The following is a 115,343-nucleotide window of genomic DNA, read 5'->3' as shown; positions in this document are numbered from 1 at the left end:
TTTTTTTATAACTTCCTCAACAGGAGTATCACAGTCAAAAGAAAACTCTGTGTGCACATGGTAATCACATATATACACTATAATAGCCTCCTTGTATAATGTCATATTAAAAATTTATCTAGAGTAAAAACTCTATTTAAATTAAGTTTCGCTTTATCATTGTTAGTATTTAAAAATTCAAAGTATTTTATTCTAAACAAATAATGTATCAAATGTTTACATTTAATATGTATATAACCTATTAAAAAAATGTAAAAATAGCATTATGTAGTTTCAATAACTACGTGTTGTATTTTTAAATATTTTTTCTTATTATATTTATAGCATTTTTAAGAAAGCATTAGTATTTGTAAGTTATTTATATATAATATCATTTTTCAATCGTTTTTCACTCTAAATGGCATTTTCATTTTTTGTATTTATATATTATCATAAGTACATCAAGTAGTTTTAAAAACCACTTGTGAATATAATTAAATGATATGGAGGTATGTTTAAATGGGAATTTTTAAAAGATTAAACAACATTATAAAAGGAAAAGCAAATAGTGCATTAGATAAAGCAGAAAACCCTATAGAGCTTTTAGATCTTAAGATAAGAGAAATGGAAGAAAGTCTTAATAAGGCTAAATTATCTTCAGCTGAAGTAATAGGAAATGCACACTTAATAAAGAAGCAAATGGATGAAACATTAAAAGAATCTAATGATTTTGATGAAAAAGTCAAGCTTGCAATGAGTAAAAATAATGAAGATTTAGCTAAAAAAGCTTTGCAAAAGAAAATAGAATCCGATAAAAAATATGAGAGTTTAAAAACATCTTATGATGAAGCTAAGATAAAAGCAGATCAATTAAAATCAAAACTTATAAGCTTAGAAGATGAAATTAAAAAGACAAGACATTACAGAGATGAAGCTGCTGCAAGACTTAATAATGCTGAAGCATCTCAAAAGGTAAATGAGATATTAGCAAATATAGATAATGGGTCTAATAGTATTGATTTAGATGATATTGAAAGAAAAATTTCTAAAAAAGAAGCTTTAGCAGAAGGTATGTCTGAACTTAAAGATAATTCAGATTCTCTAGATGAAGAATTTGAAAAATTAGAAAATGATATAGATTTAGACTTAGAACTTCAAAAATATAAAAACTAGTTAAGGTGGTTAAAATGGATTCTAATTTATTTGAAAATGAAAAAAATAAATATGAAAAAATATACGTAGATATAAATTATGCAATAAATGATATAAATGAGTTTTTATCAGAAGATAGAATAAACCAAAGAAAATATATATCTAGATCAAATATATTAAAAGATTATATAAAGCTTATAGATGCTTTAGAATCTAAATATAATAAAAAATCTATTTTTAAAATCTTTGAAAAAGAAGATTATTATATAAGCAAATTAAATAAATACAAGAAAGAACATGAGTCTCATTTTAAGCAGATAGAAAACTGCTTAAAATGCTCATGCTTTAGATGTATAAAAGAATGTAATTTCGATACTTGCCTTGGATGCAGATCAAACTCGAAAATAGTGACATGCGATCATAAAGAGGTAAATTGTACAGGATATAGTGATTATACTTTAAATCTTACAAATAATGATACAAATGAAGAAGATACGTATAAAGTGTTATCTACTATACAGGTATTAAATGATAATAAGAGGTATATCGTCATTCAAAATATACATAATCACGAAGAAAAGTATATATTATATCACTATCCTGGTATAAAAGAAGATACTTATGGAGAAATATCGGATGCTTGTGAATTCGATTATGTAGCTCAAATATTTAATTCTTGCAACTTAGATTAAGGGGATGTATTTTTATGAATAAAAATTTCAAAAGAATATTTTTATCTATATTCTTGATATTTACATTATTGTTTTCTCAAATAATGATAAATACTGCTTATGCTAAAACAAGAAGCGGCTCCTATTCTAAACCTAGGAGTTCTTCTTATACTAAATCATATAAAAGTAATTCTTCTTCATATCAAAAACCCAAAAGCAGTAATAGTAGCTTAAAGACTTCTAATTTTAAAAATAGTACCGATACCAAAGATAGTAATTATAAAACAATGGATACATATTCTACTACTCCAAAATCTAGTAACTCTGGATTAAAAAGCGGAAGTTTTTCAAACACTACAAAAAGTAACACAAATGATTCTAGCTCTTATTCAAATACCAAGGATACTACATATAAAGACTCTGAACCTAAAAGTTCTATGAAAAGTGGAAGTTTCTCTAATAGCACAAAAGACACTAAAAATGAAAAAATATCTGATACTTCAAATAAGAAACAGGTCTTTAATGATCAAGACTATACTCCAAAAAGATCCCATAACTTTTTTAATTTTAGATATCCATTTTACAGCAATCATGGATTTTACGGTTTAGGACTTAGCTTTTTTGATATAATTATATACTCATTTATTATAATAATGATATTAGTATGTGTAGTTTCTATAATAAGAAATAGATTTAAATAGAAAAAGTAGCCCTATGGGCTACTTTTTCTATTTTGCATATTCTATTGCTCTTGTTTCTCTTATTATGTTTACTTTTATTTGTCCTGGATACTCTAATTCATCTTCTATTCTCTTAGTTATTTCTCTAGCAAGTAAATGCATTCCTTCATCTTTAACATTTTCAGGTTTTACTATTATTCTAACTTCTCTACCAGCTTGAATAGCATATGATTTTTCTACTTGATCATATGAATTAGATATTTCTTCTAGTTTTTCTAGTCTCTTTATATAAGCTTCTAGTGTTTCTCTTCTTGCTCCTGGTCTTGCAGCAGATATAGCATCCGCAGCAGTAACTAGAACTGCTTCAACAGTTTGAGGTTCATAATCTCCATGATGAGTTGACATAGCATGAATTACATCTTTAGATTCTTTATATCTTCTAAGTAAATCCATTCCTAACTCAACATGAGTACCTTCCATCTCATGATCTACAGCTTTTCCTATATCATGTAATAATCCTGCTCTTTTTGCAAGCTTTACATCCGCTCCAATTTCAGCTGCCATTATTCCAGCTAAATGAGATACTTCTATAGAATGTTTAAGAACATTTTGACCATAACTTGTCCTATATTTAAGTCTACCAAGTAACCTTATAAGTTCTGGATGAAGTCCATGAACACCAGTTTCAAAAGTAGCTTGTTCACCTTGCTCTTTTATTATATTTTCGACTTCTTTTCTTCCCTTTGCAACCATTTCTTCTATTCTTGCTGGATGTATTCTTCCATCTGATATTAGTTTTTCTAACGCAATTCTTGCTACTTCTCTTCTTATCGGGTCAAAACCTGATAAGATTACAGCCTCTGGAGTATCATCTATTATCAAGTCTATACCTGTTAAGGTCTCAAGGGTTCTTATATTTCTACCCTCTCTTCCTATGATTCTTCCCTTCATTTCGTCATTAGGAAGATTTACTACCGTAACTGTAGTTTCAGCAACATGATCTGCCGAACATTTTTGAATTGAATATGATATTATTTCTCTAGCTTTTTTCTCAGCTTCTTCTTTAGCAGCAACCTCTATTTCCTTTATCATCATTGACATTTCATGTCTAACTTCTTTTTCTGTATTAGTCAATATAATATTCTTTGCCTGCTCTGATGTAATTCCTGAAAGACTTTCTAACTTTTCAATTTGTTTAGTTTTTATTTCTTCTATATCTAATTCTTTTTTTACTATCGTTTTTAATTTTTCATTCAAATTAGATTCTTTTGATTCTAGTGCTTGTAGTTTTCTATCTATACTTTCTTCTTTATGAACTAATCTCTTATCATATCTTTGAAGTTCACTTCTTCTTTCTTTATTTTCTTTTTCCACTTCACTTCTCATTTTATGAGATTCTTCTTTTGCCTCTAATAATTTTTCTTTTTTTATAGTCTCAGCATCTTTTTCAGCTTTTTCTATTATTTGCTTAGATACTTCTTCTGCAGCTCCCGTCTTTTTCTCTGCTATATTTTTACGCGCCATATAACCGACTAAGATTCCGATTCCAGTCCCTGCTACAACTAATAATATTTCTATAATCTCCACCTCCCTTTTCTAAAGTAAAATTCAATCCACATTGTTATCTGAATGAATTAAATTCAACTAATTCAACCCTAAAATCTCTGGATTAAACGAAAATAATCTATTTATATTTTTTATTTTTATTTCAAACATAAATAGTAAAATTTAAGTCATTAAAATAGCTAAACTAAACAAAGTCTTTCTTTTCATTTTCTAATTAAAAGATGCACTTAATCAAAAATATATAGAGACATAGGTCTCTATATATTTAAGAGTCTCTTACTTCTTAATTGTATAATTTTTTGATTAAAGTGTCAAGGTTTACACCGCTTATTCAGTAGCTGCGTCTGTCTCTTCACATTTTATTAGTCCATAATGAACTCTTACTTTATTATCTATTTCTTCTACTAATTCATTATTTTCAGCTAAGAACTTTTTAACATTCTCTCTTCCTTGTCCCAATTTTATATCGTTATAATTATACCAAGAACCTGATTTCTTAACTATATCAACTTCTACAGCAACATCTAATATATCTCCAATTTTTGATATACCTTCTCCATACATTATATCAAATTCACATTTTTTAAATGGAGGTGCTACTTTATTTTTAACTACTTTAACTCTTGTTCTACTTCCAAGTATATTATCTCCTTGTTTTATAGTATCACATTTTCTAACGTCAAGTCTTACTGACGAATAAAACTTTAATGCTCTACCTCCACTTGTAGTTTCTGGATTACCAAACATTATACCTACTTTTTCACGAAGCTGATTTATAAATATTGTAACTGTATTTGACTTTTTAATAGCTCCAGTTAGTTTTCTCAATGCTTGTGACATAAGTCTTGCTTGTAAACCTACATGTGAATCTCCCATTTCTCCTTCTATTTCTGCTTTTGGAACAAGTGCTGCAACCGAGTCTATTACAATTATGTCTACAGCTCCACTTCTTATTAATGCTTCTGCTATTTCTAAAGCCTGCTCTCCTGTATCTGGTTGAGATACTATCAAATTGTCTATATCTACTCCTAATGCCCTTGCATATACAGGATCAATAGCATGCTCTGCATCAACAAATGCAGCTATTCCTCCCGCTTTTTGTGCTTCTGCTACTGTATGCAGTGCTACTGTTGTCTTACCAGATGATTCTGGTCCATATATTTCTACTATTCTTCCCTTTGGAAGACCTCCTATTCCAATAGCTATATCAAGTCCTATCGATCCTGTTGATATAGCTTCTATATTCATTTTTGTATTTTCACCAAGTATCATTATAGATCCTTTACCAAAGTCTTTTTCTATTTGAGAAAGAGCCATGTCTAACGCTTTTTTCTTATTTTCATTCATAATTAACCCACCTTTCATGTGAAGAACAGACGTTCTATGTAGAATTATATATTATATTTTCTTTATAGTCAATTATGTATTATATTATTCATATTATTTTAACTAAAATCTTCTACAATCAAAATAAGACCTTAAAATCTAGCATAGATTTCAAAGTCTTATTTATCCGAAAGCTAAGAATTCTAAAACTCTATCCTGTTAAGGCTAGAGATAAAAATTCTACAGCTTCTGGATTAGTTCAACTAGAAATCCAGATGGAATAAAAACTCCATCTGAATTAAGTTTCACTTTATTATTAATTCATATTTTTAAATATATTTCTATTTAGATTTATATAATCATATCCTGAATATATAGTAAGCATTACAGCAATTCCCATAAATATATTGGAGTATGGTATATTTAATAAAATCATCATTATAGCTAATATTTGAGATACAGTTTTTGCTTTTCCCCATTTACTAGCAGCTATAACTATTCCAGATGATGCTGCTATTGCCCTTAATATGCTAACAGCAAATTCTCTTGATATTATTACTATTACAGCCCATGATGATACTAGATTTAAATCTACCATAGTTATAAAAGCTGCAGCAACTAATAATTTGTCCGCTAAAGGGTCCATAAACTTTCCGAAATTAGTTACTAAATTATATTTTCTTGCTATATATCCATCTAAAAAGTCTGTTATCGATGCTATTGCAAATATTAATGCTGAAATCAATAGTGAATTTTTAACACCAGAAAGTATTACTACTACAAATACAGGTACTAATAATATTCTAAGTATAGTCAGCTTATTTGCTAGATTCATCTAACATCACTCCCATTAAATCATATTCCATGGCATCATTTATTTTTACATTAACAAATTGTCCTATATCTAATTTGTTATCTGTATTTACATATACAACACCATCTATTTCATAAGCATCTTGATATGTTCTTCCTATATATACGTTGTCTTCTAATTTTTCTTCTATTAAAACTTCATATACATTATCTATTTTTGCTTCATTGTTATTAAGAGATACTTCTTGCTGAATAAGCATTAATTCATCTCTTCTATTATGTTTTATTTCTTCATCTATTTGGTTTTCTAATTTTGCAGCAGCTGTACCTTCTTCTTGAGAGTAAGCAAATACTCCAAGTCTATCGAATTTAACTTCTTTTACAAACTCTTTTAGTTCTTCAAATTCTTCTTTTGTCTCTGAAGGAAATCCTACTATTATAGATGTTCTAATACAAGCATTTGGTATTTCTTTTCTTATCATATCTATCTTGTTTTTTATTTCTTCTTTAGTCGTTCTTCTATTCATAAGCTTTAGTATTCTATTATTACAGTGTTGTATTGGTAAATCAAAATAAGCACATATTTTTTCGTTTTCTTTTATAACCTTTATTATTTCCTCATTTAATTCTTCTGGATACGAATACATAACTCTTATCCACTTAAGTTCTTCAATTTTTGCAAGTTCTTTAAGCAAATATGAAAGTTTGTGCTCTTTGTATATATCAACTCCATACCTTGTTGTATCCTGAGCTATTACGACTAATTCTTTAACTCCATTTTTTGCAAGTTCTTTTGCCTCTTTTATTATGTTTTCTAATTCCCTGCTTCTATATTTTCCTCTTAATTTAGGTATTATACAGTAAGTACAGTGATTGTCACACCCTTCAGCTATTTTTAAATAAGCCATATAGGAAGGTGTTGTAGTATATCTGGGTAGTGTTTCATCATATACAAAATCAAGCTCGTCAAGTTCAATTATATTTTTTTCTTCAGACAGCCTCTTTATTATTTCAGCTATTTTTGAATAGCTTGCAGTTCCAACTATAGCATCTATTTCTTCTATCTCATTTTGTATCTCTTCACTGTATCTTTGTGCAAGACAACCAGACATAATAAGTATTTTTAAATTTCCTGTTTTTTTATACTCTGCAAGCTCTAATATTGTATTTATAGACTCTTCTTTTGCCGACTCTATAAATCCACAAGTATTTACTATTATTACTTCAGCTTGTTCGAAATCACTTGTAAGTCTATGTCCATTATTTTTAAGTATTCCTAACATGACCTCAGCATCTACTAAATTTTTAGAACATCCTAATGATTCTAGTGCTATTTTAAAACCCATTACTTTAAACTCCCTTCATGTAACTGTCTATGTATATTTATCAAATCGTCCATGGCTTTTTCAAATTCATCAACATTTATAATATTATCATAATTAAATTTATCAATAGAATATTTATATAGCGGATCATAATAATTGATTATAAGTTCTTCTGCTATTTTATCGTATTGTTTTAGATGTAGTTTTTCATTTAAATAATCTGTTTTTTCATTTCCAAGTCTCTTTCTAAGCTTTTCTATTGACTCTGAAATTTTATCATCATCTTTAGAACTTAAATTGACATATTGATTTACGAGTCTTTGTATTCTATTTTCTGTACTATCTTCAACAAGTATATGATAGCCTTTATCTATAGTCATATTATATATATTTTCTGGCAACATCACATACCCAACTCTTCTACTTTCACTTTCTGTAAATATGTATTTAGAATTAGAATTTATTATATAATCAAACAATAATGTTTCAAACATTTTTTGACTAGGTGGTTCTTTTTCAAATCCCAAATAACCAAATACAGATCCACAGTTTTGAGCGAACCCCTCTAGGTCCAAACTGCTTATATTTTTACTACTTAAATATTTAAGGGCATCCGTTTTTCCAACCCCTGTTAATCCATGAAGTACTATAAATTCATAGTTTTTATCTGCATTTTCTAAAAAATCTATAACATACTTTCTATATTTTTTATAACCTCCATCTAGCTTATGCATATTAATACCTAACCCAGAATAAAAGTTCACAAAAAGAGAACTCCTCATTCCACCTCTTGCACAATATATTATCAGGTTATCATACTCACTTGATAATTTCTTCAATTCTATGTAAATATCCTTTAATTTGTCAGCTATTAATTCTAAACCTTTTTCTATAGCTTTTTCTTTTCCTTCTTGCTTATATAATGTCCCCACTATTTTCCTTTGTTCGTCATTTAAAATAGGTATATTGACAGAATTTAAAATTCTATCCTCTGCATATTCTGACTCAGATCTTACATCTATAAATATACTATTTTCTAACTTCAAAGCATTCTCAATCTCTATAATATTACTCAAATTATTCACCCACTGTACTTTCAAATTCTTCTTTAGTAACTAAAACTTTTCTTGGTTTACTTCCCTCACTTGGACCTATCAATTCTCTTTCCTCCATTTGATCAATAAGTCGTGCAGCTCTATTATATCCTATTCTAAACTTTCTTTGAAGCATTGAGGCCGAGGCTTGATTAGTATTTATTACAAGCTCTATAGCATCACTTAGTAAATCATCCACATCAGATGATTCTACGTTTATTCCTTTATTTATATTTTCTATTATATCTTCTGTATACTTCACCTCTTCTACTTGACTTTTTACAAAACTAACCACTTCTTCTACTTCATCATCAGATATAAAAGCACCTTGAAGTCTTACTGGCTTAGTAGCTCCAACCGGATAAAATAACATATCTCCTTTTCCTAAAAGTTTTTCTGCTCCACCCTTATCTAGTATTGTTCTTGAATCGGCCTGAGAAGATACAGCAAATGCAATCCTTGATGGTATATTAGCTTTAATAACCCCTGTTATTACATCTACAGAAGGTCTTTGTGTAGCTACTATAAGATGCATTCCTGCTGCTCTTGCCATCTGTGCTAACCTACATATAGCATCTTCAACATCATTAGGACTTACCATCATTAAATCTGCAAGTTCATCTATTATTATTACTACCTTAGGCAATTTTTCTTCCATTTTATTATTGTATCCAGTTATATCTCTTACTAAATTTTCTGCAAACAGTTTATACCTTCTATTCATCTCACTTACTGCCCAATTAAGAGCAGATGCTGCTTTTTTAGGGTCTGTCACAACCGGTATAAGCAAATGTGGTATACCATTATAATTTGTAAGTTCTACAACTTTTGGATCTATCATTAAAAACTTAACTTCATCCGGCTTTGCTTTATACAGTATACTATTTATAAGTGTATTAACGCAAACACTTTTACCAGATCCAGTTGCACCTGCTATAAGTAGATGAGGCATTTTTGATATATCTGTAATTATAGGCATTCCTGATATATCTTTACCTAATGAAAATGATAACTTTGATTCATTATTTGTAAATTCTTTAGATTCTATAACCTCTCTTAAAGTTACAATTTGTACCTGCTCATTTGGAACTTCTATCCCAACAGCAGCTTTTCCTGGTATAGGTGCTTCTATTCTTATACTCTTTGCAGCTAAGCTTAAAGCAATATCATCAACTAGTCCTACAATTTTACTAACCTTTACTCCAGCTTTTGGTTGAATTTCATATCTAGTTATAGTGGGTCCTTTAGTAACTTGATTTATACTAGCTTCTACACCAAAATCTTTTAACGTTTGTTCCAATAATTTAGCATTTTTTAATATCTGCTTTTTATCTTTTACATCAACATTATTGGTAGATTCCTTTAATAATTCAACACTAGGTATTTCATAGTCAGAAAAATTCTCCACATCAGAGTTCGTTACTACTTTTACTTCTTTTTCTTTATCATTATCTTGCTCTTTATCTATATTTTTCAAATTAGACTGTTTGATATTATTATCTTCTAAGTTTACTTTATTATCTACATTATCTACTTGATTTTCAGTTTTAGATTCTCGATCAAAGTTTATTATTTTTATAGGCTTTTCTTTTGAATTTTCTTCGTAAGAATCTTCATTGTTGTTAATTTTAATCTTCTTTTTAACTTTGTTATTTTGTCGTTTTTCAACTGTTACAAAGCTAATAACAAAATTTTTAAAAGCAATAAAGCTATCTATTAATAAATTGTTTAATCTTTTTAAAGCATCTTGTATTGATATATTGAAAGCAAATAAAGTAATAACAATTAAAGCAAAAATACTAACTATATAAGAACCATTAACTCCAAATAATTTAATAAAATAATATGCTATTATAGTACTAAATATCCCGCTGCCGTTACCCTCTATAGATATTGAAAATATTATTTTTAGATTTTGAGGTATAAACGGACTATCTACTGGTATAAAATCTTTTTTCATAAGTCCATAAATTAAAATTATTATAAATATTAAAGGATAATACAATTTGTAATTTTTTATATTTTTAATTTTATTGCTATTTATTAAATTGATTACTCCTACTAAAATTATAATATATGGTACTATTATAGATAACTTTGAAAAAAATCCCAAAAACATTACCTTAATAAAATACCCTACTTCTCCCATTGAATTAGTCTTTAAGCTATATAAAAAGAATAATCCTAAAAATATTAAGCTAAGATCTCTAAGTTCTTGCATAAACTTATTGTCTAGCTTATTTTTAGTTTCTCTTTTCTTTCTTTTTCTCATAAGCATCACCCCATCAAAATATATCATATGTAAATTATGTACATAAAGCGAAAACTTAATTCAGATGGATTTTTTACCCTAGCTGAATTTTTAGCTTTCGGATAAATTATGCATATTATTACATTAATAAAAGTGTTAATGCCTTTCACACTAACACTTTCATTTTATAATTATAACATATTATTTATTTTCCTGCGAATTTTCATCTGATTTTTCATTTGAGATCAAATTTTTTAAATGTTGTATTGCTTCTTTTAGTCCTCCTACTTCATTTATTAAATTGTATTCTACCGCTTCTTTTCCAATTAATACACTTCCTACATCATTTACAAGTTCATCTCTTGAATTCATTAATTTATTTAGATTTTCTTTGTCTATATCTGACGTTCTAGTTATAAAATCAGTAATTCTTTGTTGCATTTTTCTAAAATATTCAAAAGTCTCGCTCACGCCTATTATAAGTCCATTCATTCTTATTGGATGAATTGTCATCGTTGCAGTTGGAGCTATAAAGGAATAGTCTCCTGATGTTGCAAGAGGCACTCCAATACTATGACTTCCTCCTAATACAAGTGTAACCGTATGTTTAGACAAGCTATTTATAAGTTCTGATATAGCCAGTCCGGCCTCTACATCTCCTCCTACAGTATTTAATATTATAAGTACTCCTTTTATATTAGGATTTTCTTCAATTGCATATAACTGAGGAATTATATGCTCATATTTAGTTGTTTTTTTCTGAGGAGAAGACATCATATGTCCCTCTATTTCACCAATTATAGTTATACACTGTATTTCTTTATTATCAAGTCCTAAATTAGGAGTACCTAACTGTCTTATATCTTCTATCATATCCTTATTCTTAGAATCATCCTTATTTTTTTTATTTTCCATAATTTCCTCCTATTATTGTAGTTGCATTAACAGATAATTAACGTTTGTCTTATTTTGCCCAATATATAGGAATCTAAGCAAAAAAATAAGTTGCTATTTAAATAGCAACTTAAAATAAATTTGAATTATACAGTTTTTTTAGAACTATTAGACTTGCGATAAATTGAATTCTTTATGAAGAGCATTAACAGCTTTTCTAAGGTCTTCTCGCTTTATTACACAAGATATAGTCATACGCGAATCTGATGTTTGAAGTATTTCTATTTTTTCTTCAGATAATACTTTAACTATTCTAACCATGACTCCTGGAATACCATTTATTCTACTACCTATCAAAGTTACTTTCGAACAATTTTTGACTATATCATAAGTTATATCGTATTTATCAAATAATTTTTCAAGACATTTTAATTTTTCTTCATCAATAGTAAATGCCTTTTCTTTAACAAAGAAATTAATCATATCCATACTTATATCATTTTGTTCCATATCACTTAATAAATCTGTAAATGTAGATTCTTTACAATCTGTAATTTTAACTTGTACTATACCATCTGCATTTGCTATACCAGTCATTAAGTCTTTATTCATACTCATATATCCATCTATTTCTTTTGATAAATATGAACCTATACTTGTTCCATTTCCTGGATTTAAAGTATTTTTAATTTTCAAAACAATATTATTATTTTTAGCTATTTCAACTGCTCTTGGATGAATGACCTTAGCTCCTTTTTCAGCCATTTGAAATACTTCATCATAGTTTATACACTCTATAACCTTAGCATTTGGTTCTATTCTAGGATCAGCAGTCATTATTCCATCTACATCTGTATATATCTCAACAATTTTTGCATCTAATCCTGCTCCTACAATTACAGCGGACGTATCACTACCTCCTCTTCCAAGAGTTGTAACTTCTCCATTTTCTGTTATTCCTTGAAACCCTGTTACTACTACTACATTGTCTTTTTCTAACTCTTCTTTTATTCTATTTGGATTCACATCAATAACTGATGAGTCTCCGTATTTCCCGTTAGTAATAATCCCCGCTTGAGCACCTGTTAATAATATAGAGTTGATTTTTTTACTCTTTAGAATATTAACAAGTAAAGTGCCAGATATTATCTCACCACAAGACATTATAAGATCAAGTTCTCTCTTTGATACATCTTCATTGACTTGTTTGCAAAGTTGTATAAGAGTATCTGTTGCGTACGGAGCTCCTTTTCTTCCCATTGCAGATACTACAATAACTAAATCATATCCATCATCTTTGTATTTTTTTATTATTTCACATATCTTGTTCATTTTTTCATATGATTCTACTGATGTTCCCCCAAATTTTTGAACTAATATATTCATAGTCTTGCCCTCCAACGCTATATATTGCCTTCATATTCAATTATAATCATATCATTACCTATTTTTTTTACATTTTTCCATGGCACCTCTAAGGTAGATTTATCTCTTCTAAATGAAAAAAAGCTTCTATCTCTTGGTATAACCAACGCCATTATTCTACCTGTTCCTTCATCAACTACCAAGTCTGATTCAGCTATAATTCCCAGCCTTTCCCCTGTTGTCAAATTAACAATCTCTTTACCAGCAATAGAAGACAATTTCATACTACTCCCCCCTAAAAACTTAAATTCTCACTGTTTTTACCAACTACAGAAATGGCTATTTTATCTGTATCAAAAATACCTTTTATTATATTATCTATCTCATCATCTGTTACATTGTTAATTTTATTTAGTATATCTTTTGGATTATTTACTTTATTTAGTAAAATTTGTGACTTACCCATAGACATCATTCTGCTACTAGTGCTTTCAAGTCCCAATATATAATTACCCTTTAATTGCTCCTTTGATCTTTTAATTTCTTCTTTTGTAAGACTGTTTTCTTTAATTAATTTTATTTCATTAATAATAGAATTGTATACTCTATATATATTCTTTTCACTCATACTCGAAGATATATTAAATACTCCTACTCCCTTATTCAACGTCAAATATGAGTAAATAGAATAAACAGTCCCCTGCTCTTCCCTTATATTTTGAAACAGCCTAGAGCTCATACTAGATCCGAATATATTATTTACAATTGATAGAGCATATATATCTTCACTTTCAAGTCCTATACTTTCAAGTCCCATGCATAAATTCATTTGCTCTATATCTTTATTTCTAGTTATAATTCCTAAATTAAAATTGCAATTATTAATATCTATGTTTTTATCTTTTTTATTATTCCATCCTTTAAATTTTCGTTCTATTAGTTCAACCATATTCTCAAAGTTGAAATTACCACATATAGATATTACACAATTATTAGGAACATAATATTTATTAAAAAATTCCACCATATTTTCTCTTTTTATTTTTTTTAAAGAGGTTCTTGTTCCTAATATATTTCTTCCAATTCCTTGATTTTTATAAATCATTTCAAATAACATATCATGAGCTAAATCTTCTGGTGAATCCTCATACATATTTATTTCTTCAAGTATAACACTTCTCTCTTTTGATATATCTTCATCTAAAAACAAAGGATTTAATATCATATCTGCTAGTATATTTATTCCAGATTCTATATGTTCGTCAATCATTTTCACATAATAACAAGTCGTTTCTTTACTAGTAAAAGCATTTATGTGACCACCTAGATGATCTATTTCCTCAGCTATTTTCTTTGCTGTTCTATTTTTAGTTCCTTTAAATAACATATGTTCTATAAAGTGGGACATTCCATTTGTATATTCATCTTCATACCTGCTCCCAACATCTACCCAAATTCCAAAACTTACAGAGTTTACATGATTTATTTCTTCACCTACTATAACTAAACCATTATCTAGAGTATATTTTTTAGACACTTTCTAGCCTCCCAATCTTTAAAGTTACACATCTAATTATAGTTTACATTATATATTTATTCAACATTAAAAAATTCGTCTACTCGCTAACGCGGTGACTCATGTAGCCAACGATTCTTTCAGGCTCCGTTGCTCAAAAATAGTCGCAAGTATCTCTTTCTTAAACTAGTTATCCACAAAACAAAAATGTTGTAATTCCTATAGAATAAAAACCTGTGTTGATTTACTACATATCAAATATATCACTAAGACATCCCACCTCATAACCATTATTTCTTATAGTTTCTATTATCGATTTTAAAGCCTGCGATGTAGCTTTAGTAGGATGCATCAATATAATACCGGAATCCTCCATATCTTTTGATTTTATTCTCTGTACTATTTTATCAGGATTGTCTTTGTACTTCCAATCGATAGTATCTAATGTCCATTTTATAGGTATATAATTTAAATCCACTGCAGCTTTTACGGTATTTTCACTATAATATCCAGATGGAGGTTCAAAAAATTTAGTGTCCTCTTTTATTATATTTTCTATTATTTTCTTTGACTTTTGTATTTCATCATAATTTGATTTATAATCAAGTTTACTATAGTCCGTATGTTTATAGCCATGATTTCCAATTTCATGACCATCTGCTTTTATTTTCATAAGTATATCCGGATATTTATCTGCCCATCTACCTGTAACCATAAAAGTTATTTTAACATTTTCTTCTTTAAGAGTTTCAAGCATAGTATCTATGTATTCATTTCCCCAATCTACATTACAAGTTATAGCTACATGGTTTGAATTTTCTTTATTACCTTTATGAAAGGGCTCTTGCTTATTATTAAAACAACTTACACTATAGTTAGTTATAAGACTCATCATCCCAATAGCCAATATAATCAAAGTCATTCTAATTACTTTTTTCTTTTTAATTATAACTATCATAAATTCATCTCCTTTTTTATCTTGAGGATATTAGGCTATAATACCTAGTCCAATATATATCTATTATTGGATCTATGAATTTATGCAAAAATAATTACAATTATAGTTCTTTCATTAATTTTATTCATATATTAAAAATTATATATTTTCTTTAAATAAAAAAAAATAAGCACTTTATAAAGCGCTTATTTTTGTACTACATTTTTTTTTCAGTTTCTGTCTTTTCTACTTTTTCTGGTTTTTCAATCAATGCTTTTCTTGAAAGATTTATTCTTCCTTGCTTATCTATTTCAGTAACTTTAACTTTTACTATATCTCCTATTTTTAGAACATCTTCAACTTTTTCTACTCTTTCGTGAGCTATATTAGATATATGAATTAAACCTTCTTTTTTAGGTAATATTTCTACAAAAGCACCAAAATTCATTATTCTAGTTACTTTTCCTTCATATATTTCCCCTTCTTCAACTTCTTTAACGATAGTTAATATCATATCTTTTGCTTTTTGTCCTAATTCTTTATCTGGAGACATTATGAATACTTCTCCATCTTTTTCTATATCTATTTTAACACCAGTCTCTTCTATTATACCAGTTATAGTCTTTCCACCAGGTCCTATAACGTCTCTAACCTTATCAGGGTGTATTTTTAATTTTATTATTCTTGGAGCATATTCAGACATTTCTTCTCTATGCGTATCTATTGTCTTCTTCATTTCATTCAGTATATGAAGTCTACCTTCTTTAGCTTGTTCAAGTGCAGTTTTTAGTATTTCTTTATCTATTCCATCTATTTTTATATCCATTTGTATAGCTGTTATACCGTTTGGTGTTCCAGCCACTTTAAAGTCCATATCTCCTAAGAAATCTTCCATTCCTTGTATATCAGATAAAATTGCTATATTTTCATTTTCTTTTATAAGCCCCATTGCTATACCTGCTACCATATCCTTTATAGGAACTCCTGCATCAAGTAATGACAATGTACTTCCACAAACACTTGCTTGAGATGTAGATCCGTTAGAACTTAATACTTCTGATACCAATCTTATTGTATATGGGAACTCTTCTTTACTTGGAATCATAGGCTCTAATGCTCTTGATGCAAGTGCTCCATGTCCTATTTCTCTTCTTCCAGGACCTCTTAAAGGTCTTGTTTCTCCTACGCTATATGAAGGAAAATTATAATGATGCATATATCTTTTATCTTCTTCATCTTCAAGTCCATCTATTATTTGTACATCACCTAAAGATCCAAGAGTAGCTACAGTTAAAACTTGTGTTTGTCCTCTTGTAAAAAGTCCAGAACCATGTGTTCTTGGAAGAATTCCAACTTCTGACCATATAGGTCTTATCTCATCTGATTTTCTATTATCAGGTCTTATTTTCTCATTTACAATCATATCTCTTACTAACTCTTTTATGATACTATGTAAAACCGAATCTACATCTTTAATATTTTCTGGGTATATCTCTTCAAAATGACATAAAGTATCTTCTTTAACGTTTGCCATTTTTTCAGCTCTTTCAAGCTTTTCAACTGTTTTTATAGCTTGTCTCATATTTTCACACGCATATTCTCTAACAGCCGCTTCAATATTTTCATCAGGCTTATATAAAACAACCTCTTGTTTTTGTTTTCCAATTTCTTCTACTATTGTTTCAATAAATGCAACTATTTTTTTTATCTCCTCATGTGCAAACATAATAGCATCTAACATTAAATCTTCGCTTAATTCATTCGCGCCTGCTTCAACCATCATTATAGCATCTTTAGTTCCAGATACTATTAAGTTTAACTGACTTTCTTTCTTTTGTTCTACCGTAGGATTAACTACAAACTCTCCATCTATCAATCCTATACATACAGATCCAGTTGGTCCATCAAATGGAATATCTGATATTGAAAGAGCTACAGATGAGCCTATCATTGCTACTATATCAGTAGGACAATCAGGATCTGTAGACATTACAGTTGCTACAACTTGTACATCATTTCTATATCCTTTTGGAAATAAAGGTCTAATAGGTCTATCTATTAATCTAGATGTCAATATAGCCTTTTCTGATGGTCTTCCTTCTCTTTTTATAAATCCTCCAGGTATTTTACCCACTGAGTAAAGTTTTTCCTCATAATCAACGCTAAGCGGGAAGAAATCAATTCCCCCTCTTGGCTCAGAAGATGCACATGCATTTACAAGTACAACACTATCCCCATATTTCAACATACAACTTCCATTTGACATTTCACATACTTTACCTATCTCCACAGAAAGTTTTCTTCCTGCTAAATCCATTTCAAAATTTTTATACATAATTTGCCTCCTCTCATAGGTAAAAGATACTACAAATTTTAATTTTAGTAAACAATTTTATTTAAAATACGCCATATATTTATTATTCCCTATTAGAAATAATTTATTATGTATTTAAAAAGAGCAGGTAAACCCTGCCCTTTATTATTTTCTTAATCCTAATTTTTCAATTAAAGTCTTATATCTGTCTAAATCTTTTCCTTTTAAGTACTTAAGTAAACGTCTTCTGCTTCCAACCATCTTTAAAAGACCTCTTCTTGAGTGATGATCTTTCTTGTGCATTTTTAAGTGATCATTTAACTCATTTATTCTAGTAGTTAATAATGCTATTTGAACTTCTGGAGAACCAGTATCTCCCTCATGAGTTTTGTAAGTTTCGATTATTTCTTGCTTTTTAGCTCCTTGTAACATATTAAAACACCTCCATATTTTTTTAACACCTATTGCTGAGCATTCGTCGGTGAATCAAATGCCGAGCAATGGTTTCAACATTAATTATTGTAACATAACTTGATTTATAAGTAAACTTATTTTTTATTTTGCTTTATGTTCTCTATATCCATATTCATCTGTTTCTTTAAATCCTGTATTGTATCAAACTTTATTTCATCTCTAATTCTTCTTATAAAATTAATAGTTGCTTCCTTTCCATATAAATTTCCATTATATTCAAGTATATAGGTCTCAACTGTAAATTCATTTTGTTTAACAGTTGGACTATATCCTATATTAGTTGCACCATTATAGATTTTTCCATCTATATTTACCTTCGTGTGATAAACACCTATCTTAGGAATCAATATGTTTTTATCATACTTTAAATTAATAGTTGGAAACCCTAAGTTTCTGCCTATTTTTTTACCATGAATAACAATTCCGTTTACTCCATACTCTCTTCCTAAAAATTCACTAACCTTATCTACCTCACCAATTTCTAGTAAATTTCTTACATAAGTACTGCTTATCCTTATATTTTCCAAACAAATAGGATTCATAATTTTCACATCAAAACCATATGTTTTTCCAATATTTTCTAAAAATTCAGCATTTCCACCTCTGTTTAGTCCAAATCTAAAATCATGCCCTATAACTATTTGTTTTGCATGCAATTTATCCAAAAGAATTTTTTCTATATACTCTTCTGGATTTAATTTTATTATAAATTCATTAAATGGTATAGAAACAATTATATCAATTCCCATTTTATTTATAATTTCATATTTTTCTTCTTTGGTAATTATATTCTTCAATTTGTTTTTTTTGAAAAAATTAACAGGATGGTTTGAAAATGTAAAAAGTACACTCTTCATTTTTTTATGTTTAGCTATTAATATAGTGTCTTTTATTATTTTTTGATGGCCTTTATGTACTCCATCAAAATTTCCAATAGTTACAACGGTATCCTGTTTTATATTTATATTTTTTATGTCTGTAATTATTTTCATCATATTCAGCTCCAATAATTAAATAAATAATTTATGGCTTTTTAACAATATATTATCGTCTTGTATTTTTATTTTCCCAATTGCGCAAAATTTATCATCTATATATACTTTCACTAATTCTTCATCATGATATTCTTGTTTAATTATTAGGCCTTTTTGATATATAGTGTTTCCATTAGAAAATGCCTTATATGCACTTTGCTTTACATCTATTCTTTCGTAATTTGTAAGAGGATAATCTATTCCCATTATATAATCTTGTAATTTCAAATCCTTAGATGCTTGTTCGATTTCTTCGAGTGTATATGCATTTTCAATGTCAAAATTACCCGACTTCGTTCTAAGCAAAAACGACATATAAGCACCAACTCCAAGTTCGTCTCCTATATCCTTACAAAGACTCCTAACATATGTACCCTTAGATACCGTCACTTCAAACAATACTTTTTCTTTATCTATGCTTTTTATTTTTATATCTTTTACTATTACTTTTCTTGATTTAATTTCAACATCAGTCTGTCCACTTCGTGCTAATTCATACAATCTCTTACCATTAACTTTTAGAGCAGAGTATATAGGAGGTATTTGAGTTATCTCTCCCTTAAATTTTTCAAATGCACTATATATATCTTCTTCATTTATATGAGTTGAATCCTTTTTTTCTATAATTTTGCCAAAAGAATCATAAGTATCTGTTTGTATTCCAAGTGTTAACTCTGCTATATAAGTTTTTTCTTTATTTAATATAAGTTCAGCTATTTTGGTAGCCTTACCAAGGCATATAGGTAATACTCCAGCTGCATTTGGATCTAATGTACCTGTATGTCCTACTTTTTTCATATTTACAATTTTTCTAACTCTTGATACAACATCATGAGATGTCATACCTGTTGGTTTTAGTATATTAAGTATTCCATTCATATTATCACTCTCTTAAATATGCTTTATTACTTCTTCTATAAGCGTTTTTTTAGCATTCTCTAAAGAATCATTTATTGTACATCCAGAAGCCCTTACATGGCCTCCTCCTCCAAATACTTTTGCTATTTCACTGACATTAACATATGATTTGGATCTTAAGCTTATTTTAATCTGATTAGATTTTTTTTGCTTAAATAAAATCCCAACTTCTACTCCATTTATATCTCTAGCATAGTTTACAAATCCATCCACGTCATTAAATGTTATATTGTTATTTTTAAACATTTGAGTAGTCAATTCAATAGTCGCTATTTTATCTTGTATAACGTTTAATGTATTTAAAGATTCACCTAGTATCTTAACATAGTTTACAGGATTATTTTGGTATATGTTTTGTATTATATCTTGTTTGTCTATTCCTTTTTTTAATAGTTCACAAGCCATTTCAAAACTACTAGGATTAGTATTTGAATACATAAAATTGCCTGTATCAGTTATAAGACCAGTGTAAAGACAATTAGCTATTTTTTTGTCTATTATATTTTCATCTATTTTCATAAGCATTTCATATACAACTTCACATGTAGATGAAGCTTTATCATCTACATAGTTTAAGTCTGCATATAAATCATTGCTTGTATGGTGGTCTATATTTATTGTTATACTTGCTGCACTTTTTATAGTATCACTACAACAAAGTCTATCTTTATCACCACAATCAAGTGATATAAGTATATAATCTTCAGTCTTTATTTCTTCAGATTTATATATTTTAATTTCTTTATATAAAAATTCCAAATTAGAAGGAAGATTATCATCTAATACAAACATAGCTTCTTTCTTCATACTTTTAAGTGCATAATATAGTCCTATTGATGATCCTAAGTTGTCTCCATCTGGACTATAATGGGAAGTAATAATAAAATTATTACTTCCCATTATAGTATTTATTATTTTATTCATTTACATCATCTTCTTTTTTTGAATTGACGTTTTTAATTAAATTAGACATGTAAACTCCTTTTTCAATAGAATCATCCAATCTAAATATTATTTCAGGAGTATATCTCAATTTAACATGTTTTCCTATTTCTTTTCTAACAAATCCACTGGCACTTTTTAATCCTTTTAGGGTTCCATCTTTATCTCCTGTAAGTACGCTAATGTATATATAAGCATACTTTAAATCAGAAGTTACATTAACATCCGTAACACTTACTAGAGAAGATATTCTAGGATCTTTTAGACCTTCTAAAAGTAATCTACTTATAACCTTTTTTATTTCTTCTCCTATTCTTCTTGTTCTAGAATATGATGCCATAGTATCTACAACCCCTCTATCTATTTTCTTTTTCTTTCATTATAAAAGCTTCTATTACATCGCCTTCTTTTAAGTCATTGAAATTACTTAATGCAAATCCACATTCATAACCTTTGGCTACTTCTTTAGCATCATCTTTAAATCTCTTTAAAGAGTTAAGCTCACCTTCATGTATAACTATACCTTCTCTAACTAATCTTACTTGAGCATTTCTTGCTAACTTTCCTTGAGTTACATATGCCCCTGCTATAGTTCCAACTCCAGATACTTTAAATGTAGCCCTAATCTCTGCTTTTCCTAATTCTTCTTCTACAAACTCAGGATCAAGCATACCCCTCATTGCAGATTGTATGTCTTCTATAGCTTTATATATTACTCTATATGTTCTTAAATCAACTTTTTCTTTTTCAGCTACATCTGATGCTGCTCCAATTGGTCTTACATTAAATCCTATTATTATAGCATTAGAAGCACTAGCAAGCATTACATCAGACTCAGTTATAGCTCCAACAGCTCCATGAATAGCTTTTACAGTTACTTCTTCGTTACTTAATTTTTCTAAAGACTGTTTTACAGCTTGAACTGAACCTTGAACATCTGCCTTTATTATTATATTAAGCTCTTTTACATCGCCTTGTTCCATTTGTTTAAATAAATCATCTAATGATACCTTTTGACTAGCTTTCATTTGTCTTGCTCTAATTTTATCTTTTCTTTTATCAGCTATACCTCTAGCCATCTTATCATTTTTAACTACTACAAATTGATCTCCTGCTTGCGGAACCTCAGAAAGTCCAAGTATTTCAACTGGTATAGATGGTGCTGCCTGCTTTACTCTTTTACCCAAGTCATTTACCATAGCTCTGATTTTACCGTGTGCACAACCAACAACAACTGCATCTCCAACTTTTAATGTTCCATTTTGAACAAGTACAGTAGCTACTGGACCTCTTCCTTTATCAAGTTGTCCCTCTACAACAGTTCCTACTGCTTTTCTGTTTGGATTAGCTTTTAATTCTTCCATCTCAGAAACTAGTAAAATCATTTCTAGTAATGTATCTATATTTTCATTTTTAAGAGCTGAAACCGGAACAGATATTATATCTCCTCCCCAATCTTCAACTAAAAGTCCGTGTTCTGTTAATTCTTGCTTTACTCTATCTGGATTTGCTCCAACTTTATCGATTTTGTTTATAGCTATTATTATAGGTACCTGAGCTGCTTTTGCATGGTTTATAGCTTCTACTGTTTGAGGCATTATACCATCATCTGCTGCAACTACAAGTATCGCTATATCTGTAACTTGAGCTCCTCTTGCTCTCATAGATGTAAACGCTTCATGTCCAGGAGTATCTAAAAATACTATTTTCTTTTTATCAACTTCTACTTCATATGCACCTATATGTTGAGTTATTCCACCAGCCTCTTTATCTGTTACTTTACTATTTCTAATAGCATCAAGTAATGAAGTTTTACCGTGGTCAACATGTCCCATAACAGTTACAATAGGTGGTCTTGGTTTTAAATCTTCCGGTCTATCTTCTTCTATTTCTATTTCATCATCTATTTCGTCTTCTTCGTATTGTATAGCTTTAAATCCATAGTCCATAGCTACACATGCAGCCAAATCAAAATCTATTTCTTGATTCATACCTGCCATTATTCCTAATTTTATAAGTTTAGTTATAACTTCTGTAGCACTTTTATCTATTAATTGTGCTAAATTTTGAACTGTTATTTTATCGGCTATTTTAATTTCAGTAAGATTATTATTCTCACCAGTTGCATCTTCTTCGCTTGAAAGTTCCTTTATTTTATTTACTTCTTCCTCACTTAAAATACTCATATTATTTTCTACAAGTATTTCTAATGAATCCATTTTTTCTATAATTTCTTTATTTGACATTCCTAATTCTTGTGCTAATTGATAAACTCTTGTCTTTGACAAAAGCTTCACCCCCTACTAATTTCTTTTATTTTCATTGCAAACTGATCGCTTTTTATACCGATTACTGCTCTACTACTTTTTCCTATACTTTTTCCTAATTCTTCTTTCGTAAAATCTATTATATAAGGCACGTTTCTATATTCAGATTTATCTTTAAAAAGCTTTTTTGTATTTTCCGATGCATCATTTGCTATTATAATTAATTTTATTTTTCCTTTTTTAAGATCAGATAATGTAGTATCATCTCCAGAAACCAAGTTACCACTTCTTAAAATAATACCTAGTAACGAAAGAATTTTATTTTTCATATTTGTCTATTTCCTCCGATAAGTCATTGTAAACTTTTTCTGAAATTTCTAATTTAAACGCTCTATTTAATGCTCTAGTCTTTATAGCTTTTTCTAAGCATTCTTTACTAGCACAAATATAAGCTCCTCTACCATTAGCTTTACCTGTATTGTCTACAAATATTTCTCCATCTTTATTTTTTACTATTCTTATCAAGGTTTTTTTTGAATTTCTATCCTGACAGATTATACATTTACGTTGAGGTATTTTCTTTTGACTCAAGAATATCGCCTCCTTTTTTATTAATTATTAGCTTGGCTCTCACTTTTTATGTCTATTTTCCAATTAGTAAGTTTTGCTGCAAGTCTAGCATTTTGTCCTTCTTTACCTATAGCTAATGATAATTGGTAATCAGGAACTATTACCTTTGCGCTTCTTTCTTGCTCATTTAATTCTACCGAAATTACTTTTGATGGACTTAGCGCGCTAGATATAAATTCAGCAGGATTTTCACTATATTTTATTATATCTATTTTTTCTTCTTTTAACTCATCTACTATATTTTTTACTCTAGATCCCTTAGCTCCAACACAAGCTCCTATTGAATCTACATTTTCATCTATAGAGTGTACTGCCATTTTAGTTCTAGAACCAGCTTCTCTTGATATAGATTTTATTTGAACAACTCCATCATATATTTCAGGTACTTCTAGTTCAAATAATCTTTTAATAAGTCCCGGATGACTTCTAGATAAAAGTATTTGAGGCCCTTTTGTAGTCTTTTTAACTTCTATTATATATGATTTTATTCTCTGACCCACTTCATATGTTTCACCTGGTATTTGTTCAGTTTGATTTAATACACCCTCTATTTTGCCAAGAGAAATATATACTATACCTTTACTTACTCTAGCTACTATTCCTGTAACTATTTCAGTTTCTCTATTTATAAATTCTGAATAGATAACATCTCTCTCTGCTTCTCTTATTCTTTGAACTACAACTTGCTTAGCTGTTTGAGCTGCAATTCTTCCAAAGTTTTTAGGTGTAACTTCAAATTCAACAATATCATCTAGTTCATAATTTTTATTGAATTCTCTAGCTTCATCTATAGCTATTTCTAAAAAATCATCATATACATCATCAGATTCTACTACTCTTTTTTGCGAATAAACTTTAACTTCACCATTTTCTCTATCTATTTCCGTTCTAACATTTTGACAAGAACCAAAATTTCTTTTGTAAGCTGAAACAAGTGCCGCTTCAATAGTGTCTATTAATATGTCCTTAGAAACACCTTTTTCCTTTTCTAATTGTTCTAAAGCATCTATGAATTCTAAATTCATCATTTCTCCTCCTTGTTAAATTTTTACAGATAATCTAATTATAGATACTTCTTTTTTATCGAATTCCAATATCTCATCTTTATCTGTTTTAATTTTTATTATACCTTCAAATAATCCTACAAGCTCTCCTTCAAACTGCTTTTGTCCATCTAAAGCTTTATAAAGCTTTAATTCAACATCTCTTCCTTTATATCGCTCAAAATCATTATCTTTTTTTAATGGTCTGTCAATTCCAGGTGATGATATTTCTAAAAAATAGTTTTCTTTTATTGGATCTATTTTATCTAATATCTCGCTCAATTCTTCACTTACCATTTTACAGTCATTTAATCCAATTCCGCCTTCTTTATCTATATAGATTCTTAAATAATAATGTCCAGCTTCTTTAACATACTCTACGTCTATTAATTCAAAGTTATTATTATCAACTATTGGCAAAACTATTTCTTCTATTGTTTTTTCTACACTTTTTTTCATATATGTATACCTCCTTTATTTAGTTTTTAAGTTGTTTATTTTTTTATAAAATTTGTTTCCTATTATTATAAAAGAAAGAGTGGGCATCATCCCCACTCTATATTTTACTAGTATATATATTTGTCTATACTAGTATACCATATAATGTTTTTTTGTGCAACTTATCACAACAGGGATAACTGGTTTGTCTCAGGCAGACCTTCAATGCAGCCATGGCTTTTTAATGTTTCAATTACAGTTTTTGAAATCTTAGTCCTCTTTCTCAAATCTTCTATTGAAAGAAATTCTTCTTTTTCTCTTTCTTTAGCGATATTAATAGCAGCATTACCTCCAACGCCCTGAAGAGCTATTAACGGTGGTAATAATTTATTATCTACTATTTTAAATTTCTTTGCATCTGATTTATAAAGATCTACTCTTGAAATTTCTATCTTTCTTGCAAACATTTCTCTAACAACCTCAAGCACAGTTAGCATACCTTTTTCTTTAGCCGTAACGTCATTCCCAAGACTTTCTATTTCTTTCATCTTACGAATAACTTCGTCTTTACCTTTTATAACTAAATTAGCATCAAAATCTTCTGCTTTAGTAGTAAAATAAGTGGCATAAAAAGAATGTGGATAATAAACCTTACAATAAGCTATTCTAACTGACATCATAACATAAGCTACCGCATGTGCTTTTGGGAACATATACTTAATTTTGTTACAAGAATCTATATACCACTGTGGCACATCATTATTTTTCATTTCTTCTTCATCTTCTGGAGTTAGTCCTTTACCTTTCCTAACCTTCTCCATTATTTTAAATGAAAGTTTAGGCTTCAATCCTTTAAATATAAGATAGTTCATTATATCGTCTCTTGTTGATATAACATCCTTTAATGTAACAACACCATCCCTAACCAAGTCCTGAGCATTATTAAGCCAAACATCTGTACCATGTGATAATCCTGAAATTCTTACAAGTTCTCCAAAAGTTGTAGGCTGAGTATCTGTGAGCATTTGTCTAACAAATTTAGTTCCAAACTCAGGTATTCCAAGACTCCCTATAGTACAATTAATTTCTTCACTAGTAACTCCTAAAGCTTCTGTAGATGTAAATATAGACATTGTCTTTTTATCATCAAGAGGTATTTTAGTAGCATTGATTCCTGTTATATCCTCAATCATTCTTATTATAGTCGGAACGTCGTGTCCTAATATATCAAGCTTTAATATTCTACCACTTATGGAGTGATAGTCAAAATGAGTTGTTATAACTCCAGATGTAGAATCATTAGCCGGATATTGAATAGGTGAAAAATCGTATATTTCTTTATAATGAGGAACAACCATTACTCCTCCGGGATGTTGCCCTGATGTCCTTTTGATTCCAGTACACCCTTTGGATAGCCTGTTAACTTCTGCTGATGTAGTTTTCATTTCATTTTCGTCAATATATTTTTTAGCAAATCCATAAGCTGTTTTATCAGCTATAGTTCCTATTGTTCCAGCTCTATATACATATCCTTCCCCAAATAGTACTTCTGTATACTTATGTGCATTTGGCTGATACTCACCTGCAAAATTAAGGTCAATATCCGGTTCTTTATCTCCTTCGAATCCTAAAAAAACCTCAAAAGGTATATCATGTCCATCTTTTATATACGGTATTTTACAATCGGGACAATCCTTATCAGGTAAATCAGCTCCCGATGTATAACTTCCAGTTTCAAAGAACTCAGACTTCAAGCATTTTTCACATCTATAGTGAGCTGGTAAAGGATTAACCTCTGTTATATCACTCATTGTAGCAACAAATGATGAGCCAACCGATCCCCTTGATCCAACTAGATATCCATCTTGTAAAGATTTCGTAACCAATTTTTGTGATATTATATACAAAACAGCATATCCATTACTTATTATAGAATTTAACTCTCTCTCAAGTCGTTTTTCAACTACATCCGGTAGTTTTTCTCCATACATATTATGAGCTTTTTTATAACACATTTCTCTAAGATCTTCTTCAGATCCTTCTATTACTGGAGTACATGTTTCATCTGGTATAGGTTTTATTTCATCTATTCGGTCTGCTATTTTATTGGTATTAGTTATAACCACTTCCTCAGCAGTTTCATAACCCAAATAGCTAAATTCATCTAACATATTATCTGTAGTTCTAAAGTAAAGAGGAATCTCCTCATTAGCACTTTTGAATCCCTGTGAATGCTTTAATATTTTCCTATACACCTCATCATGGGGATCTATAAAATGAACATCTCCAGTTGCCACAACTAATTTATCATACTTTTTCCCAAGTTGTATAATTTTTCTATTAATATCTTTAAGTTCTTCATAATCTTTAACAATTTCTTTTTCTATCATAAATTTATTATTATCAAGTGGCATTATTTCTAGATAATCATATAGTTCTAATATTTCCTCTATTTCATAATCTTCTTTATTTTTAAGTATACTTTGATACACCTCACCATTTTCACATGCCGACCCTATCAAAAGTCCTTCTTTATATTCCTTTAAAACACTTTTAGGTATTCTAGGAGTCTTATAGAAATATTCCATGTGTGCTTTTGATATTAATTTATATAAATTTTTAAGACCTATATAGTTTTTAACCAATATAGTTATATGATTACTTCTTACCTTTTTAAAATCAGCAACCTTAAATAATTCATTGACTTGATGCAAATAGTTTGCATCTTTTTCTTTTAGCATTTCCAAAAATTTTATAAATATTTCTGCTGTAGCTTCAGCATCATCAACTGCTCTATGATGATTTTCAAGTGAAACCTTAAGAGCTTTTGCTACTGTATTTAATTTATACCTTTTAAGTTGTGGAAGTAACTCTCTAGCAAGATTTATAGTATCAACATATATATTATTAAAATTTAAAGACATTCTCTTACAGTTTTCTCTTACAAAGCCTATATCAAACTCTGCATTATGAGCAACCAACACACTATCCTTTATAAAATCTAAAAAATCTGGCATTACCTGTTCAATAGTTCTTTCATCTTTAACCATGTCATTAGTTATACCTGTGAGTTCTTGAACTTTATACGGTATATGTTTTTCAGGATTTACTAAAACGCTAAATCTCTCTATAATTTCAAAATTTTCTATTTTTACAGCGCCAATCTCTGTTATCTTATCATTTTTACTAGAAAAACCTGTTGTTTCTAAATCAAATACTACAAAAGTCTGACTTAGAGGTAATTTATTTGGATTTTTTATAACAGGATTAGTATCATCTACTAAGTACCCTTCCACTCCATAAAGAACTTTGACACCATGTTTTTTAGATGCCTCCATCGCTTCTGGAAAGGCCTGCACTATACCATGATCAGTAACTGCTATAGCTTTATGTCCCCATTTTGCAGCTCTTTCAATCACCTTTGATACTGAAGTGATTGCATCCATAGCAGACATTTGAGTATGCAAATGTAGTTCTACCCTTTTCTTATCACTTTTATCATGTTTTTCTTTTTTCTTTGATTTTTGTATATCTGAGATATTCACAATCAGTTCCTGAGAATAATTATCAAACAAAGCATTTCCTCTAATCTTTAAATAAGATCCTTTGTTTATGTTCTCCACTACAGAATCCTTATTATTTTCTCTTAAAAATAATTTACACTTTATAGAACTTGTATAATCTGTTATAGAAATGGTTAATAGAGTCCTTCCGCCCTTTAACTCTCGATTTTCAACATCAAATACCTCTCCTTTTATACATACCCTTCCTGTTTCAGGAGTTATATTTTTAATAATTTCAATAGAGTCTGTAATGCTTTTACCATATATAATATCAGTCTCCTCTTTTTCAACCTTACAATCATTGCTTTTATTTTCATTTGTTTCAGATTTTACACTCGTTACAATTCTATTAGAAAGTAGATTATCTGTTTCCTCGTCTTTTTTACTTATATATTCTTTCAAATTCATATCGCATTTATTTTCAAGATCGAATCTAACACTCAAATCAAAACCTAATTCCTCATTTATCATACTTTTTATAGAATATGCAGTCTTCTTCGACTCCAATATTTTATATATTATTTCATTTTCTATATTTATAACCAAACATTTATCCATATATTTCCATCTAATTTTTTCAGCAGATGTTATAGATGAAACCATAGACTTCATTATAAACTCTATATTATTCCAGTATTTTTTTATAACAACACCTACATCATCTTCAATATTTCTGTACCTAATTTTAAATTTTACATCATTAAAAAAAGTCAATTCATTCTTTATCTTGCATTCTATAACTCTAAGTTCAGATATATTGAGTATTTCTTTTGATTCCAAATAAAAATATACAATCTTATCTTCTTTAAAATAAACTATATTTTTCAATAAAATATCATCATATTTCTTATCTAAATTTTTACATACTCCTATTTTTTCCAAATATTTTTTTATACTATCCATAATACCTCCTAGACAGTTTTTATCTTTTTTATGCATAAAGTTTCAATATATAGATTAACACAAAAATTCTAGACTAAATAGTCTAGAATTTTTCTATTTCGCTTATTAATTCATTTATCAAATCATCACTTTTTATCTTCCTTACAATTTCTCCTTTTTTAAATAAGATAGCATTCTCATTTCCACCAGCTATACCAATATCAGCTTCCCTCGCCTCTCCAGGTCCATTGACAGCACAACCCATTATAGCTATAGTCATTTTTTTATCTATATCTTTTATTTGTTCTTCAACCTTTGAAGCTATATTTATCAAGTCTATATTACACCTTCCACAAGTCGGACAAGATATAACCTTAATACCTTCATCTAATAGTCCTATAGATTTTAAAATTTCTTTACCTACAAATATTTCTTCTTTAGGATCTCCCGTTAAAGATACCCTTATAGTATCTCCTATTCCTTTAAGCAATATATATCCTATTCCTATAGATGATTTAATAGTTCCTTTTTTTATACTTCCAGATTCTGTTATACCAACATGTAGAGGATATTCCACCTGTTCAGACATAAGTTCATATGCCTTTATAGTCGTATGTATGTCACTAGATTTTAAGGATACAACTATATTATAAAAATCCATACTTTCTAAAATTCTTATATGCCTCATTGCACTCTCTACCAAAGCATCCGGTGTAGCCTTTTCATACTTTTCAAGCAGATCTTTTTCTAAAGATCCTCCATTTACACCTATTCTTATTTTTATATTTTTTTCTTTAGCTTTTTCAACTACCATTCTTACTCTTTCTATACTCCCTATATTTCCAGGATTTATTCTAAGTCCATCTACTCCTTGATTTATAGCTTCAAGAGCTAATCTATAATCAAAATGTATGTCTGCTATAATTGGTATATTTATACCTTCTTTTATTTCACCCAATTTTAAAGCAGCATCTATATCAGGAACAGCGACTCTAACTATGTCACAACCTATTTTTTCAAGACCTTTTATTTGATTTATTGTAGCTTCTACATCTCTTGTATCCGTATTAGTCATTGATTGAATAGATATAGGATTATTGCCTCCTATTTTAACGTTACCACAATCAATTACTTTTGTTAATTTCCTCAAAAAATCACCTTCTATTTAATTATTCTAGATACATCATTATAAATTGTAAATACCATCAAAAGCATCAATGCAACAAACCCTATGAAATGTATAGACCCTTCTCTTTCAGGATTCATTTTTTTCCCTCTAATAAGTTCTATAAGTAAGAATATAATTCGTCCTCCATCTAAGGCTGGTATAGGAAGTAAGTTAAATAATCCTAAATTTATACTTATAACGCCTCCCAAAAATATAACATTTATTATACCAGCATCCGCTGCTTTACCTACTACATTTATTATACCTACAGGACCTGCTACTTCATCTTTTGATACATTTCCAGTTATAGCTTTTCCCAGGAAATCTATCATCTGTCCTAATATGAAAAAAGTTTGATCTACTGCATATTTAAAAGATGATATTATTTTATTCTTTTCATATTTAGGCTCTATACCTATCTTTTTTTTACCATTTTCATCTTTAGGTGTAATATCGTATTCCAATACATTATTATCTCTTTGTACTTGAATTTTTATAGTGTTAGTGGAAGAATTAGATACTGTTTTTCTTATATCATCCCAATTTTTTATACTAGAATCATTTATTTTTAATATCTTATCTCCCTGTTTAATACCAACTTGTTGAGCCGGCAAGTTATCAATAGTATTTTCTATAGTAGTTCCAGGAACTCCTTTATACATAAACATCAATGTGAACAACAGTATTGCTAGTATAAAGTTCATCAAGGGTCCAGCAAAAATTATACTTATCTTTTGAAATATAGTTTTATTATTAAAACTTCTAGGATCACTCGATTCCTCATCTTCACCTTCCATTCTAACATATCCGCCTATAGGTAATACTCTAAGTGCATACTCTGTTTCATCACCTTTATATGAGTAAATTTTTGGTCCCATTCCTATAGCAAACTCATGTATTTTAACCCCTGCTTTTTTAGCAACTATAAAATGCCCAAACTCATGAAACAAAACAAGTATTCCAAATACTATAAGAGATATAATGATGTTCATATTTTCACCTTCCTATTTTATACTTTCTTTTATAAATTCTCTGCTCCAATTATCTATATGTAATATTTCCTCTAATGTAGGTTCTTCTATACTAGAATGTTTTTCTAATGCTTTTTCTATATACATTGGTATATCATAAAATTTAATTTTATCATTCAAAAATTCACTTACCAAAATTTCATTAGCTGCATTTAAAACAGTACAATATGTTCCGCCTTTTTCCAAGCATTCATAAGCAAGTTTTAAACACGGGAAAGTATTAATATCTGGTTTTTCAAATGTTAGTGAATTTATTTTTGCAAGATCTAATCTTTCATAATCATTATATATTCTATTTGGGTATGACAGTGCATACTGTATAGGAAGCTTCATATCAGGATTTCCAAGTTGAGCTATAACTGATCCATCTATGAATTGTACCATAGAATGTACTATACTTTGAGGATGTACCAAGACATCTATGTCAGTAGAATCAACTCCAAATAACCACTTCGCTTCTATAACTTCAAGTCCTTTATTCATTAAGGTCGCTGAATCTATACTTATTTTCCTACCCATACTCCAATTAGGATGTTTCAAAGCCTCATTCTTAGTTATATTTATAAGTTGTTCCTTTGTTTTATTTCTAAAAGGTCCACCTGATGCTGTTAATATAATTTTCTCGATTTCTTTATTACTTTCTCCATTTAAACATTGGAATATAGCAGAATGTTCACTATCAACAGGTAGAATATTAACACCCATTTTTTTAGCTTCATTCATAACTAATCTACCTGCAGTTACAAGTGTTTCTTTGTTTGCCAAAGCTATTGTTTTTCTATATTTAATAGCTTCTAAAGTAGGTACAAGCCCTATCATTCCTACAAGAGCTGTTAAAACTATATCTACACTCTCCAAAGATGCTATAGTTTTTAATCCTGTCATCCCAGAATATATATCTACATCTACTTCCTTTGGTAGAATTTCTTTTAACTGTTTAGCTTTATCTTCGTTGTAAACAGCTACTACTTTAGGTCTAAACTCTAATATTTGATTTTTAAGCATATCTATGCTAGTATTTACAGCCAAAGCTTCTATTTTAAATTTACCTTTGTTATTTCTCACAACCTCTAAAGCCTGCATTCCTATAGAACCCGTTGATCCTAAAATAGATATCTTTTTCATATTATCCATCCCCTTCTTAAGCAGCGTAATATAATAGCTTCAGAAAATTCTGAAGCCCTAAGGTTAAATTTATTTTCTTTAATTATACTTTAATCTATAAAAAAATATATATAATAATAAACAAAAGGAGCTGTTAAAATTATACTATCAAATCTATCTAATATACCTCCATGTCCAGGTATCAATTTTCCATAATCTTTAATTTCCAGAAATCTCTTTATTGAAGATGCAAATAAATCTCCAATTTGAGCTATCATACTTCCTATAAGTCCAATTATGCCCATATGTATCAAATTAAATCCAAATATATATCCAAATACAATACAAGATAAAGAACTTCCTATAACTCCTCCTATACTTCCCTCTATAGTCTTTTTAGGACTAACTTCTGGTATTAATTTATGTTTTCCAAAGAAATAACCACTAAAATAAGCAAATGTATCCGTCATCCATGCTATTACAAAAATTAAATATATGTAATTATAATTTGAAAATTTCGAAATTAATATTATATATTTCAAAAGATATGGTATGTATATTATTCCAAGAAAAGTTATCCCCATATCAATAACATTATACTTTCTCATTACAAGTAATATGCATAATATAAAAAAAGTAATAAAAAAACCACATGTTATATATCTACTATCCATTTGTGAAGTTGCACCAAAATAGATTATCATAGTAAATAGATACCCCAGCAAACTAGCACTGTTGAAATTCTTTTTCCTAAAAGCATCATAAAATTCTTTTATAGCTATTAATGAAATTATCATAACACCTAAATATAAAGGAATTCCTCCATTTATTAAGATAAACGCTAAAACCGGCAATAATATTATCGAAGATACTATTCTAATAAACATATAAATCCTCCTATTTAAGTCCTCCAAATCTTCTTTCCCTATTTTGATAATCCAAAATAAGTTTATGTAAATTTTCTTTTCTAAAGTCTGGCCAGTATATATCCGAAAACCAAAATTCAGAATATGCTATTTCCCACAATAAAAAATTACTAATTCTATATTCACCACTAGGTCTAACTAGTATATCTGGATCTGGTAATGATTTGGTACTTAAATAATTCCTAATAAACTCTTCGTCAACATCATCTATCCCAATTTTTTCATTTTTATAATCTTCAAGTATATTTACAATAGCATTCTTTATATCATGTCTACTTCCATAATTCAAAGCCAATGTAAGTGTAAGTCCTGTATTATCTTTAGTAAGTTCTTTTGATTTTTCAATTTCTTTAGCTGCAGCACTAGGTAGATAAGATATATCTCCTATAGTATTAAAAATTACATTATTTTCATGTAATTCCTTTATTTCTTTTTTTAAATATTGCACTAATAAATTCATAAGTGCACTTACTTCGTCTTTAGGTCTTTTCCAATTTTCTGTAGAAAAAGCGTATAATGTTAGATACCCAATCCCTAGATTACTACATTCTTTAACAATCTCTCTTATAGTTTCAACTCCGGCCTTATGACCAAACGTCCTAGGTAAAAACCTTTTTTTTGCCCATCTTCCATTGCCATCCATTATAATAGCTATATGCTTTGGCATATTATTTTTATCTATATCATTCAATGTATTTTTTCCCATATTTTCCTCCAATCAAATATTTTTCTGATTCCTTATTATAAGGAATCAGAAAAATATGTGATAACAAGTTCTATATAATCATTTCTTTTTTTGATATTTATAACCCTAGGGAACACTAATAAAGATTTATCTTTATGCCCTACTGTCTCTTTTATTATATACTTTATATCATTATTTTCAAGTACCTGTTTTGCCTTAGAAAGTTCAACTCCAAATAATTCGAAATATTCCAAATTAAACCTCCATTATTTCCTTTTCTTTCTTAGCTAAAAGTTCATCTACTAATTTTATATTTTTATCAGTCGTTTTTTGAACTTCCTCTTGTGCTTTTTTCAAATCATCTTCTGTTATTTCAGAATCTTTTTGCATTTTCTTTAACTTATCATTAGCATCTCTTCTTTCATTTCTAAGAGCTACTTTAGCACTTTCTGCAGTCTTACTAGCAAGTTTAGCTAAATCTTTTCTTCTTTCCTCTGTAAGTTGAGGAATTACTATTCTTATCATTTTACCATCATTAGTCGGATTAAATCCCAAATTAGCAAATTGAATAGCTTTTTCTATACTTCCAAGAGCCGACATATCCCAAGGTTGTATAACTATGCATCTAGGTTCTGGAGCTGATACAGTAGCTACTTGTTTAAGTGGAGTCTGAGATCCATAATAATCCACCATAACTCTATCAAGCATTCCTGGGTTCGCTCTTCCAGCTCTTATTACTCCTAATTCTTCTTTTAAAACAGACATCGTTTTTATCATTTTTTCTTCTAAAACCTTATGAACTTCTAATTTCATTATTTTTCCTCCTCTACTATAGTTCCTATGTTCTTTCCTTGAACCACATCAATTATATTTTTAGAATTATTTAATCCAAATACCCTTATAGGTATTTTATTATCCATACATAAAGAAGTTGCTGTTGAATCCATAACTTTCAAACCTCTTTTAAGAACTTCTATGTATGAAAGTCTATCAAACTTTTTAGCTTCTGAATTTATCATAGGATCACTATCATATACCCCATCTACTTTTTTAGCTAAAAGTATAACTTCAGCCTCTATTTCTGCAGCTCTTAATGCTGCTGCCGTATCAGTTGAAAAGTATGGATTACCAGTTCCAGATGCAAATATGACTACTCTATTTTTCTCTAAATGTCTCATAGCTTTTCTTCTTATATATGGTTCTGCAATTTGTCTCATTTCAATAGCATTTTGGACTCTAGTTGAAACCCCTATATTTTCCAGTGCATCTTGCATAGCTAAAGAATTCATAACAGTAGCAAGCATTCCTATATGATCAGCAGTAATTCTATCCATACCTTCACTAGTTCTACCTCTCCAGAAGTTGCCTCCGCCTACAACTATAGCAACCTCAACTCCCATTTCATGTAATTCTTTTATAGATTGAGCTATTTCATTTACAACCTCATTATTTATTCCAAATTTCATTTCTCCAGCTAAAGCTTCTCCACTTAATTTTAATAGTACCCTTTTATATATAGGTTTATCCATAAACAAAGTCCTCCATTCAATATTCTTCTAAAAAAGAGAACACAAAAGTGTTCTCTTTTTATATTATTTAAGTTGCTTAGCAACCTCTTCTGCAAAGTTTTCTTCTTTCTTTTCTATACCTTCTCCAACTTCAAATCTCATAACCTTAGCTACCTTAATTTCAGTATTCAGCTTAGTAGCAACCTCTTTAACAAGTTTTTCAACCGTTAAATCAGGATTCTTTACGAATGTTTGATTAAGCAGGCATACTTCTTGTAATTGCTTATTCATTCTTCCAACAACCATTTTTTCAACGATTTGAGCTGGTTTTCCTTCGTTTAATGCTTGTTGCTTTAATATTTCTGTTTCATGAGCTATGTATTCTGCATCTACATCATCTCTTGATACATATTTAGGATTCATAGCTGCAACTTGCATAGCTATATCTTTTCCTAAAACTATAACTTCTTCAGAATCAGATGGTGTTTCTAAAGCAACTAATACTCCGATTTTTCCTCCACCATGTATATATCCTGCAATTTGTCCGTTCTCAACTTCAAACTTCTCAAATCTTCTCACATTCAGGTTTTCTCCAATAGTAGATATCTTAGCGTTAAGTACTTCTTGAACAGTTTCTTCTGAATCTATATATTTTTGAGTCATTAAAGATTCAATATCACTGTTATCTGTTTTTAATACAGTAACAGCAACATCCTTAACAAACTTTTTAAAATCGTCATTCTTAGCAACGAAATCTGTCTCTGAATTAACTTCTACTATAACCCCTACTTTATTGTCATCAGACATACACATACCTACTAAACCTTCGGCAGCTATTCTACCTGATTTCTTAGCAGCTTTAGCAAGTCCCTTTTCTCTTAATAAATCTATTGCTTTTTCCATATCTCCATCAACTTCAGTTAAAGCCTTTTTACAATCCATCATTCCTGCACCAGTTTTTACTCTGATTTCTTTTACCATTGCAGCTGTAATTGCCATAAAATCGCCTCCCTATATATTATTAAAGGTAAGGAACCTAGTTCCTTACCAGTTTATTATTCTTGTACTTCTTCTTGCTCTTCTTCTATAGCTTGTCTTCCTTCTACTATTGCATTAGCCATTGCAGCAGTTATTAACTTAACGGCTCTTATAGCATCATCATTTCCTGGAATTGGATAGTCTATTTCTTCTGGATCACAGTTAGTATCAACTATAGCAACAACTGGAATACCTAGTCTGTGAGCTTCTTGTATAGCTATTTTTTCTTTTCTTGGATCAACTATAAATAAAGCTCCTGGTAATTCAGGCATTTCTTTAATTCCATTTAAGTATTTTTCTAATTTTTCTTTTTCATGCTTTAATTTGATAACTTCTTTCTTAGGAAGAACTTCGAACACGCCTTCTTCTTCCATTTTTTCTAATTCTACTAATTTCTTAATTCTGTTTTTGATAGTTTTGTGATTTGTTAACATTCCACCTAACCATCTTTCATTTACATAGTACATTCCAACTCTTTCTGCTTCGTCTTTTATAGCATCTTGAGCTTGTTTTTTAGTTCCAACAAATAATATTGGCTTTCCAGTTTCAGCAACTTCTTTAACAAATCTGTAAGCTTCTTCAACCTTCTTAACTGTTTTTTGTAAATCGATGATGTATATTCCATTTCTCTCAGTAAATATATACTTTGACATTTTAGGATTCCATCTTCTTGTTTGGTGTCCAAAGTGTACACCTGCTTCTAATAATTGTTTCATTGATATAACTGCCATTTACAGCACCTCCTATGGTTTTTTCCCTCCGATCTAGTCATTTTCTTAAAAAACCCTAATAGGCACCTTTTTAAGAATTCTAAATCGTGTGTAATATTTTCGCCTCTGATAGTATAGCATATAGTAATTTCATTTACAATATATTTTTATAGTTTATTTTGTTAATATTTCTATAATTTCTATATTAGATGACCCTTTTTTTATCTTTTTATCCCCATAAACTATTTTTTTGCTAGAATTAATAGAATTTAAAATAACATTAAACCCATATTCATTGTCTATTAATCCATCCTTATATAGGATATCTGTTACTTCATTTCTTTTAGATATTATAATTTTCGATAAAGTATTTATTTTCCAACCATTACTTATGATTCCTTTTTGGGTCAATGAATTTCCAGCTCCATATATATCAAATAACATTAAATTATAAATCATTTTAAAATCTTCTTTATCATATATCAATTCTTTTTCATAAAGAATATCTGCAATTTCATTACAAGTATATCCATTTTTTATATTTATATTCACGAATTCATCTTCAATATTTTTTTTCTCTACTAACTTTTGTTTTTCTTCTATCTCTTTTTTTTCTTTTTCTTTTTGTTTTTCTTTTTCTTTTTTCTCTTCCAAAACACTAGCTTCTTTTGTTTTATCAATGTTTATATTAATTAAAGAAGACGTTAGAAGACCTATTGAAAATCCTATAGCTAATGTAAAAAAAATTATTTTTTGTATATTATTATATTTTTTCATAACATTATCCTTTTTTTAATCTTAAAATTAATTCAACTTCACGAATGCTTTTATTAGTTTTTTTGGCAATTTCTTCTTTTGAAAATCCTAAAAAATTAAGCTTTTCTATTTCAGTAGAATATTCTATATCATTTTCACAAAACTCATCTTTATAATCATTTTGTTTTTTCATATTATCCATTAGTTCTCTTGTATTTTTATCAATTTTTTGCATATGATTCATAATTATTTTATATTCTTTTAATTTTTCAGTGTTACTCTCGTGTTGTCCAAACTGTTTTGAAACTCTAAATAGCAAAAATATACTAACAATACACGTAATCAAAGCTATTATCACAATTACGTAGTTTATGTCCATTTTTTCCTCCTATATTTAAATAAAATCTAATTTTGATTTTATTTTTAATATCGACTTACTATGAATTTGAGATATTCTGGACTCAGATATATTCAAGACCTTACCTATTTCTTTATATGTTAATTCTTCATAGTAATATAGATTAATTATTAGTTGCTCTCTTTCATTTAAAGTATCCAATGCCACTTTCAAATTTTTTATTATATCCTTTTTCAACAATGATTCTTCTGGATTAATATCAGTAGAAATATCTTTTATTTGTATTTTTAAATTTTCACTTAATTCTTCTTCTAGCGAAACCAAATTATATATATTGGTTTCTTCTAATATTTTTAATATTTCTTCATCCTTTTTTCCCAGTTCATTACCGATTTCCCTTATAGATGGCTCTCTACCTAATTTATTTTCTAATTTAGAATAAGTATCCTTCATAAGTTTTGATTTTTGTCTTATAGATCTTGGTATCCAATCTAAATTTCTTATTTCATCTATTATAGCACCCCTTATTCTAACAGATGCATATGTTTGGAATTTTATATTTTTGGTATAGTCATATTTTTCTATAGCGTCTATAAGACCTATGACCCCATAACTCATTAAGTCATCATATTCGATATTAGCTCCATAATAATTATAAAGCCTCCCTGAAATTATTTTAACTAAATTTACATACTCCAATATAATTTCTTTTTTTAATTCATTTTTTTCTTCAAAATTTTTTGATTTTTTATACTGAGCCCACACACCTTCTCTAAGCATCTAAATACACCCCTATTTAATTGTTTAGATTTTTAAAATTTACTTCTCTAAATTCATCATCTTCTAATTCATCTTCCGTCTGGTTATTTAACAAATCTTTCAATTCTGATTCTATAGGAGGTATAGATATATCTATACGTTTTTCACAGACATTAACATTCTTCAGTATAAGATTAAAAAATATTAATAATATTGTATTTATTGATATTGTTAAAGTTAAATACCTATTTATAAATTTTAAAAAACTAATGTGACTAATTAATACATATATTGCACATATAAATAAAATAAAATAATTTATTATCCAAAATACATACCCTTTTTTAAAATTTTTCATACAATGCACACCTTTAGATTATATTATTTTTTTACCTTTTCCTATTGTCTTTATAGATAATTCTGCATTAATACAATTAAACTCTATAGTTCTACCATGATTCCCCAATACATCTTCAGATATAATATTTATTTTATATTCAGACAATATTGATTTCACGGCTTCAACATTCCTTTTGCCTATATTCAAGGTATCACTTTTTATTGATATATTAAACATCTGTGCTCCTCCTGCTATTTTAGCTATCATTCTGTTTTTTGAAGCACCTTGTTTAATCATATCATTTAGCATTTCTTTTAATGCTGTATCTGCAAATTTAGCCTTATTTGAATTATTTTTTATATCCTTGCTATTTGGAAGCATTATATGTGCCATTCCTCCAATTTTTTTTAACTTATCATATAAAACAATCCCAACACATGATCCTAATCCTAAGGTTATTAAAGAATCATACTCTTTTCCTATTTTATAATCCGCCATACCAACTTTTATAAGATTATTCATCCTTTAACACTCCCAGACTCTTAAATAGAACTTTAAAAGAATCCATATCTGGCATCAAGAAAAAATTACCTACAATTTCATTTTTACCTTCTTTTAACCTATTTTCTATTAAAATTATTTTATCGCTAACTTGACCATACTCTATAGCCGGAACACTTAGTATAGACCCTGCCATATCTATACTCACAGATGGTACAGATATATTCACCTTTAGATTAGAGAATGCTGATATGGAATTTATATATGAACTAGCCAATATATTTCCTATCTCTTGAAAAGCAGATAATTCCATGTCATTATAAAACTCATCTTCACATTGTTTCCCAAATAACATACTCAATAGATTATCACTAGATTTTTTGTCCAATATTAAAAGTATAGTTCCATTTATATCTCCATAAAACTCTAAATACACTCCAGCTACTATTAATTCTTCTCCACCCAAAATTTCAACTATTTTTTCTATATCCAATATTTCAATAGAAGGAACCTCCATATCTATCTTAGAATTAATCATTTTAGAAAGAGAAGTAGCTGAGTTTCCTGCTCCTATATTACCTATTTCTTTAAGAACATCTATATATAAATCTTGTAAATTTTCTAATTTAAAATTCATTTTTTAGATTTTCCTCCTCTACTCTCATATTAACGTTTATCCATTATCTAGTACTTTATTAACATCTATCAATATTATTATTTGTTCTTCTATCTTACCAATTCCTTTAATAAATCCATCATTAAAACCTTCATCAACTATAGAATAGTCTATATCATCTTTGTATATTTCTTTTACTTCTGTTGCAGAATCTACTATAAATCCAACTAGCACATCCTCTATCTTATTTACTATAATTCTAGAATCTTTATCATAATCCGAACTTTCAATGTTGAATCTTTTTCTTAAATCTATTACTGGTACAATTTCTCCTCTTAAATTTATAACTCCCTTTACATATGCATTCGCCTTAGGTACCCTTGTTATTTCAATCATTTTTTCTATTGTTTGAACATAATTTATATTAATTCCATAAAATTCATTCTTTAATTTAAAAATAACATATCTTTCTTGAGTATTTTCCACCCTTTTCACGCCCCCTTAAAATAGAGAATTTGTATCTATTATAAGTGCTACACTTCCATTTCCTAATATTGTAGCACCTGCTATAAAATTAATACCACTTAAATATTTTCCTAATGATTTTATTACTATTTCCTGTTGTCCTATAAGCTGATCAACTATTATTCCTAAATCTTTATCTCCTTTTTTAACAACTACAACAGTAGATTCTTCAGAGTATTCTATATTTTCTTTTTGTGCACCTATTACGTCTCCCAAATCTACAAGAGGAAGAGTTTGTTCTCTATATAACACGATATCTTTTCCTTCTACATTTCTTATATTAGTTCTGTCTATATTAGTTATTTCTTTTATATTATTTAATGGTATTGCATATTTTTCATTTCCTACCATAACTAATAATGCTTGAATTATTGCCAGTGTTAACGGTAGTCTTATTATAAACCTAGTACCCATATTAATTTGAGTCTCTAGCTCTACAATACCCCCTAATGCTTCTATCTTTGTTTTAACTACATCAAGACCTACACCACGTCCAGATATATCAGATATTTTATCCGCTGTACTAAATCCAGGAGAAAAAATCAGATTTGCAGCATCTTTGTCATCCATTACAAGGGATTGTTCTTTAGTTATTACACCTTTCTCTATTGCCTTATGTTTTATTTTTTCAACATTTATGCCTGCTCCGTCATCACAAACTTCTATGACAACATTGTTTCCATCTGGATAAGAAGACAGTTTAACTGTTCCAACTTCACTTTTATTTAAAGATTTTCTAATTTCAGGCATTTCTATTCCATGATCTATACAATTTCTTAAAAGATGTATAAGAGGATCTCCAATTTCATCTATTACAGTTCTATCAACTTCTGTTTCTTCACCCTCCATTATCAAATTAATTTCTTTATTTAATTCTTTTGATAAATCTCTTATCATTCTTGGAAATCTGTTAAAAACCCTTTCAATTGGAACCATTCTAACTTTAGTTACAGCATCATGAAGACTTGTAGTTATAGTCTCTAAGTACTCTATTGCTTCATTCATATTTTGAGTCTTAGAAGATATATCAATATCCTCCAATCTAGTTTTTACTATTATCAATTCACTAACTAAATTCATTAAATTATCTAATCTATCAATGTCTACCCTTACTGTCTTCCCTGTTTTTCCCTTTCTTTGTTTGTTTTGTATTTCATTGTTAGTCTTTGTATTGCTAACTTTAGATTCATTTTTATGCTTTATATCAGTCTCAACATTTTTTTCTTCATATTCAATGTCATCATTTATTTTTATATCTACTACTTCTGTTATTTGAACTTCATTTACTTCAGATATATTTTTAAGTCTATCTATTAAAACTTTTTTCTCAGAATGCGTAATAACTGTTATATCAAAAGACTTTGAAAAATTTTCATCTTCTATATCTTCAACACTAGGATTTGAATATATTATTTCTCCATCTTCTTCAACTGATTTAAATACCAAAAATGCTCTAGCTGCTTTTAACATGCAGCTTTCATCTAATGTAACCTTTACATTATATGCATTTAATCCAGTAGCTTTCGCTTTACTTACTACGTCATTTATATAATTGTATCCATCTTCATTTTCTTTATTTTGCATATTCGAATCATTTGATTTTGAACTTTTATTTTCAATTTCATTTATTTCTCTATCTATTACTACTGTTATTTCAACTTCATTTACTTCAGATATATTTTTAAGTCTATCTACTAAAACTTCTTTATCCAAATCTGTAACAACAGTTATATCGAAAGAATTAGAAAAATTTTCATCTTCTATATCTTCAACACTAGGATTTGAGTATATTATTTCTCCATTTTCTTCAACTGATTTAAATACTAAAAATGCTCTAGCTGCTTTTAACATACAGCTTTCATCTAATGTAACCTTTACATTATATGCATTTAATCCAGTAGCTTTCGCTTTACTTACTACGTCATTTATATAATTGTATCCATCTTCATTTTCTTTATTTTGCATATTCGAATCATTTGATTTTGAATCCTCTACATTTCCTATATTTTCTACTTTCTCCAGTCTATTCAATATATTTTCTATAGATTTATCTGATTCAGAACCCTCACTTTCAATATTTTTAACAAATTCTTCCAGTATGTCTAATCCCTCAAATAGTATGTCTATTATATTTGTGTTTATATTTAATTTATTACTTCTTATATCATCAAGCACATTTTCCATTTTATGAGTAAGGTTAGCCATTTTTGTAAATCCCATAGTAGAAGACATTCCTTTTAACGTATGAGCTATTCTGAATATTTCGTTCACTATTTCCATATTAGAATCATCATTTTCTAAATCTAATAATCTTTGGTTTAAATTATCTAAATGTTCCTTTGATTCATCTAAAAACATATCTACATATTGTTCTAAATCAAACATAATCTAAAACCTCCCCATTAATTTATTAATTTCTTTACCTATATCATTAATTGGAATTACTTTATCTGCTAAACCTAAGTTTATAATGCTCTTTGGCATACCAAAAACTACACAAGTTGATTCATCTTCAGCAATAGATATAATATTATTTTTTGATTCTTTTAATTTTTTTAGACCTTTAGAACCATCACTTCCCATTCCCGTCATTACTACCGTTATTATTTTTTTTATATCTATTTCACACAATGAATAAAACATTGCATCTGCAGAGGGTTTATGTCCAGATACTTTTTCTCCATCATCTAATATTATCCTTATATTGTTTCTCTCTTTTTTAAACTGCATATGTCTATTCCCTGGTGCTATATAAACAGTATTATTTCTTAGAAATTCCCCTTCCTCTGCTTCCTTAACATATAAACTCGACATATTATTTAACCTATTCGCTAGTGATTTCGTAAATCCCGCAGGCATATGCTGAACAATAACTACAGGAGAATTTATTTCACTAGCTAAAGTAGATATTACAGTTTGTAAGGCTCTAGGACCTCCTGTGGATGTAGCTATTGCTATTATATTATCTATGTTATCTCTTTTATTTAAGTTTTTATTAGAATCATATTTAACATTATCAATGGTTTTAATTTTGTAATTATAATTTTTATTATATTGTTTAACCTTAGATGCTATTTTAACTTTATCTATAACCAAATTTTTTATATCCTCATTATTTATTTTGAAAATATTAGATGGTTTAGTTATAAAATCAACTGCACCTAATTCTAATGCCTTTATAGTTAAATCCGCTCCATTTTTTGTAAGGCTACTTAACATAACAACAGATGTAGGTTTTTTTAGCATAATCTGTTTTAATGTATCAATTCCATCAATAACTGGCATCTCAACATCAAGTGTTACAACATCAATTTCATTTTTCATTAATTTTTCAATAGCTTCTTTGCCATTTCTTGCAAAATCTACAACCTCTATTTCTTTATCTGTAGATAAAATATCTTTTAAAAGTTTTCTTATAAATGCCGAATCATCAACTATCAATACTTTTATTTTATTCATCTTAAATCAATCCTTTTTGCCTTAATATTCTTTGCTGTCTAAATATATAAGCTACTATATAATCGCGAATATTTTTGGATAATTCTATGAACTTAAGGCTAATTTCAAACTGTTCTAAATTTTTTTCATATACATTAGACCTTATTACTTGTGATTTTATGGTTAATTCTTCATCATCTATAATCAATTTGCATATTACTACTGTATTTAACTCTAATCCAGCATCAGATATAAATTTAAGCCCACCTTCACTTAAATCTTTTGTATATCCATTAGCCACAAAGTTTTCTTTATAATAGACAGAAATTTTATTGCTAATATGCAATCTATAATAATTTCTTCTTTGCTTTATTTTAGTTTCATTAACTTGCTTTATTTTTATATACGCAATTTTTTCATTATTCCTATATACTACATTAGCATCAAAACAATAAATGCCTTTATCTTTTACACTATAAATAATACTTACTTTACTACCTTTAGGTATATTTATTAACTTCCCTTTATATATTGGCATAGCTACTATATATTCATCTTCAGAGGTTATTTCCATCAATTGACTTATTAAATTTTTATTAATATCTATATATCCATCTATAACTTTAATCTCTAGTTTATCTCCTACTTCAAAAAAATTTTTATATTTCATAAAAATATTTACCCCCCTAAAAATAAATTAGACAGTCTATTTATAAAATTGTTGAATTTATTTGTGTTTTCTGTATTTCCTAATAATGAATCACAAATATTTTCCACATTTTTACTTGCTAAGCAGTTGGGTGAATCTAACATAAAAGGAACTTGCTTTTTTACTGAACTTCTAACACTTTTATCATCACTTATATATCCTAAATAATTTATATCGTTATTCAAAAACCGTTTTGCTACCATCTCCATTTTTTTAAATGTCATTTCTGCTTCTTTTTTATTATCAGCTCGATTTATAACCATGTTTATTATTTTTTCATTTGTTTTTCTTGTAATTACTTTTATTAACGCATATGCATCAGCTATTGATGTAGGTTCAGGAGTAGTTACTACAATAACTTCTTGAGCCGCTAGTACAAATGACATTACTGATTTTGATATTCCTGCTCCTGTATCAATCAATATAAAATCAACATATTCTTTCAAATAAATCATATTATTTAATATTTTGTTAATTTTATATATTGGTAAATCAGCAACCTCACTAATTCCAGCTCCTCCAGAAATTATTTTTATTCCTAGGGGGCCATCTACCATAATATCTTCTATTTTTATATCATCTTCTATCAAATCTATAAAACCATATCTTATGTCTATTCCTAGTAAAATTTCTATATTAGCAAGTCCCAAATCGGCATCAATTACCAATACCCTATTTCCTTTTTTCTTTAATGCCAAAGCTAAATTTAATGTGAAGTTTGTCTTGCCTACTCCACCTTTTCCACTAGCTATACAGATAACTCTAGGATTTTTGTTTGAATCTTTATTATTTTCAGCCAAGTAATTGTATTTGTTTTTTTTCAAAATAGCGCTTCTAAGTTTAGAGGCTTGATCCACAGTCTCTCCCCCCCCAAATATCATCAACTATTTTTTCAATATCAAATTCTTCTATATCATCCGGAACATTTTGGCCATATGCTATATATTTTATTTTATTTCCAAAATGATATAGTATATCCAATATAACTCCGGTCCTAGATGTTTCATCTATTTTTGTTATTATAATTTTATAGTTTTCCAAAAAACTATAGTTTTCTATAATTTCTTTTATATCTTGTATATGCCAATTAGCATTTAAAACCAAAAAAATATTTTTTTCTTCAAAGCAATTTATAAATTGTTTTAACTCTTCCATATGTTCTTTATTTTTATGACTTCTACCTGCAGTGTCTATAAATATTATATCTTTATTTTTTAACCTCTGTATAGAGTAAGAAACATCATCTAAATCATATGCCACTTCAAGAGGAGCATTTAATATATCTGCATATGTTTTCAACTGATCGACAGCAGAAATTCTATATGTATCAAGGGTTAAAAAACCTACTTTTTTATCTTTCTTTAAAACCTGTTTTGAAGCAAGTTTTGCTAAAGTTGTAGTCTTTCCAACACCTGTAGTACCTACAAATATATTAATTTTAGAATCAAAATCAATACTTTCATAATCTTGATTCTTAAACTTTTCAATAAAATATGTTTTTATATATTTTATGAAATCGTCATCATCAAAATGTTTATCACCTATATTACTTAATATATCTTCAATTAAATCCTTAGATAAACCTACAGTTTCTAATAAATCATAAATTTTTTTTAAGTTATCTTTATTAACATCATTATTTAAATTAATATCAACCTTATTGTTTATTTTCATCATCATATTTTTTAATTCTTGTATTTGATTATTTATTTCACTTACATCTTTTTCTCTACTGTAACTATCTATATTATATTCTTTTTTAACTTTACTAGTATATTCTTTCTTAGTTTTATTTGGCTCTTGTGTACTTTTATTTAATAGTTCTGCTTGTGGATGTTCAAGTGTAGACGTTTTATTATCTATGATTTGTTTTTCTAATGCAGCCAGAACTTCCACCTTTTCCTTGCTTGAAATTCCAAATATACCTTTTATCTTTATTTTTTTAGTGTGTATTATTACTGCATCATCACCTAATTCATCTCTTACTTTCTTTATTGCTTCTTGGGCATTATCTGCAACAAATTTCTTGATCTGCATATTATATACTCACCGTCCCAACAGATTGTATTTTGACTTTAGGATCTATTTCATTGTACGAAAGAACTATTATATCATCGCTAATTTGATCTATAAATCTTTTAAAATATATTCTTATAATAGGAGCGGTTACTATTATGGGCTGTTCTCCTATTGATAATAATTTTTCCACTTCTTTACTTAAACTTTCTATCAATCTTTGAGAAATATGTGGATCTAAAGCTAAATAATTGCCTGTTTCTGTTTGCTGTATAGAGTCCATTATTACTTGTTCTAAATTAGTATCTAAGTTTATAACTCTAGCTTGATTGTTAGATATAAATTGTTTTGTAATAGATCTAAATAAAGACTGTCTTACGTATTCTGTTAATGTATCTGAATCTTTAGTTAAAACCCCATAATCCCCTAACGTCTCTAAAATTGTAGCTAAATTTCTTATAGATATACCTTCTTTTAATAAATTTGATAAGATTTTTTGAATTTCTCCTAATGAGAATAAACTTGGTATAACTTCATCCACTAAAGCTGAATTAGTTTCCTTTAGATTATCTATTAACATTTTGACTTCTTGTCTTCCTAATAATTCATATGTGTACTTTTTTATAACCTCTGTTAAGTGGGTAGATATTATCGACGGAGGATCTACAACTGTATATCCAAATATTTCTGCCTTTTCTCTTTCTTTTTCATCTATCCATTTAGCAGGAAGTCCAAACGCAGGCTCTATAGTATCAATACCCTCCACATCACCTTCTGCAACTCCTGAATTCATAGCAAGATAATGATCAAACATTATTTCCCCTCTAGCCATTTCTACCCCTTTTATTTTTATAATATATTCATTAGCTTCAAGCTGTATATTATCTCTCAATCTTATCATAGGTACAATAATTCCCATTTCAAGCGCACATTGTCGCCTAATCATAACCAATCTATCAAATAAATCTCCTCCTTGAGACTTATCTGCAAGAGGTATTATTCCATAACCAAATTCAAGTTCAATAGAATCAACTTGTAACAAAGGCAATACATTTTCGGGTTTTCTTATATCCTCTATTTCATCACTAATTTCATCGCCTTGTTTTTGAGAATCTATATCGTCGTCTTCTTTATTTTGATTTAATTTTCTCAAATTAATACCTATACCCACAAATACTATAGATAAAATGAAATATGGAGTAAATGGTAGTGGTGTTAAAGACAAAGAAAATAAAACCCCTGCTATTATATACATTATTTTAGGTTCTTTAAAAAGTTGACTTATAACATCTTTTCCTAGATTTGTTTCAGATGCTGCTCTAGTAACAACTATACCTGTAGCTGTTGAAATCAATAAAGCGGGTACTTGAGATACAAGTCCATCTCCAACCGTTAACAGTGTATATCTAACTACAGCTTCTTGAATTGAAAGTTTTTGGAAAACTATCCCCATAACAAAACCTGCTAGTATATTAATAATCGCTATCATTATACCTGCTATAGCATCTCCTTTTACAAACTTAGATGCACCATCCATAGCTCCATAAAAATCAGCTTCCATTTGTATTTTTTTTCTTCTATCTCTAGCTTGTGTTTCATCTATAAGACCTGAATTTAGATCTGCATCTATTGCCATCTGTTTTCCTGGCATAGCATCAAGTGTAAATCTTGCTCCTACCTCTGATACTCTCTCCGCTCCTTTAGTTATTACCATAAATTGAATTATAACAATTATAATAAATACTATAAAACCAACTAATGCATTTCCACCCATCACAAAATTACCAAAGGCTTCTATTACATTGCCAGCACTACCTGTTCCCAATATATATCTAGTACTAGTTATATTAAGTGCCAATCTAAACAATGTTGTAATTAATAGTAAGGATGGAAATACTGAAAATTCCAAAGCTTCTTTATTATATATAGCAATCAAAAGTATTAATAATGATAAAGATATATTTAAACTTAATAATATATCAAGCATAAATAAAGGTACTGGTATTATTATCATTAAAATTATACCTATAATGCCTAAGGTAACGATAATATCTCCTGATTTTTTCACTTTAACCACCCTATCTAGTCACATTTTTTAACGAATATACATAAGCCAGTATTTCTGCTATTGCTTCGTATAACTCATGAGGTATTGTATCTCCTATATTTGCAGTTGCATATAACTGCCTTGCCAACGGTTTGTTCTCTATTATTGGTACATCATTTTCTCTACCTTTTTCTTTAATTTTTAAAGCAACCATATTTTTTCCCTTTGCAACCACATATGGTGCATCACTTTCATTTTCATCATATTTTATAGCTACAGCAAAATGAGTAGGATTAGTTATTATAACATCAGCCTTAGGAACATCTTGCATCATTCTTCTCATAGCAGCTTGTCTTTGTTTTTCTTTTATTTTTGATTTTATTTGTGGGTCTCCTTCTGACTGCTTATATTCCTCTTTAATTTCTTGTTTTGACATTTTCAAATTTTTATTATGCTCATATAATTGGTATAAATAATCAAATGCGGACAATACTAAAAGATATATTGACAATTTTATACCAAGATTAAGTATTAAATCTAAAAGATTATATGAAATTTGAAATTTATTTAAATTCATACTTTTAAAAATATATACTATGTTTTTTTTCATATAATTGTAAGCTATTACTGCTAAAATCAATATTTTAAAACTTGATTTACCAAATTCAAATAAAGCTTTTATAGAAAACATCCTTTTAAAACCTTCTATAGGATTCAATTTGTCAAATTTAAATTTTAAATTTTCAGTTGTAAATAAATTTCCAACTTGAGCTTTGCTACTTATAATTGCTACGATTGCATTTATAAGTACTATTGCAAACCCTATTTTTAATGCAAAATAAAAAATATACATTAATACTTTATATCCTATTAACGTATTGTTAAATTCAATATCAAAAAAATTGTTTTTGAAAAATAAAATACTATTATAAAAATTAGATATTATATATTTACCCAAGTATTTTAAACTCAATAAAGAAAATAACAATGTAAGTGCTGAAGTTATTTCTTTACTTTGGACTACCTGTCCCTTTTTCCTAGCATCTTGCTTTTTTTTAGAAGTAGCTTCTTCTGATTTTTCTCCTGAAAAAAGCTGCAGATTTATACGTATATAACTCATCTATCTCATCCTTGGAGTATTTTTGTAATATTAAATATAAATTTATACATGTCCTTAAATATAGTTTCCATTATAGGTTCATAATATGGAAATACAATAGAAATTATAAATAATCCCAATATTACTTTAATGGGCATTCCAACAACAAAAACATTCATCTGAGGCATAGTTTTAGCTAATATACCCAATATTAGATTTGTAGATAGTATTATTATAGTTGTAGGTATTGATATTTTAATTGCCATAATAAATATATAATTGAATATATCTATTACAAACTTTAAACTATTAGAATCTAAGTTGATATTACTATTAATAGGCATTACATAAAAACTGTTGACTAAAGCTTTTATTAAATAATGATGCCCATTAATTATTAGAAATATCAATGTAGCTATTATATAAATCAAATTCCCCGTAATAGGTACTTGAAATCCATATTGAGGGTCTACTACACTTGCCATACTAAACCCTAAATCTCTGTCTATAAAAGATCCAGCTAAGAAAAAAGTAGAGAACACTATAAAAGCTATAAATCCTATAACTAAACCTATTATCAACTCTTTTATTGCTAAAAATAATATCTGCAAAAATGTCATGTATTCCAAATTAGAACTATCTATAAATGGTAATACTATATAAGCTAATATTATTGAAAATCCTAATTTAAAAATATTCGGAAGGTTTTTCCTTCCGAATACAGGTGATGCTATAAATAAACCTATACACCTTGCTAATATTAGCATGTACACATTTATATAATTTAATATTTGGTTTAAAACATCATTCATATTATCATCTCTTTTATTTCATAAACTTGTCAAAATTCAAAAATAAATTCTGAGTAAAATTAACTATAGTACTTATCATCCAATGTCCTAATAAAGCTAATGCCAAAAATGTAACTACAATTTTAGGTATAAATGACAAAGTAGCTTCCTGTATTTGCGTTGTGGCTTGAAATATACTTACCAATAGACCAACTATAAGACTTATTATCAATATGGGAGCTGATAACATTAAAATCATAGTTAAAGCCTGTTGCCCTAAATTAACAGCAGAACTTACATCCACTTTTTCACTTCCCTTTTATTTAAAACCTAATACAATAGATTTAACTACCAAATTCCAACCATCTACCAGTATAAATAACAATATCTTAAATGGAAGAGATATCATTACAGGAGGTAACATCATCATACCCATAGACATTAATGTACTTGCAACAACCATATCTACAATTATAAAAGGTATAAAAAGAACAAAACCCATCTGAAAACCTGTTTTAAGCTCACTTATCAAAAAAGCGGGAATAAGAACTCTGTTTGGAACATCTTCCACTTTTAAATCATCTGTTTTTTCTATCTTTGCTATTTCAAGAAAAAGCAAAACGTCTTTTTCTCTAGTTTGCCTAAACATAAAATTTCTTACAGGTTCCATACCTTTTTCAAAAGCTTCTTCTTGACTTATCTGTTGATTAAAATAAGGATTTAACGCATTATCATAAATTTCAGTTCCAACTGGAGCCATTATGAAAAATGTTAAGAATAAAGCAAGTCCAATTAAAACTTGAGTAGGTGGATTTTGTTGAGTTGCTAAAGCATTTCTCAAGAAAGATAAAACTATTATTATTCTAGTAAACGAAGTCATCATTATTATTATACTAGGCAATAACGAAAGAACTGTAAATAATAATATTATCTCAACAGTACTACTCAAATTTCCAGGATCTGTCGTTCCATTTATCTGTAATGAAATATTAGGTACTTCGGGTTGTCCCCAGGTTAAACTTGTTGTACATAGAAAAGCTATAACAACAAAAAAAATTTTTTTAAAATTCTTCACTTATATCATCCTTATTCTCAAAAGTATCTATTTTAGTGAACTTATCTTGAGAAATCCCTATTAAATATTCTCTATTTTTATATGTCATTAAAATCAACTCTTTATCTTTATTTACGAAGAGTCTTTCTTTTATTTTAATACTCTTGTTTTTGTTAATAAGCTCATTTTTTTTAGCTAAATATTTAGATGTAATATGAGCCAAATAAAGTATTATTACAAAAATACATATATACCCTAGTATTTTTATAATTGCGTTGATTATATCCATATTTTTTATCCTAAAACCTTTTTAACTGCCTCTAGTACTCTATCCGCTTGGAAAGGTTTAACTATAAAATCTTTAGCCCCCGATTGAATAGCTTCAATTACCATAGCTTGTTGCCCCATAGCAGAACACATTATTATACTAGCTGACGGATCTATTTTTTTAATTTCTTTAACAGCTTGTATACCATCTACTTCAGGCATTGTAATATCCATTATTACAAGTTCTGGTTTCAACTCCTTATACTTTTCAACTGCCTTTAATCCATTTTCAGCTTCACCAACGACTTCATAACCATTTTTAACCAATATATCCTTAATCATCATTCTCATAAAAGCTGCATCATCTACTAATAATATACTTCTTGACATTTCAAAATTCCTCCTTTAAATTACTACACTCTTTTACTTTTATTTATTATATTGACCTTAATCTTTTTTCAGGTTTTATAATATCAGTTATTCTTATACCATAATTTTCATCTATAACTACAACTTCTCCTTTTGCCACTTTTTTAGAATTAACTAATATATCTAATGGTTCTCCTACTAACTTATCTAGTTCTATTATTTTACCTGGAGAAAATTCTAATATATCATCTATACTTTTTTTAGTTCTTCCCAATTCTACAGTTACATTTAATAATACATCCTTAATTATATCTATATTTTCAGGCATATTATTTGAATTCACATTTTGAGGTTCAAAGCTCTCAAATTTCACTGGTTGAACATTTACAGGAGACTCAATATGTTGTTTATTGTGATTATAAGTATTTTCTTGAGTCACATTAGATACTTCTTGAACATAACTATTGTCAGTAAAAGTAGGTTCATTATTATTACTACTATTAACTTCTTCATTTGATGATAAATCGTCAGAATCCCCATATAACATATTATCAACCAAACTCTTAGCAAAGTCAATAGGTAGAAGTTGCATTATATTACTATCCACTAAATTACCTATAGTCATTTTGAATGAAATTCTCACTATTTTTTCATCATTTTTCATAAATTTAAAATCATAATCTTTATTAGATAAATTCACCTTATAAACTTTAGGTGGACTTATATCTATTTTTTTCGATATCATATCCGATAGTGCAGTAGCAGAAGAACCTATCATCTGATTCATAGCCTCACTTATAGCACTTAAGTGTATCTCATCTAATTCCCCAGGAAGATTAGTTTCTCCATCTCCACCCATCATAAGAGAAGTTATTACTTTAACATCTTCCTCTTTTAAAACCAATAAATTACTTCCACTTAGCCCCTCTTTATATCCTACTTCAACAGCAACAAATGGTAATGGATATTTACTTGCCATTTCATTTAAAGTAACAATATCTACAGTTGGAGTAGTTATGCTTACCTTCTGACCTATCAAAGTGAATAAAGTTGTAGCAGAAGTTCCCATACTTATATTTCCAATTTCTCCAACAGCATCTTTTTCTATATCATTTAATAAAATTTTATCTTTATCTGTACCTTCAGAAGAAACTTCTTCTAAGCTCCCCTTTAAAAGAGCATTGATTTCTTCTTGTGACAGCATATCATTCATCATAATTATCATCACCCTTTTCAATGACTTGTCTTATCTTTACAGCATACTTATTTTTTTTAGTACCTGGAGAACCTTTAAATTTTAATTTATCTGAAATTTTTATATCTAACTGTTCATTAACTTCTTTTCCTAAATTTATAATATCACCTATTTGAAGGTTTAAAAATTCCTCGACTGTTATATTCGTTTGAGCTAATTCAGCAATTACATCTAAATCTGCTTTTTTTATCCTTTTTTCTAATACTACTTTTTCTTCTGGTGTTATTTTTTTATTATTGGAAGAAGTTGAAAACCAAAACTTAGTACTCAACTTTGGCAAAATAGGTTCTAAAACAATATGTGGTATACAAATATTTATAAGACCTTCAACTTCTCCAATTTTAGCTTTTAGGGTTATTAAAGCTACAGTTTCATTAGGAGAAACAATTTGTGCAAATTGTGAATTAGTTTCTATTTTGTCAACTTTAGGGGAAAGTTCTATTACATTCTCCCACGGCTCAATAAAAAGTTTTATAATTTGTCTAAGTAACTTAGCAAGTATAGTGATTTCAATTTCTGTAAAGCTTCTTATTTCTCCTTGATAGTTTCCATCGCCTCCCAATATCCTGTCTATAATGCAAAATGAAAGTCCTGTAGATATTTCATATAGCATTTGTCCTGGTAAAGGGCTTAAATCAATAATGGACAACATAGCTGGATTAGATATTGAGTTACTAAATTCATAGTAGGATAGTTCTTCTACCGAAAGCACCTCTATTTGGACATAACTTCTTAAATATCCAGATAAAAAAGTATTTAACAATCGGGAATAGTTATCATGTATTATATGAAGAGTTCGCAATTGATCTTTTGCTAGTTTTTTAGGGCTCTTGAAATCATACTTTCTTATTTTTTTCTCTTTTGTATCTTCTTGAATTTCTTCAACATCTACTTCTCCAGTGTTTAAAGCATCCAGCAAAGCATCTATTTCACTTTGCGATAATATTTCAGACAACTACTCCACCTGCCTTTATTGAACTATATAATCTGTAAAATATACATTTTTTATAGATTTTAAATCTAAGTTTATGGATAAATTCGATATTAATTCTCGCTCTAATTTATCTAACCCTTCATTACTAGTCATTTTTTCAGGATCTTGAGATATTATTACTTTTAATATACTATCTCTTATTATAACATTTTTTTCTGTCATTATTTCCACCTCATTTTCATCCGTACATTCTATTACAATCTTCCCTTTGAAATAATGGTTTGAATCCCCCATATTAGTAGAAAATTCACCAGCATCATAATTGAATGTTTTCAAATTTTGCTGGGATTTATCTAAATCTTTAAAATGTACGAAATATAGTGTGGCTCCAAATATTAATAAAGATATTATAAATCCTATGATTGAAAATATCATAATTTTTTTTGTATTCATCGTATAAGCCTCCAATTTTATTGGCTGATTTATTTTAATTTTTTAGTATAAGTATGTCTACTCTTCTATTTTTAGCTTTATTTTCAGGTGAAGTATTTGGTACAACAGGATGATATTCACTATAACCTGATGCTGAAATACGCTCTGGATTAATACCCGTTTCTTCCACTAAAAACCTAACTACGTTACTAGATCTTGCTACAGACAATTCCCAATTTGTGGGGTATTTTGAACTGTATTTTATAGGATCATTATCGGTATGTCCTTCTATTCTTATAAACTTATCATTAAATTCTTTTTTATTTAAAAGATCCGATATATATTTTAAAGTAACTTCTGATTTTGGTTTTAATTCTGCCCTTCCAGAACTAAACAATACATTATCTTGAAATCTTAGAAGCAGACCTGAATTTTCATTGACAACTTTAACATCTTCATTTAAGTTATTCTCATCTAAGTATTTTTTGATTTCCTTTTCCAAATTATTAAAATTTTCGATTTCTTCTTTTTGGTTTGTACTTTTATCATCTTTAAGCCCCTTATCTATATACTGCTCACTAGACAAAGTCTTTCCTCCATCTAAAAAGCCTAAAGATCCATTGAATGACTGTATTATAGATTGAAACTTTTGAGCATCTACTGATGACATAGAAAAAAGCAAAACAAAAAAACAAAGTAATAAAGTTACCATATCTCCATAAGTAGCCATCCATTCAGGTGCACCCTGTTTTGCTTCTTCTTGCTTTTTCTTTCTTGCCATATTAAGCTTCTCCTTCCTGTAGTTGTGTTCTCATAGAAGGAGGTAAAAATGCTTTTAGTTTTTCTTCTATTATTCTTGGGTTTTCTCCAGCCTGTATTGATAAAAGACCTTCAACGATAATTTCTCTTTCAAGAGTCTCCTCTCTACTCTTAACTTTTAATTTATTCGCTATAGGTATAAATATCATGTTTGCCAAGAAAGATCCATAAAAAGTTGTCAAGAGTGCAACAGACATAGCAGGTCCAATCGATGATGGATCATCTAATTTTTTAAGCATATTTATAAGACCTATAAGTGTACCTACCATACCAAATGCAGGAGCAAAACTTCCCATAGTTTCAAATAATCCCTGACCTGATTTATGCCTTTCCTCTAAAAAATCAAGTTCAGTTTCTAATAATGTTCTCACAAGATCTGGATCTGTTCCATCTACAACCAACATAACTCCTTTTTTTATAAAATCATCATCTATTCCAGCAGATGATTCTTCAAGAGCCAATAATCCTTCTTTTCTAGCTTTATTTGCAAGTTCAATCATACTTTCTATAACTTCATTTGGATTACTTTTTCTCTCTTTAAATGCTTTTTGAGTAAGTTTCATTATTTCTTTAACCTTAGGAAGAGGATAAGCAACTAAAGTAGCTGCTACCGTTCCTCCTACAACTATCATTATAGATGGAATATCTATAAATGCTCCTAAACTTCCACCTAATAAAATACTAACTATAATCAAACCAAACCCTAATACTATACCTATGAGTGTTCCTAAATCCAAGTACTACACCCCATTTCTGCCATCTACTATTTTTATAATATCTTTTTTGAAAGTTTTCACCTTTTTAATTATAGTATCTACATCTTCTTTTACTACATATTTATGTCCATTAGTCAAAGTTATTACTGTATCTGGTGTTTTTTCTATAGTTTCTATCAAATCACAATTTATTACAAACTCTTCTTCATTAAGTCGTTTTACTTTTATCATATCGTCCTACTATCTCTTCAAGTTTACAAGTTCTTCAATCATAGAGTCAGTTGTAGTTATAACCCTTGAATTAGCCTGAAAACCTCTTTGTGTAGTAATCATATTGGTAAACTCTTGTCCTAAGTCTACATTTGACATTTCAAGTGATCCTGGGTTTAGTTCTGCAAATCCATCTTGACTAGGCTTTCCTATATTCGCAGTTCCTGAGTTTCTAGTTTCTAAGAACATATTTGATTGAAACTTTTGAAGTCCCGATGGATTTTTAAAGTTTGCAAGTCCAACTCTTCCAAGTACTCTTCTTTGTCCATTATCAAAAGCTCCTATAACCTCTCCATTTGGTGCTACCGCAAATTCACTTAAAGCTCCCTGCTTATACCCTTTTATAAAAGTTGCTCCTGCATTAGATTTATCAGCAAATTGAGTTAAGTTATCTTTATCTATATCAAACGAAAGAGCATCCGCCCCCTTAGTTAAGTCACTACCTATTTCTATATTTAGTTTATCTGATGAAGATTTTACTTTCCCATTTTTATCAAAAGTCAATGTATATGTATCCATTTTAAATCCACCTGCTCCTGTTTTAGGAGCGACATCCTTACTAGTAGCATCTACTGTCCAACCAGTCGTTTCTCCATTTGCTAACATATATCCATCACTTCCCATATAAATCCCATCTACGTCCCATGTACTTTCTCCCGTACCTGTATCAACTGATCTTTTAGTAAATACCAATTTTATTTGATGTACATTACCAAAATCATCAAATACTTCTATTGTAGTTTCTCTTCCCAACGATTTACTTAATTCATCATTTTTCTGAGAATACACAGGTTTTCCTGCTGTTTTTGATAAATTAGAGTCATATTGATAAATACCTTCCGTTGCACCACTTGTATCATCTTTCGGCAAAATTCCTTTTACCTTATCCGCCGTTGTAGCGCCTAAATCTAAATCTGTAAGTGCAGTAGTGTTAGAATCTAAATTACCTCCAAATGTAACTATTTCCTCACCTGCTATCAGAGGAACTGATGGTTTAGTAGCTTGAGGTGGATATACTACTGATTTATCTATTTTTAATCCTTCTATACTACTTTTAAGTCTTCCTGTCTCATCTGCCATATATCCAAGTACCTTATATCCATCTTGAGTAACTAAATTTCCACCACCGTCTATTGAAAAGTTTCCCGCTCTTGTATAATATCTATTTAAAAAGTTAGTATCATCAGATACCATGAAGTAACCTTCACCATTTATCATAAGATCTGTTGTATTGTCAGTTCTCTCAACAGCTCCTCTTCTTTGAAGTACATCAATAGATGCGACATCTGCACCAAGTCCTATTTGCATAGGATTAGTACCTCCACGACCATCTTGTGCTCCTCCTGCTCCTTTTACAGTTTGTGCAAAAGTCTCCTTAAATGTAACTCTCGATCCTTTAAAACCTACAGTGTTTACGTTTGCTATATTATTACCTATAACATCCATTTTTGTTTGATGTGCTTTTAAACTTGATACTGCGGAATACATTGATCTCATCATAATAAATTACCTCCCCAGAACTTATTAATTAAGTGCTAATAATTTTATACTATTCTATTATTTGATCTTTGACATTTATATCGTATTTTTTTTCTTTTGTAGTACCATCTTCATTTTCTAATTTTATTACCAATTTCATATCTGAAGTTAGCTTCGTACTATCTGCTACAGCATTTCCATCTTTGTCATATATTTTTGCTATTGCTTCATTTGGTATTGTTAATCCATCAATTAATTGTTGTGCTGTTGTATTCGCTGGAATTTCGTCTATACTTTTATTTTTCAGCTCACCTATTTGACTATTTGTTATATCACACCAATTACCACTTAAATCTTTTAATTCTTTTATAAGTTCATCTATTTGTTCTTCTACATTCTTATTCGCAGTTACAAAGTTATTATTTAAAGATTTTATACCTTCAAATACATCTTGAAATGATGTGTTCAAGTTCGTCATTTGTTCAAGAGAACTAAACTGTGCCATTTGAGATATAAATTCCTTATCCTCCATAGGCTTTAAAGGGTCTTGATATTTTAACTGAGTTGTCAGTAGATGTAAAAAATCATCTTTTCCAAGGTCTCCATTTTTTTTGGTTGCAGTTTTAATTGCGTTTGTAGCTGCAGTTGCAGTTGTAGTTGTAGTTTCATTTTTTGAATCAACCTTAGTATTATCGGGAGAAATCACCTTCCCCGAGCCAGTATATTTTGTGAAATTATTGTATCCAACACCTGTTATATCCGACATTATATTCCTCCCTATGCTAATCCATTGAAGTTATCATCTTCAAAAAGATATGGATTTTCTATTTCATTCTGCTGTTCATCTAATTCTATATCTATATTTTTACTTATTTTTTTATTATAAGCCATAGCTTCTAATATGTTTTTATGCTTATTAAGATCCCCTTGACTGTTTACAGATACACTTAAACTTTGTATAGTAATACCTTGTTCAGAAAGACTATTCTTAAGTGCCTCCATATTATCCTCTATAGCTGTTTTTACCTCTTCATTTTCTGCCATAAATTTAGCACTTAAAATTCCTCTTTCTAATACAACCTTAAGTGTCAACTTGCCTAAATGTTCTGGTTCTAACTGCATCTGTATACTTGAATTATTTTTATTTGTAATTATTCTACTTTCTTTTGTAATTTGCTTAATTATATTATAAGAATCTATATTGCTCATCTGGTTCTTAATTGAAGGACCTGTAATTGTCTTTATTCCACTCGTTATCTTACCGACATTTAGATTTTGGAAATTCAATACATCTTCTGTTTCATCTTGTCTATCTTTTATTAAAAAATTTTTATTTATGTTATCTAAATCTTCATCTTGATTATAACTTGTATTTTGATTTAAATCTTTATTTATTTCATTTAAATTCAAATTTTTATTTTGTAAGTTTTCGTGTTTTGTGCCATCTTCTTCTATTTTTCTATGATCTTCTTTTATATTTTCATCACCATTTGTATCTTTTTCAACATTCACATCATCTATTTTTATATATTTTGAGTTAATATTCTTTTGATCACCTATTAATTCTAATTTATTTAATATTTCCGATTTTACTTCTTTAGGTATGAAATCAGCATCTTCTAATTTTATGAACATCTTTTCAAAATCTTCGATATTTATTTGCCCATTATCAATTTTTTCAATTAGTTCATCAATATTTTTTTGGATATTTTCCATTTCTTTTTTATTATCAACTTCTATATTAAGACTTTGCAAAATAGACATTATATTTTCTAAATCTTCTTTAGTTTGCTTTTCATCAATTACTATATTTTTATTTTCATCAACATTGAGTACTTCAGATTCGTTAATATCTTTAACTTCAGTACTTATATCTTCTTTATCTTGTTTCTTAATGTCTTTAACTTCAGTACTTATTTCTTCTTTATCTTGTTTCTTAATATCTTTTCTTATATCTTTTTTTTCATTTTTTTTATTAGTATTTATGTCCTTATTATCATTTTTTTTTGAATGAAAATCTAGTTTTTTTCTAAAATCCAATTTATCATTCACATTATCTTTTTTATTCGATTTTTTTATATAATCTTTTGTCATATTAAAATTTATAGGCATTAAATTATTCAATAGTTCTCCCCCCTTTTTTATTGTTTTGGTAATCCTATTTTTCTGCTTATTTCTGCTGATTTTTTATTATCTAAATTTGATATAACTTCAGATAATAATTTAGGTTTTAATTGTTTTAAAACTTCTATCATAAGATCTTCTTCTGTTATTATAAAACTTTTTTCTTCATCTATTTTATATTCTTTATATTTTGGTTTACTTGATGTCATTTCATTTACTAAATCAGATACCTCTGTTGAGTTCATCTTTTCATAAGATAATTTTAGAGTTTTTAAATCCCTTTTATATACCTCCAACACCTTCAATGTATTATTTATATCTTCAGATATACCTTTAACAGTTTCTTCATTTTCATTTAGTTGCTCAAAAAGCTTTATTTCTTTTAAAACACTATCCAAATAATCACTATCTTCAAATTCACAAAGTATCTTACTTGCTTGCAAATAATCCATATTAGCAAATATAGTACCCAAATTTTGTGCTGAATACGCATTTTTATTCTGTAATTGCATACTTGCTTCTTCAATATTTTTATTTGAATATATATCGGATAAAGTCTTCATATCATATATATACTTTTTATATAATTGAGTTTGATTTTGTATATCTTTAAAATATTTTTGAGATAAGTTTTCGTTTATACTCTGGGATATATTTTGATCCATATAATACAGTACTTTTGCACCATATTCAGGTTTGAACTTTTCGATGATTTTTGCAGCATCTTCAAAATTTAAATTTAAATCTATTATATTTTGTTCTAAACCTTGAATAGTTCCTAACAACCCTAGTTTTGTATAATTTTTAGAAAGTTCTTCAATATATAATGCTCTTTCTTGTTCTATTGAATCTATTTCTCTTTGAAGTATATCTTTTTTAATTTTTTTATCTCTTATTTTTTGAACTAATTCATTAGTAGACGATAAATCATATTTTTTCATTTTCATAATTATATCTTCGTATAATTTTTTATCTTCTTTTTCCATAATTATTAGTTTATCAATAGCTCTATCTTCATCTAGTGTTAAATAATATCTTGCTAGTTTATTCTTTCTTTCTTCTTTCTCTTTCAAAGATGGTATTTGTTCAAAACGCTCACCGACAATAGGTAATTTTTTAAAAATATTATTAGTCATTGTACTTATCTGAGTATTTGTATAATAAAGAATTGCAAAAGTTGTGAGCAAAACACCTATTACCATTAGAGGTATTCTTTTTTTCTTTTTAGGTTTGTCCATTTCTTGTACATTTTCTTCCATATCTTCCTCCTAGTTACTCATACTGTGTTTAAATGTAACTATCTGATCTACAAACTTTTCCTCTTCTTTTTTAATTTTTTCATTAAATTTAACAATATCTTTTTCTTTTATTTTTTCAAAAGTCTTTTTCTCTCTCATAATTTGTATGTACTCATTTTTTTTTACATCCAATTTATTTTGAGCTGATTTTAAATTTTCAAATAAATTTCTAATTTTTATATTTATCAAATGTATAAATTCATTCATAAGCTTTATCTCGTTAATACTAGTCCCAGCATTCATATTTTCTTTAATCTGACAATTTTTAGTTTCTTTAATTTTATTTAGTTCTTCTATTTGAAGTTTAATATTATCAATCATATTATTAATTTCATTTATTTCCATTTTCTTATTTTCTTCTAGTTTTTCTTTTATTTCTAATATTTTTTCAAACCTAAATTTATATTTCAATAAACACACCTCTATTCTTTAAACATATTAAGTAAACTGCTTATAACATCATCATATTCAAATTTGTCGTGTGTCCACTGTTTCAGAAAAGAATTAATCTCGTCTATTTTCTGTATAGCCATATCAATTTTAGAATTAGATCCTGGTGCATAAGCACCTATATTTATCAAATCTTCAGCTTCTCTATAGGTTGCTAACAGGTCTTTGAGTTTATTAGCAGCCTGTATATGCGCTTTATTTGTTATATTACTCATAACTCTACTTGCACTTGATAATACCTCTATAGCAGGGTAATGATTTTTATTAGCAAGGTTTCTTGACAATACCACGTGTCCATCAAGTATTCCTCTTACAGCGTCAGCTATAGGCTCATTCATATCATCACCATCTACAAGAACAGTATACAAACCTGTAATAGATCCTTTATCTGAGTTTCCTGCTCTTTCTAAAAGTTTTGGTAATACTGCAAAAACAGATGGTGTATACCCTTTTGTAACAGGAGGTTCTCCTATAGCAAGTCCTACTTCCCTTTGCGCCATAGAAAAACGAGTTAAAGAATCCATCATAAGTATTACATTTTTACCCATATCTCTAAAGTATTCTGCTATAGAAGTTGCAAGTAATGCACCTTTCATCCTAACTAGGGGTGGTTGATCTGATGTTGCAATTACTAATACCGATCTCTTCAACCCCTCTTCTTGTAAATCATTTTCTATAAATTCTCTTACTTCTCTTCCTCTTTCTCCTACTAGTGCTATTACATTTATATCTGCCTTTGTGTTTCTAGCAATCATTCCTAAAAGTGTTGATTTACCTACTCCAGAACCCGCAAATATACCTATTCTTTGCCCTTTACCACATGTTAATATACCGTCTAAAGCCTTCACTCCTAAAGGCAGAGGTGTATCTATTTTTTCTCTTTTAAGTGGGTTCGGAGGTTGATTCATAACAGGATAATTAAGTTTTAGATTTAATTTTTCTTTATCATCTATAGGATTTCCTAGTCCATCTAAAACTCTTCCTAACAATTCTTCTCCAACCTTCACCTCAAGCCCATGCCCACTGGCTATAACCTTACTTCCTGGTCCTATTCCATCCATTTCTCCAAGAGGCATTAATAGTACAGTTTCTGATTTAAATCCTACAACTTCAGCTAATATTGATTTTTCAGATTTTATAGGGTATATAAAGCATAATTCTCCCAGTTTTACAGCAGGTCCTTTCGACTCTATAGTAAGACCTACGACTTGAGATACCCTTCCTGTATACTGAATCAAATTAACTTCTTCCAATTTTTGAAAATATTTAGATACATCTATAGACTTCATTATTATCATCATCCTAAACTAGACTTAAAAATTCTTCTTTTATTATTTCAAATTGATTCTTTATACTTGGATTAACAGTTCCTGCGTTAGTGTCTATGATTAAATCACCCTTTTCAAGAGACTTGTCTACTTTTATTTGAATATCTTCTATATACCCTGACATAGCAAGTATCTTATCTCTTGATGAGTTAACTTTTTCAAAATCCTCGCCACTCACTCTAACTATCAACTTTTCAGTGAAAGTCAATTTATTCAGAGCTTCTTTTATAAGATTTAATATTATCTCATCATTTTCCTCTAGTTTCACTTTAATAATCTTATCAACTGAATTTATTACTAAATCTATAATATCTTTTTCTAGTTTATCTATCTGATCTTTTTTCCATTGAATAACATTGTTTTTTATATTAATAGCCTCATCTATTTCTGCTTCATACTTATCTATACTTTTTTGTTGTCCGTATTCAAAACCTTCCTCATAACCTTTTTGATAACCTTCTTGTTTATGCTTATCTAACTCTAATTTTGCCTTTTCATTAGCTGAACTTATAATATTTTCATATTCTTTGTTAGCTGTTTCTATTATATTATTTTTTTCTTTTATAGCATTTTGTTTTATAAGTTCTATTTCTTTCAAAACATCATTTTTTTTTAAGATGAGATTATTTATTTCGTTTTCTATTTTTAAATTTTTTTCGTATGTTTGGTTATCCTCTATAACTTTTGGAGATTCAAACCCAACAATTTTTTCTTCACTAATATTGACTTGATTATGTTTTATAATTCTAGACAATTAGTTCATCTCCTCCACCTCTTGAGATTACTATTTCTCCAGATTCTTCTAGTTTTCGTATGTTATTAACAATTTTCTGTTGAGCCTCTTCTACATCTTTCAATCTAACAGGACCCATAAATTCCATATCCTCTTTTATCATGTCCGCTAATCGTTTTGACATATTAGAGAATATAAGTTCTGCAACCTCTTGTGTTGCACCTTTTAACGCAACTGCAAGCTCATTATTATCAATTTCTCTAATAAACCTTTGTATAGATACATTATCAAGTGTAATAATGTCCTCAAATACAAACATTCTCTTTTTAATATCTTCTGCAAGTTCAGGATCTGACATTTCAAGATCTTCCATAATATACTTTTCAGTTCCTCTATCCACAGAATTTAATATATCAACAATAGACTGAACTCCACCAACAGTTGTATGGTCTTCCGTAACAAGATTTGACAATTTATTTTCAAGAACTAATTCTATTTCTTTTATAACCTCTGGATAAGTTCTATCCATAGTAGCAATTCTTCTTGCAACTTCAGATTGCTTATCATGAGAAAGACTCGAAAGTATCTGACCGGATTTTTCAGAGTCTAAATACGATAATATTAACGCTATAGTTTGAGGATGTTCATTTTGTATGAAATTCACAATTTGAGACGGATCAGCCTTTCTTGCAAAATCAAAAGGTTTAACTTGTAATGATGCTGTTAATCTATTAATAATTTCTAGAGCCTTATCATGACCTAAAGCCTTTTCTAATACATCTTTTGCATATCCTATTCCACCCTCTGATATAACCTCTTGTGCTAAACAAACTTCATAAAACTCTTGCAATATTTTTTCTTTCACTTCCGATTCTACTTTTTTCATATTAGCAATTTCTAGTGTTATCTCTTCTATTTCTTCTTCAGATAAATATTTAAACATTTTAGCAGAATATTCAGGTCCAAGTGTTATTAAGAGTATAGCTGCTTTTTGCTTACCATTTATCTCATTTTTACTTTTCTTTGCCAAACTCAATCACCTCTTATTCCTCATCTATCCAGCTTTTTAATAGCTGAGCTACTATTTCCGGATTTTTATTAACAAGATTTTCTATACTCTTTTTATATCCAGACTCTTTTATATCTAATTCTAATTCCTCTATTTCTTCTTGCATTATATTTATATTTTGAGATTCTTCTTCCATCTTTACTTCTTTTTCTTTTTCTTTTTTTAGTTTGATAATATATAATATACATATAAATACAGGTATTAATATAAGCAATATTATTAATACAATAGTCCAAATAGGCATATTCGACTTTCCTTTGTCTATTTCATCTACACCTTCATTTAAAGTATTATTAAATGATTGTGCATATACCTCCACTCTTTTAGTGTCTATTCCTGCAGCACTAGACACTGAACCGACTATTTCTTTTTTCTTTTCCTCAGTCAGTTCTTTGTCAGGTAATATCTCACTATTAAGCACTACTGCTACGGTTATATCTTGTATCTGTCCTTTAGCTTTTTCAACTTTTCTAACTATTTCATTAAGTTCATAATTTACAGTTTTATCAAAATCATTATATGCAGAATCCCCACTTTCTTCTTGTTGATACTTAGTTATTTCTTCAGTATTACTATCAGTTCCTGGTACTCCTCCATTTTGAGAATTCTTAACTGATTCATTTTTTTCTTTCATACTTCTTATAAGACCGTTTTCTTCTCCTTCTATAGGAGTACTATATTCTTTTGTTTCAGTTATATCAGTATCAAAATTAAGTTTAACACTAGCCATAACAGATACATTACCATATCCATATATAGTAGATAAAAATTCCACTAAATTATTTTCAATATCCTCTTTCACTTTGTTTTGAATCTCTAACTGATTTGTAGATTCATAAGACCCTTCATTATCTTTTTTATTAAGAACTCGTCCAGTAGAATCATGAATCGTTATATTTTCAACACTTAATCCTTGAACAGAATTAGATACTAAAAATGCTATACCTTCTATACTTTGCTTATTTAAACTAAAACCATCATTTAACTCTATTACTACAGATGCCTTAGCATTTTCTTTATTTTCGTCTAATATAAATGTAGAGTCTTTTGGTATACTCAAATTAACATCAGCTTTTTTAATAGCAGGCATTTCTTCTATAACAGATCCTATTTGATTTTGAAGAGCGTAGTTAAAAGCTTTATCTTTTTCATCTTCACTCATAAACATTGTATTTTTATTTAATAAATCATCGTATGAAAATTTAGTACTAGGTATACCTTTTGTCGATAAATCCATTTTTATTTTGTTTATCTGATCTTTCTTAACTAGTATAGTCCCCTCATCATTTATCTTATAATCAATTTGGAGTTCATCTAGATTTTTGGTTATATTTGCAGATTCTTTTATATCCAAATCTTTATACAAAACACTATATTCAGGTTTTGTTATATTTAATATAGTTAGTGTACTTATAATTAATATCAATATAAATCCAATAAATACATTTATTTTTTGTTTTTTAGTATATTTATTTAAAAACTTAACTACAGCTTCTTTTATTTTCAAAAAATTTTCACCCATTTATACACCTCATTCCAAGCTAGGTATATTGCTATATTTGTATTCTCATAATTTCCTTATACGCATCCATTATCTTGCTTTTTACTTCTGTAAATGTTTGTATCGCTATATCTGCCTTTTGTGTTGCAATCATAACTTCATGAATATTATCAACTTCTCCACTTATAAACTTCAAATTCATTTCATCTGATTTTTTCTCCATATCACTTACAGAATAAACTGCTTTGTTTAAGAAGTCCTTAAACTCTATTTTTGAATCAGCAGACTTTTTAATGTTATTTTCTGTACTACCGATAGTTAGGTTATGAATTTTCCCACCTTGAACTTGCACAATACTACACCCCTTTATCTACCAATCTCTAACGCCTTCATCATCATACTTTTACTTGAATTTAATGCAGTTACATTTGCTTCATAAGCTCTTGTAGCAGAAATCATATTTACCATTTCCGTTACTATATTAACATTTGGCATTAAAACATATCCTTTTTTATCAGCATCTGGATGCCCTGGATCATAAACCCTTTTAAACGAACTCTGATCTTCTTTTACACCAGTTACCTCCACTCCATTTCCTATATCATTATTTTTATTCATATGTTTATTTAAATGTGTTTTAAAAGACTCTGTTTCAGCTGCTTTAAATGTAACTACTTGTCTTTTATATGGAGTTCCATTTGCTGTTCTTGTTGTGTTAGCATTGGCTATGTTTTTAGATATTATATCCATTCTTAACCTTTCCGCAGTTAGACCCGAAGAACTTATATTTATAGATCCAAATAATGACATATTATCTACCTCCTCCATTTATTGCATTTTTATATCTTTTAAATGCACTTGTTATCTGTTGACTTACTACATTATATTTTATGTAGTTTTTGCTTAACTCTGCCATTTCTACATCTATATCTACATTATTTCCATCAAGTCTCGATTTTGTATTCTTATCAACGATAATTTTTGGGTTTAAATCCATATTTCTAACATCATTTCCTATATGTTTAGGATCAGTTGTTTTTATATTTATCTCATTTTCATTTGTCATTTTTCTTAGTATTTTATCAAATTCAACATCCTTTCTTTTGTAATTAGGAGTATTAGAATTTGATATATTGTTATTTATAGCATTTTGTCTAATAGAATATGCATCAAGACTTTTACTCAATAAGTTTATATTATCATTCAGTTTCATATTTCCCCCTTCTAGTTTTTTCCTAAGTTTTATATTTTATAGCCTTTTTATAAACTGCTTATATATATATTACCTAAGGCTTAAACTATTCACAATATAATTTTAATAAAATACTACTAATTTCCTAATTATTATTCAACACATTGCCCACAATTACCCATTACAACCCAAAACAACCTAAAATTCCAATCTACACTACTTAAAATTCGCAATAAATACAATAAATGTTATATTTTATTTATTGCATCGACAAGTAATAAAATTCGTGTTTTAAAATTATTATATGAAATAAAATTTAATTAAGATTGAATTTTTAGTTAAGCTAATCTAGAAACCATTAAGTTCTTATCTCCAATTTTAAGGAGGATAGAATTTTAAGAGTTTTATATTCCGGATAAAAATTTCTATATCTTAACTTATTTAATTTACCAATCAAGTATTTTAAATTTAATTTTACTAACGATTATAAGACAAAAAACATTTTTCTACATAGAATTATATCATCCTTTGTATGTTTTTGTCCATTTATCAACTCTAATAATTATATACTTTATCCTACATTTTTGACAATATTAAACCCAAATGGGATTAATTGTTTATTATCTTATATATTTAAATATACAAACGAAAAGATATATAATGTAGACTTTATAATAAATTTGTGTTAATCTATTTTTATTTCAATAAACCAACAAATTTAGAAAGGACAATAACCATGATAAAAAACATAAAATACAAACCAGCAATATTTTTTATTTTTCTCAACATGCTTACTATAGGTTTTTGCGAAAGTATAAAAGGAGTATTTGTTTCTCAATTTAAGGAAGTATTCCAAATTTCTGACTCCTCAATAGGTCTTATGTTCTCTCTTTCAATATTCGGATACATAATTTCAACCTACGCAGGAGGTATCCTTTGTTCTAAATTTGGACAAAAAAAAATTCTTGTTTTTTCCACTATAATAATAGGTATTTCTTACCTTATAACATCTATCTCTCCTACTTTTACAATATTGCTAATTTCTGTATTTATAACAAACGTCGGTACAGGTCTTCAAGGGATATCAGTGAATTCTGTATCTCCAATTTTATTTGTTACTTATAGCACAATACTTATAAACCTTACTCACTTTTTTTACGGCTTAGGAGTTAGTATAAGTCAAAAATTCTCTGGAAATATGATTCTAAAAGGTTTTACTTTTAGAGATATTTTCTTAATAAACAGTGGATTAATGTTATTATCTCTAGTTTTTATATTATTTACTAAATTTCCAAAGGTTGAACCTGTAAACCTGAAATTAAATATAATTAAGACTTTAAAAAATAAACTAGTTTTATTATTCATATTTGCACAAGGTCTATATGTTTTTTCCGAAGTAGGCTTTTTAAATTGGTTTGTTAACTTTGCACAAACTTCATATAATTTTACAATAGACAAAGCAACTCACTATTCTGCTGTTTTCTTTCTAGTATTCACTTTAGGAAGATTAACAGGAGGTTTTGTAGTTCATAGATTAGGTATAAAAAAATCTATGCTAATTTATTTATCGATGTCATTAATCTTATTTTTGAGTGGATATTTATTGAAATCTAATTTTGTAATATTAATATCACTTTCAGGATTTTTCTTTTCAATAATTTTTCCAACTACAATAACTATAATAGGACAAGCATTTAAAGAAAATACTTCATATATAATGGGATTAATATTATCATTTGTTTCTGTTATAAATATGCTTATGAATAGTCTGATGGGCATTTTATCCACTTCTTTATCACCATATATAGCTTTTTCACTAATACCTATAGCTCTAAGTTTATCTTTATTTTTCTATACTAATATATTCAAAAAAATAGAAATCTTATAATATAAGGTTTCTATTTCTGATCCATTCTATCAAGCATAATATTATATCCATTTGCTCCATAATTTAAACACCTGCTAACTCTACTTATAGTAGCTGTACTGGCTCCTGTATTTTCTTCTATTTCCGTATACGTTTTGTTGTTTCTTAACATTTTTGCTACTTGTAACCTTTGTGATATAGATTTTAATTCTTTTACCGTACATATATCTTCAAAGAACATATAACATTCCTCTATAGTATTGATTTTTAGTATAACTTCAAATAGAGTATCTATGTGTTTGTCTTTTAATTTCGAATTATAATCCATTTAAATTCCCATCTCCTCATAAATAAGTTTACCATCTATATTATACTATCATTTTTATGCGAATATAACAATTTATATATATTTGTTCATATTTAAATATAAATATACAAAAAAAAGATGATTAAATCATCTTTTTTTACTCCATCATAGATACTAATTTCTTATTTAAAGTTATTAATAGTAAACCTACTACAATAGAAACAACTGCTATTCCACCGAATATCTGTAAGTGACCAAGTTTTTCTACGTAAGAAGCTATATACCCTCCAACTATTTGTGCAACAAAACTACTTAATAACCAAACTCCCATAAGAGCTGATGCATATTTAACCGGTGCTATAGAACTAACCATAGAAAGTCCTACCGGAGACAAGCAAAGTTCTCCTAAAGTGTGGAATAAGTATGCGCCAACAAGCCACATCATATTAGCTTTTATAGCTATATCATCAGATCCTCCTCTTTGTAAAACAGCTCCTACCATTAATAAAAATCCTAAACCTAGCAAAATTAAACCCAACGCCATCTTAACAGGTATCTTTAAATCCCCTTGCTCTCTTTTGGATAACGTTATCCAAATCTTAGATAAAACAGGTGCAAGTAACACTATGAAAAAAGGATTTAATGATTGGAACCAAGATACCGGTACTTCAAAAGATCCTATATTTCTATTTATGTAGTCCTGAGTATATATAGTAAGCGAACTTCCAGCTTGTTCAAATCCAGCCCAAAACACTACAACAAATGTAGCTAATATGAATATAACTGTTGTTCTCTCTTTTTCTTTCTTCGTAAGAGGTCTATCTATTTTTTCTTTATTGTTCTTATCTTTTATAGCTACAGGTGCTTTACCTATATCTCCAAGGTATTTATTAGCAAGTAAATTAAATACAATCTGTCCTAAAACCATTCCTATAGCAGCTGCTAGAAATCCATATTTGAATCCATAGTGAACAATCATATCACCTTGTCTTCTTGCAAAAGTGCTTTCTGCTAAAGTTCCACATACTAAAGGCGCTAGAAATGCACCAACATTTATTCCCATGTAGAATATTGTAAATGCAGCATCTCTTCTTTTATCTCCATCCGGATATAATTTTCCAACTAAAGTAGATATATTCGGTTTAAAAAAACCATTTCCTATTATAAGCAAAAATAATCCTAAATATAAAAACGTTTTACTTTGTTGTGAAAATAAAGCGAATTGTCCAAGAGCCATAGTTATACCACCTATTGTAATGGCTTTTCTTTGCCCTAAATATTTATCAGAAATATACCCACCTATTATAGGGGTGAAATACACAAGACCAGTAAACCATCCATATATAAGAGCTGCTGTACTTTTTTCAATACCCAGTCCACCTTGTACCAATTCAGTAGTTAGATACATTATAAGAAGTGCTCTCATACCATAGTAGCTAAACCTTTCCCACATTTCAGTAAAAAATAGCATATACAACCCAGGAGGATGTTTTTTACTTTGTTCTACAACGTTTTCTTCTTGATTTTGAGCTAAAGTCATTGTAATCTCCTCTTTCTATTTGATTTTTTTCAAAATTTAAGTTTTTATAAACTTAAATTTCGTTTTAAAATATAATAAAATATTATTTTACATACGATATTAACATTTTATTATTTTATTTACAATAACCTAGCTTTTTCACACTATATTCTTAATTTTTCTTATATTAGTTATTTTCTTTATCTTGATTTATCTTTTTAATACATTTTCTTTATTTTATATATATTGTTTTTTCTATATATTCTATATTTTTTTGTATAAGCTAAACAAATAGAATGAAAAAGAAGTCTTTATTTTTTTATAAAGACTTCTTTCTTTATTTACTAAATCCAACTTTCTAAACCGGCTGAATTTAGTATATTCCGAGACTTATTAAAATTCTGTGCACCTACTATTATTTGATATTTTTCATCATAAGCAACCTTTAAAATATTAAAACATTTGAACCAATTCCAAATTTACTGAATGCTTAATAAATTCCCCTTCTTCTTTATTATTATATTCAAATCTAAATATTTATTTAATATTGTATTTTGAATATGTGTTAATGTAACATTTTTCTATTTTATTAAAACGCCTCACATCTATATAGACAACACCGACAATATTTTTAGCCTCTTTAAATTTTTTAATTATATCTTTTGAATTATAAATTTTTATATAATACTATATTCTCTAATTTTATTCCATTGATATTATAGGACAAGACCGTATATTAATTATCAATTTATCGAAATCATCTTCAAAGCTTTCATCTATCTTTAAATTCACAATATTTTTTTTATTTTCAATGTCAATGTTAAGAACTTTATGATACAATTTCGTAACCACTCCGAAATTTGATAATTCTTCTGAAGATGAGTAACACAATCATTTAGGGCCTTCTATCCTCTCTACTACATATATTAAACTTCCACAAAACAATAATAATATATTGTTATTTTTTAACTTCATGCTTTTCATATACTTATAGCTTTTGCATTTAATCTGTATTCTAATATCATTTTATTTTATTATTTATTAACTTTATATAAAATTTTGTCTTCTCATCTTTTATATCAACTCCATCATACCAATATTTACATTCATCTAGATCATCATTAAAATGTTTTGCTTTATATATAAATTCTGGTCTATATTCAAAATGCAGTATATCAAAATGTTTCCATTTTCCACCCCATATAAAGTTATTATTTTCAAATATTCTAACAAGATTACTTGGATAGGATTTCAATCTATTTTGTCCTGCTTCTTTTGATGCCCATTTCCAATAATCACTCTTATCACTAGCCAAATCAATAGCTATTCCAAATGAGTGAGGACTTAATCTGCTAGTCCCAGATATAACTCTATAGTTAAAAGTTCCACTTATAGGATACATATATTTATATATTCTATTATCAGCCTTACAAATATTTATAACTTCATTTATAGATTTATTTAAATTTTTATAAGCATTATTCTTATCATTAAATGCATAGTATTTATTTCCAAATCTTAAATTTTTCAAATTAACTTCTATTTCTTTTTTTGTATTGCCATATACTTCTTTTAATAATTGATAATGCCTTATTCTACCAGGGTCATTATTCGCTATGTCGTATATACAATTTAAATTATATCCTTCTTCCATCATATCTTGTAAATCCGGATTATTTATTTTTTCTTGAATAGTCTTATTTTTTTTGTCATCATATAGTATTTTATTTCCAGATTTCATTATTAAATATATCTTATCATTGGATTTATCAATATCTACAATATGTTCACCATATCCCATCATTAGCGATAATATATTTCTTTTCATATCTATATTATATTTTTTATCATTTTCATTTTTGAAAACTTTATAATCTTTATTATTTGAATATATAAAAAATACACCTATAAATAATATACCTATAACAAAAAAAGTACACATTCTTTTCATTTAAATTTATACCTCCCTTATATATTTATTACTCGTTAAAAGACATTTATATTATTATTATCTTTAATTGTATGTATATTTAGACCAAATTTAACCTTTTTTATTTTTTGAATTTTTCAACATTTAGATTGTTATTTTTTACACATAATGTTAAAATAATATATAAAATTATCTTTTTTTAAGATATTTTTAATCAAACAATCTAGGAGGGAGTAATATGCCAAATTCGTCTGTATCAAAAAAACTTGATCAGTCAAAGAAACATCCCATAGGTCTTTATGTAATTTGTTTTACTGAAATGTGGGAAAGATTTAGTTATTACGGTATGAGAGGCCTTTTAATGTTATTTTTAACAACACAGCTTGTAAAAGGTGGTCTTGGTTTCGATACCAAGTCTGCGGGTATCATTTACGGTAATTTTACAGGTATGGTTTATCTAACCCCACTTATAGGTGGATGGTTAGCAGACAGATATTTAGGTCATAGAAAAGCTATCATTATAGGTGGTTTTTTAATTATGTTTGGTCAGTTTGCTTTATTTGCAACTCACACCAAATCAATGTTATATCTAGCACTTTTACTTTTAATATTAGGAAATGGTTTTTTTAAACCTAATATGTCTGCTATTGTAGGAAATTTATATGATAAAACTGATGCTAGAAAAGATGCAGCTTATACGATATTTTATATGGCCATAAATATAGGTGCTTTTTTCGCTCCATTAATATGTGGAGCAATAGCAGAACAATTATTTGCTCAAAAGTCAGGTGGCGAAATTATATCCTATGCGTATAGATACGGTTTCTTGGTATCAGGTATAGGTATGGTTTTAGGTCAAATAGGATTTATGTGCCTTGCTAACAAATATTTAGGTGATATCGGAAAACATCCTGTTACTAAATCTTCAAATACTAAAAAAGCTAGTGATAATCATCCATTAACTCATCAAGAAAAGAAAAGAGTTGCTTCAATATTTATACTATCATTCTTTGTAATATTTTTCTGGGCTGGATTTGAACAAGCCGGCGCTTCACTTACTATATATACAAGAGATTTTATAAATAGAGATATTGGAGGATTCTTAGTTCCAATCACATGGTTCCAATCATTAAACCCTGTATTTTGTGTTACTTTAGGTCCTATAATGGGCGCTTTATGGATTAAATTATCAAAAAGAAAACAAGGGGACTTATCTACTCCTCAAAAGATGTCAATCGGTCTTGTTTTACTTGGTTTAGGTTTCTTATTAATGGTAGGAGCTGTTTTACAAAGAGGATCAGCTGGAAATGATGTTGCTGTAAAAGCTAATATGTTATGGCTTATAGGTGCATATTTGTTACACACTGTAGGAGAACTTTGCTTATCTCCAGTAGGTCTTTCAATGGTTAGTAAATTATCTCCTCCAAAACTCGCTTCTTTTTTAATGGGAGTTTGGCTACTAAGTAGTGCCGTTGCAAATAAGGTTGCAGGAATGGTAGCTTCTGTAATGGATACCTTTACTCATATGCAGATTTTCGGAACTATAGCAGTTGGATCTATATTGTTAGGATTTGTTTTATTGTTATTAAATAAAAAACTCATATCAATGATGGAGTAATAACAAAAAGAAGATGCATAAGCATCTTCTTATTTGTACATTTCTTTTAATTTGGATTGTATATCTTTATTTTCTAAATACTCATCAAATTTCATACTTCTATCCATTAGTCCATTTGGAGTTATTTCTATTATTCTATTAGCTATAGTTTCTATAAACTGATGGTCATGAGATGTAAATAGTATACTTCCAGTAAAATTAATTAATCCTTTATTCACAGATGTTATCGATTCAAGGTCAAGATGATTTGTAGGCTCATCTAAAACTAATATATTTGCATTAGATAACATAAGCTTAGATAACATACATCTAACTTTTTCTCCTCCAGATAATACATTTGCATTTTTAAGCGCTTCTTCTCCAGAGAAAAGCATTCTTCCTAAAAATCCTCTTATAAAACTTTCAGCTTTTTCTTCTGAATATTGTCTTAACCAGTCAACTAATGACATTTCAATGCCATCAAAGTAATCATTATGATTTTTAGGTAAATAGTCTTGAGATGTTGTAACTCCCCATTTGAAGCTTCCTTCGTCAGGTTCTAAAACTCCCATTAATATATCAAACAATGCCGTCTTAGCTATTTCATCTCCTAGGAATATGACTTTATCGTCTTTTTCCAATCTAAAACTTATATTATCTAAAACCTTAACACCATCTATAGTCTTAGATATTCCTTCTACTGTCAACAATTCATTTCCAACTTCTCTTTCAGGGCTAAATCCAACAAAAGGGTATCTTCTTCTAGATGGTTGAATATCTTCTATTGTAAGTTTGTCTAATTGTTTTTTTCTAGATGTAGCTTGTTTTGCCTTAGATGCATTTGAACTAAATCTTGCAATAAAGTCTTTTAATTGCTTAGCCTTTTCTTCCGTCTTTTTATTTTGATCTTTAGCCATTTGTAATAACAATTGACTAGATTCATACCAGAAATCGTAATTTCCAACATACATTTGTATTTTTCCAAAGTCCACATCTGCCATATGAGTACATACTTTATTTAGGAAATGTCTATCATGCGATACTACTATTACAGCAGTGTCTTCTAAATCCATAATAAAGTTTTCTAACCAGTTAATTGATTTAAAATCCAAGTGGTTAGTAGGCTCATCCATAAGAAGTATATCCGGTTTTCCAAATAAAGCCTGAGCCAATAATACTTTAACTTTTTCAGCACCTGATAACTCCTTCATTTGCTTATAATGTAAATCCTTAAGTATTCCTAGACCCATCAAAATCATTTCTGCTTCTGTTTCTGCTTCCCATCCATTTAATTCAGCAAATTCACCTTCAAGTTCAGCAGCTTTTATTCCGTCTTCATCTGTAAAGTCAGTTTTTGCATATAATTCATCTTTTTCCTTAATTATTTGATGTAATCTTTTGTGTCCCATAATAACTGTATTTATTACAACTTCTTCATCATATTGGAAATGATCTTGTCTTAATACAGATAATCTTTCTCCAGAAGTTATAGATATATCTCCTTCATTCGCTTCTACCTCTCCAGATAATACCTTTAAAAATGTAGATTTTCCAGCTCCATTAGCACCTATTACTCCATAGCAATTTCCTTTATTAAATTTTATGTTAACATCTTTAAATAATTGTTTATCTCCATATCTTAATCCTATTCCAGTAGCCTGTAACATTGTTTTCCTCCATTTCATATTTCATCATCTTTATAAATGTACTTTATATATTCTACATTTTTAATAGTGTATTTTCAATAGTTTTTGAGTATTTACTTGTATAAAATGAAACTTTTTATATATTAGGTTTACATATTACATCTTTAGCCCATTTTCCAGCCATATTTTTTCTAAGTTTTACATTTTTAGATACATTTACAAAATCGTTAGTATCAACTTATAATTTAATATACTACTACAGCCTCATTTGCTTATGTAACAAACAAATCATAACATGATTTCACTTATAATAAAAAGGTATAATTTCACAATTTAGAAATTATACCTTTTTATTATATATTAATATCCACTATTTGAGTCTTTATTTCCTGTAACTATACTAATAGATGCACTTGCTCCAATTCTCGATGCTCCAGCATCTATTACAGCTTTTGCATCTTCTGTGCTTCTCACTCCTCCAGAAGCCTTAACACCTATATTAGCTCCAACAGTCTCTCTCATAAGTTTTATGTCTTGTGGTGTTGATCCACCTGTTCCAAATCCAGTAGAAGTCTTAACATAATCAGTTCCTGCTTTTTTTGCAAGTTCACAAGCTATTTTCTTTTCTTCATCAGTTAAATAACAAGTCTCGATTATAACTTTTACTAAAGCTTTTCCATCAGCTGCATCTACAACTGCTTTTATATCATTTTGAACATAATCATATTTTTTATCTTTAAGAGCTCCTATATTTATAACCATATCAACTTCATCAGCACCTTTTTTGATTGCATCTATAGTTTCAAATGCCTTAACTTCTGAAGTATTTGCTCCTAAAGGAAATCCTATAACTGTACAAACTTTAACATCTGATCCCTTTAATTGCTCTTTTGAAAACTCTATATACGATGGGTTTATACATACTGAAAAAAATCCATATTCTTTTGCTTCTTTACAAACTTTTTTCACGTCATCCTCTGTTGTTTGAGCTTTTAAGACAGTATGGTCTATGTACTTTGATAATTCCATTTTAACCTCTCCTTTTTAATTTATATTCCAACCTATAAAAACACAATATTTCTAGTAGGTTGTGTTAATCAACTTTATATATCATTTAAATTATTATGGTACAAACTTCTCTGATCCCTTTAGGACAAGCTGCGGAACTATTATCCTTCTTTTTATTTCGTCTTCTGGAGACACACTATTTAATTTATCTATAAGCATTTTCATTCCTGCTTTTCCCATTTCAATAGTAGGTCCATTTACAGAACTTATATTCATGCCTAAGATGTTTACTAGCTCCAATTTATCAAATCCTATTATAGCCATCTCTTTTGGAATATTTATATTTTGTTCATATAATGCTTTTATAGTTCCCAAAATCATCATATTACTAGTTACAAATATAGCACTTGGTTTATCTTTCATGTTTAATATTTGCTTTGTAATCTCATATGAACTTTCATAATCAAAGTCTCCATAAAATACATATTTATCTTCAACAAGTATATTGTTTTCATTCAAAGCCTTTTCATAGCCTTTAAATCTATCTTTAGTTATTGTATAATTTTGTTTACCATTAATTATAGCTATTTTTTGATGTCCAGCATTTATTAATGCACTAGTAGCATCATAAGCTCCTTTTATATGATCTATGAATATACCACTGAATTCTGAGTATTTGACATATCCATCAAGTAATATAATAGGAATACCTATATCCTCTAAAGTATTTAAATATTCACTACTAAAATGATCTTCTGCATATGTTGGAGTTATTATTATTCCTTCTATTCGCTGTTCTTTTAATAGTTTAAGTGCCTTAAGTTCCTTATCTCGTTTATCATCAGTATTACAAAGTATTATATTCAAATTATTTTCGTCTGCTATTTGACTTATCCCTTTTATGATTTCTCCAAAGAAAGGATTGTTTATTTCTGGAACTATAATACCTATAGTATTTGTTTTACTTGTAGATAAACTTCTCGCGATTGCACTAGGTGTATAGTTTAATTCTTTAATTACATCCATCACTTTTTTTCTCGTTTCTTCTTTCACGTATCCAGAGTCATTTAATACTCTTGATACTGTAGTTCGAGATACTTGTGCTTTTTTTGCAATATCCTTTATAGTTATAGCCATTTTGACTCGCCCCCAAAAAACTCAAGAATTCTTATAAGATAAGTATGTTACCGATTCCATCTAAATTATACATTTTTTTTATTAATACTTCAATACAAATACATTAAATTATTTTTAATATTGTTTATGATGTATAAAAGATTCACTTCATGCTCTACCATGACTTATGTCTCTCAAGCCCTAACATGATTTATTGCTTAAATATAATTGCTACTTTTGTTCACATATAAATAATTTAATTCAGGTGAAATTTTTATAATTCACCTGAATTAAATTTTGTATTAACCTAAGATAACCTCAACATTATGTTCTTTATTATCATCTATAAGTTTTAGTTTATTTGAGTTATTTCTATTTCCATCAACAATCATATATTTTACATTGTTATTTACTTTATCATGATTTTTAATCGATATATTGTATTTAGATTTACCATGTTTATATTCTATGAAATACGCTTCCCAATCCTTAGGTATGCAAGGATCTATTTCTATTTCATCACCATATTTTTTCAATCCTAAAATATCCTCAATACCAACTTTGTACATCCATCCTGCTGTTCCAGTATACCAAGTCCATCCCCCTCTACCTATATGAGAATTAGTAGAGTATACATCAGCGGCCATAACATATGGTTCTACCTTATATTTTAAACATTCTTTTCTAGTTCTAGTGTGATTTATAGGATTTATACTATTGTAAAGTTTCCACGCCTTATCTCCTTTTCCCATCATAGCATATGCTTTTATAACCCATGTTGCTGCATGTGTATATTGGCCTCCATTTTCTCTAACTCCAGGTACGTATCCCTTTATGTATCCAGGATTCATATTACCTTCATCAAAAGGAGGTGTGAACAAAAGAATCATTCCTTCATTTTCTTTTATCAAATACTTATTTAGAGATTCCATGGCTTCCTCTTTTCGAGACTCATCAGCACCATTTGATATAACAGCCCACGATTGTGCTAATGAGTCTATAATACATTCCGAATTTTCTATAGACCCTAGAGGAGTTCCATTATCAAAATAAGCTCTTTTATACCATTTACCATCCCATGCATTTTCTTCTATTGAATTTAATATCTTTTCAGCATAGTCATTGTATTTTTTTTGAATATCCAGATCATTCATTTTCTCACATATTTTCGAAAAATCACCCAAAATAGTGTATAAAAACCATCCAAGCCATACACTCTCGCCTTTTCCCTTATTTCCAACAGTACTCATACCGTCATTCCAATCTCCAGAACCCATAAGAGGTATACCATGTTCTCCAAACTTTAGTGATCTCTCAATACTTCTTATGCAATGATTGTATACAGATGCTTTTTCCTCAGATACTTTAGGTACACCATATCTTTCATCTTCTTCTTTTAATTCATCCTCTTCTAAAAAATGAACTTCCTCTTTTAATATAGAATAATCTCCAGTATTTTTTATATACTCAATCGTTGCATAAGGTAGCCAAAGTAAATCATCAGAAAACTTAGTTCTTATACCCTTATCATCATTAGGTCCAGGATGCCACCAGTGCTGTACATCACCTTCAACAAACTGATGTGCACAGTGAAGTAGTATTTGTTCTCTAGTTTGATCCGGAATTAAATTTAGTGCATTCATAGAATCTTGAAGTTGATCTCTAAATCCATAAGCACCTCCAGATTGATAAAAAGCTGACCTTGCCCATATTCTACAACATATGTTTTGATAAGAAAGCCAGTTATTTAACATCAAATCCATAGACATATCGGGAGTCTTAACTTGAATTTTTCCTAATACCTCATCCCACATTTCAATTGAATCATTTAATGCATTTTTAGCTTTATCTACATTCGTATATTCATCTACCACATATTGTATATTTTGAATGTCACTATCTTGACCTAATAAGAATACAATTTCTTTCTCCTCATTAATGTCAAGCTCAATACACGTTTGTATACAAGCACATGGATCAAATCCAGCTCCTACAGTATTTGATAAAGTTTCTCTTTTTAAACTAGCTGGATTTTTCAATTCTCCATTGAATCCCATAAACTCTAATCTATCACCTGTATAGGAATTAACCGTTTCAGAACACGCCATATAACTAATTCTAGATGAATAATCTGGATTATAAGGATTTTTAATAATCATTATATCACCATTCATATCTGTTATTACATACTTTTGCATAGTCTGATCACTAACGCCCATTACAGGTCTTATATAATTTGTAAGAGTTAATTTTCTTTTAGAATTTGATTTGTTTTTAAGCTTAATCATACTAATTTTGATAGATTCATCAGTTGGAACAAACATAACCAGTTCTTGGTGTATCCCATTGCTATCATGAACAAATTTTGAATATCCATGGCCATGATGTACTGTATAGCTTTCCTTCTCTCTTATAGGAAGAGGTGTTGTAGTCCATATACGACCACTGTAATCATCTCTTATATATATAGCCTCTGAACTTGGATCTATTACAGGATCATTTGACCAAAGAGTCAACTTATTTTCTCTACTATTTTTAGACCATGTGTACCCTGAGCCATTCTCAGATACTTGGAATCCAAAGTTTTTATTAGATATTACATTTATCCAAGGTAGAGGAGTTCTAATATCTTCCTTTATTCTTATAACATACTCTTTTTTATCCTTAGCAAATCCTCCGTATCCATTGAAATAATCAAGATCTAATGGTTCATCTAAACTCTCATATTCCGTATTATCTTCATTAAATATTTTTTCTTTTATCTCATAATCACATTCTTCATAATCTAATTGAGAATTAATAGATTCACATTCAGATTTTAGCACTATTCTTGCAGCAGAGTAAAAAAGAATTTGATCTTCTTTTGGAATAGTATTTGCATTTCTTATAAATATACCTCCAGGTTTGTCTATTAAATCATATCCATATTTTGATCTAACTGTTTCAATTATAATATCCTTAAGTGGTTGCAAATAGTTACTCTCATCCTCATTCAAAATCAAAATATCAACAACTAATCCCTTCATTCTAAAATACTCATGGGCATTTAAAACTTGTTTTACAATATCTATTTCTTCTTTATTTTTTATACTAACAAGAACTATAGGTATATCACCAGATATTCCATAACCCCAAAGCGAATGTTGAGCCTTTATATTATTCTTTATTATATCTTGATACCTTCTTTTACTAGGACTTAAATATAATATATGAGATATCATATCTTGATAAGTTGTTACTTCTTCCTCATCAAAATTTAAATACGAACTTTCCACTTGACTTCTAATATTTGCTAATTCAAATATTCTATCCATACAAGATGTATCATGATATTTTTTAACTAAACTTAATATATTATCCATATTATCAGCAATAGAAGTCGTAAAAAATACCTCTACGCTACAACCCGCATTTATATTTACCTTTTTCCTCAAACTCATTATTGGATCTAATACAGCTCCACAAGTATTAGTTAATGGTTGATTTAAAGCTTTTGGATTTTTAATATTATTACCTCTTCCTATGAAGTTATCTCTATTAGTTTCATACTCTAAGTTCCCTATACTATCAGACTTAGTGGAAATAGTATGAGCCATCCAGACTTTTTGCTCCCCTTCACTTCTAGGTCTTCTTGAACATATTATACTCTCATATTCTAAAACTGGCTTTGTTCTTATAAATAAATTAGTAAACGCTGGATGAGCAATATCAGCAGCCTGATCTATAAGAACAGTTTCTAAATAACTAGTTAGCTCAATCATTACAGATTCATTAGAATTGTTAGTAATAGTAACTTTTCTTATCTCAGCATCATCCTCTGTAGATACTACAATTTGTGTGTTGGTTATTATATTATTATCTTTTCTGATAAATTCAGCCTTATCTTGATGAAACTTTACTTTATAATAATCTGGTTTAGTATCTATAGGCTTATAAGTGGTTGAAAAAATATCGTTATTATTTAAATTCTTCACAAATACATATAACCCATAATTACCTGTTACCAAATCTTCTCTCCACCTACTAACCTGTAATCTATTCTTTTTAATATATCCTCCTCCACAATCATTAATCATACTCAAATATTTTCCATTTGATAAAATATGACATCTAGGAATTCCATAATTAACACCATCATATTCTCTAGTCACGTTAGGAGTAATATTTTTATATTTTTCTAAAGGCTTTATCTGCTCCTTATATTCTTTAGTTATAATACTTCTTACAGGTATCTTCTCTTGAAGTAGTATTTCTGCTCCTTTTACAGCTGGATCTGCATGAAATCTCTTTTGCATTACATTAAAATTCAAATAATTATTAATAGTTACAAAGCTCATACCCTGATGATGTGCCATAAAGCTTTCTACTATAGAACTTTCTTTATCCAATGTGACCCTATCATTTGTAAAATCTATAGCCTCATATAATCCATATTTTCCTTCCATGCCCATAGCAATAAGCCTTTTTATATTTTTAAAGCAATCATTTTCATCAAATAATAAAGCTAATACAGTAGAATATGGAGATATAACCATATCTTTTGAAAGACCTCTTTTAAGACCTAAATCCGGAACTCCAAAAGCCTTATATTGATAATTCAAATCCATATCAAACTTATAATAACCGGACTCAGAAGTACCCCATGGCACATCTCTCTTAGTCCCATATTTTTTTTGTGCTCTAATTACAGTATTATACGTCTCATCTAAAAGTGAATTAGTGTAATTTTTCATTATAAGAGGAGGCATAAAATATTCAAACATAGTCCCAGTCCAAGAAACCAAACTTCTGTATCCATCAACCATAGATAAAGATCTACCTAGTTTAAACCAGTGCTTTTGAGGAATCTGTTTTTTTGCAATAGCAATATAACTTGTAAGCCTTGCCTCAGATGCTAAAAGATCATAATATGAATTTGTAAGCTTATTTGAATCTATATCATATCCAATTGAGAATAAATCTTTTTCTTTATCGTACAGCTTAGTAAAATCTGTATTATCTACAATATCATCTATAATTTTAGTTAAACTTATTATCTTATCTTCAAATTTGTCTATATTATTTATTAAATTAGATACAGCCTCTTTTATTTTTATCAACTCTTCATTTTCCAAAGAGCTAACATTCTCATTATGAATTTTCATCTCATCTATTTCTTTTAATATATCTTTATAAATTTGTCTAAGTGTTAATATATCCGTATTTATGTCTACTTCATCTACTAATTTATTTAAATCTCCAATATTATTTAGATATTTCTTATGATAATCATCTAATAAAAATAAATTAATATCACATATAATACTTTTGATGAAGTCACATATATTTAAGTTTGCATGATTATAAAGATGTTCATTTGAAATTAAATCTACAAATAATTTTTCAAAATCATTAATACATAAATTTTCTTTTTCAATAATAGAATCTATATCTGTATATTCACAATCACAAACCATTATACTATCTCTGATTCCCTCTAAAATAGATCTATCTACTATAGGTTTACTAATGTATTCTAACAATCCTTGCTTTAAAGTCATTAAGTATCCTACAAAATTACCACTATCTACAGTTGACACATATCTTGGCAATAAAACATTCAGATTTTTATTATCATACCAGTTAAATAAATGCCCTTCATACTTTTCTAGCTTCTGAATAGTTTCTAATGTGTTATTTATTTTACTCAACATAGTTGTAGTAGATATATATCCCAAATCTCTTGCAGACATTATCGACATTAATAAAAATCCTATATTAGTAGGTGATGTTCTTTTAGCAACTCCATTATGAGGATTTTCCTGGAAATTATCAGCCGGAAGATAATTTTGATCTTTTCCTGCAAAATCTTCATAATATAACCAAGTTTTTCTAGCTATTTTTCTAATCAATAATCTATCTTCTTTATCAACATCAATTTTCTTATCTCTTTCAATTTGCTGACTTATTTTATAAGCTATAACAGGCGATATAATCCATAGCAAACATATGAAAAGAGCATATACAATATTAGCAGGGTTTAACACATATACAAGGGCAAATGTAATAACAGATACATAAATAGACACCTGCATTCTCTTTACATAACTGTTCATATCATTTTTAAGTTTCTTTTCTGCATCCGCAGCCGTTGTCCATTCTAATAAATTCTTCTTAGATACAAAAACCCTATACAAACTTCTACTTATAGCATCTAACATTAAATATGACTGATATGGTAAAAAAGCGAATAAAATTACAGCTTGATATAAAAGTCCTCTACAACCATATATCAAATCTGAATTTGTCTTTGTATTCATATTCTTATAATATTTACATACTATACAGTTTATAAACTCTAAAATTATAGGAAGTACAAATGCAAAAACTGAAAATCCTACCCAAATCCACCAATAACCTGGAAAAATAGTTAAACCTAATATAACTAAAATCAATGTAGAAACACAATCTAAACTTCTTCTTAAATTATCTTTTATCTTCCACTTAGATAAAGCTGATAATGGATTTTTTGAAAATAACCATCTTACAAGCTGCCAATCACCTCTTATCCATCTATGAAGCCTCATACTAAAAGAACTATAATTAGACGGATAAGAATCTATAAGCTCTATATCTGTTGCAAGCCCAGTCCTTATATAACAACCCTCTAATAAATCATGACTTAAAACACTATTTTCAGGGATAGATTTTTTTAGAACCTCATCGAATACATTTAAATCGTATATACCTTTTCCAGTGAAAATACCTTCAAAGAATAAATCTTGATAAACATCAGAAACAGCAGTTGTATAACTGTCTATACCGCCTTGACCTGCAAATATTTTCGTAAACATACTTTTTCCTGTGCTATCAATATCCAGACCTATTCTAGGTTGAATAATACCATAACCTTCTACTACAGTATCTCTTGTTTTACTCAAAACAGCTTTATTTAAAGGATGAGTTATAGTTCCTATTAACTTTTTAGCACTATCCATAATAAGATTTGTGTCAGCATCAATAGTTATTACATATTTAATCTTATTCTTTATATGAGAAATATCTGATGATATAATAGAATAAGAAGTATCATCAGATCCTTTTAATAATTCATTTAACTCAACTAATGCACCTCTTTTTCGCTCCCAACCCATCCATCTATTTTGATGCTTTGAATATTGTCTATGTCTATGAAAATAAAAAAATATATCACCTTTTTTATATTTTTCATTCAATTTTTTTATTTTTTCAAATGCTTTCTCTATTATAATATTATCTTTATCTGTATGTTCTTGCTCTGAATCTTTAAAATCTCCAGCTATACAAAAGTATATATTATCTTCTTTATTTGAATTATAATAGACCTCTAGCTTGTCTATAAGCTTATCAACATCTTTTTCACTTGTAACTAGCGTGGGTATTACAACCATAGTTGAAGCATCATCATCTATACCATCACTATATTCTAGCTTTGGTAAAAAATCTGGTTCAACATTATGAGTTACAACCCAATTAACTAAATTTATAGCAATAGTACTAGATGGTATATAAGAAAAAATAAATACCACTAAACTAATATATATATTATTTGACATTTTATAAGAGTACATTGTCATCAACAAAGTTAATATCAACGTTATTATTACTATAGGCAAAAAATATATTACATATGGATATTTACTATTTTTATTCAGAATATTGTTGTACCCAAAATATGACAATAATTCTGTTATTCCATTCCCAATTATGTAGTATCCAACATGATTTAGCTTATTATTTTTATCATCAATACGATTTGATAATTCAATAGCTTTTTTTGATATTTCAAACTCAGGTATATTGTATTTTTTAGATAGTTTTTCAATTTTACTCCTATAATAATCTCTACTCTCAAAATCCATTTTATTATATATACCACATGGATCATCCTGTAAGATTTTTTCAACTACAGATAATGATTCAAATACATTTATCCAATTTAGCTTAGAGATTTGATTTAAACTCATTATAGAGTTTCCCATTGCCATTTGTCTATAAGCCTGTTCCCTATGTTGAAGTTCTATTATTTCATCCAATGTTATATTATATTCAGACAAATTTTGTTCTATAAAGCTCTTTATCATTCCTAAATCATAGGCTTCACTTCTCATTTTTTTCATCAAATATTCAACATAAAAGAAATCAATTTTATTTTCTTTATTAATTTCTTTTCTAATAAAATCAATCATTTCTTCATTATTCATATTCAGATCTTTTATATTTTCATACTTTAATTTATCCTTATAAATAAGCTCACAAATATTTCTTATTTTTTCAACAATACAGCATCTAATCACAATAGATAATGACCATATTTCTGCAATAGAAAGAATACTATGTTTTTGGTATGACTTTACAAACTCTATTATCACACCCTCATCTAATTTTGCATCTGTATGAGATACAAGTTCAAATAATATATCATACACCCTTGGAAATCCTTCAAATATACCATTTGCCAATATATTCAATTCTAAAAATCTATCCTTATCTACCTCTTGTCTTACAAACTTAACTTCTTCCTCTAATTTATAAAAATTATCTAATAACCATTTTGAAGCTCCCGATAAATTCTCTCTATCTTCATCTATTTCATTTAAATGCTTATATAATTTAGATATAACATTATAATTATTATTCAATCTAGGTAATAAAGACCTACAACTTGTATATTTTTCGCTCACTATATGCTTTTTCGCTATATTCATAGAATGATTTTGGAGTTCTTCATTACTCAACAAAATATTATCCATACTGATATTTTCATACCCGTCTATTTTTTTATTGTATCCACTCATATCTTAAATTCCTCCTATAAAGTGAACCTTAGTTCAGATGGATTTTTTACTCCTTCTGAATTTCTAGTTTCGTGTGCCCTGAGGGTAAACCTATCCAGAAGCTGTAGAATTCTTAGCTTTCGGATAAAAGAGTTGTCATCTAATTCTCCATTTATTGTAAAAAATAAAAGGCATTATAGCCTCTTATTTTCTAATAATTTCTCTATTTTCGAACTCAAATCTATCGAAAGTTCTTCAGCATACTCTTGGCAAATACCTTCAGTGTATAAATTAAATAAAGCTTTTTCTGTATCTGGTAAAACTAGACACCATCCTTTATCACTGTTAATTCGTACACCTTCAAATAGTTCTATATCATTATTATTGTTCTGCATTATTATATTTTTTATAACTCTTCCTTTATCATCCCACTCACACTCAATTTGTTTTTTTATAAAATAAAATTCAGGGATTTCATCTACTATATCACTCAGTCTAATTTTATTTTCAGCTAAAAAATCTATAATTTTACAAACAGCACTAATAGCATCAAAATTGAATAAATACTGGTCAAACATCTCTTCATCTCTCAAAATAGCATTCATAAAACAAGAGTGAGAATGCTTTGTCTTAATTATTTCAACATCGTATTTTTGTGTTAGTTCTTGTATTATCATAGGCATAGTATGAGGCATTACTATTTTCTTAGCTTTTTTTAATTTTAATAGAATAAGAGTTGTTAAAATATTGTACTTTTCATTATTTATGATTCTTCCTTTTCCATCTATTAATAATACACTTTCTCCGTTTTGACTTAAAACAACTCCAAAATCTAAATTGTTATCAACTACATTTTTAACCATATTACTTAAATATAAATTAATATCGTCATAACCTTTAATAGAATAATCACAAGATACATCACAACCTATTTTTTTTAAGATTTTATAAGCTAAATTCATAACATCACTGCATATGGAACTTATCAAAATTTTAGGTCTAATAGTTTTTATATCATATAGATTATTTATATTTTTCATATTTTCATCTATATAGAAATATGAAAAATTATTAACTTCGATTATATCCTTAACGTCTTTTGCATTACATCTTTCAAAATCATCTCGGTTAAATAAATTTTCTATTTTTATTTCTGTAGTTCTATCTATATTTGCTCCAGTTTCGTTCATGAATTCAATATGAACTTCATCATTTTTCAAGTGATTTATACTAACATGTATACCACCTTTTGCTTTATAATGTCTTATTGCAAATCTGTTTATTGCAACATTTGTATTTTTAATATCTATAACCCCAACTCCAGTTGAAAGTATGCCCGATATTAATGAGTTTTTAATTATTTGTGAAGCATTAAAGCAATCACAGCTAATAATAATAGATGTATCTTTATTAACTATAGACGCATATGCAGACCCAAGTCTCGATGCAAACTCGGGATTTATCTGTGTGTTTATATGTCCATATACATCTTTATATCCAAAAATATTTTTTCCGACTTTAGTACCCCATACAACATTTTGACTTATTATTGTATCTTCTTTAATTATTTTATCTGGCCATATCTTAGCATTAGGATTTACCTTTACTCCGCAGGATAATAGGCTACCTTTACCTATTGCACATTTTTCAAATGTATTTATTCTATTTTTTAATTCTACATCATTGCATACAACTGTCCCTGTACAATGAGTGCTACTTCCTAGTTTAGAATTTTTCCAAAGTATACTCTTTTTTAAGCTACTATGATTACCTATATCACAGTTAGGTCCAATAATTGAATATGGATTTATGTGTACATTATCTTTAATGCTAGAATTTTTTGCTATATAAACAGGAGAATCTAATTTAGTATTTTTCCCAATTTCAACTCCATCTTCTATCCATATTCCTTTTTCTATTTCTCTAGCATTAATATCTACACAAACCTTTTTATCTAATATATTAAAATGTGTTTCCATATAGGAATTTAAATCCCCTATATCATTCCAATAATCTTGTGTAATATATCCGTACATAGGAATTTTATCTTCTAATAGTTTAGGAAATAAATCCTTACTAAAATCAAAGTTGACATCTTTATCGAAATAATCTAAAACTTCTGGTTCCAATATATAAATACCAGTATTTACAGTATCACTAAATACCTCAGACCAACTTGGTTTTTCTAAAAATCTTATAACTTTACCAGATTCATCGGTTATAACAACTCCATATTCTAATGGTACATCTTCTCTGCGCAATACAATAGTCGCCTTTGATTTTTTTTGTCTATGATACTCAATAGCTTCACTTATATCAAGATCAGTCAACGCATCACCACTTATAACTATAAATGTATCATCTAAAAATTCTTGTGCATTTTTAACACTTCCTCCCGTTCCAAGAGGAGTATCTTCTATAAAATATTCAAGATTTACATTCCATCTATCTCCAGTTTCAAAGTAATCCATTATAATAGATGGCATATACGCCATAGTTACAGCTATATCATTTATGCCATGCTTTCTTAATAGATCAATAGAATACTCCATAACTGGTTTATTAAGTATTGGTACCATAGGTTTTGGTATATCGCACGTAAGAGGTCTTAACCTAGTTCCTTTACCTCCAGCCATAATAACTGCTTTAATATCAATCACTCCTTACAAATAATAACTATTTATATTAATCCCCAAATAATTAATTTAAATACATTATTTTACAATTTTTTCTATAAATAGTTTCAGTTTTATTTTCATTGGTATTGTATTTATCTCGCTATCACTTACAATATCTGCATTTGCTATATTGACTCCATCTTGTGTATAATACTTTATCTTTCCCACTTTATCTCCTCTATTTATAGGATATGTCAACTTATCCAAAATAATACTTCTTTCAATTTTTTCTTTATCTTTTTTTACAATCCATAAGTCTTCTTTTATTTTTAAATTTACTTCCAATTCACTTTCTCCATACAAATACGTCTTTCCTATAAATGTATCTTTTTTTACTATTCTGCTTTTCTTAAAATTATTTTTTCCGTATTCTAAAAGTTGTTTTGATACACTAGTTCTATTTTTAGAACTTTGAGCTCCTAACACAATGCTTATAACTCTAAAATCTTTATTATTTTCATTTGTACTTTTTATATTCATAGTAGAAGCTAAACAATACCCAGCCCTTCCAGTAAATCCTGTTTTTAGTCCGTCAACACCTGGCATTATTCTAAGTAAAGCATTAGTATTATTTCCTATAAACCCTCTTTTATAATTTGTATGAGTTTGTATACTTGTTATATTCAAAACATCTTGTTTGTAATTATCTATTAAATATTTTGCTAATAAACTTAAATCTCTAGCTGTAGACATATTTTCTTTAGGAGTTTTCATATCTCCATTTATTCCATAAACAGGTAATCCATTTGGATTAATATATGAAGTTTTATTCATACCTATTTCTTTAGCCTTTTTATTCATCATCTCGACAAATGTTTTCGTATCTCCGCCTACATATTCTGATATTGCAACAGCAGCATCATTTCCAGATACAACCATCATACCTTTCATGAGGTTAATCAATTTAACCTTTTCTTCTTTTTTTAATCTATAGGTCGAGCCGCTTGTTCTAGCCGCTTTAGAACTTATCTCTACAATATCATTTTTTGATACTTTATTATTTTTTATACTATCTAGAGTCACCAACAAAGTCATCATTTTTGTCAAACTTGCACATGGCATTTGTTGATCTGCATTTTTTTCATATAAAACATTTCCACTTTGCTGATCTATAAGTATAGAAGACTTTATATATTTATCCAAATCGTAATTTTGAGCATTTGATATATTTGTAAATAATGCAAATATAATTATTAATGTTGTAATTTTAGATTTCAAGTTATCACTCCTCAAAGATTTACTTATTTTAACACTATTTAATATTTACTATTTGTTTTTTATAATTCATATTAATTAAATTTTATTCTTACCTCGACATCTTTCTTACAACAGTTGATGTCCATGTAGCTATAACAGTTACTCCCAAGAACATTTCAATTGAAGCCAATATTTTTCCATGATAATTTATAGGTATAATATCTCCATAACCAACTGTCGTAAATGTAACTATGCTAAAATACCAAGCCTGAAAATAATCACTTATAAAATCTTTAAAATCTAAATTTAATATATCTAAAAAACTATATTTAATCGTTCTATGGTAATTCATAGTACAATCAATATTTATATTAAATCTAAGTCCAGCTATCATATATAAATAGGCAAATATACTTATCAATATAAATGAGAAAAATAAAACATTTTGTGGTTTTTCTCCATATCCAACTATATATTTAGATACCAAATCCATTATTTTAGGTACTATATATCTATGTTTTTTATCTTCATCCTTTATACAAGTAAATATCATTTTTCCATTGTACATTCTCTCTTCATAGTAATATTTACCACTTTCTTCGTAATCACCTATTATATTGGATTGATTTTTAGCAATTCTATATGCATTCCTAGCATCTATATACCTTTCTTTATCATAGTCTACATTTTGAAGTATAAATTTAGTATTAGAAGAAAATCTAATTCCATCAAATTTTACTCCATTTGATATATTTTTAAATATAAATTCCTGTCCTAAAAATTTAGACATATAGAAAACAGACATACTTTTATTGCTTAAAAATTCACTTTTATCAAATATACAATTTCTTATAAATATACAGTTTTCAAAAGAAATATTTTGTTTGAATTTTGTATTTATAAATAAAGCATCTGAGTAAAATTTGTAATCATCAAAATATACATTTTTATTAAATACTGCATAAGAAAAATCAAAAGAAGCTTTTTTATTTAGATTATTTATTTTTATATTTGATATATTCACATCTTGATGAAATATAATACCTCTAAAATCGTATATATTTTCTTCCTCATTCCATAAATAATCATTTGCTTGTATATCTCCATTTAATATATTAGTTATAATTTCTTTTTCTTTTTCTGATTTAACCGGTCTATGGAATAAGCAGTATTGTGAAACATCTTCTGTACATCTATAGCATGTACAATCTTCAACCTCCCACTTGCATTTCATAAAACACAAACCTCCATAAAATGAAACTTAATTCCTATTCATTGATAAGAAAGCATTTATACTATATTATTGACACTTATATGATTTTTATCCTTAAAGAAAATATATTTCCCGGGAATTTTATATAAAGTATGTATATTTCGTGTCTTATTTTGATAAATCTAAATTAAGTGTCAACTTTATGAAAGGGGTTAGCAATATTAATCTATATAAATGATAAAAGTCCTAATTTAAATTGAAATTAGGACTTTTATCATTTATTATTAACTTATAAATCTAAGTGTAACTAAATTTAAATCATTTTATAATGAAAGGCTTTGATAACATGAAAAAAATACCAATCTTAATATTCATAATTTTATTCTCTTATATATATTACCAAGTAACAGATATTAAAATTAACAAAATAAATATATATTCAAATAAAATTCCCAATGATTCAAGTATACGGATACTTCAAATATCTGATATTCACAATAGGAATTTAAACAATATAGGTTTAATACATTATATTAGGGAATCTAATATAGATATGGTAGTTCTAACTGGAGATATTATAGATGCTAAAACTGAAAATTTCGAGCGTATATACTCGTTTTTAGATTCTTTGATAAATATAAATCCCAATATATATTTTGTAAGCGGTAATCACGAATGGAGAAACTCAAATAAAGATGCATTTATAGATTCTCTAAGGAAGAAAAACTTAATAGATTTAAATAATTCAAACAAGGTGTTTGAAAAGAATAATATAAAAATAAATATTTGCGGAATTGATGATCCTTACACAGATCATGAAAATACATACTCAGCTTTTAAAAATATAGACACTCAATATTTTACTATTTTATTGTCTCACTCTCCTAATGTAATTACCAAATATAAAAATATAGACTCTAATCTTATTTTATGTGGTCATACACACGGAGGTCAAATAAGACTTCCTTTAATAGGAGGTCTTATAGCTCCAGGACAGGGATTCTTTCCTAAATACGATAAAGGATTATATAAATTACATAACGATAAAGAAATCTATATAGACAGCGGTTTAGGAACTAGTGCTCTCCCAATAAGATTCTTAAATAAAAGTCAAATAAGCTTAATTATTTTACAAAACAAAAAGTAGATATCAACCTGGGTTAATATCTACTTTATTTATTATTAAAATTATTTATTATTAGAATTCTGCATTTTTCGGTGTTCTTGGGAAAGGTATAACGTCTCTTATATTACCCATACCTGTTAAATACATTATAGCTCTTTCAAATCCAAGTCCATATCCTGCATGCTTTGTTCCACCAAATTTTCTAAGTTCCAAATACCACCAGTAATCATCTTCATTAAGATTCATTTCTTTCATTCTAGACTCTAATATGTCAAGTCTTTCTTCTCTTTGACTTCCTCCAATTATCTCTCCTACACCTGGAACTAATAGGTCAGCTGCAGCAACAGTCTTATTATCATCATTAAGTCTCATATAGAAAGATTTGATATCCTTTGGATAATCAGTAACAAATAAAGGCTTTTTGTATACTTCATCAGTTAAGTATCTTTCATGTTCTGTTTGAAGATCACATCCCCACTCTACTGGATAATCAAACTCTTTACCTGAATTTTTAAGAATCTCTACAGCTTCAGTGTATGTTATTCTACCAAAATCAGAATTAACTACATTATTTAATCTATCAAGTAAACCTTTGTCTATAAATTTATTGAAAAATTCCATTTCTTCAGGAGCATTTTTCATAACATAATCAATTAAATATTTCATCATTTCTTCTGCTAAATTCATATAATCATTAAGATCTGCAAATGCAATCTCAGGCTCAATCATCCAAAACTCTGATGCATGTCTAGACGTATTAGAATTTTCAGCTCTAAATGTTGGTCCAAAAGTATAAATATTTCTAAATGCTAACGCGTAAGCTTCCGCCTCTAATTGTCCACTTACTGTTAAATTAGTCTCTTTACCAAAGAAATCTTTAGAATAATCAACATTTCCATCTTCATCAATAGCAGGATTTTTCATATCTAAAGTAGTTATTCTAAACATTTCTCCCGCACCTTCACAGTCACTGCCTGTTATTACTGGAGTATGAGTGTATACAAATCCTTTTTCTTGGAAGAACTTATGTATAGCATAAGCAGCTATAGAACGAACTCTAAACACTGCTGAAAATGTGTTACTGCGTGGTCTTAAGTGTGCTATAGTTCTTAAATACTCAAGAGTATGTCTTTTCTTTTGTAAAGGATACTCACTTGAAGATTCTCCTTCAACAGTTATTTTAGTAGCCTTTATTTCAAAAGGTTGCTTTGTTCCAGGTGTTAATACTAGCTTACCTTCAACCACTATAGATGTACTAATAGATAATTTACTTATTTCTTTGAAATTTTCTAAGTTTTCTTCAAATACAACTTGGATATTTTTAAAAAAGCTTCCATCATTTAATTCTATAAATCCAAATGCCTTTGAAGATCTTAGTGTTCTTATCCATCCTGATATTTGTACAGTTTGATCAGAATGTTTTTCTGTTTCTCTATAAATTTCTTTTACCAATATGTTTTTCATACTATTACCTCCTTATATATTTTATTTAATCTTTATTATATTTTTTTAAATAAAAAAAAAGTCTCTCATCCCTAATGAAGGGACGAAAAACTTATTATTCGCGGTACCACCCTAATTGCCATAATACGGCCACTTTCTATAAATACAAAGATTGACTTTATATTATTCATTTGTAACGGTATGAAGCCGTCTAAGCCTACTATCTTCTCAATTTCGGTTAGAAACTCTAAGTTGTTCTTCTCTATGACTTTTAATATTGATCTCTCACCATCACCAATTCGCTTTAATTAAAATAATTCATAGATACTTTTCTCTTCACTGTTTTTAAATATTCTACTTTAATTAGTATTTATATTATATTATCTTTATTTTTTTATGTCAAACATATTTGGTAATTAAAATTTTGCTTTATCTATCTCTGATTTTCATTATCTACCCATTCTTTAGCTTCTCTCGTTGCCCTCTCACTCGGTATTGATACATTAGTTTCATCAAATACACTTTCAATATCTGCCCATGCTGCTGTTTCATGATTTTCACTTAAATTAGTAAATTTATTTCTTTTGTCTTTATTTTTCATGTCAATCACTCCTTTAACCATATTATTTACTAAATTTAAAAATTTATTATAATTATCTAGCAATAATTTATTCTCATAGTTTATTTTTACTTGTTTTCATGGTAAAATGTTTTAGATTAGATTTTTATAAACTTCTTTTAGTTGTATATATAATTATCTATAATATAAATTAATAATGGTAATTATATAATAGTAATTTTAAATTATATAATCACTATTAAGTCATATAACTCAAGAAAATATAATTGTAGGAGGATTTATTATGAAAAAAGAGTTCAAGCAAGAAATAAAAAAGAAAGTAGACTTAAAAAGTATGAATCAAACCGAAAAAGACTTATCTACTATGTTCGGTAAGATGATATTAAAAAAATCAATTATACCTATTATTTTAATATTGTTATCATTTTTTGGAACAGCATCATTAATTACCAATATTTGGATAAGATTCGGGCTTACATTAGCGGTTACAGCTGGGGCTTTTTATTATTTGAAATTGTACAGAGACAAACTTCAACAATTAAAATACTATGAAGGAAAAGTTATATACTTTCAAAAGAAAGAAAATCAATACGAACTTCTACTTAAAAACGGAAAATTACCTATCAAATTAAATATCAAAAAAGGCTTAGATGAAAAAAATATTAAAAAAAACCAAATCTTACGTTTATATTACAATGAACCAGAAAAAGTTGCTATTATAGTTAAATAATTTTCAAAAGAAAACAGAATTTTAAATAGATTCTGTTTTTTTATTTGTTTAAATTTTAAGATTTATATATAGATTTTTTTAATAAAAAGATATAGAATATAGCTTGTATACAATATTCTTTTAATTGAAAGAGGTGTTTTACTTGAAATTATTTAGACAACTGGGCATAATTTTATTTATATGTCTTTTAGGAGAGGTCCTCTCTAACTTTTTACCATTTCCTTTGCCAGGTAGTATAATCGGTATGATATTGTTATTTATATCTCTTAATACAGGTATAATAAAACTTTATGTAATAGAGGATATAAGTAATTTTTTACTAAACAATCTAGCTTTCTTTTTTATACCTGCAGGAGTAGGTTTAATATCTTCTCTTGATATATTAAAAGGACAATGGTTTATATTATTTTTTATATCTATTGTTTCTACTATATTAGTAATATTTACAACTGGATTTACAATTCAAATATTAAAAAGAAGGAGAGATTAATATGAGTTTTGTTGATAATCCTATATTTGGTATACTTATAACTATAATAGCTTTTGAATTTAGTGTTCTTATAAATAAAAAAACAAAGCTTTCTATTTTTAATCCTGTATTTATAAGTATGATAATTATAATTTCATTTCTTTTAATATTAGACATTGATTTTGATTCGTATAATAAAGGGGGGAACTTTATTACTTTTTTCTTAACCCCAGCTACAGTAATACTAGCGGTTCCATTATATAATCAATTCGAGCTATTAAAAAAGAATTTATTTCCTATTTTAATAGGAGTTTTTATAGGATGTTTAACATCTATATCGAGTATAATATTTTTAAGCAAATATTTAAATGTAAATACTCAAATAAGTCTATCCCTAATTCCAAAATCAATAACTACCCCTATAGGTATAGAAGTGTCAAACCAAATAGGAGGTATACCATCAATAACTATAGTTTGTATAATTATAACAGGTGTTATAGGAGCTGTTTTAGGCCCTTCAGTATGTAAATTTTTCAAAATAAAAGACAAGGTAGCTATAGGTGTTTCAATAGGAACTTCATCACATGCTCTTGGAACTACAAAAGCTATGGAGCTTGGAGAAACTGAAGGGGCTATGAGTAGCCTTTCAATAGGAATTGCAGGTATTATAACTGTACTATTAGCTCCTATATTAGTAAAATTCATAGGTTAACATTTAAGCCATATTCTTAATTAAGAATATGGCTTTCGTATTTTTATAATAAATTTTCTGAATTTTATTCATTTTTATTACCATTTTTTGGTTTAGAGTGGTATAATATTACTAATTAAATATTCTGAATTTTCTATTTTCGCTGTTAAGGGGGCTATTATTATGTTAAAGGAATCTTTAGGTAAAGATAAGTTCGATGAACTAGATGATTTTATCAACTCACTTGAAGAAAAAAAAGGAGCTTTAATAGAAGTTCTTCATAAAGCGCAACATATTTTTGGTTATCTTCCAAAAGAGGTTCAATTATTTATAAGTAAAAAATTGAATATACCTTCTTCAAAAGTATTCGGTGTTGTAAGTTTCTATTCTTATTTTACTACAAAACCAAGAGGAAAATACGTCATAAATATTTGTCTTGGAACAGTATGTTTTGTAAAAGGTTCTGATAAAATAATGGAAAAATTTGAACAGGAACTTAATATTAAATGCGGTGAAACTACACAAGATGGTAAATTCACATTAGAAGGTTTACGATGTGTTGGTGCTTGTGGGTTAGCACCTGTAGTAGTTATAAACGAAAAAGTTTATGGTCATGTTACACTGGATGATGTTGAAAAAATACTTTCCAATTACAATAATGAAGTTGAAGATAAAAAATTAGCACAATCTTCAATATAATTTATAAAGGGGGGAGAAAAATAATTATGAGTAAAATAAAATCATACAAAGAACTAACTAGTCTTAACGAAACACTAAAACCACTTATCGACATACGAAATAATACTAATCTTGAACATATAGACCACGATTTAAAAGAAATTTTAGTTTGCGGAGGAACAGGATGTCATTCTGCTCAAAGCGATGAAATAATTACAAATCTTAAAGCTAGCATTAAAAATAACAATTTATCAGATAAAGTAAAAGTTTCATTAACTGGATGCTTTGGATTTTGTGCTAAAGGTCCTATAGTTAAAGTTTTTCCTGATAATGTGTTTTATGTACATGTATCTCCTGACGATGCTGAAGAAATAATAAGTGAACACATAATAAAAGGCAATGTTATCGACAGGCTATTATTTGAAGAGCCTACTATAAAACAGAAAGTTAAGAAGCATGATGATATGTCTTTTTATAAAAAACAACTGCGAATAGCACTTAGAAACTGCGGTGTTATAAACCCAGAGGATATAAATGAATACATAGCTGAAGATGGCTATATAGCTCTTGGAAAATCAATAACATCTATGTCTAGAGAAGATGTCATAAATATAATTAAGAAATCAGGTCTTAGAGGAAGAGGTGGAGCTGGATTCCCTACAGGTATAAAGTGGGAGTCAACTTTAAAAGCTTTATCTGATGAAAAATATGTTGTTTGCAATGCCGATGAAGGTGATCCAGGAGCATTTATGGATAGATCTGTACTTGAGGGGGATCCTCATTCAGTTTTAGAAGCTATGTCAATTAACGGATATGCAATAGGTTCAAACAAAGGATACATATACATTCGTGCCGAATATCCACTAGCTATTCATAGACTTAAAATAGCTATAAATCAAGCTAGAGAATTCGGATTTTTAGGAAAAAATATACTAGGAACAGGATTTGACTTTGATATAGAACTTAAATACGGAGCAGGAGCATTTGTATGCGGAGAAGCAACTGCTCTTATACACTCTATTGAAGGTAATCGCGGCGAGCCTAGAATGAAAACAGTAAGTTCTTCTAAAAAAGGTTTATGGAGTAAACCGACTTGTGTAAATAATGTTGAAACCTATGCTAATATACCTGCAATAATCCTAAATGGTGCTAAATGGTATTCTGCTATAGGAACTGAAAAGTCTAAAGGAACAAAGGTATTTGCACTAGGAGGAAAAATCAATAATGTAGGTCTTGTTGAAGTTCCAATGGGAACGACTTTAAGAGAAATAATATTTGAAATAGGCGGTGGAATACCTAATGGTAAGAAATTCAAAGCCGTTCAAACCGGTGGACCTTCAGGCGGATGTATACCTTCAAAGTTTTTAGATATACCAATTGATTTTGATTCTTTAAATGCAATAGGTTCTATGATGGGTTCCGGAGGAATGCTTGTTCTTGATGAAACAGATTGTATGGTTAATATAGCTAAATTTTTCCTCGAATTCACAGTTGAAGAATCTTGTGGTAAATGTACGCCTTGCCGTATAGGAAATAAGAGACTACATGAAATATTAACTAAAATTACAGAAGGCAAAGGATCTGAACAAGATTTATATGACTTAAAAGAACTTGCTGAGACAATTAAGGATACATCTTTATGTGGTCTTGGAAAAACATCGCCAAATCCAGTTCTAAGTACAATGAAATACTTTATGAATGAATATGAAGATCATGTCATAAATAAAAAATGTAGTGCAGGTTCATGTCAAGCACTACTCGACTATTTCATAACTGACAAATGTATAGGCTGTACAAAATGTTCTAAAATTTGTCCTGCAAATGCTATAAATGGAAAAGTAAAAGAAACGCATGTAATAGACAATACAAAATGTCTTAAATGTGGTGCTTGTTTAGATGCTTGTAAATTTAATGCAATAGTAAAAAAATAGTTAGCGAGGTGATAGTATGAATATGGTGAATTTAACTATAAACAATAAAAATATATCAGTTCCTAAAGGAACTACTATTTTAGAGGCTGCAAAAGGATTAAATATAAAAATACCTACTCTATGTCATTTGGATCTTCATAATATAAAAATGGTTAATGAATCAGCTTCATGTCGTGTATGTGTAGTTGAAATCGAAGGAAAAAAGAATTTGTTTCCAGCATGTTCTACTCTTGTAAAAGATGGTATGGTAATTAGAACAGATACACTAAGAGCTATAAAGGCACGTCGAACTGTAGTTGAACTACTTTTATCTAATCATCCTCAAGATTGTCTTCTTTGTGATAAAAACACAAATTGTGAACTTCAATCATTAGCCGCTGACCTTGGAATTTCAGAAATTAAATATAAAGGTAAAACGTCAAGCCATGGAATAGATAAGTCAAGCTACTCTATAGTAAAAAATCTAGATAAGTGCATTTTATGTAGACGTTGCGAGACTATGTGTAGTGAGGTTCAAACAGTAAATGTTTTGTCCGGGGTTGATAGAGGTTTTGAAACTATCATATCCCCTTCTTTTTACAACCCAATGCACGAAACTTCATGTACCTTCTGCGGTCAATGTGTTGCAGTATGTCCTACAGCAGCTTTAACAGAGGTTAATAACATTCCAAAAGTATGGAATGCATTATCAGATAAAAACAAAACAGTTATAGTTCAAGTAGCACCTGCAGTTAGAGTTGCTTTAGGAGAAGAATTTGGTTTGAACCCTGGTGAACTTGTTACAGGTAAAATAGTTAGTGCACTTAAAAATTTGGGATTTGATAAAGTATTTGATACCGATTTTGCTGCTGATTTAACAATAATAGAAGAAGCTTCTGAGCTTGTTCACAGAATAGAGGAAAATAGAAATCTTCCTATTCTTACTAGCTGTTGTCCTGCATGGGTTAAATTCCTTGAACATCAATTTCCAGATTTATTAGATATACCTTCAACTTGCAAATCTCCACACGAAATGTTTGGAGCTATAGCTAAAACTTATTTAGCTAAAAATATGGATATAGATCCTGAAAATATGGTAGTAGTATCTATAATGCCATGTGTTGCAAAAAAATATGAAGCAGCTCGTCCAGAACTTGCTAATGAAAAAACTAAAGATGTAGATATAGTAATAACTACAAGAGAATTTGCTAAAATGATAAAAGAAGCTGGAATTGACTTTAAATCTTTAAAAGACGATGATTTCGATAATCCTTTAGGTGAATCTTCTGGAGCTTCAGTAATATTCGGTACAACTGGAGGAGTTTTAGAAGCTGCCCTTCGTACAGCTTACGAATGGATTACAAACGATACTTTAAACAATGTAGAATTTTCTCAGTTAAGAGGTATGGATGGCATAAAAGAAGCTAGTATAAAAATTAATGATATGAATATAAACGTAGCTGTTGCAAGCGGACTTGGAAATGCTAGAAAAATACTTGAAGATATTCAATCTGGAAAATCTAACTATCACGCTATAGAAATAATGGCCTGTCCAGGTGGATGCATAGGTGGAGGCGGTCAGCCTTACCATCACGGAAATTTAGATATAATATCAGAAAGAGCAAAAGGATTATATCAAGAAGATAGATCAAAAAAAATACGTAAATCTCATGAAAATATATACGTTCAGACTTTATATAAAGAATTTTTAGGAGAACCATATGGAGAAAAAGCTCACAAACTACTTCATACTCACTACCATAAAAGAGCTACAGAATAATATTATGCTTATTTCATAAATATACTTTTAAACTTTAGATAATACCCTTATACTTCCTTTTAAAATAGAATAAGAGCTACTCCTAAAACTTGAGTAGCTCTTATTCTAGCTCTACAGATTTATCAAAATGATTTTCTATAGATTTTTTATTTCTACCTGTAATTATTAATATTTCTTCTATTTCAGATTGAATAGCTTCCTCTATTATATATTGAAGAATGGGTTTATCAACTATTGGAAGCATTTCCTTTGGCTGAGCCTTAGTTGCTGGTAAAAATCTTGTTCCAAGCCCTGCTGCTGGTATTACTACTTTTTTTATATTTTTATTAATAGGATACCCTCCTTCCATTATATAATTTTTTGATTTTTAAATAGTTTCAAAAATTTTCAAAAGTTTATTTGCAGTTACTTCCCAATTATACTTTTCTAATACAAATTCCCTTCCTTTTTTTCCTATATCATTTGCCAAATCTTCATTATCTAAAATATATTTAATATATTCTTCAAAAGCCTTTGGATTATCATATTCTTTAATCGCAAACCCATTAACACCCTCTTCTATAACTTCAGCATTTCCGCCTCGCGCAGTAGTTATAATAGGAAGCCCAGCCGCCATTGCTTCATAGTGAACTCTAGCAAGTGGCTCTCTCCATTGAGAAGTACATACAAATATGTCTCCCATATTATAGTATTTACTTATTTCATCAGGTGTTAAAAAACCTGTAAATATAACTGGATTTTTTAATTCTTTAGCCATATGTTGTAATAGCAATGTATAGTTACTAGGTGTATTAAGACCATACCATTTACTTCCTACACACATCAATACAGTATTCGGATGAGAATTCATGACTTCTTTCATTGCTTCAAACAAAACATGAGGTCCTTTATTTTTAGATAGTCTACCTACATAAAGGATAACCTTTGAATTTTCAAGTCCATACTGTTTTCTCATATTTATTCTATCTTGTACAACATCTTCACTCCAAAATGGTTTCATTTTATTTCCATCTACGGCTGAATATACTGGATTTAATTTACTTTCAGCAGTTGGATATATTTTTTTTACTTCATCTGCTACAAATTTACTTACAGTAGTAATAAACTTAACTCTATCTATACATTCTAACGCCATTTCAGGTTCAATTTTTTTAGGTAACAGCATTTCATTATGAAGGCTAAGACTTAAAGCAGTATTAGGTACAACTTCATTTAATATAGATATCCAACGGGGTCTATTAAATACATGGATCAAATCGAATTCGTCAGTAATTTCATTTTTAACATTATTTATATAATCATCAGCATTTTCTCTTTGTACTCTAATATAAGTTACATTGTCCTTCATCTCCCTAGAAGGTAGTTTATCATTTGCTACACTAAAAACTGTTATTTCATGATATTTAGATAAAATAGGCAATACACCTTGTATATATATTTGAATAGCTCCTCCTAAAACAGGAGGAACAGGAAGCATTTCTGTACAAATAAATGCAATCTTCATAAAATACTCCTTTCCTTAATAAATTTTAATATTTTTTTAAGTCATTATTTATTGAAATTTTCTTGATACATTATATTTAGTTAATTTATAAATGTGATTTTTCAAGCACCAAAAAAAGCTCCAATATTTAATTGGAACTTTATAAATTTACTATGTTCTATTTGACTTTTAACAACTTTTCTTTTTCTTCTTTATTAGCTGCATAAGATAACTTAGCCCATGCAAAGAATATTGCACCCATCAGAGACCATCCTATTATAATTCCCCACTCATAAGGCCAGTTAAGAGCAGCTGGAGCACCTGGTAAGTATAAACTCAACATTCCTAAACTTAATAAAACAGCTATGCTTCCTACTAGCTTACCACACTTAATCTTGTATGGTCTTATCATATTTGGCTCTTTATATCTTAAAACTAAAAATGATATTGTTACAATTAAGTATGCCATAACTATTGTAATTCCACCAGCATTAACAAGCCAGCTAAGCATTTGTCTTCCAAAGAAAGGCGCTATACAAGAGAACATTCCTACTAATAAAACAGCATTAGTCGGTGTTTTATACTTTGGATGTACACGAGCTAAAAACTTAGGAAGCATTTTTGAATCTGCCATAGCATAAATAGCTCTACTTCCCCCTACATAAAATGAATTCCAACTAGTCAATATACCACCAATACCAGCTATTACCATAAGCTTTCCAGCCAAAGTACTATTATAGTATACAGCTTTCATAGAATCTGCTGTGACCATAGTAGATGCATTCAATTCAGTTTGGTTAAGAGATAAAGATACAGCATAAATAATCATCACATACCAAAATATAGCCATAACTACTGACATTAGAAGTATTCTTCCAATTTTTTTAAAAGGCAAATTAATTTCTGCCGCCGATTGAGGTATAACATCAAAACCAACAAACATGAACGGTGTCATTATAAGAACAGACAATATACCTTTAGGTCCATTAACTATTAAAGGTTTTGCATTCACAGGATCTCCATTAACTAAAGATCCTAAGAAAAACAAGATTCCTATAGCAACCACTATAAATGTTAAAACCCCTTGTAAAAAAGCTGCCGGCTTTACACCAATATAGTTTATAGCAGTTATAAGAATTGAGCTTACAACACCTACTAATACCCAGGTGAAATTTACATCATAGCCCATTACAGTATACATGTATCCCTTAACATAATTAGGAAATAAATATTCTACCACAGTAGGAAGTGCAACTGCCTCAAATGCTACAACAGATATGTATCCTAATATAATAGACCATGTACATATAAATGACATATTTTCACCTAATGCTCTGTGGCTAAATACATGTTCTCCTCCACACTCAGGCATTGCTGATGTCAATTCTGCGTAAGTTAATCCTACAAACAATACCATAATACCACCAAGTATAAACGCAATAGCAGCACCTAATGACCCAGCTTTTTTTATCCATTCTCCCGCAAGTACAATCCATCCCCATCCTATCATAGCTCCAAAAGCTAATGCTAAAACATCTTTTTTAGATAATACTCTATTAAAATCCTTCGATTTGCTACTCATTTAAAGTTCCCCCCTTCAAATCCTTACGTTACACGAAGCAACTTATGTGTTTTATTTAAGTTGTTTCATAACCAAAAAAAATATACTTGATTCATTATATGATTTTTTTGAAAAATTATTACATTAATCTTCCAATTAAATTTTTCGTTATAATTGTATCACACTTTTACATTTTTTTGCAATATTTTTCTAAAATTTATATTTTAAATTAAATTGGACATAATTTGTTTTTTTTGTTATTATGTGAAAGAATATTATTTTAAAGGAGAGTTTAATTATGGAAAAAAAAGATATTTTAGCCGTAGTTGGCACAAAAGAAATTACTGCAGCTGATGTTGATTCTGCACTTAACAGCCTAGGTCCTCAAAGAGCTATGCAGTTCCAGTCAGAAGAAGGAAGAAAAAAACTTTTAGAAGACTTAATTAACCAAGAATTATTTTATTTAAATGCTATAGAAAATGGTGCTGATGAAGAAGAAGAATTTAAAAGTGAAATGAAAAGAATAAAAGAAAACTTCTTAAAGCAGTACTCTATTGGCAAATTATTAAGCAGTGTAAAGGTTGAAGAAAAAGAAGCTAAAGAATTCTACGAAAACAACAAAGAACAATTCAAATCTGCTGAAGGTGTTCAAGCTAGCCACATACTTGTAGAAGATGAATCTCAAGCTAAAGAAATATCAGCTGAGATAAACAGTGGTTTATCATTTGAAGATGCAGCTAAGAAATACTCTAAATGCCCTTCAAATGAAAGAGGCGGAGATTTAGGATTTTTCTCAAAAGGTCAAATGGTTCCTGAATTTGAAAACGTAGCTTTTAATATGGCAAAAGGTGAAATTAGCCAACCAGTTAAAACTCAATTTGGATATCATCTAATCAAATTAACTGATAAGAAAGATGCAGACACAAAATCTTTTGATGAAGTTAAAGACAATATATATAGCCAATTAATTTACAAACAACAACAAGTTACATACTTTGAAAAAGTAGAAGAATTAAAATCTAAGTATAGTGTTACTATAAACGAGTAAAATTAAAAAATCCTCTTAAATTTAAGAGGATTTTTTCAATCTATTCTAATACATTTAATTTTTTTGCTACCCATTTTGTTGTACTTGCTTGAATTCCTAGAGTTATCAATATTGCCATAAATACTACTGATGATAAAATACCTTTATTATCTACATTCATACTCATTATCATTCCAGATAAAGCTGCTGGTATTACTCCCGTTTCCCTTACCCACATCATAAATAATATTTCATTCATACTCCACTTTGTTTTTCTATCAAAAATCACACATACTATTACAGATAGCGGTCTTACAACTAACACTAATATAGCGATTACTATAAGTGATTGTTTCCAATACATACCTAAAGATATGAAATCAACGTGAGTACCAAGTAAAACAAATATAGATATTCTCATTATAACTGCAATCGTTTCTCTTACATGAGTCTGTATTTGATAATGTTTTTCAGGAACCCATAATTTGAATGTTTTTTTATTTCCACATAAAAGTCCTGTTATGAAAGTAGCCATATATCCACTTCCACCTATCGTTTCAGCCAACATGTAAGAAGCAATAACTGCAACTATAGAAACTAATGGTGCAAATTCATAAAAAAATCCGTACTTACCTTCTGATATAGACATAGATGCTAAAATTCCAATAACTACTCCAGCAACCAATCCTCCAGCAATCATTATCAATAATTCTTCGATATTATTACTTAATGAAATTTTTCCTGAATCTATTATTGTAAGTATTGAAAAGACTAGTATTGCTCCAACAGCATCATTAAATGCAGATTCACTTATTACAGTTTGTTTCAACCTATCTTTTATATCTATAGACTTAAACACTGGTACTAATGTTGCAGGGTCTGTAGATGCTATTACTGAACCTATCAATAAAGCAGATATAAAAGAAATGTTAAATATTTTCATCGATATAAATCCAATTGAAAAAGCAGAAATTAATACACCTAAACTTGCTAATAATCCTACTGTTATTTTCACATCGTTTAAAACCTTAAGTTTGACCTCTCGGCCTCCATCATATAGTATATATGCTGATCCAAACGTTAATATGAGTTGATTCGCAACAGGATAAGCCTCTATGCTAGCTATATTTAAAACAGACGGCCCTATTATAATACCTGCTATTAAAAATAATACTACATCTGGTACTTTAATCAATTTACTTATTTTTGAAAAAATCATTCCTACAATCAATACTATAATAGTTAATCTCAGTATTTCATTAACAGTCACAACTGTGCTATTTTCCAATTTAATAACCTCCTTTATGATATTTCATTATTCCAACTCACCAATTATATATCAAAAGATACAAACTAAAAAACTTCATATATCACCATATGTTGCCTTGTAAGCTTAAATTATTAGATATATCCTATTTATCTTTATATTTCTTAAAAATCGTATTTATTTTAAACGTTATATAAAATTTAATTATATTTATAATAAATATAATTTTCTTACAATCATAATTTTCTTACAATCATAATCAAATTAACTTTATACTATAACATAGTTCATGTTGCCAACTCTATGAATTTGCAAAAAAAGAGCTTATGCAATTTGCATAAGCCTCTAATAATATTTAGATTTGAAAAAGTCACATACATTTTCTAACGATTGTATAAGCATTTTCTGTTCATTTTTGTTCAATGTAGAAACTATATTTTCTATAATTTCACAATGAAATTTTTCATGAGTTTGATAAACAAGTTTTCCTTTTTCAGTTAAATCAACTATTACTATACGTCGATCTTCTTCGCTCTTAACTCTTTTCACATAACCTTTTTTCACAAGTCTATTAATTGATATGGTCAAGGTTCCAACCGTAATTTTTAAAGTCATGGCAACCTCGCTCATTTTCCTAGGTTCTTTTACTCCTATTGCTTGAATAGTTCTAATTTCATTTACTGAAACATCATTAAACTGGCTTTGAGCAAATATTTTTTTTTCTATATTTGTTAAATCATAAAAAATGCTTGTTATTAATTTATTTAATGTTTGAACATTTTCATTCATATTTGTCACCACTTTATATTTATATAGTTTTAAGTTTTGTGCTAGCTTCTTTTACAAGTTCCTTCATTAAATCACGTACAGGAATTATTTTATCTAATTTATATGCATTACTTCCACTAAATATAAGTCCATTTTCTACATCTCCATTAACAGCTCTAACCAGTGCCTCTGTTATACAATATGGAATATCTTTTGGATTACATCCAGCTATACAGTTATAACATTTCTTAACTGGAATATTTCCAGTTCTAGTTTTTTTAACAAAATCATTGCTAATAGCTCTTCCAGGCATACCTACAGGACTTTTTATAAGTTCAATATTATCTTTTTTAGAGTTTATATAAGCTTCTTTAAAATTTATGTGTGCGTCACATTCATCAGTGGCTACAAATCTAGTTCCCATTTGAACCCCATCAGCACCAGCTTTGATATATTTTGCTATATCATCGCCATCAAATATTCCTCCAGCTACAACCACAGGTATATCCTTTTGATATTTTTCTTTAAAAGGCTTTAAACTTTCTTTAACTTCATTTACTATTTTAATCAAATCTATGTTCTCAATTGATCCTAATTCACTTATAGAAAATCCTAGATGACCTCCAGCTTTAGGACCTTCTACTATAACTACATCTGGGACATAATTGTATTTTCTATCCCAAAGCTTTGATATTAATGTAGCAGCTTTTGCAGATGATACTATTGGAGCAATTTTAGTCTTAGATCCCTTTATAAGATCTGGTAGCGACTTAGGAAGGCCTGCTCCTGATATTATCAAGTTTACCTTTTCCTCAACTGCAGCTTTTACCATTTCCTTATAATTTTCCATTGCAACTAAAAAGTTGACTCCTATTATTCCATTAGGACTTAACTCTTTTGCTCTTTTTATTTCTCTTTTTAAAGCCCTTATATTTGCTATTTTATTATCAACTCTAAAATCATCTTCCTTATAACCTATTTGTACTCCTGATATAACTCCAATTCCACCTTCATTAGCAACAGCTGCAGCAAGTCTTGCTCCCGATACACCAACACCCATTCCTCCTTGAATAATTGGAACTTTAGCTATTAAATCTCCTATATTTAAAGACGGCAATTTCATAAATTCATCTTCCTCTCATTTTTATTTTGACATTCAAACCTTTTGATAGTCAAAGTATATAAAAAAACATATCAAAAGTCAACACAGATTAAGTTTTTTTATTAACATATATAAGTTTATAATTTCCTATTTTTTATAAAAAATTCGTCTAGTAGCTACGCACTGACTCATATCGCCAACGCTCGGCTTCATTGCTCAAAATAGTTGCAACTTTAATTCACTTATCAATGTTATCTACAAATTGAAAGTCATATAATTTAATATTGGTTATAAAAAATAACGCTTATTAGAATATATATTCTAATAAGCGTTATTTTAAGAATTATTTTTAGATTAAGTATTATATAATCCACTATAATACTTTACTTAAAAAATCCTTAGTTCTTTCATTTTGAGGATTTTCAAATAATTCTTTAGGAGTTCCTTGTTCTATTATTTTTCCTCCATCCATAAAAATAACTCTATCCCCTACTTCTTTTGCAAATCCCATTTCATGAGTTACTACAACCATGGTCATCCCCTTTGATGCAAGGTTTTTCATAACATCTAAAACTTCCCCTACCATTTCAGGATCAAGTGCAGATGTTGGCTCATCAAATAACATTACATCAGGTGACATAGCAAGCGCTCTTGCTATGGCTATTCTTTGCTTTTGTCCTCCTGATAACTGTTTAGGATAATTAGTTGCTTTATCCTCAAGTCCTACAGTTTTTAATAACTGAATAGCTATTTTTTCGCTTTCCTCATCACTCATACTCTTAAGCTTCTTAGGTGCAAGCGTAATATTGTCTAACACACTCATATGTGGAAATAAATTAAATTGTTGAAAAACCATTCCCATTTTTTCTCTTTGTTTGTCTATATTATTAGTATTGCAAGTTATAGATTTCCCTTCAAATATTATATCTCCACTGGTAGGATGCTCAAGTAGATTAAGACATCTTAAAAATGTACTTTTTCCAGAACCACTAGGGCCTATAACAACAACTACTTCGCCTTTTTCTATATGCTCATCAATTCCTCTTAGAACATGATTTTTTCCAAATTTTTTATTTAAATTCTTAATCTTAATCACTTACAGCCATCCCCCTTTCAATCTTGTTCATAAATTTAGAAAGTGTAAATGTTAATATAAAATATATAATAGCAGCAACTATTAATGGTTCAAACGGTTGGAATGTATTTCCTCTTACAATATTTGTATTATACATGACCTCTGGTATACCAACAACCATGACTATTGAAGATTCTTTTATTAAAACTATAAATTCATTACCTAAAGCAGGTAATATATTTTTAAGCCCCTGAGGTATTATAATGTATCTCATCGCCATTCTATTACTCATTCCTAAAGATCTTGCAGCCTCCATTTGTCCTTTATCAACAGCCTGTATTCCAGCTCTTACTATTTCTGCTACATAAGCTGAACTATTAATTGATAAAGCTATTATACCAGCTACAAAAGGAGGCATATCTATACCTAAAGTAGGAAGCCCATAATAAACTATGAATAATTGAACCAAGATAGGAGTTCCCCTTAAAATCTCTATATATACACTAGATATTATATTTAACACCTTATTTTTAGATAATTTCATTAGAGATACGAAAAGACCTAATATTACACCTATAAATACCGAACATATTGAAAGTAAAACTGTGTTTTTAGTCCCAATTAAAAAGAACATATAATATTTACTTAAGAAAGAAAAATCCACTATACTCAACTCCTACTCAATCATATCTGTCGCTTCAACTACAAATTCTTCTATTTTATTTTCTTTAACTAATTTATCTAATGTCTTATTTATTTGATCTGTAAGTTCTTGACTTCCTTTTTTAATAGCTATGGCAGATCCACCTGTTTCATCCTTAACTGTTATACCTGAAAGTGAAAGATCAGTATTTTTATCTATATAAGCCTTTGCAACAGGAAGTTCAACTATTAAAGCATCTACTTTATCATTTTTAAGCTCCATCATAAGATCTGGTACTTTTGAAAGAGATTTAATTTGAGCATCTTTTACTTGATCTTTAGCTATCTCTTCTTGAACAGATGCCATTTGAACTCCTATTGTTTTTCCCTTTAAGTCATCCATAGACTTTATCTTGTCCTTATTTTCTGTCTTAACAACTACAGCCTGAGTTGCATTATAATATATCTCACTAAAATCTACTTTTTCTTTTCTCTCATCAGTAGGTGTCATACCTGCTACTACAAAATCAACAGTTCCTGTATTTAAAGCTGCTAATAATCCCCCAAAATCCATATCCTTAATTTCAAGTTCAACGCCCATATCCTCTGCTATTGCTTTAGCAATTTCAATATCAAATCCAACTATTTGATCTTTTCCGTCCACTTCTTTGTGGAATTCATACGGTGGATAGTCCGCACTAGTTCCAAGTACTATTTTTCCTGATTCTTTTATTTTTTCATATTGTGAAACTTCACTTTTACCACATCCTGAGAAAACCATTCCTAAACATAAAACCATAACTACAACAATCATTTTATTAACACTTTTTTTAAACATTTTAAATTCCCCTCTCATATTTTTATTAAAATCAACTTTATCAGTTTAAATCATTAAAGTGCAACCATCAATTATTTCCTTTTAAACACCTCCTACATAATAAATTTATATAAAAAACCTCGCCTCTTATAAAAATAAGAGACGAGGTATATGCCCGTGTTACCACTCTTGTTGATACAATAAAAATCGTATCCACTCATTAACCTTTAACGATAGGTACCGTATTTTCCTACTACTATTTCAAAAAATCTCCTCCATGGCTCTCTTCAATACAACTATGTTACCAGACTCACACCAACTCTAGCTCGCTTTAACAATCATTATACCTACTCTCCACTTCACTGGATTTAAATATTTTATTTTAGTATATAAAAAACTCGTCTCTTAAAAATAAGAGACGAGGTATATGCCCGTGTTACCACTCTTGTTGATACAATAAAAATCGTATCCACTCATTAACCTTTAACGATAGGTACCGTATTTTCCTACTACTATTTCAGAAAATCTCCTCCATGGCTCTCTTCAATACAACTATGTTACTAGACTCACACCAACTCTAGCTCGCTTTAACAATCATTATACCTACTCTCCACTTCACTGGATTTCATGTCATTTTGTTTGTTTTTTTAACTTAATATATATTATACACATATAATTTTGAAGTGTCAATATATTTTTAAATTTTTTTATTAAACAAAGATTTATAACAATAATCTATTATCTCACTTCTCTTTATTATCCCTATAAAAATATTTTGATCATCAACAACAGGCACAAAATTTTGATTTATACTTAGAGAAATTAAATCTTCTATATTTGAATCAATATAAACAGGCTTATTATCCATTTTTCTAGATATATCTTTTAATAAGATTTTACTAGTATTTTTAAAGTTTAAATCAGGTGTATTCTTTAACTTCCAAAGTAAATCTCCTTCAGTAATTGTTCCTACATATCTTCCGTCATCAACTATAGGAATAGCTGTATATCTGTGATACTCCATTTTCTCTAAAGCTTGACGCATTGTTGATTCCGGTGTTAAATAAGCTACCTCTATTTTAGGTGTAAGAAAAAAAGCTATATTCATATGTTTTCTCCCCTATTTTCAAATTTTAGTTTATCTAAATAGTATGTTACTTGAGATTAAAAAAGATGTCAAGTTTAACCTAATGTATAAATTTCCATAATAAAATCAACCTGTATCATGTTATACTTATAAATATATTATTTCTCATTATTAAATAAAAATTTAAATTATTCGGGGGGATTAATTTTGAATAATATAATAAGATTTGTAGGTATATTGATTAGCTCATTTGGAATTGTTTTAAGCTTAATATCATCATATCAATTTTCACATATAGATAATTTCAAAAAATTATTTTTTGCAGCACTTATAGGACTTTTAAATCTCTTTGCTCTGTTTTTGTTTATAGATAACAAAGTAAATACCAAAAATGATATAAACTAAAAAATCGCTTTATTATAATTTCCTTATGAATAATAAAAGTCGCCTTTAAAAAAGCGACTTTTTAATATAATTAATATATACAGATCATATACAAATTAAATATTATAATTTAATAACATTAGCAGCTTGAGGGCCTCTAGCTCCATCAACTACTTCAAACTCAACTTGTTGTCCTTCTTCTAATGACTTATATCCATCTCCTTCTATAGCTGAAAAATGTACGAATACATCTTCTCCACCTTCTATAGATAAGAATCCATAACCTTTTTCTGCATTAAACCACTTAACAGTTCCCTTTTTCATTTATAATATCCTCCTAAATAAAACGAATTTGAAACAA

Annotated in this window: 108 protein-coding genes, 1 pseudogene and 3 other annotated features (1 of these 112 cut by a window edge); of the genes and pseudogenes, 14 read left to right on the top strand and 95 right to left on the bottom strand. The window is 28.5% G+C overall.

Translation table 11 applies throughout. From position 1 onward, the window contains the following. Positions 1 to 78, bottom strand: the beginning of a protein-coding gene (locus tag WJW32_RS09635; protein WP_340257730.1) for a histidinol-phosphatase HisJ family protein. Its footprint begins 708 nt before the window's first position; only the first 78 of its 786 coding nucleotides appear in the window; the start codon lies at positions 76 to 78; its stop codon lies off the left edge, out of view. Between the two features lie 420 nt (positions 79 to 498). On the opposite strand from WJW32_RS09635, the gene WJW32_RS09630 reads away from it, so the two are divergent. Genes WJW32_RS09630 through WJW32_RS09620 form a run of 3 tightly spaced genes read left to right on the top strand, consistent with a single transcriptional unit; the run spans position 499 to position 2,503 of the window. Further along, on the top strand, positions 499 to 1,152 hold the full coding sequence (locus tag WJW32_RS09630) for a PspA/IM30 family protein (protein ID WP_340257728.1): 654 nt from the start codon (positions 499 to 501) through the stop codon (positions 1,150 to 1,152). 14 nt (positions 1,153 to 1,166) lie between these two features. Next, the gene (locus WJW32_RS09625; protein WP_340257726.1) at positions 1,167 to 1,823 is read left to right on the top strand and encodes a hypothetical protein; all 657 of its coding nucleotides are present in this window, start codon (positions 1,167 to 1,169) and stop codon (positions 1,821 to 1,823) included. A gap of 14 nt (positions 1,824 to 1,837) precedes the next feature. Continuing rightward, positions 1,838 to 2,503, top strand: coding sequence for a hypothetical protein (locus tag WJW32_RS09620; protein WP_340257724.1), 666 nt, complete (start codon positions 1,838 to 1,840; stop codon positions 2,501 to 2,503). A 27-nt stretch (positions 2,504 to 2,530) separates the two neighbouring features. Here the strand turns inward: WJW32_RS09620 and rny are convergent, their stop codons facing one another. From rny to flgB, 70 genes are all read right to left on the bottom strand, one after another. Beyond that, complete coding sequence (gene rny / locus WJW32_RS09615; protein ID WP_340257722.1) at positions 2,531 to 4,069, bottom strand: ribonuclease Y; 1,539 nt, start codon at positions 4,067 to 4,069, stop codon at positions 2,531 to 2,533. 306 nt (positions 4,070 to 4,375) lie between these two features. Next, positions 4,376 to 5,395, bottom strand: coding sequence for a recombinase RecA (gene recA / locus WJW32_RS09610; protein WP_340257720.1), 1,020 nt, complete (start codon positions 5,393 to 5,395; stop codon positions 4,376 to 4,378). 295 nt (positions 5,396 to 5,690) lie between these two features. Continuing rightward, positions 5,691 to 6,209 carry a CDP-diacylglycerol--glycerol-3-phosphate 3-phosphatidyltransferase gene (pgsA, locus tag WJW32_RS09605; protein ID WP_340257718.1) on the bottom strand — a complete coding sequence of 173 codons (519 nt, stop codon included), beginning with the start codon at positions 6,207 to 6,209 and terminating at the stop codon, positions 5,691 to 5,693. Beyond that, positions 6,193 to 7,533: a 30S ribosomal protein S12 methylthiotransferase RimO gene (gene rimO, locus WJW32_RS09600; RefSeq protein WP_340257717.1), complete on the bottom strand. Its 1,341-nt coding sequence runs from the start codon at positions 7,531 to 7,533 to the stop codon at positions 6,193 to 6,195. The genes pgsA and rimO overlap by 17 nt, the downstream gene beginning before the upstream one ends. Continuing rightward, entirely contained in the window at positions 7,533 to 8,588 is a 1,056-nt protein-coding gene (gene mnmH / locus WJW32_RS09595; protein ID WP_340257716.1) for a tRNA 2-selenouridine(34) synthase MnmH, read from the bottom strand. Before mnmH ends, rimO begins: the two co-directional genes overlap by 1 nt. Position 8,589: 1 nt before the next feature. After that, positions 8,590 to 10,878 carry a DNA translocase FtsK gene (locus tag WJW32_RS09590; RefSeq protein ID WP_445330230.1) on the bottom strand — a complete coding sequence of 763 codons (2,289 nt, stop codon included), beginning with the start codon at positions 10,876 to 10,878 and terminating at the stop codon, positions 8,590 to 8,592. A gap of 180 nt (positions 10,879 to 11,058) precedes the next feature. Then, a complete protein-coding gene (locus WJW32_RS09585; RefSeq protein ID WP_445330229.1) occupies positions 11,059 to 11,772 on the bottom strand; it encodes a ClpP family protease in 714 nt (237 codons plus the stop codon). 147 nt (positions 11,773 to 11,919) lie between these two features. After that, a complete protein-coding gene (dapG, locus tag WJW32_RS09580; protein WP_340257713.1) occupies positions 11,920 to 13,137 on the bottom strand; it encodes an aspartate kinase in 1,218 nt (405 codons plus the stop codon). A gap of 17 nt (positions 13,138 to 13,154) precedes the next feature. Beyond that, entirely contained in the window at positions 13,155 to 13,400 is a 246-nt protein-coding gene (locus WJW32_RS09575) for a YlmC/YmxH family sporulation protein (RefSeq protein WP_277733877.1), read from the bottom strand. An 11-nt stretch (positions 13,401 to 13,411) separates the two neighbouring features. Continuing rightward, a complete protein-coding gene (locus WJW32_RS09570; RefSeq protein ID WP_340257710.1) occupies positions 13,412 to 14,653 on the bottom strand; it encodes a M16 family metallopeptidase in 1,242 nt (413 codons plus the stop codon). 226 nt (positions 14,654 to 14,879) lie between these two features. Continuing rightward, positions 14,880 to 15,590: a polysaccharide deacetylase family protein gene (locus WJW32_RS09565; protein ID WP_340257709.1), complete on the bottom strand. Its 711-nt coding sequence runs from the start codon at positions 15,588 to 15,590 to the stop codon at positions 14,880 to 14,882. 196 nt (positions 15,591 to 15,786) lie between these two features. Then, complete coding sequence (pnp, locus tag WJW32_RS09560) at positions 15,787 to 17,904, bottom strand: polyribonucleotide nucleotidyltransferase (protein ID WP_340257707.1); 2,118 nt, start codon at positions 17,902 to 17,904, stop codon at positions 15,787 to 15,789. Between the two features lie 144 nt (positions 17,905 to 18,048). After that, positions 18,049 to 18,315, bottom strand: a complete 267-nt coding sequence (gene rpsO, locus WJW32_RS09555) for a 30S ribosomal protein S15 (protein WP_340257706.1) — start codon at positions 18,313 to 18,315, stop codon at positions 18,049 to 18,051. Positions 18,316 to 18,431: 116 nt separating this feature from the next. Next, entirely contained in the window at positions 18,432 to 19,352 is a 921-nt protein-coding gene (locus tag WJW32_RS09550) for a bifunctional riboflavin kinase/FAD synthetase (RefSeq protein WP_340257704.1), read from the bottom strand. Positions 19,353 to 19,367: 15 nt separating this feature from the next. Then, the gene (truB, locus tag WJW32_RS09545; RefSeq protein ID WP_340257703.1) at positions 19,368 to 20,270 is read right to left on the bottom strand and encodes a tRNA pseudouridine(55) synthase TruB; all 903 of its coding nucleotides are present in this window, start codon (positions 20,268 to 20,270) and stop codon (positions 19,368 to 19,370) included. A gap of 12 nt (positions 20,271 to 20,282) precedes the next feature. Beyond that, on the bottom strand, positions 20,283 to 21,233 hold the full coding sequence (locus WJW32_RS09540) for a DHH family phosphoesterase (protein ID WP_340257701.1): 951 nt from the start codon (positions 21,231 to 21,233) through the stop codon (positions 20,283 to 20,285). Continuing rightward, entirely contained in the window at positions 21,226 to 21,591 is a 366-nt protein-coding gene (gene rbfA, locus WJW32_RS09535; RefSeq protein ID WP_340257700.1) for a 30S ribosome-binding factor RbfA, read from the bottom strand. Before rbfA ends, WJW32_RS09540 begins: the two co-directional genes overlap by 8 nt. A gap of 16 nt (positions 21,592 to 21,607) precedes the next feature. Further along, the gene (gene infB, locus WJW32_RS09530) at positions 21,608 to 23,539 is read right to left on the bottom strand and encodes a translation initiation factor IF-2 (protein WP_340257698.1); all 1,932 of its coding nucleotides are present in this window, start codon (positions 23,537 to 23,539) and stop codon (positions 21,608 to 21,610) included. 5 nt (positions 23,540 to 23,544) lie between these two features. Beyond that, positions 23,545 to 23,847, bottom strand: a complete 303-nt coding sequence (locus WJW32_RS09525; protein ID WP_340257696.1) for a L7Ae/L30e/S12e/Gadd45 family ribosomal protein — start codon at positions 23,845 to 23,847, stop codon at positions 23,545 to 23,547. Then, positions 23,837 to 24,109 carry an RNase P modulator RnpM gene (gene rnpM / locus WJW32_RS09520; protein ID WP_340257695.1) on the bottom strand — a complete coding sequence of 91 codons (273 nt, stop codon included), beginning with the start codon at positions 24,107 to 24,109 and terminating at the stop codon, positions 23,837 to 23,839. Before rnpM ends, WJW32_RS09525 begins: the two co-directional genes overlap by 11 nt. Positions 24,110 to 24,129: 20 nt before the next feature. After that, on the bottom strand, positions 24,130 to 25,173 hold the full coding sequence (gene nusA, locus WJW32_RS09515; RefSeq protein WP_340257693.1) for a transcription termination factor NusA: 1,044 nt from the start codon (positions 25,171 to 25,173) through the stop codon (positions 24,130 to 24,132). A 15-nt stretch (positions 25,174 to 25,188) separates the two neighbouring features. Next, positions 25,189 to 25,650, bottom strand: coding sequence for a ribosome maturation factor RimP (gene rimP / locus WJW32_RS09510; RefSeq protein ID WP_340257691.1), 462 nt, complete (start codon positions 25,648 to 25,650; stop codon positions 25,189 to 25,191). 164 nt (positions 25,651 to 25,814) lie between these two features. Beyond that, the gene (locus WJW32_RS09505; RefSeq protein ID WP_340257689.1) at positions 25,815 to 30,095 is read right to left on the bottom strand and encodes a PolC-type DNA polymerase III; all 4,281 of its coding nucleotides are present in this window, start codon (positions 30,093 to 30,095) and stop codon (positions 25,815 to 25,817) included. Between the two features lie 82 nt (positions 30,096 to 30,177). Continuing rightward, positions 30,178 to 31,224 (bottom strand): flavodoxin-dependent (E)-4-hydroxy-3-methylbut-2-enyl-diphosphate synthase, encoded by a 1,047-nt coding sequence (ispG, locus tag WJW32_RS09500; RefSeq protein WP_340257688.1) that lies wholly within the window; start codon positions 31,222 to 31,224, stop codon positions 30,178 to 30,180. Positions 31,225 to 31,235: 11 nt separating this feature from the next. Beyond that, a complete protein-coding gene (gene rseP / locus WJW32_RS09495; RefSeq protein WP_340257686.1) occupies positions 31,236 to 32,234 on the bottom strand; it encodes an RIP metalloprotease RseP in 999 nt (332 codons plus the stop codon). A 12-nt stretch (positions 32,235 to 32,246) separates the two neighbouring features. After that, positions 32,247 to 33,398: a 1-deoxy-D-xylulose-5-phosphate reductoisomerase gene (locus WJW32_RS09490; protein ID WP_340257685.1), complete on the bottom strand. Its 1,152-nt coding sequence runs from the start codon at positions 33,396 to 33,398 to the stop codon at positions 32,247 to 32,249. A gap of 89 nt (positions 33,399 to 33,487) precedes the next feature. Then, on the bottom strand, positions 33,488 to 34,264 hold the full coding sequence (locus tag WJW32_RS09485) for a phosphatidate cytidylyltransferase (RefSeq protein ID WP_340257683.1): 777 nt from the start codon (positions 34,262 to 34,264) through the stop codon (positions 33,488 to 33,490). Positions 34,265 to 34,274: 10 nt separating this feature from the next. After that, positions 34,275 to 35,009, bottom strand: coding sequence for an isoprenyl transferase (locus WJW32_RS09480; protein WP_340257682.1), 735 nt, complete (start codon positions 35,007 to 35,009; stop codon positions 34,275 to 34,277). Positions 35,010 to 35,044: 35 nt separating this feature from the next. Then, a complete protein-coding gene (locus tag WJW32_RS09475; protein ID WP_340257680.1) occupies positions 35,045 to 35,242 on the bottom strand; it encodes a hypothetical protein in 198 nt (65 codons plus the stop codon). A gap of 1 nt (position 35,243) precedes the next feature. Beyond that, complete coding sequence (gene frr, locus WJW32_RS09470) at positions 35,244 to 35,801, bottom strand: ribosome recycling factor (RefSeq protein ID WP_340257679.1); 558 nt, start codon at positions 35,799 to 35,801, stop codon at positions 35,244 to 35,246. Next, complete coding sequence (pyrH, locus tag WJW32_RS09465) at positions 35,801 to 36,517, bottom strand: UMP kinase (RefSeq protein ID WP_340257678.1); 717 nt, start codon at positions 36,515 to 36,517, stop codon at positions 35,801 to 35,803. Before pyrH ends, frr begins: the two co-directional genes overlap by 1 nt. A 63-nt stretch (positions 36,518 to 36,580) precedes the next feature. Continuing rightward, positions 36,581 to 37,495 carry a translation elongation factor Ts gene (gene tsf / locus WJW32_RS09460; RefSeq protein WP_340257676.1) on the bottom strand — a complete coding sequence of 305 codons (915 nt, stop codon included), beginning with the start codon at positions 37,493 to 37,495 and terminating at the stop codon, positions 36,581 to 36,583. Positions 37,496 to 37,551: 56 nt separating this feature from the next. Next, positions 37,552 to 38,265 carry a 30S ribosomal protein S2 gene (rpsB, locus tag WJW32_RS09455; RefSeq protein ID WP_340257674.1) on the bottom strand — a complete coding sequence of 238 codons (714 nt, stop codon included), beginning with the start codon at positions 38,263 to 38,265 and terminating at the stop codon, positions 37,552 to 37,554. Positions 38,266 to 38,418: 153 nt separating this feature from the next. Then, positions 38,419 to 39,021 (bottom strand): hypothetical protein, encoded by a 603-nt coding sequence (locus WJW32_RS09450; RefSeq protein ID WP_340257672.1) that lies wholly within the window; start codon positions 39,019 to 39,021, stop codon positions 38,419 to 38,421. A gap of 4 nt (positions 39,022 to 39,025) precedes the next feature. Next, positions 39,026 to 39,379, bottom strand: coding sequence for a hypothetical protein (locus tag WJW32_RS09445; protein ID WP_340257670.1), 354 nt, complete (start codon positions 39,377 to 39,379; stop codon positions 39,026 to 39,028). Between the two features lie 15 nt (positions 39,380 to 39,394). Next, complete coding sequence (locus WJW32_RS09440) at positions 39,395 to 40,138, bottom strand: sigma-70 family RNA polymerase sigma factor (protein WP_340257668.1); 744 nt, start codon at positions 40,136 to 40,138, stop codon at positions 39,395 to 39,397. A 16-nt stretch (positions 40,139 to 40,154) separates the two neighbouring features. Next, positions 40,155 to 40,475 carry a hypothetical protein gene (locus WJW32_RS09435; RefSeq protein WP_340257666.1) on the bottom strand — a complete coding sequence of 107 codons (321 nt, stop codon included), beginning with the start codon at positions 40,473 to 40,475 and terminating at the stop codon, positions 40,155 to 40,157. An 18-nt stretch (positions 40,476 to 40,493) separates the two neighbouring features. Next, positions 40,494 to 40,979: a chemotaxis protein CheD gene (locus WJW32_RS09430; protein ID WP_340257664.1), complete on the bottom strand. Its 486-nt coding sequence runs from the start codon at positions 40,977 to 40,979 to the stop codon at positions 40,494 to 40,496. Further along, positions 40,972 to 41,595, bottom strand: coding sequence for a chemotaxis protein CheC (locus tag WJW32_RS09425; protein WP_340257663.1), 624 nt, complete (start codon positions 41,593 to 41,595; stop codon positions 40,972 to 40,974). The genes WJW32_RS09430 and WJW32_RS09425 overlap by 8 nt, the downstream gene beginning before the upstream one ends. 36 nt (positions 41,596 to 41,631) lie before the next feature. Next, positions 41,632 to 42,060, bottom strand: a complete 429-nt coding sequence (locus WJW32_RS09420; RefSeq protein ID WP_340257661.1) for a chemotaxis protein CheW — start codon at positions 42,058 to 42,060, stop codon at positions 41,632 to 41,634. 15 nt (positions 42,061 to 42,075) lie between these two features. Next, a complete protein-coding gene (locus WJW32_RS09415) occupies positions 42,076 to 44,484 on the bottom strand; it encodes a chemotaxis protein CheW (RefSeq protein ID WP_340257659.1) in 2,409 nt (802 codons plus the stop codon). A 3-nt stretch (positions 44,485 to 44,487) separates the two neighbouring features. Then, positions 44,488 to 45,558 carry a protein-glutamate methylesterase/protein-glutamine glutaminase gene (locus WJW32_RS09410; protein ID WP_340257657.1) on the bottom strand — a complete coding sequence of 357 codons (1,071 nt, stop codon included), beginning with the start codon at positions 45,556 to 45,558 and terminating at the stop codon, positions 44,488 to 44,490. Between the two features lies 1 nt (position 45,559). After that, positions 45,560 to 46,207, bottom strand: a complete 648-nt coding sequence (locus WJW32_RS09405; RefSeq protein ID WP_340257655.1) for a flagellar brake protein — start codon at positions 46,205 to 46,207, stop codon at positions 45,560 to 45,562. Between the two features lie 8 nt (positions 46,208 to 46,215). After that, positions 46,216 to 47,103, bottom strand: a complete 888-nt coding sequence (locus WJW32_RS09400; protein ID WP_340257654.1) for a MinD/ParA family protein — start codon at positions 47,101 to 47,103, stop codon at positions 46,216 to 46,218. Beyond that, positions 47,087 to 48,283: a flagellar biosynthesis protein FlhF gene (flhF, locus tag WJW32_RS09395; protein WP_340257652.1), complete on the bottom strand. Its 1,197-nt coding sequence runs from the start codon at positions 48,281 to 48,283 to the stop codon at positions 47,087 to 47,089. The genes WJW32_RS09400 and flhF overlap by 17 nt, the downstream gene beginning before the upstream one ends. 1 nt (position 48,284) lies before the next feature. Then, the gene (flhA, locus tag WJW32_RS09390; RefSeq protein WP_445330232.1) at positions 48,285 to 50,276 is read right to left on the bottom strand and encodes a flagellar biosynthesis protein FlhA; all 1,992 of its coding nucleotides are present in this window, start codon (positions 50,274 to 50,276) and stop codon (positions 48,285 to 48,287) included. A 64-nt stretch (positions 50,277 to 50,340) separates the two neighbouring features. Then, positions 50,341 to 51,429, bottom strand: coding sequence for a flagellar biosynthesis protein FlhB (gene flhB / locus WJW32_RS09385; protein ID WP_340257649.1), 1,089 nt, complete (start codon positions 51,427 to 51,429; stop codon positions 50,341 to 50,343). Between the two features lie 5 nt (positions 51,430 to 51,434). Next, entirely contained in the window at positions 51,435 to 52,220 is a 786-nt protein-coding gene (gene fliR / locus WJW32_RS09380; RefSeq protein WP_340257648.1) for a flagellar biosynthetic protein FliR, read from the bottom strand. A gap of 13 nt (positions 52,221 to 52,233) precedes the next feature. Beyond that, on the bottom strand, positions 52,234 to 52,503 hold the full coding sequence (fliQ, locus tag WJW32_RS09375) for a flagellar biosynthesis protein FliQ (protein ID WP_340257646.1): 270 nt from the start codon (positions 52,501 to 52,503) through the stop codon (positions 52,234 to 52,236). Positions 52,504 to 52,518: 15 nt separating this feature from the next. After that, the gene (fliP, locus tag WJW32_RS09370) at positions 52,519 to 53,274 is read right to left on the bottom strand and encodes a flagellar type III secretion system pore protein FliP (RefSeq protein ID WP_445330228.1); all 756 of its coding nucleotides are present in this window, start codon (positions 53,272 to 53,274) and stop codon (positions 52,519 to 52,521) included. Beyond that, a complete protein-coding gene (locus WJW32_RS09365; protein ID WP_340257645.1) occupies positions 53,261 to 53,542 on the bottom strand; it encodes a hypothetical protein in 282 nt (93 codons plus the stop codon). Before WJW32_RS09365 ends, fliP begins: the two co-directional genes overlap by 14 nt. A gap of 5 nt (positions 53,543 to 53,547) precedes the next feature. Further along, positions 53,548 to 53,910 carry a response regulator gene (locus WJW32_RS09360; protein ID WP_340257643.1) on the bottom strand — a complete coding sequence of 121 codons (363 nt, stop codon included), beginning with the start codon at positions 53,908 to 53,910 and terminating at the stop codon, positions 53,548 to 53,550. Between the two features lie 46 nt (positions 53,911 to 53,956). Further along, the gene (fliY, locus tag WJW32_RS09355) at positions 53,957 to 55,105 is read right to left on the bottom strand and encodes a flagellar motor switch phosphatase FliY (RefSeq protein ID WP_340257642.1); all 1,149 of its coding nucleotides are present in this window, start codon (positions 55,103 to 55,105) and stop codon (positions 53,957 to 53,959) included. After that, on the bottom strand, positions 55,095 to 56,099 hold the full coding sequence (fliM, locus tag WJW32_RS09350; RefSeq protein WP_340257640.1) for a flagellar motor switch protein FliM: 1,005 nt from the start codon (positions 56,097 to 56,099) through the stop codon (positions 55,095 to 55,097). Before fliM ends, fliY begins: the two co-directional genes overlap by 11 nt. Positions 56,100 to 56,114: 15 nt before the next feature. Further along, positions 56,115 to 56,531, bottom strand: a complete 417-nt coding sequence (locus WJW32_RS09345; protein WP_340257639.1) for a flagellar basal body-associated FliL family protein — start codon at positions 56,529 to 56,531, stop codon at positions 56,115 to 56,117. Positions 56,532 to 56,565: 34 nt separating this feature from the next. Then, positions 56,566 to 57,291 carry a flagellar motor protein MotB gene (locus tag WJW32_RS09340; RefSeq protein ID WP_340257637.1) on the bottom strand — a complete coding sequence of 242 codons (726 nt, stop codon included), beginning with the start codon at positions 57,289 to 57,291 and terminating at the stop codon, positions 56,566 to 56,568. A gap of 1 nt (position 57,292) precedes the next feature. Further along, complete coding sequence (locus WJW32_RS09335; protein WP_340257636.1) at positions 57,293 to 58,066, bottom strand: flagellar motor protein; 774 nt, start codon at positions 58,064 to 58,066, stop codon at positions 57,293 to 57,295. Between the two features lie 3 nt (positions 58,067 to 58,069). Further along, positions 58,070 to 58,276, bottom strand: a complete 207-nt coding sequence (locus WJW32_RS09330) for a flagellar FlbD family protein (protein ID WP_340257634.1) — start codon at positions 58,274 to 58,276, stop codon at positions 58,070 to 58,072. 9 nt (positions 58,277 to 58,285) lie between these two features. Further along, complete coding sequence (locus WJW32_RS09325) at positions 58,286 to 59,815, bottom strand: flagellar hook protein FlgE (protein ID WP_340257633.1); 1,530 nt, start codon at positions 59,813 to 59,815, stop codon at positions 58,286 to 58,288. 49 nt (positions 59,816 to 59,864) lie between these two features. Continuing rightward, complete coding sequence (locus WJW32_RS09320) at positions 59,865 to 60,560, bottom strand: flagellar hook capping FlgD N-terminal domain-containing protein (RefSeq protein WP_340257631.1); 696 nt, start codon at positions 60,558 to 60,560, stop codon at positions 59,865 to 59,867. A gap of 11 nt (positions 60,561 to 60,571) precedes the next feature. After that, entirely contained in the window at positions 60,572 to 61,918 is a 1,347-nt protein-coding gene (locus tag WJW32_RS09315; protein WP_340257630.1) for a flagellar hook-length control protein FliK, read from the bottom strand. Positions 61,919 to 61,935: 17 nt separating this feature from the next. Then, the gene (locus WJW32_RS09310) at positions 61,936 to 63,177 is read right to left on the bottom strand and encodes a hypothetical protein (RefSeq protein WP_340257628.1); all 1,242 of its coding nucleotides are present in this window, start codon (positions 63,175 to 63,177) and stop codon (positions 61,936 to 61,938) included. Positions 63,178 to 63,186: 9 nt separating this feature from the next. After that, positions 63,187 to 63,627, bottom strand: coding sequence for a flagellar export protein FliJ (fliJ, locus tag WJW32_RS09305; protein WP_340257626.1), 441 nt, complete (start codon positions 63,625 to 63,627; stop codon positions 63,187 to 63,189). Positions 63,628 to 63,638: 11 nt separating this feature from the next. After that, positions 63,639 to 64,955 (bottom strand): flagellar protein export ATPase FliI, encoded by a 1,317-nt coding sequence (gene fliI / locus WJW32_RS09300; RefSeq protein WP_340257625.1) that lies wholly within the window; start codon positions 64,953 to 64,955, stop codon positions 63,639 to 63,641. Between the two features lie 13 nt (positions 64,956 to 64,968). Further along, positions 64,969 to 65,748, bottom strand: coding sequence for a FliH/SctL family protein (locus WJW32_RS09295; protein ID WP_340257623.1), 780 nt, complete (start codon positions 65,746 to 65,748; stop codon positions 64,969 to 64,971). After that, positions 65,741 to 66,757 carry a flagellar motor switch protein FliG gene (gene fliG / locus WJW32_RS09290; RefSeq protein WP_340257621.1) on the bottom strand — a complete coding sequence of 339 codons (1,017 nt, stop codon included), beginning with the start codon at positions 66,755 to 66,757 and terminating at the stop codon, positions 65,741 to 65,743. Before fliG ends, WJW32_RS09295 begins: the two co-directional genes overlap by 8 nt. A gap of 13 nt (positions 66,758 to 66,770) precedes the next feature. Continuing rightward, positions 66,771 to 68,318, bottom strand: coding sequence for a flagellar basal-body MS-ring/collar protein FliF (gene fliF / locus WJW32_RS09285; protein WP_340257620.1), 1,548 nt, complete (start codon positions 68,316 to 68,318; stop codon positions 66,771 to 66,773). Positions 68,319 to 68,349: 31 nt separating this feature from the next. Beyond that, positions 68,350 to 68,649, bottom strand: a complete 300-nt coding sequence (fliE, locus tag WJW32_RS09280) for a flagellar hook-basal body complex protein FliE (protein WP_340257618.1) — start codon at positions 68,647 to 68,649, stop codon at positions 68,350 to 68,352. 14 nt (positions 68,650 to 68,663) lie between these two features. Next, positions 68,664 to 69,107 (bottom strand): flagellar basal body rod protein FlgC, encoded by a 444-nt coding sequence (flgC, locus tag WJW32_RS09275; RefSeq protein WP_340257616.1) that lies wholly within the window; start codon positions 69,105 to 69,107, stop codon positions 68,664 to 68,666. A gap of 1 nt (position 69,108) precedes the next feature. Next, positions 69,109 to 69,510, bottom strand: a complete 402-nt coding sequence (gene flgB / locus WJW32_RS09270) for a flagellar basal body rod protein FlgB (RefSeq protein ID WP_340257615.1) — start codon at positions 69,508 to 69,510, stop codon at positions 69,109 to 69,111. Between the two features lie 715 nt (positions 69,511 to 70,225). Here flgB and WJW32_RS09265 point away from each other — a divergent pair. Next, on the top strand, positions 70,226 to 71,377 hold the full coding sequence (locus tag WJW32_RS09265; RefSeq protein WP_340257613.1) for an MFS transporter: 1,152 nt from the start codon (positions 70,226 to 70,228) through the stop codon (positions 71,375 to 71,377). Between the two features lie 10 nt (positions 71,378 to 71,387). Here the strand turns inward: WJW32_RS09265 and WJW32_RS09260 are convergent, their stop codons facing one another. The 4 genes from WJW32_RS09260 to WJW32_RS09245 form a co-directional block, all read right to left on the bottom strand. Next, entirely contained in the window at positions 71,388 to 71,684 is a 297-nt protein-coding gene (locus tag WJW32_RS09260; RefSeq protein WP_340257612.1) for a YerC/YecD family TrpR-related protein, read from the bottom strand. Positions 71,685 to 71,820: 136 nt separating this feature from the next. After that, positions 71,821 to 73,203 (bottom strand): peptide MFS transporter, encoded by a 1,383-nt coding sequence (locus tag WJW32_RS09255; protein ID WP_340257611.1) that lies wholly within the window; start codon positions 73,201 to 73,203, stop codon positions 71,821 to 71,823. A 681-nt stretch (positions 73,204 to 73,884) separates the two neighbouring features. Then, positions 73,885 to 74,073, bottom strand: a complete 189-nt coding sequence (locus WJW32_RS09250; RefSeq protein WP_340257609.1) for a hypothetical protein — start codon at positions 74,071 to 74,073, stop codon at positions 73,885 to 73,887. A gap of 130 nt (positions 74,074 to 74,203) precedes the next feature. After that, complete coding sequence (locus WJW32_RS09245; RefSeq protein ID WP_340257607.1) at positions 74,204 to 75,133, bottom strand: M15 family metallopeptidase; 930 nt, start codon at positions 75,131 to 75,133, stop codon at positions 74,204 to 74,206. Between the two features lie 217 nt (positions 75,134 to 75,350). Here WJW32_RS09245 and WJW32_RS09240 point away from each other — a divergent pair, with 217 nt between their 5' ends. Continuing rightward, positions 75,351 to 76,730: a peptide MFS transporter gene (locus tag WJW32_RS09240; RefSeq protein ID WP_340257605.1), complete on the top strand. Its 1,380-nt coding sequence runs from the start codon at positions 75,351 to 75,353 to the stop codon at positions 76,728 to 76,730. A 29-nt stretch (positions 76,731 to 76,759) separates the two neighbouring features. Here WJW32_RS09240 and WJW32_RS09235 read toward each other — a convergent pair whose 3' ends face one another. The 7 genes from WJW32_RS09235 to WJW32_RS09205 all read right to left on the bottom strand — a co-directional run bounded on the left by WJW32_RS09235 (position 76,760) and on the right by WJW32_RS09205 (position 94,383). Beyond that, positions 76,760 to 78,376 carry an ABC-F family ATP-binding cassette domain-containing protein gene (locus WJW32_RS09235; protein WP_340257603.1) on the bottom strand — a complete coding sequence of 539 codons (1,617 nt, stop codon included), beginning with the start codon at positions 78,374 to 78,376 and terminating at the stop codon, positions 76,760 to 76,762. Positions 78,377 to 78,715: 339 nt separating this feature from the next. Continuing rightward, positions 78,716 to 79,384, bottom strand: coding sequence for a deoxyribose-phosphate aldolase (gene deoC, locus WJW32_RS09230; protein ID WP_340257601.1), 669 nt, complete (start codon positions 79,382 to 79,384; stop codon positions 78,716 to 78,718). Between the two features lie 93 nt (positions 79,385 to 79,477). After that, on the bottom strand, positions 79,478 to 80,500 hold the full coding sequence (locus tag WJW32_RS09225; protein ID WP_340257600.1) for a LacI family DNA-binding transcriptional regulator: 1,023 nt from the start codon (positions 80,498 to 80,500) through the stop codon (positions 79,478 to 79,480). A 281-nt stretch (positions 80,501 to 80,781) separates the two neighbouring features. Next, on the bottom strand, positions 80,782 to 89,295 hold the full coding sequence (locus WJW32_RS09220; protein ID WP_340257598.1) for a GH36-type glycosyl hydrolase domain-containing protein: 8,514 nt from the start codon (positions 89,293 to 89,295) through the stop codon (positions 80,782 to 80,784). Positions 89,296 to 89,468: 173 nt separating this feature from the next. Further along, positions 89,469 to 91,910 carry a sugar phosphate nucleotidyltransferase gene (locus tag WJW32_RS09215; protein WP_340257596.1) on the bottom strand — a complete coding sequence of 814 codons (2,442 nt, stop codon included), beginning with the start codon at positions 91,908 to 91,910 and terminating at the stop codon, positions 89,469 to 89,471. A gap of 78 nt (positions 91,911 to 91,988) precedes the next feature. Further along, entirely contained in the window at positions 91,989 to 93,170 is a 1,182-nt protein-coding gene (locus WJW32_RS09210) for a D-alanyl-D-alanine carboxypeptidase family protein (protein WP_340257594.1), read from the bottom strand. 88 nt (positions 93,171 to 93,258) lie between these two features. Beyond that, a complete protein-coding gene (locus WJW32_RS09205) occupies positions 93,259 to 94,383 on the bottom strand; it encodes a potassium channel family protein (RefSeq protein ID WP_340257592.1) in 1,125 nt (374 codons plus the stop codon). 325 nt (positions 94,384 to 94,708) lie between these two features. Between WJW32_RS09205 and WJW32_RS09200 the strand changes: the two genes are divergently transcribed. Further along, positions 94,709 to 95,509: a metallophosphoesterase gene (locus tag WJW32_RS09200; protein ID WP_340257590.1), complete on the top strand. Its 801-nt coding sequence runs from the start codon at positions 94,709 to 94,711 to the stop codon at positions 95,507 to 95,509. 51 nt (positions 95,510 to 95,560) lie between these two features. Here the strand turns inward: WJW32_RS09200 and asnS are convergent, their stop codons facing one another. After that, positions 95,561 to 96,952, bottom strand: a complete 1,392-nt coding sequence (asnS, locus tag WJW32_RS09195; protein ID WP_340257589.1) for an asparagine--tRNA ligase — start codon at positions 96,950 to 96,952, stop codon at positions 95,561 to 95,563. Between the two features lie 75 nt (positions 96,953 to 97,027). Continuing rightward, positions 97,028 to 97,280: a binding site (T-box leader), on the bottom strand. A gap of 84 nt (positions 97,281 to 97,364) precedes the next feature. Beyond that, on the bottom strand, positions 97,365 to 97,532 hold the full coding sequence (locus tag WJW32_RS09190) for a CDIF630_02480 family spore surface protein (RefSeq protein ID WP_340257587.1): 168 nt from the start codon (positions 97,530 to 97,532) through the stop codon (positions 97,365 to 97,367). Between the two features lie 262 nt (positions 97,533 to 97,794). On the opposite strand from WJW32_RS09190, the gene WJW32_RS09185 reads away from it, so the two are divergent. From WJW32_RS09185 to WJW32_RS09160, 6 genes are all read left to right on the top strand, one after another. After that, positions 97,795 to 98,241 carry a hypothetical protein gene (locus tag WJW32_RS09185; RefSeq protein ID WP_340257586.1) on the top strand — a complete coding sequence of 149 codons (447 nt, stop codon included), beginning with the start codon at positions 97,795 to 97,797 and terminating at the stop codon, positions 98,239 to 98,241. Positions 98,242 to 98,383: 142 nt separating this feature from the next. Next, complete coding sequence (locus tag WJW32_RS09180; protein WP_340257584.1) at positions 98,384 to 98,731, top strand: CidA/LrgA family protein; 348 nt, start codon at positions 98,384 to 98,386, stop codon at positions 98,729 to 98,731. Position 98,732: 1 nt separating this feature from the next. Continuing rightward, complete coding sequence (locus WJW32_RS09175; protein ID WP_340257583.1) at positions 98,733 to 99,422, top strand: LrgB family protein; 690 nt, start codon at positions 98,733 to 98,735, stop codon at positions 99,420 to 99,422. Between the two features lie 162 nt (positions 99,423 to 99,584). Then, positions 99,585 to 100,100 (top strand): NADH-quinone oxidoreductase subunit NuoE, encoded by a 516-nt coding sequence (gene nuoE / locus WJW32_RS09170; protein ID WP_340257581.1) that lies wholly within the window; start codon positions 99,585 to 99,587, stop codon positions 100,098 to 100,100. Positions 100,101 to 100,126: 26 nt separating this feature from the next. Beyond that, complete coding sequence (locus tag WJW32_RS09165) at positions 100,127 to 102,010, top strand: NADH-ubiquinone oxidoreductase-F iron-sulfur binding region domain-containing protein (RefSeq protein ID WP_340257580.1); 1,884 nt, start codon at positions 100,127 to 100,129, stop codon at positions 102,008 to 102,010. A 16-nt stretch (positions 102,011 to 102,026) separates the two neighbouring features. Further along, positions 102,027 to 103,769: an NADH-dependent [FeFe] hydrogenase, group A6 gene (locus tag WJW32_RS09160; RefSeq protein WP_340257578.1), complete on the top strand. Its 1,743-nt coding sequence runs from the start codon at positions 102,027 to 102,029 to the stop codon at positions 103,767 to 103,769. A 103-nt stretch (positions 103,770 to 103,872) separates the two neighbouring features. On the opposite strand, the pseudogene WJW32_RS09155 reads toward WJW32_RS09160, so the two are convergent. The 3 genes and pseudogenes from WJW32_RS09155 to WJW32_RS09145 all read right to left on the bottom strand — a co-directional run. Then, positions 103,873 to 104,118 (bottom strand): annotated as a pseudogene (locus WJW32_RS09155) (sugar phosphate nucleotidyltransferase); the annotation flags it as partial. A gap of 18 nt (positions 104,119 to 104,136) precedes the next feature. Then, positions 104,137 to 105,273, bottom strand: a complete 1,137-nt coding sequence (locus tag WJW32_RS09150; protein WP_340257576.1) for a glycosyltransferase family 4 protein — start codon at positions 105,271 to 105,273, stop codon at positions 104,137 to 104,139. Between the two features lie 157 nt (positions 105,274 to 105,430). After that, positions 105,431 to 106,834 (bottom strand): APC family permease, encoded by a 1,404-nt coding sequence (locus WJW32_RS09145; RefSeq protein ID WP_340257575.1) that lies wholly within the window; start codon positions 106,832 to 106,834, stop codon positions 105,431 to 105,433. Positions 106,835 to 107,111: 277 nt separating this feature from the next. On the opposite strand from WJW32_RS09145, the gene WJW32_RS09140 reads away from it, so the two are divergent. Next, entirely contained in the window at positions 107,112 to 107,861 is a 750-nt protein-coding gene (locus WJW32_RS09140; RefSeq protein ID WP_340257573.1) for a peptidylprolyl isomerase, read from the top strand. A 40-nt stretch (positions 107,862 to 107,901) separates the two neighbouring features. Here the strand turns inward: WJW32_RS09140 and WJW32_RS09135 are convergent, their stop codons facing one another. The 7 genes from WJW32_RS09135 to WJW32_RS09105 form a co-directional block, all read right to left on the bottom strand. Next, entirely contained in the window at positions 107,902 to 109,128 is a 1,227-nt protein-coding gene (locus WJW32_RS09135) for a cation:proton antiporter (RefSeq protein WP_340257572.1), read from the bottom strand. 324 nt (positions 109,129 to 109,452) lie between these two features. Next, positions 109,453 to 109,896, bottom strand: a complete 444-nt coding sequence (locus tag WJW32_RS09130; protein WP_340257570.1) for a MarR family winged helix-turn-helix transcriptional regulator — start codon at positions 109,894 to 109,896, stop codon at positions 109,453 to 109,455. Between the two features lie 19 nt (positions 109,897 to 109,915). Next, on the bottom strand, positions 109,916 to 110,998 hold the full coding sequence (locus WJW32_RS09125; RefSeq protein WP_340257568.1) for an NAD(P)H-dependent flavin oxidoreductase: 1,083 nt from the start codon (positions 110,996 to 110,998) through the stop codon (positions 109,916 to 109,918). A 352-nt stretch (positions 110,999 to 111,350) separates the two neighbouring features. Further along, complete coding sequence (locus WJW32_RS09120) at positions 111,351 to 112,073, bottom strand: amino acid ABC transporter ATP-binding protein (protein WP_340257566.1); 723 nt, start codon at positions 112,071 to 112,073, stop codon at positions 111,351 to 111,353. Next, positions 112,066 to 112,716: an amino acid ABC transporter permease gene (locus WJW32_RS09115; protein WP_340257565.1), complete on the bottom strand. Its 651-nt coding sequence runs from the start codon at positions 112,714 to 112,716 to the stop codon at positions 112,066 to 112,068. The genes WJW32_RS09120 and WJW32_RS09115 overlap by 8 nt, the downstream gene beginning before the upstream one ends. Positions 112,717 to 112,728: 12 nt before the next feature. Continuing rightward, positions 112,729 to 113,532, bottom strand: coding sequence for an ABC transporter substrate-binding protein (locus WJW32_RS09110; protein WP_340257563.1), 804 nt, complete (start codon positions 113,530 to 113,532; stop codon positions 112,729 to 112,731). 134 nt (positions 113,533 to 113,666) lie between these two features. Further along, positions 113,667 to 113,883: a binding site (T-box leader), on the bottom strand. A gap of 39 nt (positions 113,884 to 113,922) precedes the next feature. Further along, positions 113,923 to 114,139, bottom strand: a binding site (T-box leader). Positions 114,140 to 114,208: 69 nt separating this feature from the next. After that, positions 114,209 to 114,619: a CBS domain-containing protein gene (locus WJW32_RS09105; RefSeq protein WP_340257561.1), complete on the bottom strand. Its 411-nt coding sequence runs from the start codon at positions 114,617 to 114,619 to the stop codon at positions 114,209 to 114,211. Positions 114,620 to 114,805: 186 nt separating this feature from the next. Here WJW32_RS09105 and WJW32_RS09100 point away from each other — a divergent pair, with 186 nt between their 5' ends. Further along, positions 114,806 to 115,003, top strand: a complete 198-nt coding sequence (locus WJW32_RS09100; RefSeq protein WP_340257560.1) for a hypothetical protein — start codon at positions 114,806 to 114,808, stop codon at positions 115,001 to 115,003. Between the two features lie 102 nt (positions 115,004 to 115,105). Here WJW32_RS09100 and WJW32_RS09095 read toward each other — a convergent pair whose 3' ends face one another. After that, on the bottom strand, positions 115,106 to 115,306 hold the full coding sequence (locus WJW32_RS09095) for a cold-shock protein (RefSeq protein WP_099187262.1): 201 nt from the start codon (positions 115,304 to 115,306) through the stop codon (positions 115,106 to 115,108). Between the last annotated feature and the right edge of the window lie 37 nt (positions 115,307 to 115,343).

It is taken from the genome of Tepidibacter sp. Z1-5 (genome assembly GCF_037844525.1).
Lineage (GTDB): Bacteria > Bacillota > Clostridia > Peptostreptococcales > Peptostreptococcaceae > Tepidibacter_A.
This window is presented reverse-complemented; position numbering and strand designations above follow the sequence as displayed.

Coding starts and splice junctions, on each gene's coding strand:
- WJW32_RS09630 (WP_340257728.1), top strand. CDS start 499: ATGGGAATTTTTAAAAGATTAAACAACATTATAAAAGGAAAAGCAAAT.
- WJW32_RS09625 (WP_340257726.1), top strand. CDS start 1,167: ATGGATTCTAATTTATTTGAAAATGAAAAAAATAAATATGAAAAAATA.
- WJW32_RS09620 (WP_340257724.1), top strand. CDS start 1,838: ATGAATAAAAATTTCAAAAGAATATTTTTATCTATATTCTTGATATTT.
- recA (WP_340257720.1), bottom strand. CDS start 5,395: ATGAATGAAAATAAGAAAAAAGCGTTAGACATGGCTCTTTCTCAAATA.
- pgsA (WP_340257718.1), bottom strand. CDS start 6,209: ATGAATCTAGCAAATAAGCTGACTATACTTAGAATATTATTAGTACCT.
- rimO (WP_340257717.1), bottom strand. CDS start 7,533: ATGGGTTTTAAAATAGCACTAGAATCATTAGGATGTTCTAAAAATTTA.
- WJW32_RS09590 (WP_445330230.1), bottom strand. CDS start 10,878: ATGAGAAAAAGAAAGAAAAGAGAAACTAAAAATAAGCTAGACAATAAG.
- WJW32_RS09585 (WP_445330229.1), bottom strand. CDS start 11,772: ATGGAAAATAAAAAAAATAAGGATGATTCTAAGAATAAGGATATGATA.
- dapG (WP_340257713.1), bottom strand. CDS start 13,137: ATGAATATATTAGTTCAAAAATTTGGGGGAACATCAGTAGAATCATAT.
- WJW32_RS09575 (WP_277733877.1), bottom strand. CDS start 13,400: ATGAAATTGTCTTCTATTGCTGGTAAAGAGATTGTTAATTTGACAACA.
- WJW32_RS09565 (WP_340257709.1), bottom strand. CDS start 15,590: ATGATAGTTATAATTAAAAAGAAAAAAGTAATTAGAATGACTTTGATT.
- pnp (WP_340257707.1), bottom strand. CDS start 17,904: ATGTATAAAAATTTTGAAATGGATTTAGCAGGAAGAAAACTTTCTGTG.
- rpsO (WP_340257706.1), bottom strand. CDS start 18,315: ATGTTACAAGGAGCTAAAAAGCAAGAAATAATCGAAACTTACAAAACT.
- WJW32_RS09550 (WP_340257704.1), bottom strand. CDS start 19,352: ATGATGAAAATAATTACAGACATAAAAAATATAAATATAAAACAGGAT.
- truB (WP_340257703.1), bottom strand. CDS start 20,270: ATGAATGGAATACTTAATATACTAAAACCAACAGGTATGACATCTCAT.
- WJW32_RS09540 (WP_340257701.1), bottom strand. CDS start 21,233: ATGAATAAAATAATAAATACTATAATGGGAAGTAATAATTTTATTATT.
- rbfA (WP_340257700.1), bottom strand. CDS start 21,591: ATGGCATCATATTCTAGAACAAGAAGAATAGGAGAAGAAATAAAAAAG.
- WJW32_RS09525 (WP_340257696.1), bottom strand. CDS start 23,847: ATGAAAAATAAAATTCTTTCGTTACTAGGTATTATTTTAAGAAGTGGT.
- nusA (WP_340257693.1), bottom strand. CDS start 25,173: ATGAATTTAGAATTCATAGATGCTTTAGAACAATTAGAAAAGGAAAAA.
- rimP (WP_340257691.1), bottom strand. CDS start 25,650: ATGAAAAAAAGTGTAGAAAAAACAATAGAAGAAATAGTTTTGCCAATA.
- WJW32_RS09505 (WP_340257689.1), bottom strand. CDS start 30,095: ATGGATAGTATAAAAAAATATTTGGAAAAAATAGGAGTATGTAAAAAT.
- rseP (WP_340257686.1), bottom strand. CDS start 32,234: ATGAACATCATTATATCTCTTATAGTATTTGGAATACTTGTTTTGTTT.
- WJW32_RS09490 (WP_340257685.1), bottom strand. CDS start 33,398: ATGAAAAAGATATCTATTTTAGGATCAACGGGTTCTATAGGAATGCAG.
- WJW32_RS09485 (WP_340257683.1), bottom strand. CDS start 34,264: ATGTTTATTAGAATAGTATCTTCGATAATATTATTGCCGGTTTTAGCG.
- WJW32_RS09480 (WP_340257682.1), bottom strand. CDS start 35,009: ATGGGAAAAAATACATTGAATGATATAGATAAAAATAATATGCCAAAG.
- frr (WP_340257679.1), bottom strand. CDS start 35,801: ATGAAATTAGAAGTTCATAAGGTTTTAGAAGAAAAAATGATAAAAACG.
- pyrH (WP_340257678.1), bottom strand. CDS start 36,517: ATGGATAAACCTATATATAAAAGGGTACTATTAAAATTAAGTGGAGAA.
- tsf (WP_340257676.1), bottom strand. CDS start 37,495: ATGGCAATTACAGCTGCAATGGTAAAAGAAATCAGAGTAAAAACTGGT.
- rpsB (WP_340257674.1), bottom strand. CDS start 38,265: ATGGCAGTTATATCAATGAAACAATTATTAGAAGCAGGTGTACACTTT.
- WJW32_RS09450 (WP_340257672.1), bottom strand. CDS start 39,021: ATGAAAAAATATAATAATATACAAAAAATAATTTTTTTTACATTAGCT.
- WJW32_RS09445 (WP_340257670.1), bottom strand. CDS start 39,379: ATGGACATAAACTACGTAATTGTGATAATAGCTTTGATTACGTGTATT.
- WJW32_RS09440 (WP_340257668.1), bottom strand. CDS start 40,138: ATGCTTAGAGAAGGTGTGTGGGCTCAGTATAAAAAATCAAAAAATTTT.
- WJW32_RS09435 (WP_340257666.1), bottom strand. CDS start 40,475: ATGAAAAATTTTAAAAAAGGGTATGTATTTTGGATAATAAATTATTTT.
- WJW32_RS09430 (WP_340257664.1), bottom strand. CDS start 40,979: ATGAATAATCTTATAAAAGTTGGTATGGCGGATTATAAAATAGGAAAA.
- WJW32_RS09425 (WP_340257663.1), bottom strand. CDS start 41,595: ATGAATTTTAAATTAGAAAATTTACAAGATTTATATATAGATGTTCTT.
- WJW32_RS09415 (WP_340257659.1), bottom strand. CDS start 44,484: ATGTTTGATTTAGAACAATATGTAGATATGTTTTTAGATGAATCAAAG.
- WJW32_RS09410 (WP_340257657.1), bottom strand. CDS start 45,558: ATGAATAAAATAAAAGTATTGATAGTTGATGATTCGGCATTTATAAGA.
- WJW32_RS09405 (WP_340257655.1), bottom strand. CDS start 46,207: ATGAAATATAAAAATTTTTTTGAAGTAGGAGATAAACTAGAGATTAAA.
- flhF (WP_340257652.1), bottom strand. CDS start 48,283: ATGCAGATCAAGAAATTTGTTGCAGATAATGCCCAAGAAGCAATAAAG.
- flhA (WP_445330232.1), bottom strand. CDS start 50,276: ATGATAATAATACCAGTACCTTTATTTATGCTTGATATATTATTAAGT.
- flhB (WP_340257649.1), bottom strand. CDS start 51,429: ATGAGTTATATACGTATAAATCTGCAGCTTTTTTCAGGAGAAAAATCA.
- fliR (WP_340257648.1), bottom strand. CDS start 52,220: ATGAATGATGTTTTAAACCAAATATTAAATTATATAAATGTGTACATG.
- WJW32_RS09365 (WP_340257645.1), bottom strand. CDS start 53,542: ATGGATATAATCAACGCAATTATAAAAATACTAGGGTATATATGTATT.
- WJW32_RS09360 (WP_340257643.1), bottom strand. CDS start 53,910: ATGTCAAGAAGTATATTATTAGTAGATGATGCAGCTTTTATGAGAATG.
- fliY (WP_340257642.1), bottom strand. CDS start 55,105: ATGATGAATGATATGCTGTCACAAGAAGAAATCAATGCTCTTTTAAAG.
- WJW32_RS09345 (WP_340257639.1), bottom strand. CDS start 56,531: ATGAATACAAAAAAAATTATGATATTTTCAATCATAGGATTTATAATA.
- WJW32_RS09340 (WP_340257637.1), bottom strand. CDS start 57,291: ATGGCAAGAAAGAAAAAGCAAGAAGAAGCAAAACAGGGTGCACCTGAA.
- WJW32_RS09330 (WP_340257634.1), bottom strand. CDS start 58,276: ATGATAAAAGTAAAACGACTTAATGAAGAAGAGTTTGTAATAAATTGT.
- WJW32_RS09325 (WP_340257633.1), bottom strand. CDS start 59,815: ATGATGAGATCAATGTATTCCGCAGTATCAAGTTTAAAAGCACATCAA.
- WJW32_RS09320 (WP_340257631.1), bottom strand. CDS start 60,560: ATGTCGGATATAACAGGTGTTGGATACAATAATTTCACAAAATATACT.
- WJW32_RS09310 (WP_340257628.1), bottom strand. CDS start 63,177: ATGGAAGAAAATGTACAAGAAATGGACAAACCTAAAAAGAAAAAAAGA.
- fliI (WP_340257625.1), bottom strand. CDS start 64,955: ATGAAGTCTATAGATGTATCTAAATATTTTCAAAAATTGGAAGAAGTT.
- fliF (WP_340257620.1), bottom strand. CDS start 68,318: ATGGGTGAAAATTTTTTGAAAATAAAAGAAGCTGTAGTTAAGTTTTTA.
- flgC (WP_340257616.1), bottom strand. CDS start 69,107: ATGTCATTATTTGGATCTATAAATATAAGTTCTTCGGGTCTAACTGCG.
- flgB (WP_340257615.1), bottom strand. CDS start 69,510: ATGAAACTGAATGATAATATAAACTTATTGAGTAAAAGTCTTGATGCA.
- WJW32_RS09265 (WP_340257613.1), top strand. CDS start 70,226: ATGATAAAAAACATAAAATACAAACCAGCAATATTTTTTATTTTTCTC.
- WJW32_RS09260 (WP_340257612.1), bottom strand. CDS start 71,684: ATGGATTATAATTCGAAATTAAAAGACAAACACATAGATACTCTATTT.
- WJW32_RS09255 (WP_340257611.1), bottom strand. CDS start 73,203: ATGACTTTAGCTCAAAATCAAGAAGAAAACGTTGTAGAACAAAGTAAA.
- WJW32_RS09245 (WP_340257607.1), bottom strand. CDS start 75,133: ATGAAAAGAATGTGTACTTTTTTTGTTATAGGTATATTATTTATAGGT.
- WJW32_RS09240 (WP_340257605.1), top strand. CDS start 75,351: ATGCCAAATTCGTCTGTATCAAAAAAACTTGATCAGTCAAAGAAACAT.
- WJW32_RS09235 (WP_340257603.1), bottom strand. CDS start 78,376: ATGTTACAGGCTACTGGAATAGGATTAAGATATGGAGATAAACAATTA.
- deoC (WP_340257601.1), bottom strand. CDS start 79,384: ATGGAATTATCAAAGTACATAGACCATACTGTCTTAAAAGCTCAAACA.
- WJW32_RS09225 (WP_340257600.1), bottom strand. CDS start 80,500: ATGGCTATAACTATAAAGGATATTGCAAAAAAAGCACAAGTATCTCGA.
- WJW32_RS09220 (WP_340257598.1), bottom strand. CDS start 89,295: ATGAGTGGATACAATAAAAAAATAGACGGGTATGAAAATATCAGTATG.
- WJW32_RS09215 (WP_340257596.1), bottom strand. CDS start 91,910: ATGGCTGGAGGTAAAGGAACTAGGTTAAGACCTCTTACGTGCGATATA.
- WJW32_RS09205 (WP_340257592.1), bottom strand. CDS start 94,383: ATGAAATGCAAGTGGGAGGTTGAAGATTGTACATGCTATAGATGTACA.
- WJW32_RS09200 (WP_340257590.1), top strand. CDS start 94,709: ATGAAAAAAATACCAATCTTAATATTCATAATTTTATTCTCTTATATA.
- asnS (WP_340257589.1), bottom strand. CDS start 96,952: ATGAAAAACATATTGGTAAAAGAAATTTATAGAGAAACAGAAAAACAT.
- WJW32_RS09190 (WP_340257587.1), bottom strand. CDS start 97,532: ATGAAAAATAAAGACAAAAGAAATAAATTTACTAATTTAAGTGAAAAT.
- WJW32_RS09185 (WP_340257586.1), top strand. CDS start 97,795: ATGAAAAAAGAGTTCAAGCAAGAAATAAAAAAGAAAGTAGACTTAAAA.
- WJW32_RS09175 (WP_340257583.1), top strand. CDS start 98,733: ATGAGTTTTGTTGATAATCCTATATTTGGTATACTTATAACTATAATA.
- nuoE (WP_340257581.1), top strand. CDS start 99,585: ATGTTAAAGGAATCTTTAGGTAAAGATAAGTTCGATGAACTAGATGAT.
- WJW32_RS09165 (WP_340257580.1), top strand. CDS start 100,127: ATGAGTAAAATAAAATCATACAAAGAACTAACTAGTCTTAACGAAACA.
- WJW32_RS09160 (WP_340257578.1), top strand. CDS start 102,027: ATGAATATGGTGAATTTAACTATAAACAATAAAAATATATCAGTTCCT.
- WJW32_RS09150 (WP_340257576.1), bottom strand. CDS start 105,273: ATGAAGATTGCATTTATTTGTACAGAAATGCTTCCTGTTCCTCCTGTT.
- WJW32_RS09145 (WP_340257575.1), bottom strand. CDS start 106,834: ATGAGTAGCAAATCGAAGGATTTTAATAGAGTATTATCTAAAAAAGAT.
- WJW32_RS09140 (WP_340257573.1), top strand. CDS start 107,112: ATGGAAAAAAAAGATATTTTAGCCGTAGTTGGCACAAAAGAAATTACT.
- WJW32_RS09130 (WP_340257570.1), bottom strand. CDS start 109,896: ATGAATGAAAATGTTCAAACATTAAATAAATTAATAACAAGCATTTTT.
- WJW32_RS09125 (WP_340257568.1), bottom strand. CDS start 110,998: ATGAAATTGCCGTCTTTAAATATAGGAGATTTAATAGCTAAAGTTCCA.
- WJW32_RS09110 (WP_340257563.1), bottom strand. CDS start 113,532: ATGTTTAAAAAAAGTGTTAATAAAATGATTGTTGTAGTTATGGTTTTA.
- WJW32_RS09105 (WP_340257561.1), bottom strand. CDS start 114,619: ATGAATATAGCTTTTTTTCTTACACCTAAAATAGAGGTAGCTTATTTA.
- WJW32_RS09095 (WP_099187262.1), bottom strand. CDS start 115,306: ATGAAAAAGGGAACTGTTAAGTGGTTTAATGCAGAAAAAGGTTATGGA.